The organism is Desulfofarcimen acetoxidans DSM 771, assembly GCF_000024205.1.
GTDB lineage: Bacteria > Bacillota > Desulfotomaculia > Desulfotomaculales > Desulfofarciminaceae > Desulfofarcimen > Desulfofarcimen acetoxidans.
Genome location: NC_013216.1, coordinates 2883027 through 2998369, shown reverse-complemented (window position 1 = coordinate 2998369; position 115343 = coordinate 2883027). Strand labels below are relative to the sequence as shown.

Here is a 115343-nt window from a genome sequence, read left to right as displayed (position 1 = left end):
ATCTTTCGAGGATACCGGATATAGGCTAAGTAATATTGCTCATATACAGGATAAAATTTTTTTACACGGTGCGTCCCTGGAAAACCAGTTGTCGCTTTACAAGGTGGTTAAGGAAGTTCAACCGGATGAGTGCTATCATTTAGCGGCAAGGAGTTTTGTTAGTTATGGTTTGGATGAATCCTCCATTCTAACGACTAATTTCAATGGAACACATCATTTGCTGGAAGCAATTTGCGAAATAGTCCCATCATGCCGTGTTTATTTTGCCGGATCCAGTGAGATGTTTGGTTATGCGGGTACATCCCCGCAAAACGAGTTTACACCTTTTTATCCTCGTTCGATGTATGGTATTTCTAAACTGGCAGGTTATCATTTAGTTAATATATACCGGAAAAGATATGGAATCTTTATTTGTACCGGAATTTTGTATAATCATGAATCTCCCCGGCGAGGATTTGAGTTTGTTACAAGGAAAATTACGTCAACTGCCGCAAAAATAAAAATGGGTTTTAAAATAAAGCTTATTTTGGGGAATTTGGAGGCCAGACGTGATTGGGGCTATGCTCCTGATTATGTTCGAGCAATGTGGATGATGCTGCAGCAAGATACTCCTGATGATTATATTGTTGCGACCGGCAGAACCAATTCAGTAAAAGATTTTGTTGATATTACCTTTAAAATGTTGAATTTGAATTATAAGGACTATGTAGTGACTGATCAGAGGTTTTATAGATCGGGTGAAGAAGTACCTTTATGTGGTGACAGCCAAAAAATTAGAAGTAGATTGGGTTGGAAAACAACGAAGCTGCTGACAGAGATTATCGAAGAAATGGTTCAGGAGGATTTAAAAGCAGAAGGTTTAAGGTGTGATTATGGTTCGCGTATTATACGATCATAGAATTTGGTCACTTCAAAAATACGGGGGAATCTCAAGATATTTTTATGAAATAATTAAAAGAAACACTGAGTGTTGTCGGATCAAGGCTGATGTTTGCTCGGGTTTTTATAAAAATAACTATGGTCTTAAAAATATATCTAATAAATATCTAAAAGTTGTAGGTATGAAATTTCCTGAATTGCCTAAAACAGGACGTGTATGGCCGGTGCTTAGGTTGGCCAATGAAACTCTTTTTAACGGTTGGTATATGCTGCGAAAAAGTAAATATGATATTTACCATCCAACCTATTACTGTATTGAAAAAAGAAAGTTTAAAAGAAGACAAGTGGTAACTGTTTATGATATGATTCACGAACTTTATCCGCAATTTTTTTTAAAAAATGATTTTACATCTATGGCTAAAAAACATACAGTGGAAAATGCTGATATGGTAATTGCTATATCCGAATCTACAAAGAGGGATTTAGTAAATATTTTAGGTGTTGATCAAAAGAAAATACATGTTGTTCATTTGGCCAATTCCCTGAAGTATGAACCTTCAGCTTGTGAGGCTGTAATTAAGGAACCATATATTTTATATGTTGGTAACCGGCGAGGATATAAGAATTTTTCTAATTTTATTAAAGCTTATGCCTGTAATAGTAAAATACTATCTGATTTTCGAGTAGTAGCCTTTAGCGGGGAAAAGATTAGCCAGGATGAGAGGGGTATGTTTGAGGAATTAAGGATTAGTGGAAAAATTGAACAAATTTTTGGCGATGACACGGTTTTAAGCAATTTATATAAAAATGCGTCTTGTTTTATTTATCCGTCTCTATATGAGGGATTTGGTATTCCTGTTCTTGAAGCTATGCACTTTGGTTGTCCTGTTATTGCCGGTAATGTAAGTTCTTTTCCTGAAGTTGTAGGAGATGCGGGAATTCTATTTAATCCGGGCAATGTAGAAGAAATATCCCATATGCTGGAAAAGGTGCTTTATGATGAGGAGCTAAAGAATAACCTTATTTTAAAAGGTTACAGTCAGGAAAAAAGGTTTAGTTGGGAACAATGCGCGCAGGACACTTATGAAATCTATTCGCAGCTGCTATAAATATTGAGTGATGCAAGTCAGATGGTGTCAGTAAAAGAATGACCTTGCGGAAAGCCGGTAACTGCAACTCGTGTTAGAGGATATGGGAGGTATCAGTCTGGAAAGAAAAATATTTTCTATTATTACTCCGACATATAATTGTGCGGCAAAGATTAAAAAAACCATTGAATCAGTATTAAGCCAAAATAAAAGTTTATTTGAGTACATTATTGTAGATGGTCTCTCAGATGATGGTACCTCGGAAGAGATTGAGAAATATAGTGATGAAATAAAACTAATTGTTGGAAAAGATAAAGGTGTTTATGATGCAATGAATAAAGGAATCGATATCGCCTCAGGTAATTATTTATATTTTTTGGGAGCAGGAGATCAACTGAAAGAGGGTATATTGGAAAAAATTAAGCCGATTATGCCTCAAGATGGTTTAAGCTTTGTCTATGGGAACGTGTATAGATTAGATCATAACAGGATTTATGATGGGCAATTCAAAAAACATAAATTAAGCAAGAGAAATATTTGCCATCAGGCTATATTTTATGAAAGAAATATATTTGATCTTGTCGGCAAGTATGATTTAAAGTTTAGAACTAAAGCTGATTATGCTTTAAATTTAAGATGTTTTGGTTGTAGGGAAATTGATAAGATATATGTTAATGAAGTTATTGCTGAATATGAAGGATTTGGTTTAAGTTCTGATAAGGAAGATGAAGATTTCATGAAAGAAAAGCCGAAGCTGATTAAAGAGTGTTTGGGTAACAAAGAATATATTTTTTTTGAGCTAAGATCTGTTTATGTAAAAATATTAAAGAAACTCAAGAGCTAATAAGTAATATTGACTAATGAATTAATTTGCAAAGAAGATTCATGCTCGTAACCTTCTTATTTATTAAGCCATATTATATTATTACGACTGGTAAATAAGGGGGAGTTCAAGATTGAAAATGAATGTGCCGCTTTCCGCTCCGGATATTGGCCCGCTGGAAAGGCAGGCAGTGATGCAGGTATTGTCCGGCTCTGTGCTGAGTATTGGCCCGCAGTTAGAAGCGTTTGAGAGATTGGTGGCTGGTTATGTAGGGGTAAAATATGCTGTCGCAGTGAATAGCGGTACCAGCGGCTTGCATTTAGTCATCAGGTCGCTGGGTATTGGTGAAGGGGATGAGGTGTTAACTACTCCCTTTAGTTTTGTTGCTTCCGCTAATTGCATGTTATTTGAGCGGGCCAAACCGGTGTTTGTAGATATTGACCCCTTAACATTAAATATAGATGTTAGTAAAATTGAAGAGAAAATAACCCCTAAAACCAAGGCGATTCTTCCTGTCCATGTTTTCGGTTATCCGGCTGATATGAGGGAAATATTGGACTTAGCTAAAAAATATAAGCTTTATGTTATTGAAGACGCTTGTGAGGCCTTGGGGAGCCGGTATCATAATAAAATGGCCGGCAGTTTGGGGGATATCGGGGTATTTGCCTTTTATCCCAATAAACAAATAACTACCGGTGAGGGCGGCATGGTGGTTACTGACAGAAGTGAGTTAGCCGATTTGTGCCGGAGTATGCGTAATCAAGGCCGTGAAGAGGGCAACGGATGGCTGGAGCATTGCCGGTTAGGCTATAATTACCGGATGGATGAATTGAGTGCGTCTCTGGGTGTGGTCCAGATGCAGCGGATTGATGAAATATTAAACAAGCGGCAGGCGGCAGCCGAAAAATATAGCACCAGGCTTAAAGAGTTTGCCCAAGTGGAACTGCCTTACGTGGGCCCGGAAATTAAGATGAGCTGGTTTGTATATGTGATACGGGTGCCTGATCGCGACCGGGTATTGCAATACCTGAGGGCAAGAGGAGTAGGCTGTCAAACATATTTTCAGCCTATCCACCTGCAGCCCTTTTATACAAAGATGTTCGGCTGCCAAAAGGGTAATTTTCCTGTAACCGAGAAGGTGGCTTCCTCCACTTTGGCTCTGCCCTTTGCCAGTAATTTAACCGATGAACAGATTGATTATGTGGTAGAAACACTGGCTGAGGCTCTAAATTGAATTTTTAATTAATGAGAACCTGCTGAAGCGGCAGGTTTTTATGCTCTGGAAAATCGTGTTTGTGTTGACATGGGAAATATATGCTTATGCAATAATGCCATGTAACTATTTTTGATTATTTCTGGGAATTTAAAGAGCAAAAATGAAATATGGTGTTATAAATTGGGGGCAAGGTTTTAGTTATGAAAATATTGGAGAAGTTTTTAGATTGTTTTCGTGCACTTTTGCTTGGTGATTTTCCCGGTAAGCTAAATACACTAATTAAACAAACGGAAATTAATTCAATGTTATTAGCTAAGTTGCATATTCAAAAAATTAGGGAAGTAAGCAATATAAAATCCTTGAAAGATGTTGAGTTTAAAGTGTTTTCGCAGTGGGGCGAAGATGGAATTATACAATATATTTTAAGTAAGATACCAATAGAAAACGAAATTTTTATTGAATTTGGTGTTGAGAACTATACAGAATCAAATACCAGATTTCTTCTTATTAATGATAACTGGAAGGGTCTTGTTATTGACGGCAACCCCAAACACATTGAGTATATAAAAAAAGATCCTATTTACTGGCAGTACAGCTTAACTGCAATTTGTGAATTTATAACCAGGGAAAACATTAATGATGTTATTGCTCTGGCAGGAATAAGTGGAGATATCGGCCTGCTTAGTATTGATATAGATGGCAATGATTACTGGGTTTGGAGTATTATTGATGTAATAAGCCCAAGAATTGTGATATGTGAGTATAATAGTGTTTTGGGATCTGACTATGCCATTACTGTTCCTTATGACCCTCATTTTATTGCTGCGCACGCACATTATTCCGGTATGTATTTAGGTTGCTCTTTACCGGCTCTTTGTAAGCTGGCTGATAGCAAGGGATATAATTTTATTGGTTCAAATAGTTCGGGATGCAATGCATTTTTCATCAGAAAAGACCTGTCACACCCATTTAATGCAGTTACCGCTAAACAAGGTTATGTGGAAAGTAAGATCAGAACATCAAGAGATAAATATGGTGATTTAACTTATTTATCAGGAAAGGACAGATTAGATGTGATCGCTGATTTAGATATATATGATCTTGAATTGGGAACCACCCGCCCGCTAAAAGAGTTGCTGACCCGGTGATTTGATAAAGAGGAATCCAGTGGTTTTCAATGCATGTCGGTCTGCGAGGAGCGATGGTTTTGCAAGGGGAAAATTTAATCGGTCAGAACTACAAAATTTCCGTGGCTCTATGTACTTTTAACGGTGGCAATTTTATTGGGCTGCAGTTGGAAAGCATACTTAATCAGTCAAGACCTCCGGATGAGGTAATTATATGCGATGACGCATCAACGGATGACACAATTGCCATATTGCGCCGTGTGGCAGCCGGTCGATCATCGACAGTACGTATCATTCAAAATGAAAAGAAACTGGGCTGCGTGAAGAATTTTGAAAAAGCCATTAAACTTACAACCGGTGATATTATTTTTTTAAGCGATCAAGATGATGTTTGGTTTAAAGAAAAAATTGCATCTGTTTTGATTGCTTTTGGGGAAAGTGACAATATTGGTTTGGTATATAGCGATGCTATTATAACAAATGCTGCGTTGGAAGCTACCGGCTGCACCTTGTTTGGTCGCAGAAAAAAAATGCATCTTTCCGGAAAGAGATTACCACATCAGCTCATGCGTGGTGTCGGAATTAATGGCTGTACTATGGCATTTCGGTCGTGTTTGAAAGATTTCATTTTACCGATTTCAGAAACGGAAGGATGGGGGCATGATCATTGGATTGCTTTTATTGCTCACGCAGTTATGGATAACCGTTCAATAGATAAACCTTTGATGTATTATCGTCGACATGGACATAATTCTGGAAATGATCCTTTTTTAGACGGTGGATGGTTAACAAACTTGAGAGGCTTAGCAACTGAAGGAACTACAGCTTACGCCAGGGATTTGTATCGTTGGGAAGTAATGCTGATGCGCTTAGATAAAATTGAGAAAAGTCAAAGTTTACTTTTGGAGTATCGCGCCAGGTTAAATATATTTAAAGGAGAATGTGAACAGCGCATTAAGTTTGCTCGATTAAGAGAGCATATTAAGCAGGCCGGCAGGATGAAACGCATAATGCCATTAGTGCATGCTTTGTTGAAGGGTAATTACCACCGTTATCTCCATGGCATTAAAAGTTTTTTTAAAGATTTACTGATACTCTAGCTAGGAAATTATGCTTATGAAGATCTGTGGATAAGTCATTGTTTGAATGTAAGTACAAATTAATCTTGTACAGCAAGGTTTTTTCTGCATAATTTCCGACCGGCACAAGTGCCTATGGCTGTCAAGAAAGCTGCTTTAAGAACTTTATTGTGTAAATAATAAGCCGCTAACGTTTAAATCGTACGCGGCTTATTGTTGTGTTACGGTTTGTAGTTATTCAGTAATTTTGTGCAAATCCATATATAACTCTCCATTCGAGACAGTACATACTATAAAGTGATAAAAGCCGCCGAATTCTTTGGGTATATGAGGATTTGAACCAGCACCTCCGGATATAACATATTTAGTGGAATTTATAACAGAGCTGTAGTAACAGTGTATATGCCCGGAGAATACAGCCGTTACTTTATATTGATTCATCAGTTTATAAAATTCTTGTCTTTCAACGGGATCTTTCCAGGCTACAGGGGGAATGTGGGTAAATATAATTGTATTGGTATAATCTTTTTGAGCTAATTCAAGTTGCTTTATTAACCATTTCCACTGTTCTGATTCAGGCTTTAACTTATGTTCAAGGGTGTTCTTGCTTTCTTGCCAGGCGGTGTTTAAAACAATGAAGTATGTATCTTTAAAAGCAAATGAGTAGTAGCATTCTTGATTAGGTGAAGTCATATTGTCCGAAAAAATTTTAAAAAAATTGTTTTCACCATTTCCCATTTTCATACCTTCATTGTTGCCCCTGATAATATCGTGATTACCAATGGTAACATATAAAGGGCAGTTTATTTGATTAAATACATTTTTAAGATTAGATATATCATATGGATTTGCTCTGTTAGTGCCATCTCCGAGAAACATTACAAAATCAGGATTAAATGAGTTAGTGCCTTCAATAATTAATTTTATAATTTTCTCATTAAAAAATGGTTTCTTGGAAATCGCGCAATCTCCGAAAACTACAAAGGTTATTTTATCAGAAGCTTTATTTTCAGAGGTTAAGACTGCTGGTTTTTTTGAATTTTGATGACTGTAGTAACCGAAAATACAAGCCACGCCTACCAATATTATAAGTATGCTGATAGCTTTCATGTGAACCCCCTTGACGGCTGTTTTTTTGCCAGTATTACAGGTGAATTTTGATTACATAGTATGCATTATTTAATTTTTTGTTCTAATAATGTTCTATTATCGATTAGCTTTGGCTGAAATCATTTTGATTGATGATAATCGGTACTTATGAAGAGGGAATATTTTATTGCTATCAGGTTGCATACAAGTTATTATATATAATAGAAGTCATGAAACGGTAATACGGCTGGTCTGCTTGACAAACTTACATGAGACACGGTTATAAATTTTAGGCATATTAGAAGTTGTTGAGGAAAATTCGAAATAGTGTGGATATTCAATTCAGAGCTTAAACAATGAATGAGACAGAAAGGAGACAAGCCAAGTGGATTTATCTCAAAGAATTAAAGATATTGCCAATAACCATGATTATTTTACTGGGTTGACTCGTGATATGTGTACCTGTGATAAATGCCAGGCTAAAGCACCGGCTTCAATATTTGAGCATTCCGGAGAAGGGATGATTATTGTGATTTCCTGCTGTTCCTCCTGTGGTGAAATACTTGATATCGAAACTACCAGATTGGGATAGAGTAGTTCGGGAGTTATATATTTTGCAAAAGATATTTTTACATTTCATATATTTTTGAGACTATAAAACTATTGGATATTTTTATATAACAGGCAACAATATATTTCCGTTTAGCTAAGTATATTTGGAGGTAATGGACATGCATAACAACAAAAAACTCCTGTTGGTAGTAGATATGTTGAAGGATTTTCTGGATCCGGACGGCAAGCTTTATTGTGGGGACAAATCAAGGGATATCATTCCTTATGTACAAAACCTGGTCAAAAATTTTATTGACGAAGATAATGATGTGTTGTTTATCTGCGACAGTCATAATGAAAATGATTTGGAATTCGAAATGTTTCCCCCGCATTGTATCAGTAATACGGATGGGGCGCTTGTAATTGATGAATTAAGTGATTATGTAGCAGCAGATAATATAATTAGAAAAACACGTTTTAGCGCTTTTTATAATACGAATTTGGATAAGCTTTTGGAGCAGGCAAATTACGAGCAGGTTCATATTGTTGGGGTTTGCACGAATATTTGTGTTATGTACACGGCTGAAGAATTATGTAACCGTGATATAAATACCTACGTACATAAAAAAGGTGTACAGTCTTTTGACAGCGAGGCGCATAAATTTGCGCTGCAGCAGATGAAATATGTTCTGGGTGCCAAAGTAATATGATATTTTATTCAAGGTGGTGAACGAGTTTGATAGAAATCAATGTACCTGGCAGGGGAATCCTGTGTATAAAATATCTTGTTCTGGACTATAACGGGACAATTGCTCTGGACGGTGATCTGGCCGAGCATATCAAGGAGAGAATTAACTTACTGGCGGAGCGTCTGGATGTATATATCATTACAGCTGATACACACGGCAGGTGCTCTAAAGGTTGTCAGGGGCTAAGTGCAAAATTGCACATCCTTAGCAAACCTCTGGGCGGGCCTGAGAAGATGGATTTTGTTGAACAACTGGGAGCTGTTAATGTTGCGGCTATAGGCAATGGGGCCAATGATGCTCTGATGTTGGAAAAAGCCGGTCTGGGCATTGCAGTGATTGGTTCGGAAGGTACAGCAGTAAAGTCCGTTTTAGCAGCTGACGTTGTTGTCACTAATATAATTAACGCTTTTGATCTGTTATTGAAGCCAAAACGCTTAATAGCCACATTGAGAGAGTAGTACTCTATTGATAATAGAAATAGAAATTTATAGAGTCTAATTGCAAATTATAAGGAGCGCGGATTAATACTCCTCGCTCTTTATAATTTGTTTTAAGGTTTTTTAGCTCAACTTAAAACGTATATCTATTTAGTGTTAATACCTTTTCTTAATAGAGCTTATTTTTATTAAGAATGAGGGCTATAACAAGAGTGCCGTAAGCTACAAAACTTCTAAAATACTCACCCATTGCGGCGTTGCCAAATATATTTTGTCCTGCCTGAGGAGACACAATAAACAGTGAGTGAAATAAAAAAATTCCCAGAACAGCATGCCTAACTTTTGCTTTTCTAATAGTAGCGCCTCCGGCCAACAGTGCTGCACCGGAGAATATATCTGAGTTTAGATGAGCTGTATATACATTCAACATACCTATATTTTGCAAATAAATCATTTGACCTATACTGGCTATAACTGTTGATATAATCATAGCGTTTATCCTTACAGAGTTAATATTGATACCTAAACTTTCTGCCTTTTGCATATCTTCGCCGGTGACTCTGATTTTCTGACCCAGTCGTGTGTTCATCAGGTAGGCAGAAATAATACAAAAACTCAGCACCACTATAAGCATAAAGACAGGTATAATTATATCACCCACGTTTATTTTCCATATATTATCAAGTATGTTCCTATAGGGTGCGAGATCAACCATATTTCTCACCCCGACACCTCTGCTCAAAATGATTTCCGTATTGCGAGGCTTGATAAAAGTTCCATAGCCGGCTAAAAAGATTAATTGATAAACTCCATTGGCCAGAAAACCTATAATAATAGTAGTAATCATTTCCTTGCCTTTTACTTTGTTCAAAATGTATCCAATAGCATAACCCAGTATAACCGACAGAACAACAGCAAAAAAACAGGCTATTATAAATCCTGTTATACCATAAAAATTTAGATCAATTGCTAATATCAGAACAATCTGAGCGGATAAAGCACCAACAGTTATGGCAAAGTTGAGTCCCATACCTGCAGTAATTGGCAGAAGCAGTGATAGAACTAATATTCCGTCTCGAATAAATCTGGTAATCACTTCATTGATCACGAACGACAAACTCATTTCTGAAAAAAACATACCGACAGTAAATAATAGGAGAAAAATAAACGGCACAGGATTAATATTTTCTAAATTTAATATCTCTTTATTATTTGTATAGTGTTTAGTAATAATATTTTTGTTCAATTGATGTCTTTCCTCCCTCATAGAGAAGAGCATATAGAATAATGCCGTTTGTAATTACTGTGCGGAGTATTTCCGAAACTCCCGGAGCTAACATAGTATTAGCTACCGGACCGGTTATAACATAAACAGACTGAAACAAGAATGTGCCTATAATGACATTTCGAACAGAGGCTTTTCTTCCCGTGCTGCCGCCAATTAAAATAGCTGAAGCAGCAGGGAATGCCATCATCAAAGGTGCTTCGTATAATTCAATAAAGCCGTAACTCTGTGCGTAAACACAAATACCAACTGCCCCCAGCGCTGTTGACAAAACAGTGGACAGAATCCTCATTGCGCTCACATTTATACCGGCTAAACGTGCAAAAGTTTCATTTTCACCGGTAACGGAAATGGCTAAACCGATTTTTGTCTTAAAAAATAAGTAAACCATCAAACATAATATCAAAAAGGTTATCAGGAAACCGATGGATATTTTGAATTGCCCTATGTTAATTAGCCATAGATTGTTCAATATTTTTGCAAAATAATTGTTTAGACCGATAGTCGGTCGTAAGCCATGTCCACCGATAGGCCACAGCATCTGAGGATTGTTAAAGGGGGCTATAGACCAGAATAGACTCATAATGAATACAAAAGAAAAGCCGATAAAGACACCTGCTATTTCCTCTTTACCCTTAAGTTTGTTTAAAACCATACCATAACTATAACCAAATACAATACTTATGGGTAAAGAGAATGTAACAGCTGCAAGAAAACCTATATAACCTGTTAGTTTTAAATTGACGCTCAGACACATGCCAAGTAAGCCCGCGCTAATACCAATCGGTAACCCATAGTTTATTCCGGCTCCTGAATTCAACATGGGTATTAGAGATAATACCAGTACACCGTTCATGAAGAGCCTGTTTAAAGAGTCATTAAGCAATCCCATAAGAGGTATGTCTATCATGAAAGCTGTAACCATCAAGAAGCTCAAAAATAATAAGATAATTAATTGAAGAAGGTTTTGACCAACCAGTAACTTAAACTTTTTCACTCTCAGTTAACATCTCCCCTGAAAACGCAAGGATAATTTCTATATCGTCTGTTTCCGGCGAAAATATATTAAAGATTTTGCCTTCATGCATAACAACTATTCTGTCGCAAACACGTTTTAGTTCGTCCAATTCACTGGAGGCTATAATAACGGTTGTTCCCAGATTTTGATTGATATCCAATAGAATATGCAGAATAATTTCCTTGGCTGCAATATCAATGCCTCTTGTTGGCTCATTAACAAATAATATTTTTGGATGCATTGTTATGGCTCTTGCCAGACATACCTTTTGTTGGTTTCCTCCGCTAAGAGAATTTACCTTTTGTTTTATGTTATGGCAGCGTATATCAAACTTTTTAATACACTGCTTCGTATAGTCGGAGCTTTTTTTTCTATCAATAAAGCTGAGATTATTATAAAAGAAAGGGGCTAAAAATTCATTTTTTATCTGTACGGGTGTAAAAATTATATTTTCCATAATTGATCTGTCGAGCAGCAAACCCGAATTTCTTCGGTCATCTGGCAGAAGGTAAATCCCTTTAGCGAGAACCTCTGCAGTATTTGTAATATCAAGTTGCTGATTATCAAAAATTACGTGTCCCGAGTACGGGTAGATACCAAACATTCCATTACCAAGAGCTAATTTCCCATGTCCGGATAGACCGGCAATACCTACAATCTCACCGAGGTAGATATTAAAATTAATGCTGCTAATCATTTCTCCCGGCATATGGACACTGAAATCTTTAAAAGTCATAATAACCGGGTCTTCTTTATCTTGCAGTTTTTTCCTTTTATTGCGCTGTATCTTGTTTATGGTATGCCCTATCATGCTCCTGGCAATATGTTTTATAACAGATGTTTTTAGTTGATTAGATTTAAAATTGCTTAAATTGAAGGAGTCAACAATTTCACCGTTTCTCAATACACTGACTTTATGGCAAATAGATACTATTTCCTCTAACCTGTGAGAGATAAGTATTATAGCCGTATCCTTTAAATCATTATTGTGCAACACTTTCAACAGTTTTTCCGTATCCTCCCGGCATAAAGCTGAAGTTGGTTCATCCAATAGCAGAACTTTTAAGGACTCTTTGCTTATTTCTCTGGCAAACTCAACAAAGTGTTTTAAGTTAACAGATAAGTCCAAAATTTTTAATTCAGAATCCAGCTTGATATTTAACCTTTGTAAGATATTTACCGTCTTTTTTCGGTTTTTTTCTTTATCTATATAAGCCAGGCTCTCACCTAAAAATTTTTTGCTTAGAGGGAAGACTTTTTCTCTTCCCATCAAGATATTTTCCCTCACCGTCAAATACGGAATTAGAGCGAATTCTTGATGTACCATGCCAATGCCTAATTTTACCGCCTGGTTGGAATTCTGAATCGTCACTTTTTTGCCTTCCAGAAAGATATCTCCTTTGTAACCTCCCGAATTTCCAATATCAGACATGCCGAATAATATATTCAATAACGTACTTTTGCCGGCACCGTTTTCTCCAACCAGCCCATGAATTTCACCTGGTTTTATTTCCAAGTTAATTTTTTTTAAGACTTCAATATTACCGTACCTTTTTGAAATATTGCATAACTTTAGCATTTTATATCCTCAAAAAATAAAGTACAGGGAGTTCCTGTACTCATTATTAGGTTCTGTATTTTATTAATAAATAATTGAATCCATAATGATTAGCCAGTAGTTATTTAATTCGGGTTTCATTTTATTAAAGGTCACGTTAACCCCGGCAATCTTATTAGCAATTTGATTTAACTGCTCAACATTTGTCTTATCAACTTTTCCTTCGACAATGCCTTTTGCTACTTCAACTGCAAATTCCGGGAAGAATACGCCAACCGGAATTGGCCAGGTTGATAACCTGCCTGTTACATTGGCCTTTGCCGCTTTCTCCTTAATCATTTCATTAATCTTAGGGAAATTGCCCGCATCTTCCGGCTTGATTTCCAGGCCCATAGCAGCTGGAAAACCTTGTGTGGGTGTAGGACAGCATTGTTCGGCCATGATAAAACCTAATTCCAGTTCTTTAGCAATTATTACATCCTGCATAGGGCAATTTGTACCAAAAATACAGGTATCCTTTCCATACTTGTCTATTTGTCTTGGAATATCCTCTTGCAAGAATTGCAACATAGCGGAAGGCCCACCACCTGTCTGAGGATCCGGTGTGTTTATCTCTACAAAAGTCATACCCAATTTGCTGCATGTTTCTTTCATTTTATCTCTTCTATTAGCCAGCAGTTCTTTGGCCATATGAGTCGGGAAAGAGTAATGGATGAAAGTCTTAGCCCCCATTTTATGGGCTTTGGTAGGTATCGTTTCCCCTCTTTGTAGCCAGTCGGTATCCAGGCAGAGGTCTATGTATTTGGACATCAAATCAGGGTCATCCCAGATAGGAGCGGTTACCACGACCATGTCCGGTCTCTTTTCTTTTATTTTTTGGATGGCAGGCAAAATTCCTGAATAGCCTGCACATATGACTACCGCTTTGATTTCTTTATCATCACCCAGGCTGACTATTTGTGAAATAGCTGTTTCCTGTTCAGCAGAAAAATTATCCGGCAATACAATATGTTTGATCATGTTGGGATATTTTTTGCTAACCTTTTCTGCGCCTCTGAACTCGTCTTCACTGGCAGAAAGTGTAGGGGTTACTACACCAACTTTAAAAGTTTCTGCGTTTGGTGTTGTTGACGTGGTTTGTGTATTGCTGCTGCAGGCTGCACAGCTAATAGTCAAAAAGACCAGAATTAATAGAGTAGATATTTTTTTAATCACCTTTATACACTCCTTGAGTTAAATTGCCTAAAACATTTCAACAAAAGCCTCAACTCTTACTCTAATCCAGTTTTCATCCGATTCAGAATAATCAGTCTCCAGTTGAAGATAAGGAATACCTAGATTTTGAATAAACCTGCCAAGTGGATAAGATTCAATATTGTAGGTATGGCAGGCCTGCCAGGTTAGGTCAATAACCCCGTCAACCATGTATTCCTCAATTAACTTTGACAAGATATCATACCGGCGCTGATTAGGTGTCATGCAGGGACAGGCAATATTAAGATAATACTTAGCTAAAGCAGTCATAGGATCACCTGATTCATCTACTGAATCGACCAGCGTTTTCATACCGCCACAGTTTTCCATAACTACAACCGTGGCTGCTTCTTCAATAATATTTAATACCTTTTTACAAGTGGTTGGGCATCCGGTTAGTAAAATGCGGGGTTTAGGCTCTGTACCGCCTCTTATTAGAGCATATTCAATTACCCGTAATAGTCTTGTTATGTGAGAAGATAAGTCAATTTCTAAACCCCAGCTATCGATAGCAATATTAATTTCTCGACCGGTCAAAAGGGTTTGCCCCTTTTTATTCAATTGAAAAAGACTGTTTTTTAGCTGTCTGGCCTTATTGTATAGCCTGATTGTCTCAAATAGTTTTTCATTAGTAATTTTACATTCTAATTTTTCTTCTAATAGATCCTTAAGAAGGTATAATTCGCTTAACCAGTATTCGAAAGCGCTTTTACTGGCGGATGTTTGCGGTAACTGAAGCAAATGTACCGGTTTAATCCTGCTCAATAGTTCAAACATTTTTTTCTTACCGTCACAAGTAGCATCTGCTATAAGAATATCTGCAAGATCAAAATAGGGACAGGTGTTGGTTATCGCAAAACCGTAGCTCGATTTGATTAAGGGACATAAGTTTTTAGGTAAGTGCTGTTCTGCCGCAGGTATAGGTTTATTGGAAGATCCACATAAAGATACCGGTATGCCACCTGCTGCAGCAATTAGCTCTCTTGGGGTAAAGGCGCAGTATACACCTACCACCTTAGTACCCTTCGCCTTTTGTTCTTTGGTTGATAGTATCACTTGCTTTTCTACTTCATTTAGATAACTAAGACTTAACATTTGCATCTGCTCCAATTATTTTAAAGCTCACATTGAAGTTAAAATGAGATCTTTTAATAGTACTGATTTTATGCATTTATGCAATGGTGCAATTCGTGTTTCTGTTAACCTCCTATCTATAATAATTTTTTCGTACTCTAGGATAATGTTTCAAAATAGATTTTTATAATTCAATATACGGTATTAATTATCTCATAGCTATCTATATATTGTGCTTGTATTATAAAATTAAGACTTTTGAAATATTATCCTTATAAAAGATTTGTGGATAAGTTAAGATTAGTCTGCATAATTTCCATCAAGCACGAGTGCCTGTGGCTGTTCGAAAGTCGCATAAGATGACTTTCTTGTCGAATTATAAATTAATTCTCTATAGATCTATGAATTACCTTTATGAATAATATGAAAATTATTTATATTAAGAAAAGGAAATAAAATAGCCACCATGATAAGGTGGCTATTGTTAGAGTTTCTTAATTGTCCATCTGTACAGCTTTTACAGTTGTATATTCCGCATCATGCTTACCTTTGACCGAAAGGAAATTCTCTGCCTCGTTCCAGGAGACTTTAATATCAATGCCGTCAGTGAAATTAATTTCTTTTAAATTAATTTTAGCATGTCTCATCCAGTCTTCTGTCAAATGCACAAAGACAAGTTCAAACTTATTGTTCCTGACTAAACGAAATCTCGCCTCACCTAAAAGCTTGTAAAAAACAGGAGCTTCTTTAACAGCCTCATCCAGCACTGCCGCTTCAGTGCAAGAAAACTCTAGCATGCCTTTGTGTTCATTGGTGATCATTTCAGCCAACTTATTTTCCAAGTTTCTCATCCCCTTAGATTAAAAAGTTTTCTGTAATTATAAAATTGATTAAGTTCTTTGCCAACATTTTATTGTATAAAAATTATTTTATTTTCTATGTTATAATTAGTATAAAGCAGGAGTAAAAATAATAGTGCTTTTAAATACCGGGGGTATTCTATGCCAAAAATTTTGCCGGAAGATGTACAGCAGTATATAAGAAATTTAATCCCACCAAGAGATGAATTGCTGTCTTTTATGGAAAAGACAGCAGCAGAAAAAGTGGTACCTATAGTGGAGCCCGAAGTAGCGCAACTTTTATACTGGCTGGCGCTTTCTCATAAGTGTAGCAGAGTTTTGGAGATAGGTACGGGTATTGGCTATTCCACTCTCTGGTTGGCTAAAGCCGTGATACCTGTAGGAGGTAAGATAACTACTATAGAAATTAACAAGCCCCGTTATGACACCGCCTGTGAGAACTTTAGACGGGCAGGCTTAGTGGAAAATATTGAATTAATTTTTGGCGATGCCAGAGAAATCCTATTCGATCTGTCAGGGCCCTATGACTTAATTTTCCTTGATGCGGCTAAGGGTAAATACCTTGAATTTTTAGAAAAATGCGTAGATATATTGCAGCCTGGAGGAATTTTGGCGGCAGAAGATGTCTTTATGCGTGGAATGGTTATTTCCGGAGAAATAGATAAGCGAAGAAACAAAACAGCAGTAAGCAGGTTAAAAGATTATTTGGAAAGGATAATACAGCACCCTCAGCTAGAAACGACTATAATTCCAATGGGAGACGGTATTGCTCTGAGCTTAAAAAAACAGAATGAAATAAATAATCGTAGCGTAACTGGTAGATAACCGATTTTATTAATAAATATATTATAGTTGCTGCAAACTAAGTTATAAAGCATAATATTACTGGCATATAAACCTCTGCGAAGTTAATAATACTATCAAGGAGGTGAATTTACTGTGTCGAGAAGTAAAGGTTTGCTTTCAGACGCAACTAAATATGAGTTTGCCAGGGAACTGGGAGTAGCAAATAAATTAAATAATGTTAATATAGATTTTAACAATGAATTTAGCGATGAATTAACCGGTTTTAAAAATACCACAGGCACACTGGATTTTGGCAATCTTTCTTCCCGGGATTGCGGTAATTTTGTCAGGTTGGCTATTCAAAAAGCCGAGAAGGGTATGATTTGACTATAATTTTATTAACCCACTTATCTATAGATTATTTTTCGCATTTTTTCAGCTGAGTATCAAGGTTTCAGTATATATGATGCTGAAACCTTTTTTGTACTCTGGGAAATTGATATAATGTAAGGAATCCGGTAATAAAATAATAATCAGGGAGGTTACTGATGAGATTCTATTATAGAGCAACTTCTGATATGGTCCAAAGTATAATGTCCGATGGTTTTGCAGATAACATAGCCCAAGATATTAATGTTACTGAGCTGGCCGGTATTTGGCTGACAGATATGCTATTTAATGTGAATGAAGATTTGTCGGATATGAAAGTACTGGCAATAGATATCGATTTATCAGAAGAAGAAATGGCTAAATATGAAGTTACTGTTGACAGTATTCCTTATAGAGAATACTTATTTCCTGTAGAATTAATTAAAGATAAAGGTTCCCTGCAGGTAATGAAAGATAAGGCGGAGAAAGAAACAGCATATTATGATTATGTAGACAGTATGCTTGCAGAAAAAATTAATTGCAATAAAAATTAACTTATTATTTATTAACTTATTATTTATTAAATTATATATTTATTAAAAACAGAGCTCGTTGTTAACAGGGGGTGACTGGTTTGTCGAAGAGAAGAAGTAAAAGAAGATTTCACCCGTGGCGTTTTTTATTTAAATTTTTTTTAGTATTAACAATATTGTGTGCAGCAGGCTTAGTAGCTTCTTTTGCTTACGTTGGACTTTATGATATGCCGGTATTAAATACAAATGTATTAACCGGGGATACTTCTACTGTGTTAATGGATACGAATGAAAATGTAATTGCCAGGTTGGGAAGTGATGAAAGACTTCCGGTTAAAATAAAGCAGGTTCCTCAACTAGTCAAAGATGCTTTTCTGGCAATTGAAGATATTCGCTTTTATCAACATCACGGAGTAGATCTCAGGGCTATTATCCGCGCTGCCTGGGTAAACATTTCCGGCGGTGAACTGAGAGAGGGCGGCAGTACAATTACTCAGCAGTTAATAAAAATTTCTTACTTGACTCCGGACCGTACTTTTGAAAGAAAAATACAAGAAATAATTCTGTCAGTACAACTGGAGCGTAAATACACTAAAGATGAAATTTTTGAAATGTATTTAAACCGTGTTTACCTGGGGGCAGGTGCATATGGTATACAGTCAGCGGCTAAAATCTATTTTAGTAAAGACATTAACCAGCTTACCCTGGCTGAAACTGCTTTGCTGGCGGGTTTACCCCAGGCACCCAGTTCTTATTCACCTGTGCAGAACCCGTCTGCTGCTTTGGAACGTAGAAATATGGTTTTAGACAAGATGCTAAAATACAACATAATTGATGAAGCCAATTACCAAATGGCTAAATCTGAAGAGGTTAAATTGCACTACACTCCGCCAAAACAAACCTATGATTATCCCTTCTTTGTTGATTACGTTACGGATCAACTAATTGATAAATATGGGGAAGCCAGTGTTTATAAAGGCGGTCTGACAGTTTATGTAACTATTGACCGGGAGCTGCAAAAGATAGCTGAAGCGGCTATGTCCAATAAAAATAATTACCCCAGTACTGTAATCGCTAGCAACGGTACTGCTCAACCTCAGGGAGCGGCTGTATTTTTAGATCCACATACCGGATATATTAAAGCTATTGTAGGAGGTCGTCAGCACACTCAGGCCCGACAACTTAACCGTGCCACACAGATGTGGCGACAGCCCGGTTCAACTTTTAAACCGATAATAGCCTATGGTCCTGCTGTAGAATATAAAAATATGAAGCCTAGTACCATAGTTTATGATAAGCCTACTACCTATGGCAATTGGTCACCTTCAAATGATGATGGCATTTTCAGAGGGGCAGTATCTCTTCGTACTGCACTGGCAAAATCAATTAATATGGTAGCAGTAGAATTGTTGCACGAAGTTTCAATTTCTCAGGCAAAAAAATTCGCAGTTTCCTTGGGAATAGAATCACTGGATGAGCATGACGCAGGACTGGGTATAGCTCTTGGCGGTTTGCATAAGGGAGTTACGCCTCTTGAACTGGCCGGTGCTTACGGGGCTTTTGCCAATCAGGGTGTATTGGTTGAACCCACTGCCATTTTAAAGGTTAAAAGACCTGATGGGTCAGTGTTGGAGGAGGATAAGCCAGCTTCCCGAAGGGTAATGAAACAGACTACTGCGGAAACTATGACCGACATGCTTCAGTCAGTGGTAGAAAAGGGTACTGCTACTGCGGCGGCTATGGAACGGCCGGTAGCCGGAAAAACTGGTACTACTGATGATAACAAGGACATCTGGTTTGTCGGGTATACGCCGGAACTGCTTGGAGCAGTTTGGATTGGGTATGACACACCAAAAGCTATGCCTCATGCCTACGGGGGAACCTATCCGGCCCGCATGTGGAAACAAGTTGTGAGCAAGGCCTTAGACGGTGTGGCTGTTGCCAGATTTCCCGGAACCAGGGCACAAGATACTGTATATGTTCCAAAAACAACTGATGATAGTGTTTCTGATGAAAGCGAAGATAAAAATACTGATAATGAAACCACTTTTGACGACACCTTGCTTATTCCCCCTGCTGGCGAGACAGGTAAAAATGATAAGAAGAATAATAAAGACGATAATAAAGACAATAATAAACATCAACCGCCTGTTGTTAAAATTGAACCGGACACTCCTGCGGAGCAAAATGGAGATAAAGGAGAGGAAACTAAGGAGCAAACTACACCAATTGAACCTATATTGAATAAAGACACAGGTGCAAATACAGGCCAAGAGGGAGATTAATTGGCACAAAAATTATATGGTTTTGGGGGGATTCCCTATGTCACAAATCAAATGGGGTACTGTTTTAACTTTGTCCTTTGCACACATGATGAATGATTTGTGCACAAACATGCTGCCGCAACTAATTCCCTTTTTAATTGCTCTTCGCGGCTTTTCTATAACTAATGGAGCCACTTTGGTATCGGCATTTACCATCACCTCATCCTTGTTGCAGCCGGTATTTGGTTATCTAGTTGATCAAAAAGGACACAGGTGGCTGGTTTATGTTGGTACCATGTGGATGTCTCTTTTGCTTGGGATTAGTGGTATTATGCCTGATTACCCCGCGCTGTTGGTGGTCGCGGCTCTTTCCGGTATGGGTACCGCGGCTTTTCATCCGCAAGCTATGGGTATGGTGGGTCAGGTAAGCGGTAACCATAAAGGTTTTATTCTGGCTTTTTTTATTGCCGCAGGAAATATTGGGCTGGCGATCAGCCCTCTTATTTTGTTGCCGCTTTTTCATTACCTTGGTATTGCTTATACGTGGATAATAATCATACCTGGTATCATAACTGCAGTTTTTTTATACTGGTTAGCTCCCAGGCCTGAACGGCATAATATTGAGTCTCCCGGATTAAACCAGGTTATTGGGGCTTTAAAAAAATCTTCCAATGAATTGTCTAAACTGATGCTGGTTGTGGCTGTGCGTTCCCTTGTACATACAGGCTTAATGACGCTGCTGCCTCTATATCTTTTATCACGCAAATTTTCTCCGGAAAGTACGGGATACCTCATGTTTTCCACATTAGTGGCAGGAGCGGCAGGTGGTCTAATCGGAGGTTATATTTCAGACGAATATGGCAGAAAACCTCTGATTGTCGGTTCTCTTCTTTTGTCCTCGGTATTTTTTTATGGTTTTTTATATACTTCTGGGATGCTTTCATTTGTATTGTTGGGTTTAGGCGGTATGTCACTATTATCCTCGTTTTCTGTTATTGTAGCTGCTTCCCAGGAAGTTATACCTGATAATAAAGCTTTAGCTTCGGGATTAAGTGTAGGTTTTGCTGTTGGTATGGGAGGCTTGGCTGTATCAATTATCGGAAAATATGCTGATATTTACGGTGTATCTTCTGCAGTGCACTTAGTATTTTTATTGCCGCTGGCAGCGGCCTTACTTGGAATGTTTCTTACTGGTAAGGAAAAAGAACAAACGGCTTTAGATGGATAATAATAATAATCAGGCTATTAATTACAATTGCCTCTTGATTTAGGTATTTTTTTTTGGTATAAGGTAAATATACAGTTAAGCTTAATATAGGAGATGAAGTAGTGGATCGCTTAGACTTTTTGAAAAGGTTTTTGCTTAATCCCTGTACTATTGGTAGTATTACCCCCAGTTCATTTTATTTAACAGAAAAAATGGTTAAATCATGGGAAGTTTGTTTGTGCCGGAACATCATGGAATTGGGGGCAGGAACCGGTGTTTTTACGGAGAACATATTGAAACTAAAAAGTTCTTCCTGTAATCTGTACCTGTTTGAAAAAGATGAAAGAATGAATGCAGAATTAAAAAGTAAATTTCCGGGTATAAAACTATTTTCCGACGCCTTAAAAATACCTGAACTGAGAAGCACGGGAGAAATTGAGCAAGTTGATTTAGTCATTTCCGGGTTGCCTTTTACAGCAATGCCCGGCGAAATACGTAATAAAATACTTGAAGGTGCGTTTGATATTTTAAAACCCGGAGGCAAGTTCATTGCTTTTCAATACTCGCTGCATATGTTGAAACATCTAGAAAAAATGTACAATAGGGTTGATGTCGAATTTGTTTTGTTGAATATTCCACCTGCTTTTATTTACAGATGTGTAAAAGAACCAAAGCTCAAACACTCACTAATTATGTGAATAAATCAGTCAATCCACAAGAACAGCTTTTTCTATACGGGATGTTAAGTGTTAATAACGCAATCATTGAGATAGGAGTGAGTATAATGCCCTATATATTTGTCTACGGTACGCTAATGGAAGGCGAAAAATACTACTCTATTATCTCTCCTTTTGTTATTTCTACAAGACCTGCATATGTTAAGGGGCGATTATGCCATTTGCCATATGGATATCCCATGCTTTTTTTCCCAGGGGATGACGTGGTAAGAGGTGAACTGGTTCAAGTTAACAATGAACGAGCCGCTTTAAAATCAGTTGATTTACTAGAAGATTACTATGGACAGGATAATCCGCATAATCTATACTCACGCCGCAGAGTTAGTGTGTTTGTCAGAAAAGATAAAGAAAAAATGGCCTGGGTTTATACTTGTCCGGACAATGATATAGAACGAATGTGGAGTAAAGGTATTTATTTAAGTCATGGTGATTGGAAGTACTATCTGAAAACCGGCAATAAAGAGACACTAAATGATAAAATCAACAATGCATAATTTAGAGGATTTATCCGGTTAATATTGGTTTTCATATGCTAAAATAGGGTGGTGGTCATATAAAGCTCGAATTTGTCGGGTTTCGCTTGAGAATTTTAAAGAAACTAAAGAAGCAATTAATATTCTAGTCACTGAATGATCGTAAAAAGCTCCTGTATGCTACAGGAGCTTTTTAGTTTATTTATGCGATTTCCTGATAACTGATCCGCTGCCACTGGATGTGCGAGGTTTTGATGAAAAGGAACCACTGCTTTTATTTTTGGAATTAGAGTCAATACTGCTGCTTCCCGAACTGCCGGTAGTTGATTTGCGCACTACACTGCCTGTTCCTGAGGATGTAGAAGGTTTGCTGACGGAACTGTCCGGTTTTTTTATGCCGTTATCAGTATGTGAAGTGTTATAATCCCAGGGAGCTCTGTATTTCCCGTTGCCCGAGTACGTTTGCGGAGGAGCTCGATTACTCATGCTGCCAAAAATTTTATCCATTACAGTTGCGGTTAAATAACCGCTCCAAAAACCTGAATCCGTATTATTTTGGACAAACTGGTAATTACTTAAATATACTAAGGAATCCTGATTATTATTATCGTCTTTTTTAATTGTAATAATATTATCACTGTAAACAAGAACGGCTTTATCATCTTTAACCTCAGATTTTTCATTTGGCGCTTGGATCGAAGAAAGTTGATCTACTACTTGACTGGTTGAAATATTTTTTGCCTGATATACTTTTTGTATGCCGGTACTTGTATCGCCCTGAGCATCTAAAAGTGAATAGTTAGCGGCAATGTATTCTGTTACGGTTTGACCGCAACCGCAAAGTAGAAAAATACAAAACAATAATATGGATATAACGCCCAGTTTATTAATATATTTCATTACATCACCTCAATTGGCTATCAAATAATGCTTATTTCAAAAGTATCTATCCAACGCCCGTCATAATGAAAAAAACGGCCGCTTTGCCATTCGATACGGTATATTTCCTGTTGATCTGTTTCATATTGCCAGAACATTATTTCACCTGATCCGATAGGCGAAGTTCCTGAAGCAGTAGCGTCACATTCCCCGTTAAAGTCGAGAAAAAAATGTTTGTTATCCAGTATATATTCTGTTTTGACATCGTTAAATTCATCAAACCTTCCGGCAAACGGTTTAAGAATTATGGCTTTATCCGGTATTGATCTGTCAAGCAGCAAGGACTGTCTTTGTCTGCCTGATTTTAGCCAGTACAATACACTTTCCGGTTGTTTATGATATATTACTTTTGCCTCAATAATCCAGTCTTCTAAATCCAGAGAAATTACTTGTGCAACTTCCAGAGCAAATATTGAAGTTTCCCCGGCCGCCGGTTTATCAGCATTTTTTTCTGCCTGAAGGATTTTACTTATTCTCTCAAATACACCCATAATAACACCGCCCTTTAATAGTTTAATTAAAGCATTTTTTTTATAATTACACAATATGCAAAACAATGCAGTTAGACAAAAAATACTATACTTTGATAATTTAATCTTTATGAAATTCTAAATATTAAAATATATAAAATTATTTGAATAAATAAAGGTGTTTTATTTGTGATGTCGAAAAGTTTTAGAAGAATTTACTGCTTATTTAATATATTTTCCTGTTTATGTTCGTGTGTGGTTGTATCCAGGAGGTAAAATAATGAAAAGTTTTTCTGTTTATAATTTTCGTCATCGCCTTTTACTGCTTGTGATAATTGCTGCTCTTCCTGTTTTGGTTTTAATGCTTTACAATACTTTCGAACAACGTAAACAGAATGCCTATAATGCTCAAGAAGATTCAATGCGTATTCTTCGTTTAGTAACTCGTAATCATGAGCAACTAATAAAGAATGCAGAACTATTCTTATCAGTTATAGCTAAGCTTCCAGAAGTCCGAAACAGCAGTTATCAAAACTGCAATGAGATATTTTCACTTATACAAAAACAGTATCCCTATTATGACAGTGTGGGTTTGATTAGGACAGACGGCATTTTGCAATGTGTTGTTCCGGCAATTGAACATCAGGTTAATCTTTCTGACCGCCTGTATTTTCAAGACGTTATGCGAACCAAAAATTTTGCTGTCGGCGACTATCGTATAAGTAGGGTTACAGGTAAAGCTTCAATACATTTTGCTTATCCTGTATTAAATAGTAAGGGACAAGTAATAGCTGTATTGTTTGCTGAAATGAATATGAATTGGCTGGAAAAGTTGGTTAATAATATTGATTTTCCTTCTGGCATGACAATCACTGTTGTTGACAGAAATGGAATAGTTTTATCCCGTCATCCGGACGCTGATAAATGGATCGGAAAAGCTATGCCTGAAGCAGCTATTATTAGAACTATTCTAGATAAAAAGGCAGAAGGTAAAGCTGATAGTATTGGTATTGATGGGACTCATCGCTTTTACTCCTTTAGCCCTTTGTTTGCTTCAACGGGCAGCAGTAATTTGTTTATATATTCGGGAGTGCCTATCGCTGATGTTTACGCAGGTGCCAATAGTCTTTTGATCCGAAACCTGATCGGTATATGTTTTATCATGTTGTTGGTTCTTAGTATAGGTTGGTATGGTGGCAAAATCTTCTTTTTACAGGCTGTTGAAGTATTATTGGCTGCAACTGATCGATTGGCTGGCGGTGACTTAAGTGCGCGTACAGGAATGTCTAACCGGAAAGGTGAATTATGCAGACTGGGCTATAACTTTGATATTATGGCAGTTGCACTGGAAAAGCGTACGCAATTGCTAAATCAGGCCGAAATTAAGTATCGAACCCTTGTGGAGCAAATTCCGGCAGTCACCTATATTACGGAACTGGGTGATGAAGGAATTACCCAATATATAAGCCCACAAGTGAAAAAGCTTTTGGGTTATACCCAGAAAGATTTGATTAATAAACAGGATTTTCGTGTGCAAAAAATTGATGGCAGTGAATATATTATTCAACTAAAGAAAATTACTGCAAAGTGTAAAGTTGGTGAAAGCTACCAATATGAGTATCCATTAATAACTATGGATAACAATGTTGTATGGGTTTACGATCAAGGTAAGATTGAGTTAGATGAAACAAGTGATAAATGGATAGCGCATGGTTTTTTGGTTGATATCAGCAAACGTAAGCTGGCTGAAGAGAGACTGGCCAAATCAAGAGATTTCTATCTTTCACTGTTTGAAGAATTTCCGTCCATGATATGGAGATCAGGTATTGACGCTAAATGTAATTATTTTAATAAGAGTTGGCTAAATTTTACCGGGCGAACTATGGAAGAAGAAAAAGGGGGAGGGTGGGCAACCGGTGTTCACCCGGAGGATTATGATAGATGCATAAATACATATCTTAATGCGTTTAATGGGCGTGCTTCTTTTGAAATGGAGTATCGTCTGCGCAGGTTTGACGGGAAGTATCGCTGGGTTGTAGACATAGGCAGACCTTTCTATGACCAGGAAGGTAATTTTTTCGGTTATATAGGTTCCTGCTATGATGTTACAGAGCGAAAACAGGAAGAGGAACGTATAAACAGGGATGCTGCCCAAAGCGAAGCTCTTGCAGATATTTTGCAAACAATGGCAGAAGCTGGTTTAAATTGCGAAAATATATTGAAAACAGTGACCAGGAAGATATCAATTCTTTTAGGCGATGCTTCTGTAATCTGGTTGCTTTCAGAAGAAGGAGATTGTTTGAGACCGGTAGCCTATTATCATCAGGAGCAGACAGCGCTTGATTTAATGGATTCGATATTTAGTAATTTTCAACAGTATCCGGTGGAAAATGTTATGAGTAGTGTAATAATGGAAGCAAAATCCCTGTTTATACCTAAAATTGAACTTGATAAATTACGTAAAATAATAAGCCCGGACTATTTTCAGTTTTTTGATCAATGTGCTATTTGCAGTCTTATAGTAGTCCCCTTAAGGGTGCGCGGTAGGGTTATTGGTTCTTTGGAAATTTCAAGATATGATCCATGTTTGCCTTATAATGAAGATGACCTAAAATTTATTCATGACTTGGCAGATCGCCTGGCAGCATCTATTGCTTATGCTACTCTATATGATGAAAATGTGCGCGCTCTGAATAGGTTGAATGCACTTTACCAGGGGGCTGAAAAATTGGTGCAGAGCAGTATTGATCTGAACCAGTTGACTGATGATGTTACCCGTACCTGCGTAAAATTGTTTGGGTTAAATATGGCTTACTTGGGTCGTACTGATTCAAGCGGTAATTTGTGTTTGATCAATCAATATCCACAAGGCAGTTATTTTCATAGCCGCAATTTTGTGAGCGGGCAAAATATCTTGCCGGGACAGGAGCTTACCGATAAAGTTATTCAAAGCGGTTATCCTTATATTATTGATGAGGTAGAAAGTGATCCTTTACTGGATCCCTGGCGTCAAATTGTAATTGAGAATGGAATCAAAACCTTTGCTTCCTTTCCACTTATTAACAAAGAACGATCTTTTGGGACATTAAACTTATGCAGTGAGCAGAAAAGCTTTTTTACACTGGAGCGGGTTGAATTTTTTCAGGCCTATACTCGTATGGTTGCTGCTACGATGGATAATGTCAGGCTTTTTGAAGAGGCGGGTAGGCGTCTTAAGCATGTTGAAGCTTTACGTAATATTGATATGGCTATTACCTCAAGTTTGGACTTGCGTGTCACTTTCCAGGTAGTAATGGATCAGGTAATCAGCCAGTTAGGGATTGACGCCGCAGTTATATTACTGCTTAATCCTTATTCACAAACTTTAGAATATGCTGCCGGACGTGGGTTTAGAACAAATAATGCAGAGCGTACCTCAAGCAAATTAGGGGAAAGTAATGCCGGTCGTGCTGCAACAGAACGTCGAATTGTGCATATTCCTAACTTGGAGCAATCAGAGAAAACTTTTTTACGTCCAGATATACCGGATGTTGAGGGTTTTGTTACCTATTACGGTGCACCTCTTATAGCTAAGGGTCAAGTCAAGGGAGTTCTGGAAATATTCCAACGCAAGTATTTTAAACCTGATCAAGAGTGGCTGGATTTTCTGGAAACTTTGGCCGGGCAAGCTGCCATAGCCATAGATAATGCCGGACTATTTAATGAATTGCAGCGTTTTAATGATGAGCTAAGGTTAGCCTATGATGCTACAATTGAGGGTTGGTCATATGCTTTGGATTTGCGGGATAAAGAAACTGAGGGACATTCCCGTCGTGTGACAGAACTGACCTTGCTCTTATCCCGTGCTATGGGAATGAATGAAGCAGATTTATTGCATGTAAGGTGGGGAGCGCTGCTTCATGATATCGGCAAAATGGGTATCCCCGATCACATTTTGCTGAAACCAGGTGCCCTTAATGAGGAAGAGTGGGATATTATGAGGCGACATCCCGTATATGCATATGAAATGCTTTCACCTATAAATTACCTGCGTCCGGCTTTGGATATTCCCTATTGTCACCATGAAAAATGGGACGGCAGTGGCTATCCACGTGGAATAAAAGGCTTGCAAATTCCTTTGGCCGCTCGGATTTTTGCCGTTATTGATGTTTGGGATGCCTTATGCTCTGATCGTCCTTACAGGTCTGCCTGGCCTAAAGATAGAGCGCGAGAATTTATACTGGAACAATCCGGCAAACATTTTGACCCAAAGGTCGTTGAAAAATTTATTTCTTTAGAAAATTTCTAGTATTATTTAAACAACAATAATGTGTGCATCATCAATCTATGTAATCATACCTTTATCAAAAAAGAAGAGCAGCCATTCAATCCTTTTGCTCTTCTTTTTTTTGCTTTAGATTGAATTCTTCAATTAAACCAGGTTTCTCTTGAATAAATTTAACAAAATCTGATAAGCGATTTAGAGTATTTATACTAATAGTGTGCTCGATTTTTTCTGTTTCCTCAAGTATACCTTCAGAAATACCCAGCAATAACAAAAACTCCTCAATAATTTGATGGCGTTCCAGCAGGGCTTTTCCCATTGACTTACCTTTTTCGCTTAAGGTTATGATTCCGTATTTCTCATAATTAATAAATCCCGCTTTAGATAGCTTTTTCATCATTTTGGTTGTAGAGGGAGGTTGTACGTTGAGTGCGTTAGCTATGTCGTGGGTTCTTGTATATCCTGTGTCCTTAGTCAATCTGTAGCTCATCTCCAGATAATCCTCCATAGATGCGGTGAGCAGGTCATCATCTTTCTTCATGTACTCGCGAAAAGTAAAAAATTCCTTGTCTTTCAACTTTTAATCACTCACTTTTTGACGCAGCATTTATAAAATTATATTCTGCCCAATGTAAATTATACTCACCATCATTTCCAATATACAGTATGATGGGAATGGTGTTTAAAATAGTTATAATAAAAATTATACCAGGGATGAATTTATGAGGATTTTTAGTTAAGCAGCAACGCTGAATAGACATGAAAAATTAACGAGCCTGTATAATATAAATTCATAAGAGAGATATTACTCAAAAAAGTGAAGGTAAGCAGGATGATAAAAGATAAGCGAATTTACGTAATACTTGCATTTTTTGCTATACTGATTATAACAGTGGTTGCTATAAAATATAACAACTGGGCGCTTAGAAAACCTGAGAACTACAAAGTTAAACGGCCTGCCCCTTATACATTTCCCGGCGAGTTTGAAAAACAGCAAGCAATTTGGATGCAATGGCCGTCAGAAATTTATAACACTGGCAACCGTCCTGTATACCCTGTGATCATTAATATGGTTAAAGCTCTTGATCCTTATATAAGAGTAAAACTTATATCTCAGAGCGAAGAGGAAATTGAACAAATAAGAGCTATATTTAATAAACATGGCTATTTAGGTACTAACGTGGATTATTACATAATAAACCACAGGTCTATTTGGACTCGGGATGTCGGGCCTATTTTTGTAAAAGACCGTTATAGCGGAATGAGTGTAGTTAATTTTAATTTTAATAACTACAGTAGAGGAGGCAATCACCACTATATCAACGTTGAAGGTCAGGTAGACAAGCTAACTGCTCAAGCGCTAAAGCTACCCCTCATTAATACGAACTTAATTTCTGAGGGGGGTGCGATAGAGTCTAACGGTAAAGGTACATTAATGATTACGGAATCTGTCGCATTAACTCGCAACCCAAAACTTAGTAAAAAACAAATTGAGAACGAATATAAGAGGGTTTTAGGTGTAAAAAAAATTATATGGCTAAAAAAAGGACTTGCTGAAGATGATCAGATTACTAATGGACACATAGATGAAATAGCGCGCTTTTCGTCTCCCAATACTATACTTTTAGCACAAGTCTTACCGGAAGATAGGTATATAAATTCAATATCACAAAAATCATATCTGCGACTTGAAGATAACTACCGGATACTGCTTAACTCGACAGACCAGGACGGTATGAAGTTTCGCATTGTAAGAATTCCTATGCCTACTACACTATACGGAGAGGCAGACAATCAGGGTAAAATACCTGTACGCAGCTATTTAAACTATGTAGTAACCAATGGTGCAATTTTAATGCAAACATATTGGATACCAGGACGCTCAAATAAACTGAAAAATCTAGAGAAAGAGGTAAGAACTATCTTTAAGAAGGAGTTCCCCGGTCGAACTGTTATTGGTATTAATGCAGAAAATGTTAACCTGTGGGGCGGTGGTATGCACTGTATTACTCAACACATGCCAGCCATTAAATAGAAATAAAATATATACTCAATACAGTAAAAGGGAGGCTGTTAGACAGCTCCCTTTTAAAAAGTTCAATTTTAAGGTTTTGAATTAAATTAAGTCATTAATTGATTATTTTCGGATCATATTATTGTTGTATAATTTAAAATTATTCTTTTGACACCTTAACTGCCAATAATAATGCGATAGGGCTTCCAATTATGACAAGAAATGCAGCAATGGCTTAGATATGTTAAATCGCAGCGTATTTATATGTGATGTAACGCTTGTTGTGACATGGAGGCCGGGCTTTTCCCGGCCTCCACGTATTAGGATTTTCGGGTGGCAGAGAATGCAGGAGCTTTTGAGGCTTTAACTTGTTCTGTTGCTAGTTCGGGACTGATTGCTTTCATGTAAACATTTGTTTTATTACGGAGTTCTGGACCGGGAGCAAATCTGGTATGTTTATCGCTCACGTTTACATCCCCCTTATTGAACTATTGATCCCTATATTAATATTTCTTTTTTAACATAATTTATTGCTTGAAATAACTAGCAGCTAAGCAATAATAAATTGGTATAAGGATGGATTGTACAAAAACAATACCTTTCTCCTAAAATCCATTTATCACCTAAAGCAACGGGATTATTCATTAAGAAAAGGTAAAGGAAAATTATGGTCTTAGTCGTGAATTCTCTTTGAGCGTCAAATTATCTGCGGAAAATACTAATATAAGAAGTTCCAAAATAATAAAGAAATTATGTTATAATCATTAAAATAGTAATTCGGGATAGATGAAGAGAAATTGTATGGTTGGGAGGGACAGCTTGTGAAGAAAAGGCTTCTACCGGTTCTTCTATTGCTAGTGGTTGTCTTTTTAATATGGTTTTGGACGAAAGGCAGTAAAATGTTTTTCCACCGGGAGAGTAACAGTTTTTCCGGAACCATTGAGGCCACTCTTGTTCCCGTGCAGTCTGAACTTAGCGGTAAAATAGTTGAAATAACTGTTAAAGAAGGACAAAAGGTTGGTACCGGAGATATTGTTGCCAGACTGGACGAACAAAGCTTAAAAATTGCTCTGGCCAGCGCGCAAAGCCAGCTAAAACAGGCTGAGCAACGGCTGCAAGATCTCCTGGGGGGAACCAGAGCAGAAGAAATTAGACGATATCAGGCCAACGTTGACCAGTCACAGGCCGGGCTGGAACAAACTGCTGCGGCAGAACAGCAATTAGAAGCTATTGTAGCCAGGGATCTGGAAAACTTAAAATATGAGGAGAAGTTCCTAAAAGACGAGGAGGCTCTCTATAAAGAAGGAGCCATCAGCAAGAAAGAGTATGATGCGCAGGTTCATAAGTTAAAGGTTGCCGAGCAGCAGTATAAAACCAGCCTGGAGCAGTATGAGGGGACTAAGGCGCAGTATAAAAGCAGCCAGGCCCAGATGAATGCGGCCAGAGCCGCGCTTGATTTGGCGCTTTCCGGTTATACACAGCCCACCATTTTAGCTCAAAAAGCTGTTGTTGAGGGAGCTCAGCAGGCAGTTAACCTGGCAAAATTGAATTTAACTAAAGCAGTTATCAGAAGTTCTGTAGACGGAACGGTGCTCTATAAGCATGTGGAACCAGGGGAAGTTGTCAATCCCGCGGGACGTATTCTTACTGTTCTTGAACCGGAGGATATTTGGGTGAGAATTTATGTTCCGGAAGCCCAGCTAAATACTATTGCATTAGGTAAAAAGGCCAGTGTCTCAGTTGATGCCTATCCTGGTCGGAGCTTTGCCGGGGAAATTTCCAATATTTCAGACAGGGCAGAATTCACTCCTAAAAATGTTCAGACCAAAGAAGAAAGAACCAGCATAGTCTTTGCTGTTAAAGTAAAGCTAAAGGAAGGCTTTGGCAAGCTGAACTCCGGCATGCCAGCTGATGTAATCATCAACTAGGAAGGGTGGCCAGTATGAACCTCGCTATTGATGCAAAAGGCCTGCACAAGAAATTTGGCTCTTACACGGCTGTGGAAGGTGTTACTTTTCAACTGCCTGAGGGTAAGAAAATGGCTTTTGTCGGGCCTAACGGCGCAGGAAAGACCACGACTATTCGTTTGCTGTGCGGTGTGCTGGTGCCAACCGAGGGGACGGCATTTGTTTTGGGTCATGATGTTATGACCCAGGCTGAAGAGATTAAACAAAAAATAGGCTACATGTCTCAAAAATTCAGCCTTTACGACGACCTGACAGTTGAGGAGAACATGAATTTTTATGCCGGTGTATATAACCTTTCCGGCCAGAGGAAGTTGCAGCAGAAACAGAAGATAATTGAACTTGTTGGCCTAAAAGAGAGGCTTGGACAGCTCGTTCAATCTCTTTCGGGCGGCTGGAAGCAGCGTGTTTCCCTGGCCTGTGCGTTGCTGCATGATCCTAAATTGATTGTACTGGATGAGCCGACAGCAGGTGTTGATCCCGTTTCCAGGCGGATCTTTTGGAACATTATAAATTTACTGGCCGGGCAAGGTATGACAATTCTGGTCAGTACTCATTATATGGATGAGGCTGACAGTTGTGATTATATCGGTTTTGTTTTCAACGGTAAGTTAATAGCTTTCGGCACCCCGCAAGAGATGAAAGAGCGGGAGCATAAAAAGAGCCTTGACGATTTGTTTATTTATTATGTTGAACAAGAAGCAAGTGATGACCCCCGTAACAAGCACATAAAAAAAGAGGTATGATTATGAGGAGCTTTAGTATTATACGCTTTTGGGCAGTATTGAAAAAAGAATTTATCCAGATTAAACGGGATAAGCCAAGTGTCATTATGGCAGTTGGTATGCCGGTGATTCTCCTCTTACTCTTTGGTTATGCTGTAAATACAGATATTGATCACCTGCCCACTGTGGTATGGGATCAGTCAAATAGCCTTGACAGCAGGGAATTTATTACTGCCCTGCGCAACTCAACTTATCTGGACCCTGATTACTATGTTTACGGTTATAAGTCAATTACCGGCTATTTAGACAGTGGGGAAGCCAGGGTGGCAGTTATTATACCGCCTGATTACGGTGAGGCAATTCAGGCCGGAGAGCAAGGCGTTATCCAGGTTCTGGTAGACGGCTCCGATCCTACGGCCGCACGTGCGGCAATGTCAGCAGTGCAGCTTGTGGGTATTAATAAGGCCTGGGAAGTTCAATCCTCCAGGTTGGGTAAGCAAACCGGTGCGACTGTTATTAATATGCCGGTTAGAGTAGAAACTCGCGTTTGGTATAACCCTGATATGAAATCAACTGTTTTTAATATCCCGGCACTGATCGGGCTAATTCTCCAAAACGTCATTGCCATGTTAACGTCTTTTTCGATGGTGCGTGAAAAGGAGCGGGGAACGTTGGAGCAAATTGTGGTAACGCCAATCCTCCCTTCTGAGTTGCTGTTAGGCAAGCTGCTGCCTTTTGTAGCCATCGGCTTTGTTTCTCTGACTTCTGTCCTGCTTATGGGTATTTACTGGTTTGGCGTGCCGCCTAAGGGAAGTGTTTTGCTGCTCTTTGTTTTGGCCATACTTTTCTTAATTACCGTGCTCTCAATTGGACTACTTATTTCTACTATTTCCAAAACCCAACTGCAGGCTATGCAAATGACATTTCTTCTTTTACTGCCTTCAGTTTTATTATCAGGCTTTATGTTTCCCAGGGAAACCATGCCGCCGTTTTTGAAAATGCTGGGAGCTCTTTTGCCGCTGACCTATTTTCTTGATATAGTAAGAGGCATATTCTTAAAAGGGATCGGTTTGAAGTATTTGTGGCGGGAAACACTTGCGCTAGTTGTATTTGCTTCGGTATTGCTTACAGTGTCAATGGTGAAGTTTAAAAAGAATGTTGGTTAGTAAGGTTGCCCCTAAATGTATAGTTGAAGCCGGCTGATTTGTTTTGACGTGTTGAATTTATATATGGAAGGCAGGTGATATAAAGTGCATATATTAGAATATTATAAAAATATGAATGCTGACGAGTTGGAAGAAAAATTATCAATGTTAAAAGAAGAAATTGAAGACATAGAAGATGAAAGAGATGCGGTACTTGGTCAAACTGGTATTCATTTGTCAGGAGGTGCTGTTAAACAATATGAAGTTCAAATTAATGATATTAAAAAACGCATTATAGTGATAGAAGAATTGTTGCAGAAAAGTTGAACATGAAGTTTAGTGTTATACCAAAATTGAAAGAGGAAACCAGTTATGGCTTCCTCTTTCAAAATAAATAACAGGGGAAAAAGTTTTGTCTATATCTTCTTACTGTTATGATAAGTATTTATTTTTTAGGGGGTTGCCAGACTTCCCAGACTCTACCCGCCATCTGAGTGGATGGTTTTAATGTTGTGTCTCCTTCAAGCCAACCTGAAGGCATTACTTCGCCGGTTTTTTTATGGTGTTGATAAGCCTTAATTTGGCGAATAAGTTCTTCTGGATTTCTTCCTACAGGAGGACTCAATATTTCTGCCGCTTGGATAACGCCTTCGGGGTCGATTAAAAATCGGCCGCGAATATTAACACCTGCATCTTCATCGTAAACGCCATATAATTTGCCTATTTTTCCTGTTTGGTCTGAAAGCATTGGAAATGGAATTCCACCCTCAACCATTTTACTTAACTCGGTTTCATTCCAAACTTTATGGGAGAATACGCTGTCAGTGCTAATAGAGAGAACTTCAACATTAAGAGATTTGAGCCCATCATAGCCAACTGCTATGTGCGAAATTTCGGTCGGTCATACGAAGGTAAAGTCTCCAGGGTAAAAGCATAGGACAACCCACTTTCCCTGGTATTCCTCCAATGAAACTTGTTTTACCTGACCTTGATGGAATGCTTTCGCTGTAAAGGCAGGTGCATTCTTGGTAACTAACATAATTATACCCCCTAAAATATTATTTTTGCTAAATATTATTATAAATGAAAATAGTGCATTTTGAAATATCTTTATAAACATTTTAATATTGAAATAATAATATTTTATTGATGGATAGTTACACTTTTTTATCATCTGTTTTACTTTCTATCATTGAGGGGACAGTGATATAGCTACAGAACTGTTGAAAAATGTTATTGATAGAAAAAAGGGTGGGGCGGATCATATTTGTAAATGATACAGTACAGATCTTTATAAAAACTATTGATAAACTTGGCAAGGAAGGTTAGCTATCTTGACCTTCTAATAGCATGTGCAGCGGATCATAATGACTTAATAATACTTGTAAATAATAAGAAATACTTTAAAGGAATACCATATATTAAAGGATTAGTATTGCTCCCGTTATAAAAATACACAAACAAGTAAAGAAACAAGGAAGGGTGTGCAATATGGAAAAAGTTACAGTCAAAGATATTATGACCAAAGAAGTTATTGCTGTAGGTCCGGATGACAATGTGGAAAAAGTAGCACGACTTTTGTTGGATCATAATATCAGTGGTCTTCCTGTAATAGATGAAAAAGGGAAAGTTGTGGGCATCATAAGTGAAGGAGACCTCATAATTCAGGAAAAGGAGATAAAGGCACCGGCTATGACTACATTGCTGGGCGGCGTCATATTTCTGGAAAATCCAAACCGCTTTTTAAAGGAGTTAAAGAAAATTATTGCAGTAGAGGTAAAGGATCTCATGACGCGGAAGGTATATTCGGTAGGACCTGAAGCTACCATTGCAAAAGTAACCGGCATCATGTCAGAAAAGAGAATCAACCGCATACCCGTGCTAAATGATGAAGGAAAACTATTAGGAATAATTACCCGTAAGGATATTATTGAAAACGCCTTTAAAAAAGGCAATTAATTATAAAAACATTGCAGCCAGGCAGGATATAATAACGATGATTCTTGTTCGTCAGGAGGATTGGACAACGCTGAAGAGCAACCTCAATCCTTGTAAAACAATAACCCCACTCCTTATCAGGCTGGAGTGGGGGTTGTGTTTTATTAATTTTAGAAAGACTACAGTTTTAAAGGAGGGCATCTAATGAAAGTACAATCATTGAAACTCGTTTATTTTTCGCCTACGGGAACAACGAAAACGGTTATTGAAGGAATTGCACGAGGAATTAATCTAAGTCCTGTGGAAACAATAGATATTACGAAACCGGAGGTAAGAAAACAACAACTGAATACATCAGAAAATGAATTACTTGTTATCGGTATGCCGGTTTATGGCGGTAGGGTTCCGGCTATTGCAATTGACTGGCTAAATACGATTAAAGCAGATAGTACGCCTACCGTATGCATTGTTGTTTACGGTAACCGCGAGTATGACGATGCTCTGCTCGAACTTAAAGACACCATGTTAAAGCATGGATGTGTGCCGATTGCCTATGCTGCATTTATTGGGGAACACTCTTTTTCCAGTTCTGAAACACCCATTGCCGTAGCTCGTCCCGATGTAAGTGATGTAAATCAAGCAGAGTTATTTGGGAAAAGAATAAATGAAAAACTACTGTCTATCGCATCATTTGATCATATTTCTGATATAATTGTTCCTGGCAACTATCCTTATAAGGAATTTAAGTCATTGGTTCTTGATTTTATTTCAATCAGTGATAAGTGTTTGCAATGTGGATTTTGTGCACGGGTATGTCCTGTTGGTGCTATTGATTTAGAAAATAGTGCTTTGATTGATAAGGAAAAATGCATCCTATGTTGTGCTTGCATTAAAGGTTGTCCTGAAAACGCACGAACGATAAAAACTGGTATGGTCAAAGACATTGCAATGCGTTTAAGTGAAATGTGTAAAGGGCGAAAGGAACCGGTATTATTTTATTAATTAATAAACATCGGTAAACCATGCAAATAGCTTAACTATGCCAAGACCAAGGGCGGTTGACTAATAGGCTTTCGGATAATGCCGCTTATTGGTATCTTGGCATATTACATACCACTCAAGTATTTATTCTTTATTTTCTGCGGGAAAGAATTGTAGATTTTTAAAAATATGTGTTTATTGTTTTTTATCATCTGTTTTACTTTCTATTTTTTGTTGCTGGCCCAATTCTTCAGCTAGTTCCGTATTCAATCTAGCTCGCAGTGTGCTAATATAATATGGATTTCTTTTGGCGGACACCGGTTTGGTAATTTTATCACGATACTTTATTGCCAGGTAAATAACAGTATACAGGGCTACCAGCACCAGACCTGCCAGCAATCCTGATCTTTGACCCGGTATTAATGGCATACTCGCAATGATAGCGACAGTGCTAATTAAAGCAATCAATGATGAAAAGGGGAAACCCGGCATCTGGCATTTACCCAGCGGGGGGCAGCCATGTTTTTTCCTAAAGCGGTAATGTGTGGCGAGAATAACAGCATAGGTAAAAAGTAAGGAAAAACCACCGGAACTTATTAAAAAAAGATAAACCTGCCGTGGAAGTGAAAATCCAAGGCCTAATCCCATAATCATTGCTACTCCTGAAAATAGGATTCCACGATAGGGAACATTGCTCTTATTTATTAACCAAACTGGTGCTTGTCCCTCGTGAGCCAGGGAGCTTATCATCCTACCCAATCCAAACATGGCAGCCAGCATGGTGGAAAGGATAGCGGTAATCAGCACTATATTGATGATATTTCCGGCCCAGCCAATTCCCCACCTGTTCAGGGCTGCTACCAGCGGGCTGACTTTTTCAGTGAGTGACGCGGTTGGTATCAAAGGCAAAATTACTGCGACAGAAGCAACATACAGGCTTATCAACCCTAGTACAGTATAAGTAATAGCCCTGGGTATTGTGTTTGGTGCATCATTGGATTCAGAAGCTGCCAGGCCAATGATCTCAAAGCCGGCGTAAGTGAATATGACAATCAGCATACTGCCGGCTATACCACTGATACCTCCCGGAAACCATAACTCATCTATTAGCTCGCCTAAGCCAATCTGGGGAACACCCGGCATCAAGCCCGCAATCAGAAATAAACCAAGTATAACAAACGCTGCAATAGCGAAAAGTTTTACTGCTGCCAGACCGCTTTCCAGCTTACTTAACCGGTCGGCACCCAGTAGATTAAGGAATGTTATTCCGGTTATAATCAGTGAACCTGCCAACAGCATAGAAATCCCCGGGAACCATCCCCGCAACAAAATTGAAACAGCAGTGGCCTCACTGGACATGGCCAGAACAAGGCCTGTCCAATAAACCCACCCAACTACAAAACCGGTTCCCGGGCCAAAAGCTCTTGTGGCAAAGGTACGAAAAGAACCCGGGGCCGGGTCTGATACTGTAAGTTCGGACAATGCAAAGAGTATAAAATAAACCAGAACACCACCCAAAATAAATGAAATAATGACCGCGGGCCCTGCAGCTCGAATGGCAACTGCTGAACCAAGAAAAAAGGATCCCCCTACTACAGTGCCAAGTGCCATCATTGTTAACTGCCATACCGACAGGCCCTTATGTTTCTTTTCCATTTAAAAACCTCCAATCAAGATTTCTGTAAAATAATATTCCACAAAATTAGTAGGAGTATAAATTGATTGAGTGTTTGGAGGCAGTTGAGGAGTCATTGTTCAAGTTATAAGTAGTCCATAGCAGTATTTAAAGAACCATTGAGATTGGTTAAATACATTTCTAATCTATATAGATTAAATAATAACTCAATACGCTTCTGAATATTTTGGGGATAATGTAAATGGGATATAAGTCGGTGGTGGTAATTTCCTTTTGATATGTAAGGCAATGAAATCTCCAGAGGGAATATGAGCATAGCAGCGGTACCGAAAGGTTGAATCTCAAAAGATTACAGGATGAAGACATTAAATAATATGCTTAACCTGGGAGAGTGTTTCAAAAGTCATAATTTTAAAAATTAACCACTATAAGCAGTTTAAATTAGAAGGATAAATACTAGATATAGAAATTAAGAGATAAAAAATCTATTTTTGAAACACTCTCCTAGATGCTTTTATAGATATCCAACAGCCCGTTGAGATTGAGTCCATTAAAAATACCACAGCTGGTTCCTAAGATAAACCCTTTTTTAGCTGATAAGGAAAGTATAGCTTCCCTCAGGTTTTGCAAATATTCCAGATCACTCGCACGATTTGTGTCGTCTACAGACAGGTTGCCCCAGAGGCAGATCTGCTTGCCGTAAAGAGACTGTAAATTAAAAATATCCATATTGGCGTTCTGATCTATGCAATGTAATCCTTTAAAACCAATTTCTATAAGGTCCGGAATTATATCATTAGTGTTGCCGTCAGAGTGAAAGAAGACAGGTGTTCCTTTCTGATTAATTTTTTCTACTTGTAATGATAAGGAGGGAAAAATATAATTTCTTATATCGACAGGGTTGACTAACAAGCCCCTGTTATAAGCAATATCATCCGCGATGATAATTCCGTCAATTCCCATCTCTATTAAAAAGGCGGCCAGTTGGAGGTTTAGCTTTTCTATATTTTTTGTTAAATCCATAAAGGTAATTGGCGATTTATTGAGTAAAGTTATAAATTTGTTAAAGCCAAATAGCTTAATACCCCAATCAAAAACACCGTCTATAACAGCAAAAGTAAATATATTAGTTTTATAAACCCAATCTTTTAGATCCGGGAAAACAAAATTCTGCACGGAGGGTAAGACACCTTTTGATAAAGGGTATTTGGGTGTGAGACAAATGATATCCAGCCCGAGTTTTTTTAAGAACTCCAGTTTTTCATTAAATGAGGATTGGCTGCACCGTGAATTGTTTGCCACCACGTCATCAGCGATGGTTATTTCACCTATAGGGATTTGATCGGTATCCAAATGCCCAATAGTTCGCTTTACTCTTTCGCGAGATTTATAAACAGTATTTTGTCTCAATAGTTTCACCTCTTAGAATCATTGCTTCTATAAACATTTACTATTCAATCACGGTACAGTCATAATAATACTTCTGGAGTAATAATAGTCAAAATCAGTTGCACTCGTCAGCAGCTTGCTGAGCAAATGAAAAGCGGAATTTACAATAGAAAGCGTCTGGCAGTATCTTGAAAAAATCAAGTTATGATTATTTTATGTATTACCAGCGGTCAATCCAACCCGTACCTCCTTCTCCCAGATCCTCAAAAGGTTCCGGCAAATTATTATTTTTATTCATATCAGCTCTTATTTTTTTCAACCAGTCCTGACAGGGTAATTGGGGTAAATTGTGGCAATAGTTTTCAGAATCAATAATCATACAACCTATGCGCTGCAAATCATCAATATTTGCTTTTTGAATTTCTGGTGTTTGTGAAGAGCAACAATCCTCAACTATTACCACCTCATAATCTAAAGCAATGGCATCATAAGCAGTTGTTCGGATACAGTTTGGCGTTGTTGTCCCGATTAAGACGACTGTGCTAATTCCCAGTCTGCGTAAAATCAAATCAAGTTCCGTCTGAAAAAAAGCACTCCAACGCGGTTTAATTATGGTATAATCCCCTGGTTTAGGTTTAACTGTTTCCGGGACCTCGGCACTTATTGCCCCTTTGCTGGCGGGGGTCATTGCTTTTCCCCCGTTTATCCAGGCTTGCCACCGTGTCAACTCCACATCGCTGCCGTTTTGTCTGTATATTCTCTTAATAAAAAATACCGGCAGTCCTTTTTTTCTGCTGAGCTGTATGACTTGTTCACAGGCTGGAAGACTAGCTGCCGCCGTATTAATAACATGAGATGACTCAGACCGGACAAAGCCGTTTTCCAAATCAATTACAAGTAATGCTGCTTTAATTTTTTTTAATATCAAAATTTTCACCTATTTCTATTATGTTGGGATTAATATAGTAAAAAAAGTTAAAAATAATTATTTTTTGCGGTCAGTCTTTTACAATCAGGCACACGCAAAAGCCACCTTTCTAACGGGTGGCTTATATTCTCTCAATCATTACTCAGGCCCATGGTTTTAATCATGGAGATATAAAATACATGTAAGTTAAAAAATTATAAAAGTAAGGCAACGGCGTAAGCGACTGCTTAGAGGTGATTGTACTGCCCTCGGGGTTTGACCCCGCAATCCCCTGGCTTTAGCTTTAGCCATGGGAAGAAATTCAATATACCGATTGATCCCAAAACAACTCATCCCCTTAACGACACCATTGCATTAATTATATTATACTAATCATTCCATAAAAATGTAAATACCTATTAATTTAGATCAGAAAATAATATAGCCCCTACGTTTATTAGTAGGGGCATCAAAGCATACTTTTATTTGCCATGACATTCTCCTTTAACGAATCTCATTATAATGCTTAACAAAGGTTGTAATAAACCATTTAATAAATTTTCTCATAACCAGCTACCTCCTTATGTTTAAAATGTTGTAGCTCTTAAATTAACTTAAAGTTTAAAACGGCAACCGGTTGACTGTGTCCGTTTAAGCTGCTTCTGCATAAAGAGTGATTTCAGTGTTGTCTTCCAGTTTGAGAGTAACTTCGTTTTCGGTGCAGCTTACCATTTTACAATCTTTCTCTCCCATGCAGTAAGAAAAAGTTGCTATCATTAAATCTAAAACCAGTTTATCAACTTTCATTCTCATTAGAATCCCTCCCGGTTATTTATTTATTTGTTGTTTTAATGTATTATATTGTAATCCAAAGCTTAAGCCAATAATTCATACTTTAATTGTAGTTTTTGCATTATGAATGGTCGATTTTTGACCTCAAAAATAAGATAAATTTATCTTATCGGTTGTATTTTTTTAAATAATGGGCAAAAATTTATTTAATATATAAATATAACTTATCAATCAGTTACTTCAGGGGATGCTGATATTTATTTTGATAAATTTTAAAAAGCTTATTATATAACTAATAAATTCTCGACTGTTTGTTGTTTAAAGTTTATTGCAATTAATTTTTTACATATGCAGACGCAAAACAAGGGCTATGCAAATAATGTCAACAGCCCTTGTTTTGCTTTTTGTGCTTTATGAAATAACTTTACAAAAATTTTTTAATTGCTGATTTATAACTTTCAGGAGTTTTCCATAATAAATTCCTTGGTTAGCTTTGTCAAAGCTCTTTTCTCAATACGAGATACGTAAGACCTGGAAATGCCCAGAAATTTAGCTATTTCCCGTTGAGTTTTGCGCTGGCGTCCTTCCAGGCCAAATCTAAGTTCCAGCACTTTTTTTTCCCTGCGGGAAAGTAATTTTACTTTATCACCAAGTCTCTTTTGCTCGAAACTGTTCTCCACTATTTCAGCCACTACTTCTGAGTGGGTGCCTAAAATATCAATCAAAGTAATTTCATTTCCTTCTTTATCAACACCAATTGGGTCATACAATGAAACCTCGGCTCTGACTTTTTTCATAAAACGCAAATGCATGAGAATTTCATTTTCAATGCAGCGGGCGGCATAGGTTGCTAATTTGGTTCCTTTTTCGGGATTATAAGTATTTACAGCTTTAATTAGACCTATTGTTCCTATAGAAATTAAATCATCGGTGTCGCCAACTGTCTTGTCAAATTTCTTAACAATGTGAGCAACAAGTCGTAAGTTTCTTTCGGTGAGCACATTTCTTGCGTGCTCATCGCCCTCAAACAGCAGTTGTAAATACTTGGCTTCTTCTTCTTCTGACAAAGGCTGAGGAAATGTGTTGTTAGCAATGTAGGACACTAATAATAAAAGCCCGTTTACTACTGACAGTGTAACAAACGTCAAAAGGCCAGGCATCATATATAACCCCTCCCCCGTTTTTGGCTGAATATATCTTATGGGAAAAGAGATTATTTGTGCCTGTCTAACCTAAAAAAATATAAAAGATTTTAAAGGAAATAGTTAGCACACGGAAAAAATTAAATAACTAAGGTAATGCAACAAAGACGGTGTGATAATATATGTTGTTTTTATTATATTGAAACAAAAAAAGTGTGAATTTGCAAATTAATCCGGCACTTTATTTGCAAAATAAAGCGGTAGAAAAATAATAGTTACGCTAAAGTTTTTAACATTAAATTAGCATATTCCGAAGAGAATTTGAGCAATAGTTAGAATCTATTTAACTATAACCCACTTGAACTTAAAAAATCGCCAGTTGGTTAACCAGCAAATCAACATACCTGTAATAAGAGAGCCCAACGCAGCCGGAATGATGATAAAGTCATCTATAAGCTTAATGGAGGCGTTTACGGCATATAGTTCATCTCCATTAGGTGTGTTACCCTTCACAAAGCCGAGGAGAACTATAGAAAGAGCAGTACCAATCCATGCACAAACAAAAAAGATATGAAAGCCTTTTAAACAGGCTTTGTCCTTTAGGTCCAATTTTTTCACTGCTAACTGAACACCTCCCTGAGAATATTTTTTAAAGACCTAAAATAAATAAGGTTTCCAACCAAGTAATTTCCTTTCCTAACACCACAGGACCACCCATCTTTGTAATTGCTTTATGAATTGCTTTATCAATATAGACGGTATTTAAGTTGTAAAATTCTATTAATTCTTAAATATGGGACTCCAAAATATTCCCGATTTTCTCATGCACCTCTTTGTATTAGATTTGCTGTAGAACCGTATCAACGTAATAGTAAATTTTTTGATTTTTATTTAGTAGCCACAAATTCCTCCCTTCTAAATTCTAATTAGTAACGTAATGAGGTTTTCCCCCTTTATTTGTTAGCCAAAAGTATATAATTTATCTAACCTGATTGTGTGTTTTGTTTTTTATCTATTATTTGGAATTAAGGTGATTAAAAAACAGCTTAAATATATATCGGATAGTCTTAATTTGTTGGAAATTAATCTCAGTAATATAGAGACTATTCAAATACCTAAGTTAAGACCGGATAACAGACGGCGAAAAAAACTAACCTAACCATATAATTGCCATGACAAGTAAATTGGAATAAAAAAATATATCAATCTAAATTATTAAATATTTTGTTAAGAACGATTTTAACTTCTTCAATTTGTTTTTTATCAATACCTTTCAAGGCTTTGTCAAGAGCTTGAAATGCTAAGGGAAATAATTTATCTTTTAATTCTTGACCCTCACTTGTAAGGTGAATCAAATAAGATCTATTATCATTCGGATTAACTTGTCTAGTAATAAAACCTTTTTTTTCTAGTTTCGATAGCATTCTTACCGTTGTAGGTTGATCTTTTGAAGTAAGTTCGGCCAACTCTTTAGGGGAAATACCTTCTCGTTCCCATAAACAATTTAAAACAGCCCATTGTTCGGGAGTTACGTCGTAATCTTTAAAATGGTGTAATAAATTATTTTTCATCCTAGTATTGGTTCGATTTAAAATAAAACCAATACCATTATTAAGTCTAAATGTCACATTGATCTCCTTTTAAAAGATATTATTGTCAAGACAATTATATCTTTAATACGGAATTACGTCAAGAAAGGTTTTTGGAGTTAAGTGACATACCATCTTCGGTTTAATGTACATCCTGGTGTGTTGTCCAGAGCAGATACTATGAAATGATAACAAGCTCTTGACCATACCGTCTGGACGGTATATGATAAATAAAAACTCATACAGAGGTAAATCTATGCAAAACAAAATTCCCAGCGAAGTTATTGATACGAAGCAAAGAATATTACGAGCCGCTGCTAGGATTATAAACACAACTGGAGTATTGTCATTAACCTTAGAAACAGTTGCAAAAGAAGCTAAAATAAGTAAAGGTGGATTGCTATACCACTTTCCTAATAAAGATGCTTTGATGAAGGGCATGGCTGACTATTTAATACAAGGTTTTACTAATGAAGTGGTATGTGTTGCCAGCGAAGATTCTTGTGAAAAAGGAAAATGGACTAGGGCCTATACAAAAGTAACATTCAATCAATTAGAAAGTGAATTGGATATGAATGTAGCAATTTTGGCTGCGATTGCGACAAATCCTGAATTGTTGAAGTCTATATCTAAGCATTTACAAGTACTACAAGATCGCATTGAGAATGATCATATTGACCAAATCGTTTCGACAATCATCAGACTGGCAGTTGATGGTATATATTTCAATCATCTATACGGAATGAGCTTAAGGGAAGATGTTTATGAGAAAGTCTTAAATTACCTGATTTCTTTAACTGAGGTCTCGTGAACGGATGTGTTATATTAGACAGGCTAATTGCCAACGAAGTATTTTCCGCGTCTATACTATAGTTATTGTCTGCAAGAGTAATTGCTGTAAATAGCAAATGTTATTTATGTGTAATATTTCATAAAAAAAGGAGATAGTTTGTCATGCACAGTGAAATTGCGCAGAGGCTAAAACTTAAGTATTCTCCTATTGCTGTTTTATTTTCAAACGAAAAACCTCATGGTGCTCTGGAGTTTGCCGAAGGACGCGGGCGTTGTGTTAAAGCCATGTTTAAAGCGGCTGCAAAGGGGCGGAACCGTTGTTTTTAGCCGTACTACTTTTGGCTGTGAAGGAGCCGGAGTCGGATTAGGATTTGTAAATCAGTATTCAGACGGCTTAGAGTACTTTCTATCTATGGGAAATGAATTTATTCCTGAGGCAGATCAGGAACGCCCGCGTGCTATTATTGGCATGATGGATATTTCTGCACGTCCTTTTATTGATGCCGATTTGCTATCATTTAGTGTGCCGTATGCTATGTCTAGAGAGATGGAAAATAATGTACCAGGTAGTTTTCTTGATAAGCATGAATGGAAAAAAGTAGTTGAACGCATTCAACCTAATAACTGATAAGAATGGTATGCCAGAATTGATCTGGTAGTATAAGTTGCTATTAGGTTAATTAGATTTATTTGATTTATTATTTAGAGCATGAGTTGGTTTTTTTCTACGTTTATCTTCAATTCTTCTGCTTTATGGCAAAAATTTCTGCCCACCGTCATTGATTGTGATTTCCGGTAAATTTTCCTTATGCTCAACTCTTTTGACTAAAAAAGAAAAGTGGAAAGAAATTAAATGGGTAGGAATATTAACAGCCGTCAGAATAAACTTTAATTCTGGAGGTTCACTTGTTTAGGAAATTATGCTTTTCGAAATCTGTGAATAAGTGTAGAATTAAGATATGCTAGCAAAAGGTACAATTAAATAAAACAAATCTTTAGTGATCACTGGGAAGATTTTAAGAATACAGATCTTCAGAAAGTTCCTAAAGATATGGTGGATAGCGTTACGGAAGCTGTTGAAAAAATGCTAAGGAGGACATTATATCTATGTGGTCTATTCGTTTAAGATAAGCCAACAATAAAAAAGTGGCAATACCATCCACAATTGTGGGCTTTTTTGTTGTGCTTATTTTGCGAATCAGGACATGGATACGGGTGAAGTGTAAACCATTTAGGTTATACGTTTTTTCTCGTGTGTCTTTAACGTTGATATGCAGACTAAAGCTCGCATTGCGGATTTTAGTCTGCATTTTTTATTGCCTAATACCAGAATAAAACCAACAATAAAAATGTACGAGGAGAAATATTTATGTATCTTATTTTCATGTAATCCTTCCTTCTTAAGTCGCAAGGTTTTCCCTTGTGAAAAGGTAAAAGAAAATGTGCGATTTTAGACAGGAGGTAGAAAAATGGAATTACTAATAAAAGCAGAAAATGTCTGTGTAGAATATACCGGATGTGATATTTTAAATATTGATGAATTAGAATTATACGATTATGATCGTATTGGTCTGGTGGGAGCAAATGGTGCGGGAAAAAGTACCTTACTCAAAGTGCTTTTGGGTGAATTAACTCCACCGAGATGTAAAGTCAATCGTTTCGGACGGTTTACTTATATCCCCCAATTAGATGAAGTAACATTTCAAGGGATTAAAGATTTTGCACTTATGGGTAAACTGGGCGTTCAGCAAATAAAGATACAGACCATGAGTGGCGGTGAAGAAACAAGACTTAAAATAGCACAGGCTCTTTCGGAACAGGTACATGGTATTTTTGCAGATGAACCTACCTGTCACTTAGATCATGAAGGAATAGATTTTTTAATCGGCCAATTGAAATTTTTTTCCGGTGCATTACTGATTATCAGCCATGACCGCTATTTTCTTGATGAGGTGGTAGATAAAATATGGGAATTGAAAAACGGAAAAATTATAGAGTATTGTGGTAATTATTCCGGCTATCTGCGTCAGAAAGAGGAGAAACGTCAAAGCCAGGCTGCAAGATTCGAACAATTTGTTGCGGAACGTGATCGATTAGAACGGGCTGCTGAAGAAAAGAGAAAACAGGCCCGTAAAATAGACCAGAAAGCAAAGGGTGCTGCAAAGATAAACAATTCCGAAAGCCGTGGACGTTTGGGACATCAAAAAACAATGGGCAGCAAGCAAAAAACACTGTACAATGCTGTTAAGTCTATGGAACATAGAATTGTCGCTCTCGGGGATGTAGAAGCTCCAGAAAACATTCGCACTATTCGTTTCCGGCAGAGTAAGGCATTGGCACTCCATAATCCATATCCGATTACCGCTGCAGAAATTAGTAAAAGGTTTGGCAATAAAGTGTTGTTCGAAAAAGCATCCTTTAACATCCCACTCGGAGCAAAGGTGGCACTAACCGGTGGTAACGCTGCAGGAAAGACAACTTTATTTAAAATGATTTTAAACAATGAAGCTGGGATCTCAATTTCTCCTAAGGCTGTGATCGGTTATTTTGACCAAAATGGTTATAAGTATAACCGTAATCAAGGGATCATGGAATTTATGCAGGAGAATTGCGATTACCAAGTTCCTGAAATTCGTTCGGTGATGGCATCGCTGGGATTTCCTGAGAATGACATTCGTAAGAAATTATTCGTACTAAGCGGTGGTGAAACCATCAAGCTACTGTTGGCTAAAATGTTATTGGGACGCTATAATATTCTACTGATGGATGAGCCGAGTAACTTTCTCGATTTGCCCAGCATAGAAGCATTGGAAGCATTGATGAAAAATTATGAGGGCACGATTTTATTTATTTCACATGATAAAAGGCTTTTGGAAAATGTGGCGGATTTAGTCTATGAAATACAGGAAGGCAAAATTGTGCAAATAAAATAGTAAATGCACATGCTGAAACCAATCTCTTGATTCGCAACATAACAATAGCTAGAGCAAAATTACCCCACCCTTACTGCACAGTTCAAGGAAAATGTACATCAAACCACAAATATACAGGGCTCGCCGGTTAATGGGTCTGTTGACAAACTACGCTTTTATACAAAAAAAGGGTTGAGAACCCGAGAAAATCAAGGGTTTTTCAGGCACCTTTTTCGTGAAAAGATTGATCATCTTATGTCATTTGTCAACATCCCCTAACATTGGCGAGTTCCTTTTTTCTTGAAACTTACTAAGTTACACGGGGGTGTATTGCAGAATTATCTATTGACCAGCTGGTCACAGCAGGGGAATTATAGTGAATTACTGATTTAGTATTTCATATATTAACAATAAGCTTTAACTACTACTATTAATAGCAGTTTTGTTGTTTTTTTGAGCATTCGATAAATTATTCAAAATATGGACAAAAGATAAATAATATCACCAAATTATGTAACTGTAGGGGGCTTGAAAGTTGTGGATAATAAATCTACAGCAGTTAAAAAATATGGTGAGCCGTCAAGAGAAGATAGTATTAATATGTTTTATATAGACTTAACAAAATTTGATATTGACACCTCTAATGGAGAATGACATTATCAAAAAGGTATTAGATTGACATAAGGTTATTATGTGTATATACTCTTATTAACTCCATTCAGTAAGAGGTATTAATTGCATGAAACCAGATAATTCAGCCAAGGAAAACTTAAGAGAAATATCGAAAGAAACCGGCAAGAAGTGTGTGTGCTTCAATCTTCGTAAGGCATCCCGTCTTTTAAGCCAGATTTATGACCAGGCACTAAAGCCAGCTCATCTTAAGGTAACCCAGTTTTCGCTGTTGATGGCGATAGCTGGCCGAGAAGATATAACTATTGGTAAGCTTGCACGACCCTTGGGTATGGACCGTACTACTCTAAGCCGAAATGCTAGAATTTTAGAAAAAAAAGGTTTATTGATAATAGAAGATGGAGAAGATCGGCGCCAGCAAAGTATAAGACTAACAGAAGACGGTGCCTCTGCCTTACGAAAAGCCTTACCTCTGTGGGAGGGTATACAAGAAAGTTTGTCCAGTGAACTAGGAGAAGAGAAAATGAAAACACTTCTAGAAGATTTACAGATTCTTACCAAGTTAGTTAAGAGAAAGTGATTTATAGATAAATTTGCTCTAATATGTGTATATACATATAAATAGAGAGGAAGATGAATATGAAAAAAAACAAACGAGTTAAATTAAGTTCGAGTCGATTGAAGAAAATTTTCTTAGATGCCGGTGCTGATGACGTTGGGTTTGTGGAAATTGGACGTACTGCTCTAAAGGATTTTAAGGAAGCTGTACTGGAATTATTTCCTGATACAAAAACGTTGGTATCCATAGTTATTAAAGTAATCCTTCTAGGTTTATTATTGATTACCACAACAACCGTTGGATATTATGTACAAAGCGATAAGAAATCAGATGTAAAACAAGCAAAGACGTATAGTACTGAAACGGCAAATATGCTTGCTATGCCTGACCAGGAACGTCAAAAAGTGTTTGATAATACCGCCTCTTTTAGATGGTCATACACAAACGCCGAAGAAGCCGGCAAAAATCTACCTTTTCAATTTAAAATGCCAAGTGAATCACTAACCGGAAAACCGACTGCTTTCTATGTCACAAAGAACGATAAATATAGTGATCGTTTATTATTGGTTCACTATGCGAACGGTGTTAACGGCATAACATTGTCAGCTATTTTGGATCCTGCTCAACCGGATTTTGCCGATCATGTTAATAAATTGAAAGCAGAAATTAATTCAGGCATCAATCACGCTGACAAGCTTCCAAGCCTAATAGATATTGATGGTATTTCAGCATTCGCCATCGAAACAGGATATAATAACATTGAGGGAGATAAAGTACCCCGATCTGGTGTTTTTGAGTGGTGGAAAGATGGTGTAACATACTCACTTTTGGGTACCCGCGGCCCCGAAGGAACAAGTTTAGATCAATTAATCGCAATAGCTAAGTCATTAAACAATAGTAAAAAAGTAATACTTCCTGGTATAATAATGTCCCCGAGTGAACTAAATTCAAAAAAAGTCATTGAACCTAAAAACAACGAACCACAGGTTGACATGGAAAAAGGAAAACAGGGAAAGACAGAATATGAAGAATAGTATTAACAGGATATTTGTATATTTTCACGGAATCGATCACTGATTTCGTGGGTGAATAATAAATTCATAGTGTTTGATGGTAGTTACAGGTAATATATGTTTTCAAATATTACCTATTGATTTATAGCGTATATTGCGGTAAAATACATATTGTCGCCGTTGCGGTGGCGATAACAAAAACTGGTTCTTGACCGAGAGGACAAGACCTGATAAAATAAATTCTTGCCGGCGGAAAACCGGCGAACAAACAGGTCTTTGAAAACTAAACAGTGTAAGATGGATGAAATTAAACAAACCTCGTCAAAAGTTTTAACTTTTAACGAAATTTAAGCCAAATCTTAATGAGCAATCAAACTTTTCACATATTTAACGGAGAGTTTGATCCTGGCTCAGGACGAACGTTGGCGGCGTGCTTAACACATGCAAGTCGAACGGAGTTAAGAAAAGAGTTTACTTTTTGCTTAACTTAGTGGCGGACGGGTGAGTAACGCGTGGATAATCTGCCTGTAAGACAGGAATAACGCCGGGAAACCGGTGCTAATACCGGATAACCTCTTTTTATCGCATGGTGAAAAGAGAAAAGGTGGCCTCTTTACAATGCTGCCGCTTACAGATGAATCCGCGTCCCATTAGCCAGTTGGTGGGGTAACGGCCCACCAAAGCGACGATGGGTAGCCGGCCTGAGAGGGTGATCGGCCACACTGGAACTGAGACACGGTCCAGACTCCTACGGGAGGCAGCAGTGGGGAATCTTCCGCAATGGGCGAAAGCCTGACGGAGCAACGCCGCGTGAGCGAAGAAGGTCTTCGGATTGTAAAGCTCTGTGATATTGGACGAACAGATTTCTTGTAAACAGCAAGGAAAAATGACGGTACAATAAGAGGAAGCCACGGCTAACTACGTGCCAGCAGCCGCGGTAATACGTAGGTGGCAAACGTTGTCCGGAATTACTGGGCGTAAAGGGCGAGTAGGTGGTTTATTAAGTCAGAAGTGAAAACTCCGGGCTCAACCTGGAGACTGCTTCTGAAACTGGTAGACTTGAGTGCAGGAGAGGGAAGTGGAATTCCTAGTGTAGCGGTGAAATGCGTAGATATTAGGAGGAACACCAGTGGCGAAGGCGACTTCCTGGCCTGTAACTGACACTGAGGCGCGAAAGCGTGGGGATCAAACAGGATTAGATACCCTGGTAGTCCACGCCGTAAACGATGAGTGCTAGGTGTCGGGGGTATCGACCCCCTCGGTGCCACAGTTAACACAATAAGCACTCCGCCTGGGGAGTACGGTCGCAAGACTGAAACTCAAAGGAATTGACGGGGGCCCGCACAAGCGGTGGAGTATGTGGTTTAATTCGACGCAACGCGAAGAACCTTACCAAGGCTTGACATCCCGTGACAGCTGTGGAAACACGGTTTTTCACCTTCGGGTAAACACGGAGACAGGTGGTGCATGGTTGTCGTCAGCTCGTGTCGTGAGATGTTGGGTTAAGTCCCGCAACGAGCGCAACCCCTACAGCCAGTTGCCAGCACATAAAGGTGGGAACTCTGGCAGAACTGCCGTTGACAAAACGGAGGAAGGTGGGGATGACGTCAAATCATCATGCCCCTTATGTCTTGGGCTACACACGTACTACAATGGCCTGAACAGAGGGAAGCGAAACTGTGAAGTAGAGCCAACCCCTAAAAACAGGTCCCAGTTCGGATTGTAGGCTGCAACTCGCCTACATGAAGTCGGAATCGCTAGTAATCGCAGGTCAGCATACTGCGGTGAATACGTTCCCGGGCCTTGTACACACCGCCCGTCACACCACGAAAGTCGGCAACACCCGAAGCCGGTGACTTAACTCGCAAGAGAGAGAGCCGTCGAAGGTGGGGTCGGTGATTGGGGTGAAGTCGTAACAAGGTAGCCGTATCGGAAGGTGCGGCTGGATCACCTCCTTTCTAAGGATATTGGATGTTGGTGGTTAACGGTTAGCCACTGGGAGAGAAATCACTCACAGCTAACGGAAGCTCCATATCTCAATATTGGTCGACATCCATCGACAAACTGTTTAGTTTTGAGAGACTTTTTCCGGTGGCAATAGCGAAGAGGTCATATACCCCTTCGGGGCACGAGAACCCTTTCAGGGCCCGTTCCCATCCTACCCCTTCGGGGCACAGGCGAACACGGAAGTCAAGCTCTTCAGCGCTGATGGTACTTGGGGTTACCCCCTGGGAGAGTAAGACGTTGCCGGAAACTAAATTTGCCCCTAAGAGGGGTTTTTTCTAACACATGATCAATAGCCAGAAATTAGCTGTTGACTTGAGTTAAAACAAAGAGTAAAATAACATCTTGCCGGCACAAAGTGCCGGGGTTGTTGTCTCTGGGATAGCCTAACTACCCAAAGACCAGCAACCAAAAGTAGGTTAAACAATAAAAAAGTTCTTTGAAAACTACACAGCGTGAAGTAAAAGAAAGCTCTATTTAACAAAATAGAACTCTCAAGCGCAAAAAATAGGTCAAGCAAAAAAGAGCATACGGTGAATGCCTAGGTGCTGCAGGCCGAAGAAGGACGCGGCAAGCTGCGAAAAGCCACGGGAAGCCGCAAGCAGGCAACGATCCGTGGATATCCGAATGGGGCAACCCGGCGAGGCAAACCCTCGTCACCTGTAACCGAATACATAAGTTACAGGAGGGCACCAGGGGAACTGAAACATCTTAGTACCCTGAGGAAAAGAAAGCAACAGCGATTCCCCGAGTAGCGGCGAGCGAAAAGGGACCAGCCAAAACCTAAACTGCTTGCAGATTAGGGGTAGCGGGACACTCATCACAAACCATTGCCTTAGTCGAAGAGGTCTGGAAAGACCCGTTATAAAAGGTAATAACCCTGTAGACGAAAAGGCGAGAAGTTTAGAGTGGATCCCAAGTACCGCGGGACACGAGGAACCCCGTGGGAAACAGGGAGGACCATCTCCCAAGGCTAAATACCTGCAGCAACCGATAGTGATTAGTACCGTGAGGGAAAGGTGAAAAGCACCCCGGAAGGGGAGTGAAAAAGAACCTGAAACCGTATGCTTACAAGCCAGTCGAAGCACGTTAAAAGTGTGACGGCGTACTTTTTGTAGAACGGACCGGCGAGTTACATCTAACGGGCAAGGTTAAGTCAGAAAAGACGGAGCCGAAGCGAAAGCAAGTCTTAATAGGGCGGCAAGTCCGTTGGAGTAGACCCGAAACCGGGTGATCTACCCATGTTCAGAGTGAAGCTTTAGTAAAATAAAGTGGAGGCTCGAACCGACCTTCGTTGAAAAGGAGGCGGATGAAACGTGGGTAGGGGTGAAATGCCAATCGAACCCGGAGATAGCTGGTTCTCCTCGAAATAGCTTTAGGGCTAGCCTTGAGAAAAAAATCCGGAGGTAGAGCACTGACTGGGCTAGGGGCCTTCACCGGTTACCGAACTCAATCAAACTCCGAATGCCGGATTAAAACATACTCAAGAGTCAGACTATGGGTGCTAAGGTTCATAGTCAAAAGGGAAACAGCCCAGACCGTCGGCTAAGGTCCCAAAGACATGCTAAGTGGAAAAGGATGTGGGGTTGCACAGACAACCAGGATGTTGGCTTAGAAGCAGCCACCATTCAAAGAGTGCGTAATAGCTCACTGGTCAAGTGGCCCTGCGCCGAAAATGTAACGGGGCTAAAGCATGTCACCGAAGCCACGGATGTCGTAAGACATGGTAGAGGAGCGTTCCATATGCAGCGAAGTCGTACCGTAAGGAGCGGTGGAGCGTATGGAAGTGAGAATGCCGGTATAAGTAAGCGAAAAGGCAGGTGAGAATCCTGCCCGCCGAAAACCTAAGGATTCCTGGGGAAGGCTCGTCCGCCCAGGGTAAGCCGGGACCTAAGCCGAGGCCGAAAGGCGTAGGCGATGGACAATAGGTTGAAAATCCTATGCCACCAAAAGTCGTTATCAGGATGGGGTGACACAGGAGGGTAGGCCAAGCGCGCGGATGGAAAAGCGCGTCCAAGCTCGTAGGGCGTCAGACAGGCAAATCCGTCTGACACAAAGCCTGAGAAGTGATGGGGAGGGAAAACAAGTACCGAAGTGGTTGAACCCATACTGTCAAGAAAAACCTCTAACGAGACTCATTGGTGCCCGTACCGCAAACCGACACAGGTAGGTAGGGTGAGAATCCTAAGGCGCGCGAGAGAACCCTCGTTAAGGAACTCGGCAAAATGACCCCGTAACTTCGGGAGAAGGGGTGCCTCATTAACGTGAAGATTTATACATTCGGAGCGTGAAGAGGCCGCAGAGAAAAGGCCCAAGCGACTGTTTACCAAAAACACAGGTTCCTGCTAAATCGCTAAGATGAAGTATAGGAGCTGACGCCTGCCCGGTGCCGGAAGGTTAAGAGGAGAGGTCAGAGGCAACTCGAAGCTTTGAATTGAAGCCCCGGTAAACGGCGGCCGTAACTATAACGGTCCTAAGGTAGCGAAATTCCTTGTCAGGTAAGTTCTGACCCGCACGAAAGGCGTAACGATTTGGGCACTGTCTCAACGAGGGGCTCGGTGAAATTGAATTGCCGGTAAAGATGCCGGCTAACTGCGATAGGACAGAAAGACCCCGTGGAGCTTTACTGCAGCTTGATATTGGATTTTGGTATTGCATGTACAGGATAGGTGGGAGGCAGAGAAGCCAGGGCGCCAGCCTTGGCGGAGCCAACGTTGGGATACCACCCTTGCAGTATTGAAGTTCTAACATACAGCCTTGAATCAGGCCGGTGGACATTGTCAGGCGGGCAGTTTGACTGGGGCGGTCGCCTCCCAAAAAGTAACGGAGGCGCCCAAAGGTTCCCTCAGCGCGGTTGGAAATCGCGCTCACAGAGTGCAAAGGCAAAAGGGAGCTTGACTGCGAGACATACAGGTCGAGCAGGGACGAAAGTCGGGCTTAGTGATCCGGCGGTATCGAGTGGAAGAGCCGTCGCTCAACGGATAAAAGCTACCCCGGGGATAACAGGCTTATCTCCCCCAAGAGTTCACATCGACGGGGAGGTTTGGCACCTCGATGTCGGCTCATCGCATCCTGGGGCTGTAGTAGGTCCCAAGGGTTGGGCTGTTCGCCCATTAAAGCGGTACGTGAGCTGGGTTCAGAACGTCGTGAGACAGTTCGGTCCCTATCCATCGCAGTCGCAGGAAACTTGCAAGGAGCTGTCCCTAGTACGAGAGGACCGGGATGGACGGATCACTGGTGTACCGGTTGTCGCGCCAGCGGCAATGCCGGGTAGTTATATCCGGAAGGGATAAGCGCTGAAAGCATCTAAGCGCGAAGCCCACCTTAAGATTAGGTTTCCCTTCGCAAGAATAAGACCCCTGGAAGACCACCAGGTAGATAGGCCGGGTGTGTAAGCATAGTAATGTGTTTAGCTGACCGGTACTAATAGGTCGAACGCTTGACCTTAATATTCACGCTGTGCAGTTTTGATGGAACTGTATAAATAATATAATATAATATAATATAAACCTCTAGAGATATTCTCTAGGGGTTTGTTGTATTTACCGCAGTTTTTGACTTATAGTAAAATATTTTTGCCATACGACATATTACGACAAAATCTCTAAAGGAGCTACCAATAACAACAAAGAATAAACAATATTGATTTTGTTAAAACAGATCCCAGATTTCTATATACATATTTGAAAAATAAATTCCAAATGGTTAGCTTCTAACGTCTACCCTGAAAATAAAGGGTGGTATTTTCATACTTCGTGGTACCGCATTGCCGGCATGAACGTCTATAATGCGAACCCGGTGCTTTTATAAAATTAAGGTGGCCTACATTATATAGTAGAAGCGGACATTTTTTATATGGTAAGCCGTTTCACAGTATTTGACAAAAGAGGGTATTAGTCCAACATTTAAATTATTAGCTAAAGCAGCAATGGGTAGCCGTCTTGCTTTTAAATGTGTCTGTAAGGACTTATCGATGGCCGAGCAATTTATGCCCGGGAAAAGGGCTCAAGTTGAAAAATACAGGCGTCTCTGGCAGTGGAAAATCAAGTCTTGCGTTCGATACGCTGTTCTAAGAGAGAAAACGACGCAATAATTTCCATATAGGTTAAGGAGAGTTTATGATGTATTTAGAAAAATTAAAAAAAGTAGAAAGAATACTCTAAAAGGTGTAAAACCATTTAGAAAATATGTATTTAGATTTTTAATTTTTATAGCCTTTATTTTATTAGTTGGTTTTTTATACGAAAAAATTGGTGAATATAATGATTCTAAAAATTACCCTCCAGTTGGAAAAGTGGTTGATGTAAATAATCATAAAATCAACGTTTTCAGTAAAGGTGAAGGCAATGTTACTGTAGTTTTTAATGGGGGATTGCGTAATCCAAGTTCCTATGCAGATTTTTACCATCTCTACAACGAAATCTCAAAGTATACTAAAATAGATGTTTACGACAGACCAGGACATGGATGGAGTGAGGTAACAGATGTATAAAGGGATATAGATTCTATCTTAAAAGAAATGCACACTGCCCTTATAGAGTCGGGACAGAAACCTCCATATATATTAGTTGGCCATTCATTAGCGTCTTTACAGATAATAAGATTTGCACAAACTTATAAAAACGAAGTTTCTGCTATTGTGATGATAGATGGTGGAAATCCAGAGTATTATTCTAAAAATGGATTGGAATTTGGCAGTAGGATATACAACATTTATACTTAAGAAAAATCTATTTCAACAATTAGCCAAGATGAAAGTGGTTGGGTAATTGCTAGGAAAGGAAATGTATTTTGAATCAAAAAATAGTAGATGAACTTATGAGTATTGAGGCAGACAATGGGGTAAGGGTGCTTTATGCCTGTGAATCGGGTAGCCGTGCTTGGGGTTTTCCATCCGTAGATAGTGACTATGATATTCGATTTATTTATATTCATCCGACCGAATGGTATCTGTCGGTTTTTGATAAGCCGGATTATTTAGAGAAAATGGAGGGATTACTGGATTTCAGTGGATGGGATCTGAGAAAAGCATTAAGATTATTCCGCAAGTCAAATCCTGCATTGATGGAATGGCTTCAGTCTCCGGTGATTTATAAAGAAGCAACATCATTTACTACAATAATGAAAGAGAAAATGTCAATGGTATTTTCATCACGTTCAAGTTTGTACCATTATTTGAACATGGCAAGGGGGAACCTGAGAGAATACCTGCAGGGAGAATTGGTGAAGGTAAAGAAGTATTTCTATGTATTAAGACCGGTATTGGCTTGCATGTGGATCGAAAGGTTTAACACAGTTCCACCTATGGAATTTGAATGTCTTTTAAACAATTTATTACCTGAAGGAAATTTGAAGAGCGAGATAAGAACATTATTGATTAGAAAACGTGCGGGTGAAGAGCTTGCTTTTGAACCAAAAATTAAGATAATTAACGAATTTATTAACCATGAACTGGAGTATTTTCAGTCGTTATTAGTGCGCAAACAAACTACATCTATAGTTGATGAAGAGACGTTCGATATTATATTTAGACAATCCTTGAAAGAGATCTGGGGTTAATAGTACCAGTAGAGAAAGACCAATGAGCTTATTCCAAATAAATAAGAGCCCCATTCCCGTGGACACATTAGGCTAATAATCAGCAATTCAAGATAGCAGCAATTATAGCAATAATACGAAACTCAAATTAAATCAATCGCAATATATCATATTTTTCTTTATTTGCTCAATGGCAAATAAATTATATGTTTTTGAGGAAAGGAAATACCATGGATATTGACAAATATGACTTTGCCGCTAATGTTTTGAAATATTGGTATTTGGTTGAATTTCTTGACCAGGCTAACTTCCCTGTGGAAAGCAAAGAAAATCAGGATAACAACAAGAAAGTGGCAGATGGAAAAACCAATTGGCGTAAACAAATCACCATATATCATTCGTTCTCCCCGAAGGAGAAAGGCCCAGTTGTCGCTTTTGAGGACGACTCCCAAACCTATCCGGCACATCTGGAAATGTCGGATGAAGTTTGTATCTGCATGGGGAAGGTGCGCCGGGGGGAATGTGATGAATACCTCAAGCAGAAATTTGGCCTGGGGGATGACGCTGTCGAGAAGGATTACAGCAAAATTTGCTTAATTGGGCTCAAGTGCGATTCGCAGGGTACTTATATTGAAAAGAGTCTCAGCATTTCTCCGCTGATTTGGGGAATCGCACGCTTACAACATTGCACAGGTAAGGTAAGCAACGAAGACTTGGCAAAGTTTCTGTTATTGAATGATTACGGCATAGACATGTCCTCGATGGAAGAACAACTGATGCATAGCGACGCGGATGGAAAACGTAGCGGACAAGCACTGTCTTCCGAGTTATTGCAACAGCTATTTTATTCCGTTGCAAATTCATATATCCTCCCGCTTTTCAGCAGCAGCGATTCCGTAACATCGGAAGGTGTTATGATCTACAAGAGATACCAATCCGAAGAGGACAAGGCCAAAGACGATGACTCGCTTTATTTCACTGATCTGGGCAAAAGCTTTTTCACTAATGATTTGCAGATGATCCTTAACAGCAATATTCTACGCCGCTCCCTCCGCAGCAAAGATGCTGCGCAAGAGGCGTTCATTGATTATATTGTAGGTGCTTACGCTGAAGAGCACAAAGAAACCAACTGGATTGATTTTTCTAAACGAGTGGATATCCGAAAAGTCTGGGAGGGAAGTAATCAGAATGGCCGGGAAGATTTCTTCAACCGGTATTTTGACGTTGCCCTGGCGCCAACAGGTAAATGGCCCTCCAAATACATGCCGGCGTTTATGCAGCAGCTGGCTGTCAATTTTGGAATGCATGCGGAGGACATCGGCAGACCTATTTTTTCGGTAAATGGCCCTCCCGGTACAGGAAAGACCACGCTTTTAAAGGAGATTATCGCAGGCAATCTTGTGGAGCGAGTCAAGCTTCTGGTGGGGTGCAGTGATCCCGATGATGCGTTTGTAGAAAAACGTTTTCATGACGGCGACAAATCAAAAAACGGGTACAGTAATTATCACAATGTATACTATGAACTAAAAAACAGCGAGATCAAAAAATATGGGATGCTGGTTGCCTCCTGCAATAATGCGGCAGTTGAAAACATCACAAAAGAGTTGCCCGACGGAACGGCTTTGTGCAAGGGGCTGATGGCGGATGAGAAAGATGATCCAGCGGTTTGCAGCGGTTTGGATGAGGTACGGAAGCTGTTTGATATACAGGAAGCCACCCATATAGAGGACCATAAAGTCTGGAATGACGAGCAAAACCAATATTGTTTTGAATCGTATTCCGATATTTACTTCACCAAATACGCCAATGATATGGTGGCCTCAAAGCCAAAAACAGAGCAGAACTGTTGGGGAATCATCTCCGCGCCGTTCGGCAAGGCAAGCAATATAACTCACTATGCCCAAAAGGTTCTCCTTCCTTATATCCGGGATTTTGGCACGAACGATAAAATTACCGAGCGCAAAGGGCAGTATACCGAAGCCGTGCGGCAATTCAAAAATCAGCTTGCCACAGTGGAAGGAATACAGCGGCGTATTGGGACCGTCAGTCGCGCGAGATGTGATTTTCTGAAGAAAAAATCCGAACTTGAACAGCAATGTAGCCATCTGTTCGAAACGATAGAGAAAAATCGACAGCATATCAAGCAGCTTCAAGCAAAGACTGCGGAATTGGAGCACCAACAACAAGAATTGGCGGCAGCAGAACAAGAGGCAACACAAACGGCTGGTTCTCTTCAAACACAAAAAGAACGTCAGTCAAATCTTATACAGGAATCAGTGAGCAACATCCAAGACGTTCGACAGGAAATCATGGAGCTTGAGGGTAAGCGCGGTGTGAAAGACTGGTTTTTCGGGCTAATTGGAAAAGTCAGCATGCTTACCAAAACCATTAATGAAAAATATTCCGAGCTTTCCCAGAAGGAAGAAATATATAATAAGCATAACAACCAGTTACAGCAAATCCTTATGCAAATGCAAGCACAAAAAAAACGCTGTGATGAGCTGTCTTTACAAGCAGAACGGATTAATCAGGAGCGGCAGGAAGCTATCGACCTAGTAAAAACATCCACCGCTCAAATGGATCAGATGCATCAGTCGATAGCTGATGCTAAGAATGAGATTAAGAAGGTCCAGGTGGAGTATCAGAGCATTTTGCAGGCTGCCAAAAAGGCAGAAGATATTTTACACCAAATGACTGTTCTGGACGAAGCATTTTGGCAAATGTACGACAGCAAATTGGAAGTGAAGAACACTAAAGCACAGGTTCTGAATCCATGGTTTACCATTGAGTATAACCGGGAGCGGGAAAAGCTATTTCACCTTGCCTTGCAGGTGCATAAGAACTTTCTTTTGGCTTCCAAATCATGTCTTTTCAACATCAAGAATCTCGCTCTAATGTGGCGCTTGATTGAAGACAACGAGGGCAAGTTGGTGACTTTCTCTCCTAGAGACCGGGAAAGCTGCTTTAGCGCATTGTTAAATACCGTTTTTCTATTGACGCCCGTGCTTTCCACAACCTTTGCCTCTGTGGGTAGCATGCTGTCGGATATCAAGCAACGGGGCGAGATTGGCCTGCTAATTATTGATGAAGCAGGTCAGGCCCAGCCCCAAATGGCACTGGGAACTTTGTACCGTTGCCAGCGTGCCATTGTTGTGGGTGACCCAAAGCAGGTGGAACCGGTTGTTACCGCAGAGATGGATACAATTAAAAAAATCATCTGCAATGATGAAAACCGATTATATCAATCAAAGAGCCATTCCGTACAGGAATTTGCAGATCGCATTAACCCCATTGGTACATACTACACGGAACCATCGGGAGAGCATAAAAGCTGGGTCGGATGCCCCTTGGTGGTGCACCGGAGATGCATCAGCCCTATGTATGAAATATCGAACGCCATCTCGTATGACAACACGATGAAGCAGCAGACGCAGAAGCCCAAACCAGAAGATGAGGCAAACTTCTGTTTGGAGAGTTCCCGCTGGATCAATGTGTGTGGTACCGAAAACAACAGCAAGGCCAAAGACCACTATGTGAAGACGCAGGGCCAGAAGGCAATAGAGCTTATTTTGCAGGCGTTTTCGAAAACAGAGGAAACGCCAAGCCTGTATGTGATCTCTCCCTTTACCACAGTAAAGGAGGGCCTCAAGAAAGAACTAAAAAACTCTCCCGAATACCGGGACAACAGGCGTATTAAGGATTGGGCGGAGACCCATATTGGCACTGTCCATACCTTTCAGGGAAAGGAGGCCGACGAGGTAATCTTCCTACTCGGCTGCGATAAAAATGCTCTTTTCGCGGTGCGCTGGGTAAACACAAACATTGTAAATGTCGCTGTCACCAGAGCTAGGTACCGCTTGTACATCATTGGAGACTATATCGTTTGGCAGCATTCCAATGTGATGCAGCAGGTAAAATGTATCATGGACAGTTATGCCATCCGTGCGTTACACGAAATTGCTGATCACCCGGAATCAGCCGCTAACCAAAGCCAGGTAAAATCTTTGCTGAAGCAGATTCCATCCGGCAAGTCCTTTCAGGTGGAAGATGAGATCAACGATGTTATGGTCAGTACATTTTTGAAGGCAATTTCTGACATATGGACCGACCAGAATAATCTGCCGAAAGAAGATTTGGCCACATTTGGCCTTTCACGGCTCCATCTGCAACGCATTGAGCCAAAGGTGGAACAGGGGATTACATGGGGCCTCAAGCTCTATTCCCTTTTTGCATTGCTAAAAGACCGATATCAATTGGAGCATATGGATTACTCCTGCAGCGGTATCATGTTGTGCAAAGCAATGGAACTGCAGCTAAAAGACTGTCTGCTGCCCAGCTTTCAGAAGCTTTTCCCGAATCTAAGTACCAATAGGACCAGATTGTCTCAGATACAGCCTGAAAAGGCGACTGTTGGAACCTTCACACAGGTTTTGAAGGAGGAAAGTAAGCGAGAGCAGTTGGTGCAGAGACAGGCAACGCATAATAACGAGCTATGTGATAAAAAGTGGTGGGACACATATTACAGGGATCTGCTTGATTTCAGGGAACTAAGGAATGCCTGCTGTCACTCAGGGTATTTTGGGTGGGGCAAAGTAGAAGAATTAATTAATAATCTTTTTACTAATGGTGAGTTTTTAAAAACTACCGTAGGGAAGAGTTTATAACACACCGCTCACTTATAAAAAATGGATGATTCGGAGAAATCTTTGTAGATACACAACAACACCCATTAGAGTTAATTGGATAGATATGGGGCGCTCCGGGGCGTATCCGGCAGCCGGTTTATGGGGGACGTAAGCGGCAGTGACAAGCAGTTCTCCTTCTCCATTCCGGAAAAATCAACAAGGCTTCAGCTGTTCGAAAGCGCCATTGACCTTTTATCCTACGGCACATTGGAGCTATTTACCGGCAGGGATTGGCGGCGGAAACCATCAAGGTCCTCCTTCCCTCAACCTACACCATTTCCAACGAGCTGCTCCAGCGCGGAAAGGATTACAATGACTATTTGAAAATAACATTAGGGATAAGACGACCACAGGAAATAGAAAGGGTCTAACCAGGTTCTAACCAAAGCAGTTGATTCAATAGCATGAAAGGAATATAATATAGTTAGAATTTTACTATAAGGAGTTGATACCATGCAGATTAAACCGTCCGCAAGTATCCGGCAGAACTACAATGAGATAGCTGATTTGTGCAGGTCTTCAGGTGAGCCGGTGTATCTTACCAAAAACGGCGAGGGTGATCTCGTGGTGATGGATATAAAGGCGTTTACCCGCCGCGAGAAAATGCTGAAACTGCGGGAAGAACTGCTAGCCGTCGAGGAAGACCGTATGGCCGGACGCGCCGGAAAAACGCCGGATGAACTGGACAGCTATCTGGACAGCATTATTGATGAGGTGGAACATGGAAAAGAAACCTCCGTATAAGGTAATTGTTTCCGACCGTGCCCGTCAGATGCTGGCGGGTCATGTCCGTTTTCTGGCACAGAAAAGTCCCACCGCCGCCCGCAAAACTAAAAACGACCTGATGGATACCATTCGTTCCCTGCACCAAATGCCGGAACGTTTTCCGTTTCTGGAGGCCGAGTTTATTCCGCCAAACAAATACCACAAGATGTTCATTGAGAAGTGGTATCTCATTCCATACCAAATCAAAGATCAGACGGTGCACGTTGACTATATTGTGGATTGCAGGCAGGATTATGGATGGCTTATAAGATAGATTTCTATATTATGATGTAAATGGTTGTCAGGGTAAAGAAATTAGTGAGCTTTCTGGGGTATGTCTAAAATCAGCATTTATGAATTATTTTCGTGGAGGATATAACTGTTACTAGAAAACTAAATTAATATCAAAAAAACCTGCCATAATATGATATAATTTTGGCAGGTGATTAGGATGGAAAACTATATAAGTATTGGCAAAGCAGCTAAATATTTAGGGGTTAGTATTAATACTTTACGTGTTTGGGAAAAGAAAAAGATATTAGTTCCAGAAAGAACTCCTACTGGCCATCGCCGCTATAAAATGTCCCAAGTAGAATCCTTTGAGGGCAAAAAATATAGCCGAATTCAAAATACCGTATTTCTCTACGCCAGGGTATCTACACAAAAACAGGCTGATGCCGGGAATCTGGATCGACAAATAGGAAGGCTTACTGAATATGCATCAAATAACAAATATGCTATTCAGGCTGTTTTTCGTGATATTGCCAGTGGTTTAAATGAAAACCGTAAAGGTCTACAAAAGTTACTTAAGGCTGTAAAGGAGACTAATAACGCCTTAGTAATTATTGAGTATAAAGACCGTTTAGCACGGTTCGGTTATGCCTACTTGGAGAAATACATTAGCGACTTTGGCGGGCATATCGTAGTAATAGAAAAAAAAGACGTCGATGAACAGCAAGAGTTGGTAGAAGATTTAATTGCTGTTACAACGTCATTTTCTGCTCGTATATATGGAAAAAGTGGCGGCAGAGTAGCAAAAAAGCTGTCAAAGGTCATTGAAAGCGAGGTGACTGCCAGTGAAGACAACGGCGATGGGGATAATCCCGGAACTGACAGCTAAACAGAAAGAATACATTGATAACCTCATGGATCGTTACTGTGCCGCAGTTCGTTGGGCATTTAAAAGACTGCTGGACGGATGGAAAGTACAGGACATTCGTATAAACTGTACAAGGAAAGTTCAGACTTAACTCCCGGCAGGCTAACGATGCAGTATCTGATGCCCAGACCACAACCAAAAGCCAATATAAATTAGTGCAGATGCACTATGAAAACGCCAAAGCAAAGGTTGAATTTACAGAAAAGCGTATCGCCAAGGCTAAATCACCGGCTAAGATTGCCAAACTGCAAAAACGGTTAGAAAAGGAACAGCGTAAACTGGCCTTCTGGCAAAAGCACCTGGATAACAATACTTTTCCACCTGTTGTATTCGGAGGAAAGAAGCTCTTTCAAGAACGTTGCAAAGGCAATATTACCAGAGAAGAGTGGCAGGAAGTCAGAAGTAACCGTTATCTGTCACGGGGAGATAAAACCAAAGGCGGCAACCTAAATACCCGCATATATGAGGCCAAGACCAAATCTATCTTGATATAGCTGCCGACCCGGTACAGAAAGGGAAATCCGTTCGGTATAACCGCATAACGGTGCCGATCTATTTAGCTCAAAAGCCATCGAAAAAGACCGGCAAGATTAACGGTATCAACTACCGGCAAATGGTTTTGGATTATCTTAAAACAGGCAGTGCCTATCAGGTAGAAATCCTCCGCAGAGACGGTAAATATTACGTCCATGTGAGTATTGAAGAAGAAGTTCCGATGCCATATAACCATAAGGGTGCGTTTGGTGTAGACACCAACCCGGACGGATTAGGCGTAACCCAGGTAGACTGTCTGGGGCAATACCGGGGCAGTGAATGGCTGGGTCAAGGCGAATGGACTTATGCCAGAACAAACCGGAGAGATAACCGGACCTGCGAAATGGCTAAGAAAGTGATCCTCAAGGCTAAAGAAAAAGATTACGCCCTGGCGGTAGAGGACTTGAAGTTTAAAAATGACAAGTCCGTAACGGCCAAGTTTAACCGAATGAGTCACAGTTTTGTCTGGTCGAAGTTTCTAGAAGCAGTTGACCGGTGTGCTGCCCGTGAGGGAGTGCCGATATTAAAGGTAAAACCGGCTTTTACTTCGGTCATAGGCATCCTAAAATACCAGCACATGTATGGCATAGCTGCTCACGAAGCGGCAGGCTATGTCATAGCCCGGCGTGGCTTGGGCTTTAATCATGAGAAGATACCCAAGATACTGCTTGATAAACCGATTAAAAAGAAACCTGAATTTAAACAAATGGCAAATTGGAAACAATGGTCAGCAGTTAAAAAGTCTGTGCTGGCCAAGATTAAAAAAATCACGAAAAGGAAGAAGGTGAATAGCCTGGTTTCATGGCAGATTCACCGGAAAAATGTGTTAGGTATAGGTTAATCCCTTTGCTATAAATTTTGCGGGCGGCACAGTACACGCAGCGAAAGGCTGTTGCCGCAAGTCAGAACCCAGGCGGAGGTAACACCTTCTCCGGGTAGTACGCTTGCTTTAAGCAGTGGCGGGGAACTCTCTTAGAGGAGACCACCCGGAACATAGGCGAGAGCCTATGGCCTAGCAGTTGAATCCTGTGACACTGCCACCCGTTTGTCGGACGGGTGAAAAAACTACTTGTAGTTTTTAGTAGGTTTTAGAAACCAGGATATAAATATGTATAAGAATATTTTGAACAAAACAACAAAAAATCAGGAACTGACTGAACATGAGATTTTTCAACTCATTAGTGCCATAAACAATGATGAAGTCAGCGACGTTCAGATTGCTGGTTTTCAAGTCGCACTTCTGATGAAAGGTGCTTCTCTGCAGGAAATAGCCTTCATCGCTAAAGCGATGCGTGAAAACTGTGTTCCCCTGAAGCCCAAGGTGGAAGCAGAGCTGATGGATACCTGCGGGACTGGCGGGGGCTTGAGCACTTTCAATATTTCTACCGCAACAGCCATTGTCGCTGCGGCAGCAGGTATTCCCATTGCAAAGCATGGCAGCCGTTCCATTTCAAGCCTGTCCGGCAGCGCAGATGTACTGGAGGCTTTGGGTGTTAACATCAATCTTATGCCTGAACAGGCTGAAAAGCTGATTGAGGAAATTGGCATTGCTTTCATCTACGCACCTTTGTTCCATCCGGTAATGTGTAAGGTCTTGCCCGCGGAATCGGATCTTGGTATCAAAACCATCTTCTATACCATCATTGGTCCATTAATTAACCCCGCTTTTGCACCCAGGCATGTCCTTGGTGTTTACAAGCCTGAGCTTCTCGATACCGTGTCTTATGTAGCTAAAGAGCTCGGATATACCAACGCCATGTTTGTACACGGTCTAGATGGACTGGATGAAATCTCTCTGCTTGGCAAAACCAGAATTAATGAGCTGAAAGATGGTGAAATCACAACCTATGAGATTCAGCCCGAGGACTTTGGCATGGAGCTCTGCACCCTGGAAGAGATTAAAACAGGCACCCCCGAAGAAAACGCAAAAACGATCCGTGGTGTCTTCTCAGGTGAAATAACCGGACCCAGACGCAATGCGATTGTACTCAATGCTGCCGGTGCATTGATAGTCGGCGGCAAAGCAGCCGGCTTTGAGGAAGGCATAGCTCTTGCCAACAAGCTGATAGGCACTGGTGCTGCGGCAGAGAAACTCAATCAGTTGCGTGAAATGTCCAACTCATTTGGAGCAAAATAATGAATACGAAAATTTCCGCTTTGATTAGAGCAAGAAAGCAGGCGGGGTTCATTCCCGTCATTCCCGATATAAAGTGCATTTCCCCCAAAGAGGGTGATCTCCTTCGGGGAAGAGATCCGGTGGAAGTGGCTAAGCTGCTGGCTGAAGCAGGTGCGCCCGCATTGTCGGTTGTAACCGAATCAAAGAACTTTGGCGGTTCCCTAGAACTTCTGGAGCGAATTGCGGCGTTAACAAAGCTTCCTACACTCCGTAAGGATTTTATTACGTGCGTTGACGATTTGAAGATTACAAAGGATTGTGGTGCGGAGGCAATCCTGCTTATTTGCGCCGCGCAGCCGTTTTCATTGCTGATCAAGCTGTATGAAGAAGCGTTGAAAATAGGACTGGAGCCGTTGGTCGAGTCCCATACAAAGGAAGAATTGATCTTGGCCGGAAAAATTGGCGCTAAGCTTGTGGGTATTAACAATCGTAATATCCTTGAACTGGAAAGAGATGACGGAACAGTTTCTGCTACAGAATTACTGGCCAAATATAAGCCAAAGGATGCAATACTGATCAGTGAGAGTTCCATTCAAACCCCTGTGGAAGCCCAGGCAGCAATTCGTGCGGGTGCCGATGCGGTACTTATCGGAACGGCAATCTGGCAGGCAGAAAACATGCGTGAGTGCTATCTTGCTCTTAGCAGAGGAATGGGAGATTACGTTTAATGAGCAGCATCAAACTGAAAATATGCGGGTTGAAACGCGAAAAAGATGTACAATTGTGTATGAAGCTGGGAGTGGATATTCTCGGCTTTGTAACAGAATACCCCATGCCGGTTCCCTGGAACTTGAGCCGCACTGAGGCGTTACCGTTGTTGAACATAGTCCAATCTCCGCACGGAAGCTGCATTGTTACCGGCGGTACTCCCGGGAAAGTAATTGAACTGGCAGCCAACCTGCGTCCATCTATGGTGCAGCTTCATTATAAAGAAACGCTTGAGGAAACCATAATAATTTCAGATGCACTTCGGAAACTTAATATTGATGTTATAAAAACAGTTCCTCCTGTAATGGAAGATCGCATCTCGCAATTTGGAACTGTGGATATTGAAACGATTATAGAGGAACTGTGCAGGAGCAGTGTTTACGGGTTGCTTGCAGATTCACGTGTGCCATCAAATGCATCCGCAAATGGTGCCGAACTGGATCTTAAGTTCTGCTCACAGATAATAAATCTATCTTCAAAACCGGTTATTATTGCAGGTGGAATGAATGCCGGTAATGTCTGCAATATTTTAATGCAGACGGGCGCGGACTTCATTGATGTCATGACGGGCGTAGAGAACAGTCCGGGAGAAAAGGATGCTGAATCATTGTCGCGTCTGTTAGCATCTATTCAACCGCTCAAGAATCAAAGACCCCCTCATTTTTAGAGGGGCGTACTATTATGCAAAAAGATAATTCTGCGTTGCAGTATCGCCATTTTATCAAAACACATGTGGAGTGCTGTGCACGACTATATAGGAAGGCTTATAAGGTTGGGATGAATAAGTAGGAGCTTAAAATTTAATCTACTTAGATTAAAGGGCATCTGATAAGAAGGCAGGTGCTTTTTTAATATGGGTGGATTACTTAAAATTATCTTTGGGCTGTACCTAATTTGCTGGACACATTAAAAGGTTGCTATAATGAGAACATGAAAGGATGTGTTCAGCCACATCTAAGAAGAATTTTAATGCTGAATATAAGCGGGAAATTGTTAAACTAGTAGTATGTTCCCTAAATTCTTTCTCGTTCCTTACGGTTAAAGCTCTGCCAATATAAATGAAAGTTGCTCTGTCATTTAGCTCGTAAATAACTGTTTTAATTTGCTTATAAAAGGATATAGCTTTGCATAGTTTAATATTAGTAATATATAACATTTATTAACTAATATCCCTAATTAAAAAGCTAAAATAAAAATATGGGTATGATGAGGTTATAGGAAGTTAGTGGTTATTGTTTTTGTCGATTATTTCAAATTATAGCTGCATTAGGAGGTCTCTAGAGATTTCGGAGACCGCTTGATGTAGCTACAAGTTCGGAGAGTTAGGCTTGTTCCAATTGTGTGCCCAGCTTATTATTTAAACTTAGCTTTTTAAATACTTTAAAATAAACCCATATTGTGTTTATCAGTAGCAATGTACTGGTAATAAAAAATACGTATTTGATACCCAAATATGCTGCCACTTGCCCACCTAAAAGTGAACCTCCAAATGCGCCTAAATACCCTGCCGACATGTTAAAACCAAATATTCTACCCGCAAAAGCTTCCGGTGTAATTTTCTTAAGCAGGGTATTAACAGAAGGAGCCAACCCAGCAGTTGCTATTCCTAATAAAAAACGAAGCACTATTAACTGCCAAGGATTTGTTACAAAGGCTTGAGGTAAAAAAATTAGTCCCGACAATGCAATTGCAACTAACATAACCTTCTGAGGTCCTATCTTATCTGAAATTTTCCCCAATCTTGGAGCCGAAATTATACTTGCCAGTCCTGAAGCTGAGAATGCTATTCCGGCCAATAAAGCAACATGACCTGTATTACTTGATAACTGGCTAATATATACTGTTATGATTGGTTCAACAGAATATAATGCCATGTATAACACAAAAAAGGTTACAAACATTGTAATAATCAAACTTTTGTTCGGAATAATTCCCCATATTTGCTTAGTACCAAGTACCTTTTTATCTTGACGACTAAAAGATTCCTTTACATATAACGCAGTTGTAATGAATGCAACCAACATCAGTGCACCAGTTATAAAAAATATATTTTGCAAACCAAAATTCTCTTCGATAAAGCCACCAATCAAAGGCCCAAGCAAAGAACCTGCTATAGATGATGTCGAAAGCGTTCCTAAAGCCCATCCTGCATGTTCTTTATCTGTTTGAGTTGCAATCAATGTGGTACAAGCTGAACTGTAGCCAGTTATAACTCCCTGCAACAATCTTAAGCCTATCAGCATGTACACATTTGTTGCAAAACCCATACTGAAAATAACTATTGCCATACCAAGGCTTGCCCGCAAAAGCATTGGTTTTCTTCCAAATTTATCAGCAGCATGTCCCCAAATAGGAGAGAAAACAGCTGAAATTATAAAAGTAACACCAAAGGCTAATCCCGAAAATTGTTCAATTAAAGCTGTATTGTGAACTCCAAGGTGCTTTATATAAAGCGGTAATACCGGGGCAATCTGGCTCATTCCCACACCTGTCACAAACATCCCAAACCAGCAAACGATTAAATTTCTTTTCCAAATTGGCATAACTATAAGCCTTCCTTCAAGACTTTTTAATCTAATGTATCGATCCAAGCATCGACAGTCAATACATTTGCCTGGCGAGGGAACACCTTCTCTGTGAGAACGCGGTGAACTTCCGGGTCAGCATCAAGACACGCGTCCGAAAGCACCTTAAGGGCAAAGTCTTTGTCAGCTGCTTCCCGCAATGTGGATAGAACGACGCCACTGGTGGCAATGCCGCAAAGAACAAGGGTATCGATTTGGCGGGATCGGAGTATGACTTCAAGATCGTTGCCAGTGAATGCGCTGACGCGAAGCTTTGTAACAAGTGGCTCACCTGGTTGGGGTTGTACCGATTCGTGAATTTGCGTAGCTGTTTCTGAGACGGTCATTCCACCGAAACCGGAAATTGCTGAGAAGGACTTGTTTCGTGGACTAACCTCGGGATAACCTTCGCGAAATGCGACTCGGACAAATATTACAGGAATGGAATGTCGCCGTGCGGCTTCAACTGCCTTTTGAAACGGAAGCAGCACCTTTCCATTTCCTGCAAAACGCGAAACAATACCGTTTTGCATATCCATGACCAACAGTGCAGTTTTATTGTGGTGATTTTGCATGTGTTGTACACTCCCCATCATTATGCTAGTATTATGTGGAGAACTCTCCTTATTAATATTAAGTGGAGAATACTCCACTTGTCAATGATTTTATAATTGAATTTAGGGAGCTGATAGTATAGTGAGTGATGAGAATACAACCACTACTCGTACTGAACGTCGTGATGCTGCCGAGAATCGTCAGCGTATATTGAATGCGGCTATTAGGTTGTTTGAGCAAAATGGTGTTGAACAAGTCAGTATGAATCAAATTGCCATTGAGGCACAGATCGGCCCGGGTACGCTCTATCGCCGTTATAGAAACAAAGGTGAATTATGTCTGGATTTAATCAGAGAAAACATTGATCAACTTTTCGAGGACATTGAAGCATATTTGAGGGACAACCGGATATTTCCACCAAGTCAACGATTTAAAGAAATTCTCAGGTTATTTATCTGCTTCAGAGAAAAAAAATCACAATTGCTTACAGGGGTCGAGGACTCCGCATCAACAAATCCACTTAGGTCTCGAAAGCGCAGTCCTCTATATGACGAATTGCATCAACTATTCGTGAAACTATTTGACGAGATGACTGGAACTGAGCAGAGCCATACTAACAGTGTTTTCAGAGCCGATATGTTGCTAATGGCTTTAAGTAGTGATTCCTATTTGTTTCAGAGAGGGGTACGTGGCTATTCCCCTGAGATGATTTTGGAACAACTCTGTTTAACATTTATTAATACTATTTTCACTATCTGATGATGTTGTGTTAGCAGCATCGGGTTTATCTGTTTCTATTTGCGTTATATCTTTTTCTTCTTTTGCCTATCTGTTGAGCTATTTTTTTAAGGTGCCTCGGTTTAGATTGTATTCTTTGACAATATAAGTATTGCTTATTCCCTGATATGCCGCTAATATTATGGTAGAACGTTCCTTAAAGTGCAATTGTATATGAGTTCCGTTAGCCATTTTTTCAAGCATACTATATATTCACTATGATTGTTCATTAAAGCCAAGCTGCACTAGGGATAACTTTAATTTATTGGGGGAGAGGTGGAGTTAAATGATGCAAAAGAATAACATGGATTTTATTGTACCCAAGAGAGCATTCGGCAATACTGGAGTTAAAATATCGAAACTCTGTCTCGGGGGGGGATCCTTTGGAAGCGCAGACAGCCAAGCTTTGCTGGATGAAGCCTTAAAGTACGGTGTAGATTGCTGGGAGATTGTCTCATTCACTGGAAAAGTATACGCCAAGTATTTCCAAGGAAAACCTGAGATACGAGAAAGAGTTTTTTTATCTGGAAAAGTTTATTCAACAGATCCAGTTGTCATGCAGAAACAGTTGGACAAAGTTCTCAAAGAGAATGAGACATCATTTATAGACTTTTTAGCAATACATTCAGTGGATGACATCAAGATGCTCAATAATGATGTGAGAAAATGGGTCGAGAAAGTCAAAAAGGAAAAAAAGATTCGATTTTTCGGATTCTGCACCCACAAAAACATGGATAACTGCCTTAGCGGTGCCTCTGAGCTCGGTTGGATAGATGGAATTCAAACGTTTTACAACTATAGAATGCAGAGTATTAAAAGCATGGAAGAAGCTTTGCAGAAATGCCATGGAAAAGGCATTGGCATATTTGCTGTTAAGTCCATGGGGTTCTGTGTACAGAAAAAAGCCGAGCTGCAGAAGCTTCCGAGCAAGGAAAAGATAGATTCATTATTGACAGGCCATAATATATCCTTTGAGCAATCAAAACTAAGGGCAATTTGGCAGAATCCTTCCTTAACATCAATTTGCTCTCTCATGCCTAACTCAGCTATTTTACAATCAAATGTTTTGGCAGCTATAGATAAGAATCCACTCAACCCTGAGATTTTAAGATTGTTGCTAGATTATGCAAATGCAACTGGAAAATATTTTTGTAGGCGCTGTGGCGCGTGTGAAACAACAAACACTGACAAGATACCTATATTTGACATTATGGAAATGCTCATGTATTCAAGAGGATATGGTAGACAAGATTTGGCTGCTCAGAGGTTTGCACAAATGCCAAGTGGTATTCAGAGTAAAATAGATAGTAGCGATTATTCGATTGCCGAAAAAATATGTCCTCAGAAAATGCCAATAACACGACTCATGAAGGAAGCCTATCTAGAATTGCAGAAAGAATAAAAGGTGTTCCAATGGGATAATTGCAAGAATTTCCATAACATCATGAGGAAAGACCATGCATTATTTCAATAAAAACACCGATTCATTCGTCACGAGATTAATTAATATTGACGTCAAGTATCCCCAGGCCCATGTTTAGCAATTTACCTTTCAATTGAGCGTAATTTTTCTAAAATAAGGTGGTGGGATGAATGGTGGCCTTGTTTTGTAGGCTAATAAAATAATGGTTGCCAAAGCCTCTATGATATGGCAAAAGGACAAAAAATGAAATTGCTTTTTGAAGGGATGTGAGCAAAATGTCGATCCGTGACATTCGTCTTAAATTTCCAGAGAGCCTTGGAATGCTTGGTTTGGTGGGGTTGGTCGGAGTTGTAGGCTACGCAGTCGATTTGACCATTCTTAAACCATGGCTAGCTGCGTTTGCTTCTTTTAGCTTATTTAGCTTACGATTTTTTTATGATCAATGTTTACGTTTTCCAGAAAGATTGGGATTACTTGCTTTTATGGGTTTTCTTGGATTTTTGGGTTTTATCCCCGGAGCTGAACCCATAAAGATTTTGTTTGCACTCTATGGATTTGGGTTTTTCTTTTTCTTCCTAGGTCGGACATCAAGATAATGATCTTCTTAATTTTTTTGTGAATGATGTATCGCGTTTTCTCTACCAGCGATACAAAAACATGGCAAAATCGGATTGCCCTCAAGCTGTATCTCACAAGGAAAATATACATCAAACTGCAAATAAACAGGACTCACTGGCTAACGGGGCTGTCGACAAATGACATAAAATCAATCTTTCACGAAAAAGTGCCTGAAAACCCCTGATTTTCTTGGGTTATCAGACACCTTTTTTGTATAAAAGAATAGTTTGTCAACAGCCCCTAACATTGGTGAGTTCTTTTTTATCTAAAAAATTTATTGAGTATACGAAAGGGGAGGTGCTTTGCAGAATTACTTATTGATCGGCCGGTAACAGAAGGGGAATTATGTATGAAAAGACCGTCTAATTTGCGAACTGTTTGCTCAAAAAGGTGTATATTATTCATGCTGGTTTCTGGCATTGAGTTGGTAAATCGTAGGCCTGTATAGCTTTAGTTTTTCGGTTAATAATAAAAAATTCACAGGTGAAAGTGATATAAAGAAGTGGCTTCTATTCCAAAGACAGCCTTTGGGGAATTTACCTGAGTCGAAACAGGGTATGCGATTAAATAACCACTAAAAGGCTTTAGAGGCCCTTTAAATTCAGTTGGCCGGTTTATTATCTTACCAAAGCTTATAGTCCTTTTCCTCAGTTAAAACTACCGTCCTCTTGTTTTTTCCATTCAAAGAATCCATCAGTTGTTTTTTAAAGTTCTTCTTTTTACAATATCACTTAATAATATTAAAGTAAATTCTATTGAATGTTTACTCTAAACGAGTACAATAGTAAACACATAGTATCCATTAGTACACGGGCATAAATACTTGTGGTGGTTAGGGGGCATGGAGAAATGGAAAGAGTCGTTGCTTTAGTAGATATGAATAGTTTTTATGCCAGTTGTCATCAAGCTTTTAATCCTGAATTAGATGGAAAAGAAGTTATTGTTGCCGGAGAGCCGGAAAGGAGGACCGGTATAGTTTTGGCAGCCAGTTATCAGGCCAAGGCTAAAGGTGTAGGTACGGGTATGGCCTTATGGGAAGCTAAAAAATTGTGCCCCGACGGATACTTTTTCAAACCCAATTACCCTTTATATATAGACTTTTCTAGCAGGATATTACACATCATGAGGGATTTTACTGATCTCGTTGAACCTTTTTCCATTGATGAAGCATTTATTGACTTTAGCGGAATTATCAACCTATGGGGACCACCGGTAGAGATAGCTGCTAAAATAAGGCAAAGGATTCTATCCGAGATAGGTGTTCAATGCAGCATTGGTATTGGTCCCAATAAGCTGATTGCCAAGATGGCCGCCGGGTTACAAAAGCCCAATGGCCTTACAATTATAAAAACAGTAAATGACTATAGAAATGTGTTCTACAGTAAGCCAGTCAGAAAGCTTTTTGGTATTGGTTCCAGATACGAAAAACATCTTAGAAAGTTTAATGTATTTACTATAGGGGAATTGGCAAATTATCCTGTTGAAATTTTGAAAAAACGTTGGGGTAAAAATGGTGAGATGCTGTGGTATTGTGCTCAAGGTCTGGATCATAGTCCGGTAACCTCTGGATCCCCGGATACAGATAAGAGTATTGGCCAACAAAGAACACTTCCCAGGGACATCAGAGGATTTAAGGATATTCAAATTATAATCCTGGAACTTTGTGAGATGGTAGCACGGCGTGCCCGCCAGGGTGGCTATGTAGGGCGAACGGTATTCCTTACACTCAGGGACACACAGTTAGAATTTATATCCAGATCCATGACTATACCTGATCCTACTAATCTCGCCGGCGAAATATATCAAGCAGCCTGTAAGCTTTTACACAAAAATTGGGACCAGTCTTGGGCCGTAAGATTAGTAGGAGTTACATTAAGCAACCTAAAAACGGATGATTATATACAGTATGATCTTTTCGGCGAAAAGGAAAAGCAGGTAAAGCTAGCCAAAGTATACGATAAAATATGTAACCGGTTTGGTGAGCGGGCTATTTTTAGGGGTATTTCCCTAACGGAGGTCAGCTTATATGCCAGATAAGAGAAATAAAGCTATTCATTACTGCGCACATTACAAGTTTTTTGTTACTGTTAAAGGCAAGCAGCAAACTAAAAACGCTTATGTTGTAAATAGTAAAGCATATGGCAATTTGGAAAAAAGAATCCCTTTTGAGATTCCGATAATAGAGATAATTAAGCTTGTTGGTTTAGAAGGATTAAATAAGTATATAAAAAACGGCAATCTAGATGCTCAGAGCCGTAGTAAGTTTGCAGTAAGCCGGATTATGGGTCAAATGGTCAACTTTATATAACAGGACGGTTTACGACCCCGCTTTATTTGGATCTAACATTATCTCTTAGCGTTGTTGTTGATAGAATCTCCTAAATAAGTAACCTAATCTTGGTTATTTAGACTCAAAATTGGGTTGTTTGTGCCAATGTTGCAGGAATTTGCAAGTAAATATAGAAGTAGATAATGTTATTGTAATTATGATGAATCTTTTTGATAAAAGTTAAAGTAAATTTTTCTCCAATATAGTTGTAGACTGCTATTGAACGGTTTCTGATGTTCACTGGTTTCGGGGATAAATATGCCTATATTTTAGGAGGATTTATATGCGACCAACGCTATTACCCTGGTATATCGTTTTGCTGATTTCTATCCCTCAAACATTTCTCATTATTAAAATCGGGTTTCAGCTTTTTAACTTGTATTTAAGCTATTCAATAGCATTATTGTTGTCCTTGATAGTTGGTATTTTTGCGATCTTTGCAAGAGAATTACCACTCCCATTCGGAATTCATACAATGATACTTTTAGTGTCTTCAACACTATTATCAGCTATCGTTACAGGAAGCAACTTCTGGCACTGTTTTATTTCAATTGTTACCGGTGTACTAATTCTTGGAGTATTGGAGGGAGTATTGTTGCCAGTACTTCTTAAGATAACTGTGTACACTACAGATAGCTTGGTTTTAGAGCCCTGGTTGAACATATTATATTTTCTGCCTTCTGGTACCATTATGATGATATTTTATTACTTTGCAAAGAAACGTAATTATGTGATCTTTGATTTGAATTTGGATAGGGATTGATTGTGTTGTTTAAAAATGTTAGATTGCTTATTATTTCTACTATACTCATGGAAACTCTTTTAATTGTACTTATGAATCAACAAATATTTCTATCCAAGGATATCAATGATTTAAAGATGTTTTTACCATTTTTAAATTTAGTAGATTTAATATTGAGCGGTCTCGTTATTTTTTCAATCAAAGGTCTTGAAGAGAATACCAAGAAGGTTATGGAATTTAACCTTTTGAAATCGCACCTCCTGCAGGTGGAAGAGCTGTTGAATATTTTGCAAACCCAAAAACATGAACACAGCAGACATATCCAGACTATACAGGCAATGTTGTACCTGGAAGAAGTGGATAAAGCCATAGAATATATCGAAGGTATAGCGGAGAGTTATAGATATACGGAAGAAATAGTTTACGTAGGCCATCCTGCCATTACGGCTCTTTTAAACAGTAAGCGAAAAGTAGCTGAGACCAAGAAAATTGACTTTGCTTTTTCTGTAAAATGTGATATTGCAAATATGGATGTGCATCCTTGGGATCTGTGCAGTATATTGGGTAACCTTCTGGATAATGCCTTGGAGGCTGCACTTCAGGATCATGTGGATCACCGAGCATCTTTAGAAATAAAACATGAAGATGATAATTATGTGCTATATGTTCATAATACTGGGCCAAAGATCTCAAAAAGTGTTAAGCAACAGTTGTTTACAGCAGCCTACACTACCAAGGAATCCGAAGCTAGCGGATACGGCTTGTACCTGGTTAAAAAACTGGTGGACAGGTACCGAGGAAAAATTGATGTAATATCGGGGGAAGGGACAACATTTATTGTATATCTTCCTGATAGGGGTAGAGGGATAGATGATAAAAGCATTTGCTCAGAAAATTGCTGTAATCATGGGAGTTCTATTACAGGTTGAACAGGATAGGTTGGAAATTTTTTCTTATGGGTTGGAAATTATACTCGGAACATTTGCGCAACTAGCTTTATTATTATCTTTAATTATGGATACCTTCATAACGATCATGGTGTGCCTGATAGCTTTTGCATCGTTATGCTATTACAGAGGAGGTACCCACTTAAACACGTATTATGGATGTTTGACAGTTGGTATCTCTCTTTGTTTCTTGGCCTGGGCAAACTAGTAGGACAATTCTTAAATATTAAGTAATAATTTAATCTCTCACAAACCTCATTGACTAAAGGACATTTGTATACGCCAATTAGGAATCGCTCCACTAGTGCATGATGGCGTAAATATATACGCACCAATAATTTAAAAATAAGTATTATGTAGACAAAAGCTTATTAGCACATGTCCAGCGAAACGGTTTAGCTAAATATTGATTATAATAGTCAATAAACTGTTGAATACAATAGTTCCAGTTCTTGAACAGATGAAAAACTAGAGCGCCTATTGAGTAATCGCCGTTTTAAGATATTAAACCAAATTTCAATCTGATTGAGTCATGAGGAATGTTTAGGCGTATAGACAATACGAATCCGATGTGTTGGATCTGACAAAAACACAGCCCGACTTCAGGATTCCCTCTACCCCTTTTTTGGCCAACTCTTCTGTCGGGATTCCTTCCTGTTTTGCAACCCTTTTTACCAATGCCTCTGACTATGTGTTTCAGTTGATCCATGATAAAAATATGGAACTGTTTTGCATCAATCACCACTACCTCACGAAGATGTTTTAAGAAATCAGTTTCCGTCCGTGTAGATTAAATGAGCGGAGCAACAATTTCTCCAGTTAAGACGTTCCGTGAAGCGATTAAAGTGGTTGTTCCGTGTCTCTTATACTCTTGTTCGACACGCTCCTCTTGCTTTGGACGCATGGGCAGTGCCTTATGGATAGGGAATGTAAACGATGTTTAGAAAGTTTGCAGTGATGATGGTTCATGTTATGTCCTCAGTGTTAGCCTTTGTTGCCCACACTGAGGTAAGTCCGAATAGCTGGTTTATCACTTATAAACCAGACATACCGGAGAGTCTAAAAAACAAGGACTGATGTAAATGGTAAGTATTTTACTTCTAGAAGATGAGCATTACACTAGGAGGTTTCTTAAGAAGTTGGTATCTGAGAATCCTTTAGTAGATCGGATTATCGACACTGCGAGCGGTAAAGAAGCAATCAATATTGCTAGCGAACATAACCCTAACATTATACTATTGGATATAGAGCTGAACCCTGAAGAAAAGTTAAGCGGCATACAAGTTGCAAAAACAATATATGATTTTAATCCTGAAACATATTTTGTTTTTATAACCGGATATTCCCAGTATGCAATTGAATCATTCGCTGTCCATCCGTATGATTATATTCTCAAACCGGTGAAGAAAGGTAAAGTCAACGAAATCATAAGTAGCCTTGCAGATAAGATAAAAAAAAGAAATGCTACCAGGAATAATTCTGAAAAAATAATGATTAAGGTTAATAATGAAATAATTATGATAACCTTGAGTGACATCATATTTATTGAGAAGAATGGCAAATTTAACTTGATTCATGCCCGAAACAATATTTACAAGATACATCAAACACTGGGTGAACTGGAGGATAAACTTGGAGAGAATTTTCTCAGAGTTCATAAATCGTTCATAGCAAATATAGAAAAAGTTGTAAGAATCAGGGAAGTTGGTAACAGGTCGTACGAGGTTGGTTTTGACGGATATGATAAGGTTGCCTTAATGAGTCGGTATAAATTTGAGAAGCACAAACATCGTTTTATTCCTCTGTAATAAGAGGAGTATTTTTTGTTACTCTAATCTATCATCTGGCTATATACGTCCATTAAATGGTTATATAGGAAAAATCACTAGAATAACAGTAAATAACGTACTATAATTAGTTGAATTTCTTCTTCCGATAAGTACTCAAGTTATTTAATATTTGGATGTTCTTTTTTGCCTATAATGATATGGTATGCATGGTGATAATCCATAGCTACCCGTCCGTTTTTATGTTGATTTATACCTAATAACAGTTTCATTTATTTCATATCACCATGCTGTATATATCATTCTCTGATAACTTTGTAAGTTAAGCGTTCCATTCAGAAATAATCCTAATAATAGGCAACACATAAACCAAGGATAAATACTAGAATAAAAAAAATAACGATCTAACAAAAACTCACTGTTAGAATACTATATTTATCGGCAACTATCATTTGGTTACTTACAAGTTCCGTAACCGTCCACAGGTAACTGTGGTAAGTCATTCGAGGCTTTTGAAGGTAGTGTCTTAAATTTCCATTCCTTTTCCATCCAAATTGGTCTTAATTTGATTTGAAAAAATGTGCCTTAATGATTTATCTTGTCCGATATATTAACGTGATTTTGCGACCATCTTTTACTATAATGTTGGTTAAATAGAGGGTTATTGTAGTAAATTTACATAATTTATATTAAGTTAAGGAGGTGACAATATGATTCAATATCAAAAAATGCCACGGTACCCACCTAAATGGGGAAAAAATAATAGTGGCTCGGTAGGTAAACCGGGAAACAGCTTGCAACCGTATGCCCATAGTAACCTAGCCTGAACCGCTATTAATATTATTATATTATATGTATTTAAGAATTACAATATTCTATTCGGTTCAGGGATGCTGTAAATGAAACGACAAAAGACTGGTGTGAATTACCTATGGAGGTAAAAAGTGAGTAGGGTTTTTATGCTTTGTTTTCTGATGCTTAATTTGAGTATAGCTGTGCCAAATGTACTTGCAGCTATAAAGGTATTAAGGATCGACTAAAATATATCTTCCGATTCTTTGGTTGTATAAACTGCTCTTTTAATCGCTACATATATCGGCATAAAAAATGGGATTTTAAACTTTGAGAGTAGGATTTTATATTTCAGTCATTCTAAGTTGTTTCTGTATATCCCAACTCCCGCATTGTAAAAAAAAGAACTATAAAATAATGGTGTATAGGTAATGTTAATTACAACCATTAAAATATATGATCCATAAAGTAGAAGGAAAGGCCATGGAGATAATTTCTAGTTTAATTATCCCTTAGTGCGAGATCTGGGATGTATAGGTGAGATATTTAACTTAGAAGAGTGTAAATCCAATGGACTCTCTCAACTAAAATGTGGTTCGCAAGGTAACCAGGGGAGTCCGCAAAAACTATCACCCGAAGTTTAGCCTATACAAACCACATACCGGTATCAGCCTAAATTGTAGGAGTAAGGTTAATGCAAAGCTATGATAAGGGTGAAAATGGAAGTAATTTAATTAAGGTGTTTAAGCTGGGGAAAAGTCTGGCCTTTGCCTGTCCTTTGTCCAGCAAAGGCCAAATCATTTTTATTTTAGTCTAGTTGCTGTAAAGGTTAAATACGCAGGAGGTTACACTGTATTGAAAAAACTCTTAACTATTGTGCTAGCTGTAACCATTGCTTTTTCGATCTACGTTATCTGGCTTAAACGAAATGCAACGTGTTTGTCTTGTGGTATTGCTACTATTGGTCTGCCGGTAAGTCAGCTTACACTAGCTGTCTTTGCGTTAGTTGGATCATTAATTATTGCTTATAGTTATTACTTATCTCAGAAAATGCAAAAGTTTCAATTTGTATGCTTAGGCGTTACGGGGATTTTTGCTGCTGTTACATCTTTTTTAATGACATTGCAAATACACCGTAGCATCTGCTGGCCCTGTCTAACAACAGACATTTTGTTTTACTTGATCTTTGTTTTGATGTGTCTGGATGTGATCTACCAAAATAAGGAAAAAATAAACTTAGGAGGGATTAAGAATGATTAAGGTGCTTAGAAAATCATGGTATCAGTTTGTAGTAGCCTTATTAATAATTTCCATATTAGCATTACCAGGGATGATAGGTTTTACAACTGCATCAGCTGCGAATACATCTGGAGTTACTAAGCCAACAAAGGAAATTCCAGTAATTACAGGTGAGGATGCTGCACAGTATGAAAATACTTTAATCAAATTAGCAGACTCTCAAGGGATTAGCGCGGAATATCAATTGAATAAAGATGACATGGTAGTACAAGATCTTGATGCAGCATTGGGTAACGGTATTATTGGTGCATCAATACGAATAATTGATAATACGGGTCAGAAACGTATTAGTTATTTTGCGGCTCTTTTTAATAAAAAAGATGGTACTCTAATAAAAACAATAGCGGTTGTGTTTAAAAAAGACGGTAAATTATATGAAGGTACCTATATAGAAAATGGTACAAAAATGTTATGCCTTACAATGAAAGAAAATGGGGATACTGTTAAGGGTTACAAAGTAAATCCAGATGGTACTACGACTAACTTCACACCAGGGCAAATAGTGAATCCTCAAATGTCCATAAATAATGTTTTTTGGAATTGCTTTAGCAGTTGTCTAAGTTCTAGCGGTGTTGCTACATGGGTTGTAGCAATGATAGGGGCAGTTTGTACGTCGGTTTGTGAAGATTTCCCTAATCCTCCGGGTTGTGCTGCTTGTGCAGTAGCAACTGTTATTGGTTTGGAAAGTATAGCGTATTATTGTTTGTACGAATGTTGGTAATTTGACCGTGTTGTAGTGTAGAATTCTTTAAGGGTGTCTTAGATAAAAGACACCCTTAAAAATTACCAGAATTTTATTGAGGAGGATAACATGAAGGACACGAAGGATTATGGCAAGTTATTTTTGTTGCTGAGTTTGTTATCTTTAATTTTTGCCAATATAGCACATTGGTTTTTTCAAGGTGCTTTGGCTATTGGAATACCTTTATCACTTCTACTTTCTCTTATTTCTCTTATTATTTATACCATGAAAATATTTAAACAATAAAAAACATGAGGGTGTTAAAAATAACAAATGGACGGTTCGAGGCCACTGAGAAAATCCAGTCAAAGCACAAAAAGCATACCCACCTATGGTATAATTAAGTCACCACAACAAAATACGCACCGGAGTAATTCTTTTTATGTTGGTTGAAACCACCTCTAAATGAAGACGTGGGGACGGTGCTTCTGTCTACCATCTATCAAGACATTATTAACCCTATCTTTATTTATCTCAGAAATGGCTTGCTTTTCAATTGCTTCTTCGTTGCCATTTTTCGCCATTACATGTTGATTTCAATTTGATTCAGCTATGAAGTATGTTTGGGAGCGTAAACAAGTTGTATTTTGTGTGACTCATCTAATAGAAATTTTTCACGTGCCTCCATTGATTTTAAAATACCGGATTTGCCTTTTATGCTAAGAGTATCTATAATCTATGACAATTCCACTATACAAGATTGCTCTGCTACAAAACAGACTAAGGATTCTGATTTATGAGTGTTAAGCTGATCCATAATAAAAATATACCTTGCTTTAGGATCAATTGCTACCACATCTCGTAAGTGCTTTATTAAGTCTTCTTCCGTTCTTGTGGGTTGAATAAGTGGTGCAACAATTTCTCCTGTAACAATGTTTCGTGTAGTGATTAATCCGGATGTGCCATACCTTTTGTATTCTTGTTCACATCTTTCGATTTGTCCCGGTTTCATTGGCAATGTTGGATTAAGATGTCCAATTGCTTGTATACCGGTTTTCTCATCTGTACTAAAAACATGTATCCTTTGTTTTTCAAGTTCTGATGCGTTTTTATATGTTTGACATACTTTTTTTACCTGTTTTTTGAACAATTCAGGATCTTATATTTTTGAATTTAACCAACCTTTATGTAAGTGCGGCTTTAAATCTATTTCCTTTTTAAAAAACGTCTGATTTGCCGGACTGAAATGCTTTCAACAATACCTGTTTTAATAACTTCTACTCTTAATGCTGAAGGTGTCCAGTGACTTAACGGTATGTCCACAGATTCAGGAGATTTACATGACAATGAAATAATGTGAGCAACTTGCTCAGGGGTAATAATTAGTCGAAGACATGATTGATATAGTCACCAGTTTTTCAGCCAGTATGTACGGTAAACGCGGTGGGCGTGTAGCAAAAAATCTAAGTAAAATAATTGAACAAAAGGTGAGCGCCATTGAAAACAACAGTTAGAGACGTAATCCTTGAAACAACAGAGGAACAGAGAACAGTTTTGAACGAATTGCTACGGTGCAGCAATTCGTTGGTCATTTAAAAGACTTCTGGACGGATGGAAAACACAAGATATACGATTAGCGGTACAAGGAAAATTCAACCTTAACTCCCGACAGGCCAATGATGCAGTATTAGATGCACAACCAGTAATCTCCTCGCAGAGAGAACTGGTTAAACTTCACCATGGAAATGCTATAGCTAAAGTAGACTACACCCAAAAACAACTGGATAAAGCTAAATCACCCAAGAGACATCCAGACTTCAAAAGCGATTGGATAAAGAACAAAGAAAACATGTATACTGGCAAAAACACATAGATAGCAGTTCATTTCCCAATATAGTCTTTGGCGGTAAAAAACTATTCTAAAAACGCTGTAAAGGACTAATCAGTCGGGAAGAATGGCTGGATGCTCGAAATAACCGCTACCTTTCGCGAGGTGATAAGAGTAAAGGCGGCAACCTGAATACCAGGATATGTGTTATAAATGACAATATATACTTAGAGATAGCTACCGATCCCATAATAACCGGCAAGTCGGTTAGGTAACCGGATTACCGTGCCGATTTATCTGACACAAAAACCATCCAAGAAAACCAGTAAGATTAACGGTATAAACTATCGGCAAATGGTGCTGGATTATCTTAAAACAGGAGAAGCCTATAAGATAGAAATAATCCGGGAACCAACCCGGACGGTTTAGAGCATGTGCCGATTACCGGGGGCAGTTCAAAGAAAGCCTGTGGCAGTCGTTAAGCGAATGCACTTATGCCCGAAGTACCCGGCGAGAGAACTTGATTGGTGAAGCCGCAACTCACGTAGTAGATACTGCTCAAAAGTTAAACCGAGTACTGGTGGTTGAGGATTTAGCCTTTAAAGACATAAATCAGTAACAGCCAAATTTAACCGAATGAGTCACAGTTTTATTTGGTCAAAGATTTTAGAAATGATGGATTAGGATGTAAATATGAGAGAGTTTCAAAACCTCTAATAAAGGAGTTTATTAAAAAGAAAGAAGGATTTCTCAAGCTAACCAACTGGAAGCAGTGGAGTGTTGTGAAGAAATTTGCTGTTGTAAAACTTAAAAAATATACCAAGAAGGAGGTTGTGAAAATGAAAAGAGCATTGTCTGTTTTATGTCTGTTAGGATTACTATTATTATCATCATGTGTAACTGCATTCGCAGGTACAGATGCAGAAGATATTTTAACAAGTTACCTGAATGCAATTGTTAATCAGAATGTTGAAGAAATACTTGCTTTCGTTATAGATGAACGCTATTCGTCCGATGATTGTGATTTTCAAAAAGAAGAGTATACCCATTTTCTTAAAGAAAAGAAGCTAATTGATTACAAGATTACAAACATGTCCCAGGAGTCACCGACCCTAATAAATTTTGAGGCAATTTTAACATATGATAACGGAAGTATTGAAAAAGTACCCTTTGTGCTTAGATATGATAAGTCCTGGAAAGTTATTATCAACGCAAACTCATTAGAAAAAAACTATGAAGTTATTCAAGAAGGAATACAAGAACCGGAGGCAAATACCTCATCAAGTATAAGCGTATTCGCAGGTACAGATGCAGAAGATATTTTAACAAGTTACCTGAATGCAATTGCTAATCAGAATGTTGAAGAAATACTTACTTTCGTTATAGATGAACGCTATTCGTCCGATGATTGTGATTTTCAAAAGGAAGAGTATACTCATTTTCTTAAAGAAAAGAAGTTAATTGATTACAAGATTACAAACATGTCCCAAGAGTCACCGACCCTAATAAATTTTGAGGCAATTTTAACATATGATAACGGAAGTATTGAAAAAGTACCTTTTGTGCTTAGATATGATAAGTCCTGGAAAGTTATTATCAACGCAAACTCATTAGAAAAAAACTATGAGGTTATTCAAGAAGGAACACAAGAGCCGGAGGCAAATACCTGATCATCCTCGCAAGCAATTTCACCAGTAGCAACTACATTAGTATCTTGGGTTTTAGTGGCAGATCGGGTGGTGCCGTTTTCTATTCAACTGGTACATTCAATATTGATGGATTAACCGCAACCTTAACAGACCTAACTCAATCACACGATTATGTATATTTGAGTTGCCCTGTTGGAATTACCTATGCCGTTGTTAAAAAAAGGGATTTGGGGAGGTTCTATGTGGGGACGAAAAAAGGTTAGTGGTGAAGTAACATCTCCAAAAAATTACCCTATATCGGGAGCAGGCAGTTATACAGGTGCACAAATAAGATTCACAACTGATACGTGTACAAAAACAAACAGTTTGGGATATCGGGGAGATGGACATCTCGCTAAATAACAAGTTAAAGAACAACCAATAGCACACTGCCTTTATATTTTTATATAGGCCTAAAAAGAATGCAGGTAGATTTTTAAACTACATCCTTTATCGGGTAAGAATAAAGATTTCTATAGAATTGATAGCTTTGAATTGTACGGACTGACACCGTTTTAACTAAACCCCGCCAGAATTCCCCCACCTCTAAGGTGGTGGGATGAATGGCGGCCTTGTTTTGTGTACTAATAAAATGTTTGCCAAAGCCTCTATGATGTGGCAAAATATAATCAGACGCAATAACGAAAGGTTGATTATTATTGAGCAAACTTGATACAAATAGTCACTCAGTCTTCTTACTCACATATCATCTGATTTTGGTAGTAAAATACCGCAGAAAAGTTATAAACGACACAATAGCAAACCGTATCAAAGAAATTGGTGAGTATATTGTACCAAAATATAATATTAGTTTTCTTGAATACAAACATGACAAAGCACACACACATATTGTTCAAGGCTCACCCTAATTATGGAAAGAATATTTTTGGTCGTAAAGTTTTTGTCTTCTAACTACAGGTGGTGCACCCATTGAAGTAATTAAGAAGTACATTGAAACCCAGGGTGAAAAGAGGTGAATCATTTGCAAATTGTCTACCGGTTTGAAATGCGTCCGACCAAAGAGCAACAGAAAAAAATGTTTCACACACTAAAACTTTGCCGGAAACTCTATAACTGGTCTTTATCTGAGCGTCAGCGTGTGTATAAAGGAACCGGCCAGGGGTTGACATATAATAAACAGCAGAATATGCTGCCGGGCTATACAAAAGAACATCTGGAATACAAGCAAGTTCATAGTCAGGTAATGCAGGATACTTTGCGCCGGGTAGACTTTGCCTATCAGCGGTTTTTTGCCAAAGAAGCTGGATACCCCCGGTTCAAAAACCGTGACCATTACACATCATTTACCTATCCCCAGGTGGATGCTGTAAAGAAAACTTTCTCTAAGCCAGGTAAAATCTATCTCTCTAAGATTGGTTTTGTAAAAATGACAACTCACCGGGAATTTGATGCCAGTCAAATATCCAGGGTTAACATAAAGTATCACGGTGGTAAGTGGTACGCTAATTTGACCGCCGAAGTGGAAGTACTCGAAAATCTTACCGACAGTACCAAATCCATTGGAATAGACGTGGGCCTTGAACATTTTGCGGTATTGTCTGATAGTACAGAAATAGAAACCCCAAAATACTATCGTAAATCAGAAAGGAAGTTAGCCAAACAACAGCGAAGACTTTCTCGCAAAAAGAAAGGTTCTAACAACCGAGGGAAAGCTAAAACTAAAGTGGCTAAACTTCATGCTAAGATAACTAATCAACGGAAAGACTTTCTACACAAGACCAGTCTAGACGTGGTTCAGAGCCATGATATTGTCTTCATGGAAGACCTAAAGATCAAGAACATGGTCAAAAATCACTACCTAGCTAAAAGCATTCATGATGCTTCATGGGGTACATTCAGAAACCTTGTGGAGTATAAATGTCACAGATATGGTAAAATATTTCTTCCTGTCCCTCCTCATGGCACTTCCCAGACATGTCTTTGTGGTGCCAATGTGCCAAAGGATTTGAGTGTCAGAGTGCACCGGTGTCCTGCTTGTGGAATGGTTATGCCTAGGGATTTGGTGTCAGCCATATTGATAGAACGTCGTGGCTTAGAAATGCTAGCGGCTTAGATATATAGTTATAGGGCGGGGACCGCCCGAAATCATGCCTGCTGGAGGCCGTGTAAGACCTATTGCTCTTTGTAATGGTAGGCCGTGGCTGATGAATCAGGAAACGCTCGTTGATGTTCCTTTGGAAGCCCCCGTTTCTTAGTGGAACGTAAGCGGGGGTAGTTCACAAATGGTGTCAGTTTTATTTGGGTTGGCGGATTGCCATATTGTTTTGATATTTTCTGACCGACAAGCGAACCTGTATGTTACCAATTACGTTAACGAAGTATAAGTACAGTGGCTTTACGGTGCGTCTTGGTAAAGCGAAATCCCTGACTTTGACACCTATCTGTTTATTAAAACCCTTATAGAATAAGGGTTTTAAATTTTTTAGATGTGAAAATTGCCACTACAAAAGATCATTTATTATTAAATGGTCATCTCCTCCACAGGTGTAATATTTGGGGGTGATTTAATCCGTAATAACTTTAAATAAGGCGTATGTTTACAAGTTCTGCTGTATTTTATATAAATAAGGAACTATAATTGATCATTTAATATCTCTAGGAAATTTTGCCTGAGGGCTTTTGTCTTTATAGAAAATCACTCCTGAAAACCCACTGGCTCGTCCCGTGGATGAAAGGAGCGGTCGCCCGAAGGGTGACAAATATATACACAGACATTTCCTCTATTGTATAATTGGATCAAGGAAAGAAAAACAAAACATTATGCATAGAATATTAACTATCATATAGTGTTTTGTCCAAAGTACCGTGGTTCCTACTGAAATTGCAAGGATAATTAAAAGCATTACCGCTAACAGAATATTTGATGCTTTTCCTTGGCTTAAAAAGAAATATTTCTGGGGCAGTGGGTTATGGATCAGGGATTAGTATATAAGTACTTCCGGTAATGTCAGTGCAGAAACTATTTGTAAATACATTGAAGCACAGAAATCTCCCGGAAGGAGGTGAAATTCTGAAAGAAATTCTTTCATGACGTTTTGTGCCTTGAACGAACGCATGAGCCAGTGGGCTTTTGGTCAATTACGCAATATGCTGGAGCACAAGCTTAAATGTCACGGTATTATTACAAATGAAATAAATAAGAAAGAGGTGTTATGTATGTGGTTTTTAAAAACCCAAGAAGAAGTTTTAAAAGAATTAGATGCGAACCCCTTAACTGGTCTTACCAGCGAGGAAGCCAAGACAAGGCTTAACCAGTATGGTGAAAATAAACTAAAGAGTAAACCTAAAAAAACTTTAATTTTGCAATTCTTTGCGCAACTTAAGGATATGCTTGTTTATGTACTTCTGGGAGCCGCTGTAATTACCCTGTTCATAGGTGAATATGTTGATGCAATTATTATAATGTTAGTTGTTGTTTTAAATGCAATAATTGGAGTGGTGCAAGAATACAAAGCTGAAAAGGCAATTGAAGCACTGCAGCAAATGACTACTCCAAAATCACTTGTAAGACGTGATGGGGAAGTCAAAGAAATTAATTCAGAGGAAATAGTACCCGGTGATATTATTATTTTAGATGCCGGTAGATTTGTGCCAGCTGATTTAAGATTGATAGAAAGCGCTAATCTTCAAATAGAAGAATCATCCCTAACCGGGGAATCTGTCCCTTCTGACAAGAATGCAAAAGATATTTATGAAAATCCGAAAACACCGATAGGTGACAAGTCTAATATGGCTTTCATGTCTACCCTTACTACCTATGGTAGAGGTGAAGGTGTTGTTGTCGCAACGGCCATGGATACAGAGATTGGTAAAATTGCAGAGATTCTTGATGAAGATAACAATGAAATGACCCCTCTGCAAAGGAGATTAGCTGAGCTTGGAAAAACACTTGGATTTATTGCAATTGGTATATGTACGTTAATATTTATAATTGCTCTCCTTCAAAAAAGAGATTTGTTTGAAATGTTTTTAACCGCGATTAGCTTAGCAGTGGCAGCAATTCCCGAAGGATTGGCAGCTATAGTTGCTATTGTGTTAGCTCTTGGAGTTGCTAAAATGTCTAAAATCAATGCCATAGTAAAAAAGCTTCCTGCGGTTGAAACCCTGGGTTCTGTTAATATCATATGCTCAGATAAAACAGGTACTCTTACTCAAAATAAGATGACAGTAGTTAAGTATTATACTTTTAATAAATTGACTGAAGTACCTGAAGTAGGAGTAAATCTTAAAGCTTCCGATAACGAAAAAGAATTGATTAAGTCGTTTGTTTTATGTTCGGATGCTACTTATGAAAATGATCAAGGCACCGGAGATCCTACTGAAATAGCTTTACTGATATTAGGTAATAAATACAACCTTTCACAAATAAGTTTGAGTGCAAATTATAAGAGGATTTCTGAAAAGCCTTTTGATTCCGACAGAAAGCTAATGTCAACTTTAAATGAAGAAGGAACTGGTTATAGAGTACATACAAAGGGTGCAATTGATAATTTAATGTCAATTTCCAATAGTGTTCTTATAGATGGCAAGACAGTTCCATTAACCGAAGATATCAAAGCCAACTACTTGAAGGTAACAGAAGAAATGTCGGATGATGCTTTAAGAGTTCTGGGTGTCGCATTTAAGGATACAAGAAGCTTGATAGAACCGGAAGATATGGAAAAGGATCTAACTATAATTGGACTTGTTGGTATGATTGATCCTCCAAGATCTGAAGTTAAGAATTCCATAAAAGAAGCAAAAATGGCAGGTATTACACCTGTAATGATTACCGGTGACCATAAAAATACAGCGGTTGCAATTGCTAAGGAGCTTGGAATTGCAGATTCAATAGAGCAGAGTCTAACAGGTGCTGAAATTGATCAACTATCAGAAAAGGATTTCGCAAACAGAATAAATGATTACAGAGTGTTTGCCAGAGTATCGCCAGAACATAAGGTTAAGATAGTAAAAGCTTATAAATCACAAGGAAATATAGTATCCATGACTGGTGATGGTGTAAATGATGCTCCCGCATTAAAATATGCTGATATAGGAGTTGCCATGGGAATAACTGGTACCGATGTTTCCAAGGGTGCTAGCGATATGATATTAACAGATGATAACTTCACTACAATTGTTCATGCAATCGAAGAAGGAAGGAATATATATAATAATATAAGGAAGTCTGTGATATTCCTATTATCCTGCAATCTAGGAGAGGTTATTACTATATTAGCTTCTATCCTCTTCTTCTGGCCAGTACCTCTTCTGCCTACCCAGATTCTATGGATAAATCTAATAACCGATACATTGCCAGCTATTGCACTTGGAATAGATCCCGGAGATAAGGATGTGATGAGAAAGAAACCAAGAGATCCAAAAGAAAGTTTCTTTGCTGATGGTGTAGGGCTTAGAGCTATTTTCGGTGGTGCATTGATCGGTATACTAACCTTGGCAGCTTTCAACTTTGGATTAAGAGAGTATGGATATAGCCTTGGATCAAGAAATATACCAGAAGATGTAACAACATATGCTAGAACAATGGCATTTGTGGTACTTGCTGGTTCTCAACTGTTCTATTCATTAGCCATGAGAAACTCAAGTAAGTCAATATTCCAAATCGGAATATGTTCAAATATGTATCTAATTGGTGCAATAATAATAGGATTTATTCTACAGCTTGGGGTAATATCCATACCATTTTTGGCAAATGCGTTTAAGGTGCATAATTTAAGCTTAGTAGATTGGAGCCTGGTTGTATTTATGGCAATAATTCCATTAATAGTTAATGAAATAACTAAACTATTTATAGAAAATCGCTCCTGAAAAACCAAGGGCTCGTCCCAGAGGATGTTTACTGTTTTACAAGTTGTGATACCAGAAATCCCATGTGTAATAATATAGTTACAATTTAAATACCCATATAAAATAATTAGGCTAATAAAACACATTAGGTATCGTCAAAGCATTCGGGAGGCGCTACAAATGAAACGGTATGTAACCATTTTTTTATTAGGAATGATTATAATTTTTGGGGCAGGCTGTTCGAATACAACAAAAGGCATAAATCTTGTACAGGAAACCAATAATTCTAACATGACAACCAGTCAAAAAGTTTCTAAAAAGTACATTGAGAATAAGGGTTATAAAATTGTTTCATACGATGGTATATTCGAAAAATATGTACTAACAAAAGAAAAGATAATCCAAGAACCATATATAGAAGAGTGGGCAGTACAGTGCTTTGACCCCAAAAAATATCTTCTTAAAAAAATAACTGTTGAAAAGTTCACCGTTCAGAACCACCCTTTAGATGAATGGACTCCATTGAGTCATTTTGTTGATATCCAATCAACAGGAAAAACTGCAATATATGTTTTTATGGTGGATAACAAAGCTATAGGTGGTTATTCCAGACCAGCAGTTAAGGAAGGCAAAAATAAACTAGGAAAAGAAATGGTCTGGTCTGTAGATGGCAAACATTTTCCTGATTTAAACCCTCATCTTAATTTTGAACAGTGGAAAAAATCTTGGCAGGAAAAGTTTGCGTAATAAATGGAAGGAGCATTTTGTGTATTGTGGGCTCAGAATACTCGCAGCAATGGCATTAATCGACCGCCTAATAAGTAATCTATAACAGGAGTGAGAAAACTATGGTTATTAGAAAAGAAAAAACGGAAGAATTTTCTCAAATATATGATTTGGTTAAAGTTGCTTTTCAAACAGCGAAAGTTACAAATGGTAAAGAACAGGATTTTGTTAATCAGTTGCGCTTGTTTTGTTTGCGTTTTGCTATCGGTACCCCAACCTAAAAAAAGTCCTGTAGGATTACTACAGGACTAACTAATAATTGGCGAACGATTAACAAGAATGGTTTTTGTTATTTTAGACCTGCTTTTGTAACGATTGTTTCAGCTACATCTTCAACACTGTTAAACGGGAAATCAATACCTTCCTATTTAAGTATTTCTTATGTTATTATGCTACTAAAACACTAATTTATCTGTAAACTACTTTACAAGAAAACTTGTTTTTTAGCGGTTGAGATTAATAATTGGTTTATAAATAACAATTCCGTGCTGTTGTAAAAATTTCATTTTAATGATTTTGGTCATTGGTACTTATACTTCTTTGAGATATAATGATACATAAAATTATATAGCTATTTAATTATTTCATATGTTAATAAATTTACAACAGGGAGATTATCTTAATGAAAAACCGTTGTCTTTGCTTGAAGGACTTTCCTTTATTTGAGTGTGTGGAGCAGCAGGTTTTCAGCCAGGTTTGCCTTAAAGCTGCGGCCAAGAAATATTACCAGCGTGGAGATGTTTTATTTCACCAAGGGGACCCCACTGATAGTTTGTTTTTGATTAAAGAAGGTAGTTTTAAATTGGTGCGGGTAAATGAAGAAGGTAAAGAGGCTATTTTACAGGTGGCCGGCAAGGGTGAGGTACTGGGGGAGGCAGCCCTGTTTAGAAAAGGTACTCAGCCGGCTTCCGCTATAGCCTTGGAAACTGCCCGGGTTTGTTCTCTCAGCCGTCAGAGCCTGGAACAAATTATTAGAGAATCGCCGGATTTGGCCATGCAGGTTATTTTTAGCCTGGGTAACCGGCTGTATGATACATGGGAGCAAGTAACTGAACTACGCACCGGATCGACTCGGGAAAAGGTGCTAAACTTGTTGATCCGTTTATCCATAGAACATGGTGAACCTTGCCCTGAAGGCACTAAAATCAAATTATACCTGACCCAACAGGATATTGCCGATTTCGTCGGAGTATCAAGGGTGATGGTGGCCCAAACGTTAAAAGAGTTGTCAACCAGGAATTACATTGACAGAGTTGAGAAATATTTTGTACTCAAGGATCGCTGTTTTTAATCCCTGAGTGTAAAATATTTAACAGCGCCTTCTCATTTTAGATAGTAATATTATATTAAATAAAACAGAGGAGGTTTTTAAAAATGGGCTGTAATTGTTGTGGATGCAACACATTATTAACACCGGAAATCAAGGAAGTTATTGCACAATCCGCCTTTGTACCCATTGCCACTTTGTCCGAGGATGGGCAACCCCACTTGATCGTGGTGGGTAAAGTTAAAGAGGTAAGGAATGATAATACTCTGGTTTTTGGTGTCTATAAGATGGAGAAAACCCGCCGGAACATTGCTGAAACCGCAGTAATGCAGGTGGCCGTGGTGGCGGGGAAAAAGGGCTACCGGCTCAGCGGTAAGGCCTGGACCGAAGGTGAAGAAGTGTTCTTAACAGTAGAAAAAGCTGATGCTTTGTTATAATGCCACACCGGTGATGAAAAGGAAATGCAATTATTTAAAGCTAAATATTAAACAATAGTATCAACATTCATATGGAACGATGTTATCTTTATATAACTAAAATTATTTTATAGAAAACCCGATAATCTTTGAAATACAAGGGATTATCGGGTTTTTGTTTTATTGCCGCAAAGTAGGACACTAACAGACGTTAAAAGGCCAGGCATCATATGGCTGAATATATCTTATGGGAAAAGAGATTATTTGTGCCTGTCTAACCTAAAAAAAATATAAAAAATTTTAGAGGAAATAGTTAGTACATGGAGAAAATTAAATAACTAAGGTAATATAACGAAGACGGTGTGATAATATATGTTGCTTTTATTATATGGAACAAAAGAAGCAAGGGAACTGATGGGTTTACTTGTTGCCGGTGGCTATAAAGTATATGCTGCTGTTGCTACTGAATATGGCCTGGATATTGCCAGGCAGGATGGGGCATTAGATGTTTTTCCGGTAAATTCCCGCCAGAATGACCTGGAGGAATTACTGGTCAACAGGAGAGTAACAACTGTTATTGATGCTTCTCAGCCTTTCCCCAGCGATCTATCCAGTGCTGCTTGTAAGGTTTGCCGAAAAAATAATATTTATTATATTCGGCTCCAGCGTAAAGAAACAAAATTACCTGAAAACAAGCTGGTCTATCCTGTTAATTCCTGGTCTGATGCTGCGATGAAAGCTTCTGAGTTAGGAAAAACCATTTTTTTAACTACCGGGAGCAATGGTTTGGAAATATTTACTCAGGCCCGGGTTATGAAGGGAAAAAGAATTGTCGTTCGGGTCATACCGGAGCACAAGGTAATTAAAAAGTGCCAGGATTTAGGGATTAGCCCTAAAGATATTGTAGCTTTGCACGGGCCGTTTTCCACTAAGTTTAACAAAGCTATATTTAAAGCCTACCGGGCGGATGTCATCATTACTAGAGACAGCGGACCGTCCAGCGGCACAAACAATAAAATACTGGCTGCCCTTGAGTTGAAGATTCCTGTGGTGGTAATAAAACGTGACTCTTCCGAGGATACAAATGTTGTATACGACTACAAAGAGGTATTGAATTTGCTTCAAAAAATCAACCCTTTGCAAAAAATATAATTAGATAGTATAATTTGTTAATACTGGCGAAAAGTGATAAGAGTTGGGAAAAGAGATGTCTTGATAATTAATGAAAGAAAGTTTTAATATACTGTCATGATCGGACAGGGGAAAGGTGATCAGTATTATCTACCCGAATTTATATGTCGATTCATTGTTTGACATTAATCTGCAAGATCTAAAAAAGCAAGGAATAAGAGGAATTATTTTTGATTTGGATAATACCATAATACCCAGGGATCAGAAGTATTTTTCTGCTGATATAGCTGGGTGGTTGCTTGAATTAAAAGAACATAATTTCAAACTTTGTATCGTTTCCAATAACAGGCGCCAGCACAGAGTCAGTTATCTGGCGCAAGCACTTGACATACCTTATGTTTATAAAGCAGGTAAACCAGGACGCAAAGCTTTCCGCAGAGCTATGCAGCTTTTGAATACAGATGTCAGTGATACTGCAGTTGTAGGTGATCAGGTGTTTACAGATGTTTACGGGGGAAATCGTTTAGGACTATTCACTATTTTAGTTGTGCCTTTGCCTGGAAAAGAATTTTGGGGAACTACTTTTTTCAACAGGCGCTTAGAAAAGCTGGTTCTGGCAAAGATAAAAAAACGTTTGTCTTAACCTATAATTTACATGAACTTAAGGCCGTTTATAGGGCCTTTTAGTTTTGGAGGTGCTATATGCCTTTTCTAAACATTACCGGAGCTACAAAGATATGCGGGATTATAGGTGACCCGATAGAGCACTCCTTTTCTCCTTTTATGCATAATGCTGCTTTTGCTGCTTTAGGTTTAGATTATGCTTATGTTCCTTTTCATGTAAAAAGAGATAATTTGTCCGATGCTCTAAAGGCAGTAAGGGCTTTAAATATAAAGGGAATTAATGTTACTGTGCCTCATAAGCAAGCAGTTTTGCAGTATTTGGATGAAATTTCATCATCTGCCTCTCTTATTGGTGCAGTTAATACCGTTGTTAATAATCATGGGTATTTAGTTGGTTACAATACTGACGCTCCCGGCTTTGTCCGATCTTTGAAGGAACAGGCGGGATTTTCACCGGAAGGAGCCGGCATATTTATTCTGGGAGCCGGTGGTGCTGCACGTGCAGTTGCAGTTGAGTTGGCGTTGTCTGGGGCCTCCTTAATTCATATAGCTAACCGAACAGTTGATCGTGCGGAGGAAATTGCCGGGTTAATTGAAGGAAATACAAGCTGTTCCTCAAAAGCTTATTCACAGCAAGATTTATCTCTAAGCAAATTAATGAAAGACGCTGATTTAATAATCCAGACTACTTCTCAAGGCATGTATCCGCGGGTAACGGAGCTGCCGGCTTATCCTCTGGATGCATTTCATGCCGGGCAGTTGGTGTGTGATTTGATATATAATCCAAGGCAAACTATATTTTTGCAGATGGCGGAACAGTGTGGTGCTAAGACTTTAAACGGCATGGGTATGCTTTTATACCAGGGGGCTCTAGCCTTTGAATACTGGACGGGTTTGGCTTCTCCGGTGGAAATAATGGATCAAGCTTTAAGGCAGGTGATATAGTTGTTTAATATTGTAATGATAGGCTTTATGGGCACGGGTAAGACTGTTGTTGGCCGTCGTTTGGCCGCGCTCTTAAAGAAGAGGTTTATAGATACTGATACGGAAATAGAAAGAATTACTGAAAAAACGATTGTGCAAATATTTGCGCAGGACGGTGCTGTTCGTTTTCGTTCTGAAGAGTCTTTGCTGGTTAAAAAATTGGAGGATCAGGATAATCTGGTTATATCTACGGGCGGGGGTATAGTTTTAAACCCGGAAAACGTTGTATCGTTAAAGAAAAACGGCATTTTAATTGCTTTGAATGCACCTCCGGAGGTAATATATCAAAGAGTGAGACACAAGCGCAGCAGGCCGTTGCTGAATAAAGGTGATGCTTTAATTAAAATTAAGGAACTGTTTGCTGAACGGGAATATGCCTATGATGTGGCAGAATACAGGGTGGAGACCGGGGACAAGCAGGTGGATGAAGTGGTGCAGGAAATTATTCTATACTTAAAAAATAAATACAACATGAGAATATGATTAATTATTTAGTTGAAAAATTAAATATACCAAAGCATTTTTTACCTCAATACGGTGTCGTACCTATAGAACTTTCCGGCAACACTTTGTTCCTGGCAATGACTAAGCCTTTTAATATTATGGCCATTGACGATTTTTCCGCTGTTACAGGACTAAGAATTGAACCGGTTGCTTTTGAACCGGATAAAATAAATGAACTGCTGCGGGAATATGAAAGGAAAGCTCACTTGGGCGTCAGCTCCGTAACGGTCAAGCCGGAGGGCAGTCCTGCTGAAAATGCTCAAGCCGGCAGCTTATTTAAAAACGCGCTAGCGACACAGGTTGAGCCTGCTGAATATTTTTCTGTTTCTGAGAGCAGCAGTAACATCATTACCATTGACAAACCTGCCCCGCAGGTTTTAAATGATCCGGCCAATGGTTCGGCCTCGGAAATATTAGAATACATTTTATACTTTGCCGCAACAGATAAAGCCAGCGATATTCATATCGAGCCACAGGAAAAGCATGTCAGGGTGCGCCAGCGTTTAGACGGTATGTTGAGAGAAATGCAAATTTTTCCTCTTGCTATTAAGCTCTCCTTAATTTCAAGAATTAAAATTTTATCCCAGCTTGATATCGCTGAAAAACGATTGCCGCAGGATGGACGGATACCAATTATGGTTAACGGGCAGCACATAGACCTGCGGATTTCAACTATTCCGACGATAACGGGGGAGAAATGTGTTTTACGCTTTCTCTATAAAGATCACAAGGTGATTGATTTAAACGGTCTGGGTTTTACGGAATATAACTTAGACAGGTTTCATAGAATTATTAGAAAGCCCCACGGGATGGTTTTATTGACCGGGCCTACCGGCAGCGGTAAAACTACTACCATGTATGCGGCCCTAACGGAAATCAGTACTGTGGAAAAAAATGCTATAACAATAGAAGATCCTGTTGAATATAGCCTGACTGGAGTAAATCAGATTCAGGTTAATCCGGTGGCGGGATTGACCTTTGCCGCCGGGCTGCGTTCAATCCTGAGACAGGATCCGGATATTATTATGGTGGGAGAAATACGCGATCAGGAAACGGCGGAAATTGCGGTTCGGGCCGCAACAACGGGACACCTGGTGCTGTCTACCATGCATACCAAAGATTCCTCGGGCGCCGTAATCAGACTTATTGATATGGGGATAGAGCCATATTTAGTGGCTTCCTCCGTTTCAGGTGTGCTTGCCCAGCGATTGGTCAGGGTGCTTTGCCCTCAATGCCGTGTCAAGTATGAGTTGCATTTGTCCGAACAAGAGAAACATATGTGGGGGATAGAGGATAAAGATGCGGTGGTTTTGTTCCGTGAGAGTGGCTGTGAAAGCTGTAATTTCACCGGTTACCGGGGTAGAACCTGTATTTCCGAGGTATTGCCTCTGTCACGCAGTATTAAAAAATTGATCAACCGACAGTATTCTGAAGATGATGTCAGAGAGCAAGGTTTGCGGGAAGGTATGCTGACTCTCATGAAAGACGGGATTAACAAAGCCCTGCAGGGTCTTACTTCCATAGAGGAAATTATGAGGGTTTGTTTTGAGGAGGAATAGTATTAATAGGTATGCACTGCCTAGGAGGCAGGGCTTTTTTTGTGAAATTATGCTTATATTGGATCTATGGATAAGTTAAGGTTGGTAACGCATAATTTCCAGCGGGCACAAGTGTCCGTGGCTGTTCGAAAGTTGTTTAAGGTGACTTTCTTGTTTTGTATTTCCCATAGACTTTTATCTTTATTAATTTAGGATAAGTTGTATAAATTGTGCATGAATGCCTGTACATATTTTCAGCACTTTGATAAAATAATCACAAGCATATTAATTGATTGGTTTGACAAGATGTATATAATATTAAAAATAAATTTACCTGATTTGGAAAGTATAGTTATTGAGGCCCTATTTAAATAATAGTTGAGGAGGAAGATGATATGCTTTCTTTTTTTGGTAGTAGGGAAAAAATAGCCATACCCAGAGGTGATATAGGGGCAAGAATGGATTTTTCGTATGCTATACAGGATTTTTCTTTGGCACATAGCGAGTTAATGGCTTTTAGGGTGACACTGAAAGTTAATGAATTGGCTCAAATGGCTAATGATTTAGCAGCTACAACTGAACAAATGTCTGCAACTGCGGAGGAAACATCTGCTACGGTGGAACAAATAAGTGCCGGAATGCAGCATTTAAAAGCTAGGGAAATAGAGAATTTAAATAAAGTAACAGCTCTGAATAAATTGTCTGAAGAGGTAATGCTGAGGTTGAATGAAATGGTGCACAATGCCACAGAGCTTCTAGTTCAGATTAAGGATGTGGATAACATTAGTCAGAATGTATCAGAAATAGCTGATCAGACTAATCTCTTATCATTAAACGCGGCTATTGAGGCTGCACGAGCCGGCGAGCATGGCAGGGGTTTTTCAGTAGTAGCGGAAGAGGTGCGAAAACTATCTGATCAAACGAAGAATGCTGTTAAGGAAGTAAAAACCATATCAAGCCAAATGAATAATAAGGCTCTGTACACTGGTGATAATGTTACTAGCGTAAAGAGTGCTTTTGACAGATATATATCAGAAACTACAGTGGTAGCGCAAATGACTAAGGAAAATCTTGAACAGGTCGAGGAGTCTGCCGGCGCGTCGGAGAATATTGCGCAAGCGGCGCAGCAGCAGGCTATAGCTATGGAAACTCAGGCCAGGGTTTCATCTGATTTAGCACAGGCCACAGATTTTGGGGAGATGTTAAAAAATGACGCGGAGCGTTTAACCAGGTTATTAAAGCCCCATATTAAAGGAACTGAAACTGAACATATTTTAAGTATTTTGGGTGCCAGATTAAAAGATCATGCTGAATTTCTAAGAAAAACTATTGAGAGCGCAGGAAAAGGTGTAAGCTTAATAAGTCATCAGGAATGTGCCTTCGGGAAATGGTACAGAAAAGAGTATGATAAATACAAAAATATTAGGGAGTATATTGATATTGATGAACCACATAGGCTGTTTCACGAGATGGCCAAAACACTTGCCATAGACAGTAACGTAATAAATGTTAGTAAAGTTGTTGATGCATCAATGGATATTTTAGAGGCATTCTTAAAATTATCGGAGGTAATTGAGTAATAATTTAATTAAAAGACCAGTTTGTGACAACAGCTTGTCGAGTTCCAGTGGTGAGAGCCGTGAACCGGTGCTTAATCGAATTTTTTTCTTTTGCCCTGTCAATAGAGACAGGGCTTTTTATGTTTTTGCTTAAATTACTTAATTTTTAATGGGCATCACAAAAACTTACTTGATGCATAAGCTGTAATGCAATTAAAAAGTTATTCGTGAACGGGGGTATTAAGTATTGAGAATTATTACAAATTCAGATCAGGATGCCAGAATTAAACTTGAACAGTATGAATTATTTGTAGTAGAAATTTCCTATAATCCTACAACCGGAGTGCATTTATCAGGTCCCTCTTTTCAAAAAATAAAAAATGCTATAGTTATAAATGAAACATACTATTCAGATAACCCCAAATTGGTAGGCTCCCCAGGGAAAATGGTTTATTTAATGATGGCTACGGTACCTGTATCGTCAACATTGTATTGGTTCTTTAGTTCGTCAAATTATGTTTCGGAGTTTAATTTTAAATTAGTTGTCTTACCGCAGAAGCGAAAGGACTAAACCAAGCTGTAATAAAATATATATCATCTATTTCAATAGGCTTTTGTTATGTTAACAAAAGCATTTAGAGAGATTTATAAAAATAATAATTCAATGGAAAACCGAAGGCCCCTTTCGCCTCCGGTTTATTCATCTTTCTCCTCAATTCTTTCTAACCCAATACTATCCAAAATCTCATTAATCAATTCTTTAGTCAATTTTTCCACCCCCTCCCATATAGTGACTTGACTATATTACCACTAATAAAACAAATTGTCAATAAATTACTTGACTTTATCTGACTAAGAAAGTGGTTTTAAGAGACTTTCGAGCAGTCATGGGCACTCGTTCGTGCTCGTCGGAAATTATGCAGTACTAACATTGTTTGTGCAATATGAGTTTGTATTCCGTTATGTAATGGCTTATCCACGGCTCCATCATAAGCATAATCTTCCAGAGTATAAAAGAAAAACTCCGCAAAGCGGAGTTCAAAGGAGGATATTGGGTAGTAGAGTATATATATTAACGGCTGGACCGGGGTTTTAAAAACAGCTGACTTTTAATTTCATTCTAATATTACTTTCTGAAGCTTAAAGAAACATTAAATTTCTCAATTTTTTTATTGAGCCGCCTTGCTTTCCAGCAAATCTACCGCTTCCTGTACGTTTAAATTATTATGGATGATGCCATGTGCCGCGGCTAGCAGTGCTTCCGGGTGGGGACTCTGCCAGACGTTCCTGCCCATTACTATACCGGCAGCACCGTTTTGCATCGCGCCATGAATCATGGCTAAAGTATCTCGGTCTGTATCGCATTTTGGTCCGCCGGCTATCAATATGGGCACAGGACAACCGGTCACTACCCGGTCGAAGTTTTCTTCCGTGTAGTAGGTTTTTACAAGGTCAGCCCCATGTTCGGCGGCTACCCTGGCACCCAGGCCAATGAATTTAGCGTCTTTTTTCTTTTCTTCATTGATTTTGCCTAATCCCACCACACCCAGCAGCGGGACATTCCAGCGATGGCATTCTGTTGCTGCCAAGGCCATCTGAATGAGAGTTTCGTGTTCCGAAGGAGAACCGATAAAAGCAGAAGCGGCTGTGGCGTCAGATCCCAGGCGGAGGGCTTCTTCTACATCGGAGGTTAAGCCCTCTCTGGTCAGCTCCGGTCCGACAATTGTGGCACCGCCGCTGATTCTTAAAAAGGTGGCGGGGTTATTTACCGGCTCAAAAGCATGTACATAAATACCTTTAGTCAGGAGCCAGGCATCCACCAGATCAGGTGCATCCAGTTTTTTTACCGTACTCTTGACATCCATTATGCCCGTCATAGGGCCAAGCGCCATGCCATGGTCTATGGCCAACACCAGCGCTTTGCCGTTGCCCTTGCGGAAAATTCGTTTCATTCTCGCCTGAAAACCATTCATTTATTTATCCCCCTTATATACTCAAAACTCCGCGAATCATTTCACGGTTTTTTACCTTTTCCACAGCCTCTAATAAATTATCCAGGCTGAAACGGTGCGAGATCATATCTTTGACTGCAATTTCACCTGAAGCAATCAGCTCTACTGCCCGCTGAAAATCCTGCGGTGTTGAAGCAAAGGTGCCGGTAATTTTTATTTCGCCGTAATGCAGCCACCTGGGGTCCACAGTCATACTTTGTCCCGCCGGTGGTCCGCCGAAAATATTGAAAGTCCCGCCGTTTTTAACTGCCGGCAAATAATCCTGCATGATTTGAGGGATTCCCAGCGAGGCTATAACCATATCCGCGCCAAGTCCGCCGGTAAGCTGCCTGGCTGACTGTACGAAATCCTCATGACTGGTGTTAATTGTAAAATCAGCTCCCATTTCTTTTGCCTGGTTAAGTCTCTGTTCCAGTAAATCAGCGACAATAACTTTAGCACCGGCCTGTTTGGCTACTTTGAGATGAAGCAGTCCCATCGGCCCGGCTCCAATAATGGCTACGGTGCAGCCTGGACCAACCGGCCCGCTGCGAGCTGCGGCCAGGCAGCAGGAGAGAGGCTCAGCCATAGCTGCTTCTTCAAAGGAGAGATGATCAGGAATAATTACCACACCACCTGCTTTGACAATCTGGTAAGGTATTCTCACATACTCGGCAAAACCCCCGTCAATGCCGTGGGATAAGCCGAACTCCTTCAGGCAGAGATTATGGTTGTCGCGCCGGCAAAATTCACATTCGCCGCATACTGCTATAGGGTAGACAGCGACTCTTTGCCCTGCTGTAAAACCATCCACACCCTGACCTATTTCGGCAATCTCACCGGCTACTTCGTGACCTAATATGGTGGGCAGGTCTTTGGGCAGCCCGTTGCCCAGCAAAATTTTAACATCAGTGGCGCAGATGCCGCAGGAACGTACCTTGACTACCAAATCGCCTTCTCCGGCGCTCGGTTTTGGAGTCATCTCAATGCGGATATCATCTTTTCCATATACCACGGCTGCTTTCATCATTTAAATCACTGCTTTCTTTACGCCTTCCATCAAGGCTTTAATTTTCCCCGGGTCTTTTTTACCGGGCAGTGCTTCTACACCGCTGCATAAATCTATACCTGACGGGTGTACTTTGTTTATGGCCTCAGCAATGTTGGCCGGGTTTATGCCTCCGGCCAGAAAAACCGGCAGAGGTGATGCATCAATTAACTTTCTGGCCAGTTTCCAGTTGACCGTTTTCCCTGTACCTCCGAAACGGGTTTTTCCGTTAATTTTAGTTGCCGCATCAAGCAGAAAAACATTCGCTCCGGCCTGATAACATTCCAGCATGTTTTGCTTTACTTGCTTAAGTATGTAAGCTTCCTCTGGGGATAATAATTCACCGTTATAGCATGAATTACCTGCGTTATTAGAAATATTATTGCTTGTTAACCGGTCTGCGTTAAGTTGCTCCGGTGTTTGTACTGCTTCAATATTTGCAGTTTTGCTAATATTTGTATTGGAGGTGTTGACTTCTGCCGCCGGCAAGTGGATTGATTGCCAGAGTTCCGTTTGATGAAATTTATCCCGGCATCTGCTCAGGAGCTGCGGGTTTTCCGGTCCCAGAAACTGCAGTGCGTGAGGCTGCAGTTTTTGAACCAGGTAAACAAGTCTATCCCAGGCTATGTTGTAAACCAGTGCGACTGTTGGCAGCGGAGACAATTGAAAAACTGTCTCCGCCTGTTCAATAGTCAATGATCTGGGAGAGAAATCCACTTCAGTTACAACACCGGCATAATCAGCACCGTACCGAGCAGCCAATTGGATATCTTCTATATTTGTCATGCCGCAGAGTTTAACAAGTAAGCCATCCTTCATGCTGGTAGTTCCTTTCCACACCGTTTTCTTTGACTCGAGCCCCTGTGTTATCAATAAAGGTTTCAATAATGCGGCTTTCCGGTACGTCATGATCTTTTAAGTATTTTAGCATTCTGTCCATAACATCCTGATCCTTGGTCATAGCGTAGACAGTCGGTCCCACAGAGCTCATGCCAACAACTTCCGCCCCGATGCCCCGCAAGGTACCGAGAAAATGGTAAATAGGAGCCCCGAACACGCCGTGCTGCTCACACTCAGCCCTCTTGGAACCGAGAAAAGCCAGATCGAACAGGGAGTTGCCTATACCTCTTAAATCCCCCCTGACCATGGAGGGCAGCAGGTCTAGCAGGACAATCTGAGATTTGGTGCCGCACTGTAAAGTGTCCAGGTAACGCGCCCGTCTCATCAAAAGCTCAACTTCCGATTCCGCAGCAGTTTCTTTGCCTGAATACTCGTCTTCCAGGGAAGGTACATCAGGAATAAAAATAAGTGCTTTGGTTTCAGGTACGGGGATTCTGTAAACCAGTTCCATATCGTCTGTGCTGAGCACCATGCCCCCGTTAATACCGGCCATTGCACCGATGCCTGTTTCAAAGCCTCTGATCAGGTAATGAAGGCCGGATTCTTCGCAGGCGTTGAAGCCCAGTATGCGTCTTAGTTCGCGGTTGGTGAAGGGACGCCCTAAAACTTCATTGATTCCTACACAGGCAGCAGTCATGGTGCCTGTGGAAGAACCCATTCCTACATGGCGGCGCCCGTGGTCATAGAGCTCAATTTCAAAGCCTCCGGGAAATTTTAATATTTCTTTAAAAACATGGGCAAAATGGCTGACAATCAAAGGGCGCTGCCCTTTGACTACTATATCCGGGTTGGCAGTGGCCCGTACTCTGGCCTGAAAATATACACCGACAGCCCAGCCGATGCCGCCGCCGCCTGCCCGACCGGTATTAAACCTGTTCATGTCCAGTACGGTTGAGTGCATGCGGGCGGGGACAGTAACCTCTACTTCGCGCTCGCTGATCTGGCTGACGGTACGGGGTGTTACTCCGAAACTCTCCGGGTGCACTATAAAATCTTTCTGTCCGGGTTCAAACTCTTCCAAAACAGTGGTGATGCGGTCAAACGGGCCTCCGATGATGCCTATCTCAATAGTTTTCTTTTCAGGTAAGCTAGTTGTCATGATCTTATCCCCTTTCCACAAAATTAATGTTTTCAGTTTTTGCTGATATATATTATTGTGGTCAGGTAAGCGGTAAAACAAAAAAACACCTCCAGATAGAGGTGTTTATGGTGAATTAACAGGTAAGACCAAACCAATCGTAAAAGCCCGTATACCTGTATAAAGCTACCCATTTACCATCCTACCATTCTACAATGATTATTATAAGATCATTAATTAAATAATTCAACTGCAATTTTTTCCGCCGTTAAGATTTTTAGTTAACAGGTTATAACATCAGGATTTCTATTTTTATATTGCAGTCCAGGTGGTGGAGAATTTATATATAGCTATTGCTGTCGATTAATAAAATTTCAGGACATACTGGATGTAAATTATATTTTTTACTCTTGCAGTACTTCTGTTCAGATTTTATAATATAATAGATTGTATGGTATACCATATACCAAGGGAGTGATATGATGAGCGAAATAATTGATCTTAAACCGGTAGAGATTGAAACTTCCTTTCAGGTGCGCGATAAGGTTTATAATCGCCTGCGGGAGGCTATTCTCGCGGGTGGCTTGAAACCGGGCGAGCGCCTGGTAGAGCGCAAGCTGGCGGATCAATTAAACGTAAGCCGAACTCCGGTGAGAGAAGCCGTTCGCATGCTGGAATTGGAGGGTTTGGTATCCCATCTGCCGCGGGTAGGGGCTGTGGTGGCACAGGTCAATGACCTGGAGGTGCTGGAGATATACCGCATACGTGCGGTGCTGGAGGGACTGGCCGCACGTATGGCGGCTGAGAGAATTAACCCGGAGCAATTGCGGGAATTGGTTGAACTTCTGAATGATATAGAGAAGTTTGCCCGTGAGGTTGACCTGAAAAGGTTGGAAAGTGTACATCTGGAGTTTAATGATCTCATCTATAAATCAGCCGACAGCCCGCGTTTGTACAGTATGATTATGACTCTGACAGACCATATCAGCCGCTGTGTCAGAGTAGGTTATTGTTATCCGGGACGTGTGGCCGCGGCTACTTTGGAGCATCGTCAACTGGTTGAGGCCATTAAGCTGCGGGATGGCGACCTGGCTGAGCGTATTGCCAGAGAGCATATTGATAATTCAAGGCAGGCTTATTTTAGTGAAATGGCTCAAAAGAGACAAACTGAAGTGTAAAATTTAAAGCAGCATGGTATACCATTTATTTTAATCAATAAAGGAGTGTTTGATATGACACACCGGGAAACTGTTGTAGCTGATAAGCTTGACGACAAGAAAAAAGGGATTCGTGGTTTGATTATTACCACTCTGGCAACTCTGCCTCTGTGCGTTCTCTTCTGGCAGTTGTTTCTGGCTTTTGGGCGGGCTAATTTTTTTGGTTTTGGGGGCGGGCCTGCTGTAATTCCTCTCATTCAGCGGGAAGTGGTGAACAATTATAAGTGGCTTAGCACTGAAGAGTTCACAGATGTGCTGGCTATGGGCAATGCCCTGCCCGGACCTATTGCTACGAAAATGGCTGCTTATGTCGGCTACAAGATATCAGGTTTATGGGGTGCAGCCGCTGCTCTGGCGGGTACGGTTATACCTACGGCAGTTGCTATGCTGGGCCTGGCAGGAATCTATCTCAAATATAAGGACACACCTCAGATTACGGGTATGCTTAAAGGAGTTCGCCCGGTCGTGGTAGTGCTTCTTCTGCAAACTGCTTGGGACATGGGACTAAAATCTTTTCCTCTTCCGGTTACCTGGATTATTGCCCTGATAGCCCTGGTCCTGATTTTCCAGTTTAAGATGCATCCGATTATTTTAATCATAGCCTCTATGTTTTTCGGTTATATATTTCTCAGCAAGTAGCGTATTAATAAGTCAAGCTACCTGCTTGCACTTCGGAAAATACGTTTACGCATAACTATCTCGTTTCCGTTGATAATAACCACTTATTAGATGCAGTTGACTTGACAGAGGATAATTTAACTAATATAATATGTTCTGGTGCGACACGTCGTGTTGCGACTTAAATGCAGGGAGTGAGGTGCATGTTAAATGAAGATCAGGCGAATCAGAAATTGGTTGAGCATTTGCTTTTTCTGTTCAGGCAATTGCACCGGGGGGCTGAGTCACATGCAATAAAAGGCGGATTTACAGTTCCTCAAAGAATTGTTATGGGACATTTAGTTCAATACGGTGATCTGAGTGTTAAAGAATTGAGTCAAAAAGTCGGACTTTCCCATAGCACTATATCGGGAATCGTGGATAGATTGGAACGCAAAGGACTGGTCATGCGATCCCAGAACCTGCAAGATCGCCGAATTACCAAAGTAACAACAACCGATTTGGGCAAAAAACACATTAAAATGATGCCACACCAGATGTTTTCAGGCGTTGTAGATATATTTGACCGGGCAATGGTTGCGGAAAAAATAAAAATTTTGGAAGGATTAGCAGCTTTGCGGCAACTGTTGGACAAAGAGGAAGAAAAACAATTGTAATTTTTAACTAAATTTTTTTTATACTCTGGGAAATTATGCTTATGCTGAATTTGTAAACAAGTTAAGGTATGCCGCATAATTTCTGTCGAGCACGAGTGCCTATGGTTGCGCGAAAGTTGCTTAAAGTGACTTTCTTGGGTAATCCCTAACTGACAGGAGAAGATGAGGTTAATGATTAAGTTAGTCAGGTTTTTAAAGCCCTTCACATGGTCTGTTGCTGCTGTTTTGCTGCTCTTGCTTTTTCAATCACTTACCGATTTGTATTTGCCGACTTTGATGTCCGGTATTGTGGATACAGGCATCGTCAAAGGCGATACACATTACATTGTAAACGTTGGCGGAAAAATGCTGTTTTTTGCGGCAGTCAGTGCTTTGTGTATGATTACAGCGAGCTATTTATCCGCCAAAATAGCAACAGGATTAGGTCGGAATCTGCGCGGCATGGTTTTTTCTCGGGTAGAGAGTTATTCACTCAACGAGTTTGACCGGATGGGCACAGCCTCACTGATTACCAGAACTACTAACGACATTAACCAGATTCAGCAATTGCTGATTATTATGATGCGTATGATGATCAGTGCACCCATGATGTGCATCGGTGGCATTATTATGGCGGTGTCCAAAGATGCTGTCTTATCGCTGGTCTTTGTTGTTGTACTGCCGGTTATTGCCGGTACAATCCTGATTATTTTTCGTAAAGCCGTACCGCTTTTTAAGGCCATGCAGGTCAATCTTGATCAATTAAACCGGGTTTTGCGCGAGGGACTTACCGGCATTAGAGTTATTCGTGCCTTTAATCGTCTCGAACATGAGAACGCACGTTTTTTAAAAGCCAACAGCGATCTGACCGACACAGCCATTAGAGTCAATATAATTATGGCCGGTTTAATGCCCGTGATGATGCTGGTGATGAACCTTTCCAGTATTGCCATTGTCTGGTTTGGCGGTATTCGGGTTGATAAAGGCGACATGCAGGTCGGAGATATGATGGCTTTTCTTCAATACGCCATGCAAATCATGTTCTCACTTATTATGATTTCTTTCATGTTTATTATGATTCCCCGGGCGGAAGCTTCCGCCGTAAGAATTAACGAAGTGCTTGATCTCATTCCGGAAATCAAGGACGCTGAAAGAGTGAAAAAGGCAGGCGACAAAAAGGGTTTTGTGGAGTTTAAGGATGTTACCTTCAGCTATCCCGGGGCTGAGGAACCTGCTATCAGTGATATTTCCTTCACGGCCGGGCCCGGCGAGGTTACGGCTATTATTGGTGGTACCGGTTCAGGAAAATCGACTTTGATAAATCTGATACCCCGCTTTTACGATATTGATAAGGGCAGTATTTTAATAGACGGTGTTGATGTGCGGGAGATGTCACAGGAAAGTTTGAGATCTAAGATAGGGCTGGTACCGCAAAAAGCAGTGTTTTTTACCGGCAGCATTGCTGCAAATATCCGTTATGGCAGAGAAGCTGCTACGGATGAAGAGGTCAGGCGTGCTGCCGAAATCGCCCAGGCCACAGAATTTATCACCGGTATGAAGGATGGCTTTGATTCCGTTATCGCACAAGGTGGAACCAATGTTTCAGGAGGACAAAAGCAACGTCTTTCCATCGCCAGGGCCTTGGTGCGAAGGCCTGAAATCTATGTCATTGATGATGCCCTTTCCGCCCTTGATTTTAAAACCGATGCCAGCCTGCGTGCAGCTCTCAGAAAGGAAACGGCCTGTGCCACTGTGCTGATCGTAGCACAGAGAGTCAGTACGGTAATGGATGCCGACCGGATTATCGTTATGGATAAAGGTAAAATTGCCGGAATCGGCAGGCACAGGGAACTCTTGAATACATGTGATGTATATCGTGAGATTGTAGTTTCACAGCTGTCCGAGGAGGAAATAGCATGAGGGAAGAACGCAGAGAGCAAAGACCACTGGCCGGAGGGTCCGGAGGAGGTTTCGGCAGAGGCCCGATGGGAGGGCAAATGGGTATGCCGGTGCAAAAAGCCAGGGACTTTAAAGGCACCATGAAAAGGCTCCTCGGCTATTTAAGACCACGTAAATACCGGTTGCTGGCCGTATTTATAATGAGTATTCTCAGTACCGTTTTCAGCATTGCAAGCCCGAAAATCCTGGGTAAAGCCACCACCAAATTGTTTGAAGGAATTATGATGAGGCATAATAATATAGCCGGGGCTAAGATCGATTTTAACTATATTGCACAGATACTGTTTTTTATAATTGGACTATATATTTTCAGTGCGTTCTTCAGTTACCTGCAGCAATATATCATGGCGGGTGTGGCACAAAAAACGGTTTTTGATATTCGTAATGATGTCAATAAAAAACTGGCCCGCCTCCCGCTTAAATTTTTCGATTCACATACCCATGGTGAAATTTTAAGCCGCATAACGAATGATGTTGATAACATCGGTTCAACCTTGCAGCAAAGTTTGACCCAGTTAATTAACTCGATTATTACTATCGTCGGTATTCTCATAATGATGTTGACCATCAGCCCGTTCATGACTTTAATTGCGCTTGTGACCCTGCCGCTTTCGTTTATAGTGACGGTGATGATCGCCAAGCGTTCCCAGAAATACTTTGCCACACAACAGAAGGAACTTGGAATACTCAACGGGCATGTTGAAGAGATGTACACCGGCCACCAAATTGTAAAGGCTTTCGGACGGGAGCGTGAATCTGTTGTCAGATTCAATGAGATTAACGAAAGACTATATAATTCGGGCTGGAAAGCTCAGTTCGTTTCCGGCATAATTTTTCCGCTCATGAGCTTTATCAGCAACATCGGTTATGTGTTGGTCTGTGTTGTCGGGGGTATTCTGGTTACAAAAAAAACAATTGAAATCGGTGATATACAGGCTTTTATCCAATACTCCAGGCAGTTTACCCATCCCATCATCCAGACAGCTAATATAGCTAATATCATCCAGTCTACGGTAGCTTCCGCCGAGCGGGTGTTTGAGCTTATGGACGAGGTTGAACAAATTCCGGACAGGGAAGCTGCGAAGAGAATTGAGTTGCCGAAAGGCGAGGTCAAGTTCCAAAATGTCCGGTTTGGCTACAAGGAAGATGCCGCTCTGATCGAAAATATGAATATCGATATCAGGCCGGGCCAGACCATTGCTATTGTAGGCCCGACCGGAGCCGGCAAAACCACCCTTGTTAACCTCTTGATGCGCTTTTATGAAATTAGTGCAGGAAAAATCACAGTAGATGGTGTCGATATCAGGAATTTAAAACGCAGTGACCTGCGCACGATGTTTGGCATGGTGCTGCAGGACACCTGGCTTTTTAACGGCACAATCAGAGATAATATTGCCTATGGCCGTGTCGGTGCTGTCGAAGAGGATATTGTGCGGGCAGCCAAAGCGGCACATGCCGACCACTTTATCCGGACCCTGCCCGATGGTTATAATACCATTCTCAATGAGGAAGCCTCGAATATTTCCCAGGGACAAAAACAGTTGCTGACAATTGCCCGGGCAATACTCGCCGATCCGGCCATTCTGATTCTTGATGAAGCTACCAGCAATGTTGATACCAGAACCGAATTGCTAATCCAAAAGGCGATGACAGCACTAATGAAGGGAAGAACGAGTTTTGTTATTGCCCATCGCTTGTCCACTATTCGGGATGCTGATTTAATCCTGGTAATGAATAACGGCAGCATTATTGAAACAGGCACTCATAATGAACTTCTTGCACAGGGCGGCTTCTATGCAGAACTTTACCTGAGCCAGTTTACAGTAGGAAGTCTTAATCAAGAAGCGGGATAGACAAAGTTGTATATTTCTGTTAAAGCAAAAAGAACCATGACCAAAGGGTTATGGTTCTTTTTGTTGGTTTTACATGAAGTTAAGATGACGATGAATATACATCGTTAAAGATCTTAATCTTATTTGGAGAGTTTTATTAGTTACCAATTTTCGCGTATAAAGATATAAACATAGCGAAAAAATTTAAAAAGGTTTTATTATTTTTTATAAAATTTTTATAAACTTATTATAACTAGTTTAAACTGTTATTTTATAATGACCTCATCAAAAACAAGGAGGTCATATAAATGGGTAAGATGAAGCTTCTTTATGATGTAATTATGACTATGAAAGGCAAGGAATCTTTTATAGGGAACTTCAAAGTGGAAGGCAGCAAGGACCAGATTAAGATCTTTGATATGAACAATGACTTTGAAAAAAACCTGGCGAAAGGGCAGATGAAGGCCAAGGTTTCCTTTGAAACCGATTGTGCAGGAAAGAAAGTTAAGCATGAAAGCAACACTGAGTTTGACATGACAGGTTTCCTCGGTTGTGACGGGCACGGCTTTATGCACCGCGGTTTTTTTCACCAGTGGCATGACCATCATGAGCATCATCCTCACCCCCACCATGTCCGCCCGGATGGCATGAGGTGCTGCGGGATAAAGGGAAAGCTCAGTAAACTGGCATTGTTGGCCAGTATGTTAAACAGCATGAAAATGGAGGCACAGGAAGACAAAAGTACGCTGCTATCACTGGGTTTTGAAGACTTGCCAGGAGATATGAAAACACTTCTCCAGGAAAAACTGCAGCAACACAGAATGCATCATGCCCATTGCTTTAATGGGAGGTTAAAAGAATTTTCCGGCTTGGAAATCGGAAACGCCCGGCTGTCAATACGCATAAATAAGAACAATGAAGTGGAAAAGTTCCTGTTTAATGTTGAAGGCAAACTAAAAGATGAGTCCGGTGTTTTGCACCCCCTTATTTTGCAGGCGGAACTGAATCTTACCTGGTAAGCGGGACTATGAGAAGGCATTTCTATTATCGTTTTCCTGGCTGTCTCAATGGTTTTAGGCATAACGCTACTGATTATATGGCGGTTAACACCCGGTTATGCAAAGCTTGCTGGAAGTGTGTTTCGATTTGTCCCAGGGGAGTTATCGGTAAGATTCGTTTCCTTTTTCATAGGCACATCTACATTTTGAACCCGGGAAATTGCATTGGTTGCGGAGCCTGTGCAAAAGCGTGCCCGGAAGGGGCTATCATAGTTTTGAAACGGCCCGGCGGTTCAGCAAAGGAAAGACCGGTCTAGCACCGGTCTTTCTCATACCCCGGTTGGTATATTATAAAAAATGATGATTTGTGCCGTTGCCACGTGTTCTAATGATATAATGATAGACAGTTAAGAAATAGAGGTGTCAGGAGACGGATGTGGTGAAAAAAGAAGAAACAAGAAATTTCTTTCATGAATTCAAAAACCGCCGCGGACATGGAGACTGTGATGATTTTTTTGAGAGATTAGAGCAGCACAGGATGTATCACCGGGAATTTCACCGGATGCACAGATCCTTACACTTCTTTCGTCCCTTTGCGTTGCTGTTTAACCTCCTGATTTTGTTTTTGCTGTTTAAGCTGGAGGGGATAAAAGCCATTGTCATCTTTATTGCGGCGCTGCTCGTTGCTAAAGAAATCGTACAGGTGCTATTTCTCCTGCATCTGGAAAAAAGAATTTTCCGGCCCATCGAAGCGTTGAAAAAAGGTGTGGAAGAGATCGCCAGGGGCAATTATGGTATAAAAGTTGAGTGTGAGATGAGAAATGAGATCGGAATCCTGGTGGCTTCTTTTAACGAAATGGCACATAAATTGGAAGAAAGCGAAAAAATAAAGTCCGAATACGAAGAAAACCGGAAAGCCCTTATTGCTAATATATCCCATGACTTAAAGACACCCATTACCTCCATTCAGGGATATATTGAAGCTATCCTGGACGGAGAAGGCATAGCGCTGGAAATTAAAAACAAGTACCTGCAAATCATCCATTACAATATTATTTATGTTAACAAATTGATAGACGATCTTTTCCTGTTTTCAAAACTTGATCTTCAGAAGTTGAATTTTCAGTTTGAAAAGGTGCAGGTACGGGCATTTATGAGTGACCTGACGGAAGAACTCGGTCTTGAACTGGAAGAAAGACAGGTTCAGTTTTTTTACACCGATAAAATGGAGCAGGATTTGCCGATACTCTTGGATCGGAAAAGAATGCACCAGGCACTGAGAAACATCGTGGGCAACGCTTTAAAATACGGACCTGATAAGGGATTGATAATAAAAGCCGAGCTATCAAAGCAAGGTGATTTGGTTTGTATAAAACTCATAGACAACGGACCGGGAATTCCCGCAGATAAACTGCCTCATATTTTTGACAGGTTTTACCGTGTCGATAAAGAACGCACCAAGGATTTGATGAGTACCGGCCTTGGATTGGCCATCGCTAGGGAGCTGCTGCAAGCCCACGGTGGAAGTATCGCGGCTTTTAGCGAGGAAGGTAAAGGCACGTGCTTTACAATAACTCTGCCGTTAACCGTATGAGTCGGGAGGGGTTTATTCATGAAACGCATCTTGATTATTGAAGACGATCTTCATATTGCCGAACTGGAGAGGGACTATCTTCAGTTGAACGGGTTTAAGGCCGATATCGTCCAGGATGGGGTTCAGGGACTGAAAAAGGCTCTCCCGGGCAATTATGACGTCATTATTGTGGATCTGATGTTGCCCGGCAAGGACGGCTATGAAATCATCAGAGAAATAAGGGAAAAACTAGATGTTCCTGTAGTGGTGGTTTCGGCCAAAGATGAGGACGTGAACAAAATCAGGGGACTGGAGTATGGAGCCGACGATTATCTGACCAAACCCTTCAGCCCAGGCGAACTGGTGGCCAGGATCAAGTCCCATATCAGAAGATATGAGCGGCTTAAGGGCAACCATGTTCCCTCTGAAGTTATCATTCACAGGGGGTTGGAAATCAATACGGCATCTCACAGGGTGTACCTCAATGGCCAGCAAGTTCAGATGACCACCAGGGAATATGAATTGTTGTTGTTTCTTGCCTCCAACCCTGGCATTGTTTTTTCAAAAGAGCATATTCTTGTAAGCATATGGGGCGATGATTACTTTGGGGATACGGCAACCGTGGCTGTACATATCCAAAAAATAAGGAAAAAGATAGAAAAGGATCCGTCTAACCCAGAGTTTATCGAAACTCTCTGGGGGACGGGCTACCGCTTTAATAAGTAACGTTATTGTTTGTCCGCTATCGATTAGAAAGTCGGCTTATTGGTATAAATATTTAAAAACAAGGCAGCATTGGAAACAAGGGTATATTTCTTAAAAAATTTAACGATATTATTAACATAATTAAGGAAGGAATTGTTAGAGCATAAATTAGTAAGTCTAAATTTATGAAACGTTAGGGAAGGAGACCCGTATGAATTCATATGTACTCAGTTTCCGGGAAATCGATAAAACAAAGCTCATGGTCGTCGGGGGCAAAGGCTTAAACTTGGGGGAACTATCAAGGATTGAAGGAA

104 protein-coding genes, 2 rRNA genes and 3 pseudogenes (2 of these 109 cut by a window edge) are annotated in these 115343 nt (G+C 39.6%); 83 read left to right on the top strand and 26 right to left on the bottom strand.

From position 1 onward, the window contains the following. From DTOX_RS13775 to DTOX_RS13750, 6 genes are all read left to right on the top strand, one after another. Positions 1-898, top strand: partial view of a GDP-mannose 4,6-dehydratase gene (locus DTOX_RS13775; protein WP_015758297.1) — the 3' portion only. It extends 104 nt beyond the left edge of the window; 898 of the gene's 1002 nt are visible here — the last part of the coding sequence; the start codon falls outside the window, past its left edge; its stop codon occupies positions 896-898. Further along, complete coding sequence (locus tag DTOX_RS13770; RefSeq protein ID WP_042315868.1) at positions 873-1988, top strand: glycosyltransferase family 4 protein; 1116 nt, start codon at positions 873-875, stop codon at positions 1986-1988. Before DTOX_RS13775 ends, DTOX_RS13770 begins: the two co-directional genes overlap by 26 nt. Before the next feature lie 70 nt (positions 1989-2058). Further along, a complete protein-coding gene (locus tag DTOX_RS13765) occupies positions 2059-2811 on the top strand; it encodes a glycosyltransferase family 2 protein (protein ID WP_052292951.1) in 753 nt (250 codons plus the stop codon). A 118-nt stretch (positions 2812-2929) separates the two neighbouring features. Next, positions 2930-4024, top strand: coding sequence for a DegT/DnrJ/EryC1/StrS family aminotransferase (locus tag DTOX_RS13760; RefSeq protein WP_042317265.1), 1095 nt, complete (start codon positions 2930-2932; stop codon positions 4022-4024). Positions 4025-4206: 182 nt separating this feature from the next. After that, entirely contained in the window at positions 4207-5154 is a 948-nt protein-coding gene (locus DTOX_RS13755; protein ID WP_015758293.1) for a hypothetical protein, read from the top strand. Positions 5155-5213: 59 nt separating this feature from the next. Further along, positions 5214-6233: a glycosyltransferase family 2 protein gene (locus DTOX_RS13750; protein WP_157862962.1), complete on the top strand. Its 1020-nt coding sequence runs from the start codon at positions 5214-5216 to the stop codon at positions 6231-6233. Between the two features lie 213 nt (positions 6234-6446). Here the strand turns inward: DTOX_RS13750 and DTOX_RS21590 are convergent, their stop codons facing one another. After that, positions 6447-7322, bottom strand: a complete 876-nt coding sequence (locus DTOX_RS21590) for a metallophosphoesterase family protein (protein WP_015758291.1) — start codon at positions 7320-7322, stop codon at positions 6447-6449. 364 nt (positions 7323-7686) lie between these two features. Between DTOX_RS21590 and DTOX_RS13740 the strand changes: the two genes are divergently transcribed. The 3 genes from DTOX_RS13740 (at position 7687) to DTOX_RS13730 (ending at position 9060) form a co-directional block, all read left to right on the top strand. Then, on the top strand, positions 7687-7893 hold the full coding sequence (locus DTOX_RS13740) for a hypothetical protein (RefSeq protein ID WP_015758290.1): 207 nt from the start codon (positions 7687-7689) through the stop codon (positions 7891-7893). A 139-nt stretch (positions 7894-8032) separates the two neighbouring features. Continuing rightward, complete coding sequence (locus tag DTOX_RS13735) at positions 8033-8563, top strand: cysteine hydrolase family protein (protein ID WP_015758289.1); 531 nt, start codon at positions 8033-8035, stop codon at positions 8561-8563. A 26-nt stretch (positions 8564-8589) separates the two neighbouring features. Next, on the top strand, positions 8590-9060 hold the full coding sequence (locus DTOX_RS13730) for an HAD family hydrolase (RefSeq protein WP_015758288.1): 471 nt from the start codon (positions 8590-8592) through the stop codon (positions 9058-9060). Positions 9061-9208: 148 nt separating this feature from the next. On the opposite strand, the gene DTOX_RS13725 is transcribed toward DTOX_RS13730, so the two are convergent. From DTOX_RS13725 to DTOX_RS13700, 6 genes are all read right to left on the bottom strand, one after another. Further along, on the bottom strand, positions 9209-10285 hold the full coding sequence (locus tag DTOX_RS13725; protein WP_015758287.1) for an ABC transporter permease subunit: 1077 nt from the start codon (positions 10283-10285) through the stop codon (positions 9209-9211). Then, positions 10263-11321: an ABC transporter permease subunit gene (locus DTOX_RS13720; protein ID WP_242652441.1), complete on the bottom strand. Its 1059-nt coding sequence runs from the start codon at positions 11319-11321 to the stop codon at positions 10263-10265. The genes DTOX_RS13725 and DTOX_RS13720 overlap by 23 nt, the downstream gene beginning before the upstream one ends. Continuing rightward, positions 11308-12921, bottom strand: coding sequence for a sugar ABC transporter ATP-binding protein (locus DTOX_RS13715; RefSeq protein WP_015758285.1), 1614 nt, complete (start codon positions 12919-12921; stop codon positions 11308-11310). The genes DTOX_RS13720 and DTOX_RS13715 overlap by 14 nt, the downstream gene beginning before the upstream one ends. A gap of 63 nt (positions 12922-12984) precedes the next feature. After that, positions 12985-14115, bottom strand: coding sequence for a DUF3798 domain-containing protein (locus DTOX_RS13710; RefSeq protein WP_015758284.1), 1131 nt, complete (start codon positions 14113-14115; stop codon positions 12985-12987). 27 nt (positions 14116-14142) lie between these two features. Next, complete coding sequence (locus tag DTOX_RS13705; RefSeq protein ID WP_015758283.1) at positions 14143-15249, bottom strand: double-cubane-cluster-containing anaerobic reductase; 1107 nt, start codon at positions 15247-15249, stop codon at positions 14143-14145. Between the two features lie 473 nt (positions 15250-15722). After that, a complete protein-coding gene (locus tag DTOX_RS13700; RefSeq protein ID WP_422698381.1) occupies positions 15723-16079 on the bottom strand; it encodes a hypothetical protein in 357 nt (118 codons plus the stop codon). A 150-nt stretch (positions 16080-16229) separates the two neighbouring features. On the opposite strand from DTOX_RS13700, the gene DTOX_RS13695 reads away from it, so the two are divergent. From DTOX_RS13695 to DTOX_RS21585, 7 genes are all read left to right on the top strand, one after another. Beyond that, positions 16230-16913: an O-methyltransferase gene (locus DTOX_RS13695; RefSeq protein WP_015758281.1), complete on the top strand. Its 684-nt coding sequence runs from the start codon at positions 16230-16232 to the stop codon at positions 16911-16913. Positions 16914-17027: 114 nt separating this feature from the next. Continuing rightward, positions 17028-17261 carry an alpha/beta-type small acid-soluble spore protein gene (locus tag DTOX_RS13690; protein WP_015758280.1) on the top strand — a complete coding sequence of 78 codons (234 nt, stop codon included), beginning with the start codon at positions 17028-17030 and terminating at the stop codon, positions 17259-17261. A gap of 161 nt (positions 17262-17422) precedes the next feature. Next, the gene (locus DTOX_RS13685) at positions 17423-17797 is read left to right on the top strand and encodes a hypothetical protein (protein WP_015758279.1); all 375 of its coding nucleotides are present in this window, start codon (positions 17423-17425) and stop codon (positions 17795-17797) included. Positions 17798-17877: 80 nt separating this feature from the next. Then, positions 17878-20061 carry a transglycosylase domain-containing protein gene (locus DTOX_RS13680; protein WP_015758278.1) on the top strand — a complete coding sequence of 728 codons (2184 nt, stop codon included), beginning with the start codon at positions 17878-17880 and terminating at the stop codon, positions 20059-20061. A gap of 37 nt (positions 20062-20098) precedes the next feature. Continuing rightward, a complete protein-coding gene (locus tag DTOX_RS13675; RefSeq protein WP_015758277.1) occupies positions 20099-21268 on the top strand; it encodes an MFS transporter in 1170 nt (389 codons plus the stop codon). 101 nt (positions 21269-21369) lie between these two features. Beyond that, positions 21370-21945 carry a class I SAM-dependent methyltransferase gene (locus tag DTOX_RS13670; RefSeq protein ID WP_015758276.1) on the top strand — a complete coding sequence of 192 codons (576 nt, stop codon included), beginning with the start codon at positions 21370-21372 and terminating at the stop codon, positions 21943-21945. Between the two features lie 86 nt (positions 21946-22031). Then, positions 22032-22478: a gamma-glutamylcyclotransferase family protein gene (locus DTOX_RS21585; protein WP_015758275.1), complete on the top strand. Its 447-nt coding sequence runs from the start codon at positions 22032-22034 to the stop codon at positions 22476-22478. Between the two features lie 177 nt (positions 22479-22655). Here DTOX_RS21585 and DTOX_RS13660 read toward each other — a convergent pair whose 3' ends face one another. Together DTOX_RS13660 and DTOX_RS13655 are read right to left on the bottom strand one after the other, a co-directional pair. Beyond that, the gene (locus DTOX_RS13660; RefSeq protein ID WP_015758274.1) at positions 22656-23357 is read right to left on the bottom strand and encodes a DUF4247 domain-containing protein; all 702 of its coding nucleotides are present in this window, start codon (positions 23355-23357) and stop codon (positions 22656-22658) included. Between the two features lie 20 nt (positions 23358-23377). Next, positions 23378-23887 (bottom strand): DUF4178 domain-containing protein, encoded by a 510-nt coding sequence (locus DTOX_RS13655; RefSeq protein ID WP_015758273.1) that lies wholly within the window; start codon positions 23885-23887, stop codon positions 23378-23380. A gap of 259 nt (positions 23888-24146) precedes the next feature. Between DTOX_RS13655 and DTOX_RS23930 the strand changes: the two genes are divergently transcribed. Then, entirely contained in the window at positions 24147-28154 is a 4008-nt protein-coding gene (locus DTOX_RS23930; protein WP_015758272.1) for a GAF domain-containing protein, read from the top strand. A 76-nt stretch (positions 28155-28230) separates the two neighbouring features. On the opposite strand, the gene mntR is transcribed toward DTOX_RS23930, so the two are convergent. Further along, positions 28231-28707, bottom strand: coding sequence for a transcriptional regulator MntR (mntR, locus tag DTOX_RS13645; RefSeq protein WP_015758271.1), 477 nt, complete (start codon positions 28705-28707; stop codon positions 28231-28233). A 255-nt stretch (positions 28708-28962) separates the two neighbouring features. Here mntR and DTOX_RS13640 point away from each other — a divergent pair, with 255 nt between their 5' ends. Further along, complete coding sequence (locus DTOX_RS13640) at positions 28963-30165, top strand: agmatine deiminase family protein (RefSeq protein ID WP_015758270.1); 1203 nt, start codon at positions 28963-28965, stop codon at positions 30163-30165. A 299-nt stretch (positions 30166-30464) separates the two neighbouring features. Here the strand turns inward: DTOX_RS13640 and DTOX_RS23080 are convergent, their stop codons facing one another. Then, positions 30465-30611 (bottom strand): hypothetical protein, encoded by a 147-nt coding sequence (locus DTOX_RS23080; RefSeq protein ID WP_015758269.1) that lies wholly within the window; start codon positions 30609-30611, stop codon positions 30465-30467. A gap of 354 nt (positions 30612-30965) precedes the next feature. On the opposite strand from DTOX_RS23080, the gene DTOX_RS13635 reads away from it, so the two are divergent. The 4 genes from DTOX_RS13635 (at position 30966) to DTOX_RS13620 (ending at position 34305) form a co-directional block, all read left to right on the top strand. Then, positions 30966-32072 carry an HlyD family secretion protein gene (locus DTOX_RS13635; protein ID WP_015758268.1) on the top strand — a complete coding sequence of 369 codons (1107 nt, stop codon included), beginning with the start codon at positions 30966-30968 and terminating at the stop codon, positions 32070-32072. A 14-nt stretch (positions 32073-32086) separates the two neighbouring features. After that, the gene (locus DTOX_RS13630) at positions 32087-32854 is read left to right on the top strand and encodes an ABC transporter ATP-binding protein (RefSeq protein WP_015758267.1); all 768 of its coding nucleotides are present in this window, start codon (positions 32087-32089) and stop codon (positions 32852-32854) included. 2 nt (positions 32855-32856) lie between these two features. Next, on the top strand, positions 32857-33999 hold the full coding sequence (locus DTOX_RS13625) for an ABC transporter permease (RefSeq protein WP_015758266.1): 1143 nt from the start codon (positions 32857-32859) through the stop codon (positions 33997-33999). Between the two features lie 84 nt (positions 34000-34083). Then, positions 34084-34305 carry a hypothetical protein gene (locus tag DTOX_RS13620; RefSeq protein ID WP_015758265.1) on the top strand — a complete coding sequence of 74 codons (222 nt, stop codon included), beginning with the start codon at positions 34084-34086 and terminating at the stop codon, positions 34303-34305. Between the two features lie 118 nt (positions 34306-34423). Here DTOX_RS13620 and prxU read toward each other — a convergent pair whose 3' ends face one another. Then, positions 34424-35017 (bottom strand): thioredoxin-dependent peroxiredoxin, encoded by a 594-nt coding sequence (gene prxU, locus DTOX_RS13615; protein ID WP_015758264.1) that lies wholly within the window; start codon positions 35015-35017, stop codon positions 34424-34426. A 452-nt stretch (positions 35018-35469) separates the two neighbouring features. Here prxU and DTOX_RS13605 point away from each other — a divergent pair, with 452 nt between their 5' ends. Continuing rightward, complete coding sequence (locus DTOX_RS13605) at positions 35470-35937, top strand: CBS domain-containing protein (RefSeq protein WP_015758263.1); 468 nt, start codon at positions 35470-35472, stop codon at positions 35935-35937. Positions 35938-36120: 183 nt separating this feature from the next. Then, entirely contained in the window at positions 36121-36918 is a 798-nt protein-coding gene (locus DTOX_RS13600) for an EFR1 family ferrodoxin (protein ID WP_015758261.1), read from the top strand. Between the two features lie 174 nt (positions 36919-37092). Here the strand turns inward: DTOX_RS13600 and DTOX_RS13595 are convergent, their stop codons facing one another. The 7 genes from DTOX_RS13595 to DTOX_RS13570 form a co-directional block, all read right to left on the bottom strand. Next, on the bottom strand, positions 37093-38553 hold the full coding sequence (locus DTOX_RS13595; RefSeq protein ID WP_015758260.1) for an amino acid permease: 1461 nt from the start codon (positions 38551-38553) through the stop codon (positions 37093-37095). Between the two features lie 484 nt (positions 38554-39037). Then, entirely contained in the window at positions 39038-39943 is a 906-nt protein-coding gene (locus DTOX_RS13590; RefSeq protein WP_015758259.1) for a uroporphyrinogen decarboxylase family protein, read from the bottom strand. A 199-nt stretch (positions 39944-40142) separates the two neighbouring features. Further along, positions 40143-40859: a cysteine hydrolase family protein gene (locus tag DTOX_RS13585; RefSeq protein WP_422698380.1), complete on the bottom strand. Its 717-nt coding sequence runs from the start codon at positions 40857-40859 to the stop codon at positions 40143-40145. 621 nt (positions 40860-41480) lie between these two features. After that, positions 41481-41642 carry a hypothetical protein gene (locus DTOX_RS23075; protein WP_015758257.1) on the bottom strand — a complete coding sequence of 54 codons (162 nt, stop codon included), beginning with the start codon at positions 41640-41642 and terminating at the stop codon, positions 41481-41483. A gap of 437 nt (positions 41643-42079) precedes the next feature. Further along, the gene (gene sigK / locus DTOX_RS13580; protein ID WP_015758256.1) at positions 42080-42784 is read right to left on the bottom strand and encodes an RNA polymerase sporulation sigma factor SigK; all 705 of its coding nucleotides are present in this window, start codon (positions 42782-42784) and stop codon (positions 42080-42082) included. Between the two features lie 318 nt (positions 42785-43102). After that, positions 43103-43381, bottom strand: a complete 279-nt coding sequence (locus DTOX_RS13575) for a hypothetical protein (RefSeq protein WP_042317252.1) — start codon at positions 43379-43381, stop codon at positions 43103-43105. Positions 43382-43965: 584 nt separating this feature from the next. Beyond that, entirely contained in the window at positions 43966-44391 is a 426-nt protein-coding gene (locus DTOX_RS13570) for a MarR family winged helix-turn-helix transcriptional regulator (RefSeq protein ID WP_015758255.1), read from the bottom strand. A gap of 217 nt (positions 44392-44608) precedes the next feature. On the opposite strand from DTOX_RS13570, the gene DTOX_RS13565 reads away from it, so the two are divergent. From DTOX_RS13565 to DTOX_RS13485, 18 genes and pseudogenes are all read left to right on the top strand, one after another. Further along, complete coding sequence (locus tag DTOX_RS13565) at positions 44609-45163, top strand: TetR/AcrR family transcriptional regulator (protein ID WP_015758254.1); 555 nt, start codon at positions 44609-44611, stop codon at positions 45161-45163. A gap of 143 nt (positions 45164-45306) precedes the next feature. Next, positions 45307-45471 (top strand): hypothetical protein, encoded by a 165-nt coding sequence (locus DTOX_RS25145; protein WP_340139995.1) that lies wholly within the window; start codon positions 45307-45309, stop codon positions 45469-45471. Next, positions 45419-45772, top strand: coding sequence for a hypothetical protein (locus tag DTOX_RS22350; RefSeq protein ID WP_340139994.1), 354 nt, complete (start codon positions 45419-45421; stop codon positions 45770-45772). The genes DTOX_RS25145 and DTOX_RS22350 overlap by 53 nt, the downstream gene beginning before the upstream one ends. An 841-nt stretch (positions 45773-46613) precedes the next feature. Then, complete coding sequence (locus tag DTOX_RS13555; RefSeq protein ID WP_015758252.1) at positions 46614-48077, top strand: Msr family ABC-F type ribosomal protection protein; 1464 nt, start codon at positions 46614-46616, stop codon at positions 48075-48077. Positions 48078-48795: 718 nt separating this feature from the next. After that, on the top strand, positions 48796-49266 hold the full coding sequence (locus tag DTOX_RS13550; protein WP_015758250.1) for a MarR family winged helix-turn-helix transcriptional regulator: 471 nt from the start codon (positions 48796-48798) through the stop codon (positions 49264-49266). Positions 49267-49325: 59 nt separating this feature from the next. Further along, entirely contained in the window at positions 49326-50279 is a 954-nt protein-coding gene (locus tag DTOX_RS13545; RefSeq protein WP_015758249.1) for a hypothetical protein, read from the top strand. Between the two features lie 366 nt (positions 50280-50645). Next, positions 50646-52216: ribosomal RNA gene (locus tag DTOX_RS13540) — 16S ribosomal RNA — on the top strand. A gap of 556 nt (positions 52217-52772) precedes the next feature. Then, positions 52773-55709: ribosomal RNA gene (locus tag DTOX_RS13530) — 23S ribosomal RNA — on the top strand. Together the 16S and 23S rRNA genes form the textbook arrangement of a ribosomal RNA operon. Before the next feature lie 1072 nt (positions 55710-56781). Further along, positions 56782-56985, top strand: a complete 204-nt coding sequence (locus DTOX_RS25140; RefSeq protein ID WP_422698379.1) for a hypothetical protein — start codon at positions 56782-56784, stop codon at positions 56983-56985. Between the two features lie 68 nt (positions 56986-57053). Further along, positions 57054-57821, top strand: a complete 768-nt coding sequence (locus DTOX_RS13525; protein ID WP_015758248.1) for a nucleotidyltransferase domain-containing protein — start codon at positions 57054-57056, stop codon at positions 57819-57821. Positions 57822-58030: 209 nt separating this feature from the next. Beyond that, complete coding sequence (locus DTOX_RS21575) at positions 58031-62464, top strand: AAA domain-containing protein (protein ID WP_015758247.1); 4434 nt, start codon at positions 58031-58033, stop codon at positions 62462-62464. Between the two features lie 474 nt (positions 62465-62938). Then, positions 62939-63229 carry a type II toxin-antitoxin system Phd/YefM family antitoxin gene (locus tag DTOX_RS13515; RefSeq protein ID WP_015758246.1) on the top strand — a complete coding sequence of 97 codons (291 nt, stop codon included), beginning with the start codon at positions 62939-62941 and terminating at the stop codon, positions 63227-63229. Then, on the top strand, positions 63207-63524 hold the full coding sequence (locus DTOX_RS13510; protein ID WP_015758245.1) for a type II toxin-antitoxin system RelE/ParE family toxin: 318 nt from the start codon (positions 63207-63209) through the stop codon (positions 63522-63524). The genes DTOX_RS13515 and DTOX_RS13510 overlap by 23 nt, the downstream gene beginning before the upstream one ends. A gap of 177 nt (positions 63525-63701) precedes the next feature. After that, positions 63702-64370, top strand: coding sequence for an IS607 family transposase (locus DTOX_RS13505; protein ID WP_015758244.1), 669 nt, complete (start codon positions 63702-63704; stop codon positions 64368-64370). After that, a pseudogene (locus DTOX_RS25135) lies at positions 64327-65784 on the top strand (IS200/IS605 family accessory protein TnpB-related protein). Before DTOX_RS13505 ends, DTOX_RS25135 begins: the two are co-directional and overlap by 44 nt. A gap of 267 nt (positions 65785-66051) precedes the next feature. Further along, positions 66052-67080: an anthranilate phosphoribosyltransferase gene (gene trpD / locus DTOX_RS13495; protein ID WP_015758243.1), complete on the top strand. Its 1029-nt coding sequence runs from the start codon at positions 66052-66054 to the stop codon at positions 67078-67080. Next, positions 67080-67787: an indole-3-glycerol-phosphate synthase gene (locus DTOX_RS13490; protein ID WP_015758242.1), complete on the top strand. Its 708-nt coding sequence runs from the start codon at positions 67080-67082 to the stop codon at positions 67785-67787. The genes trpD and DTOX_RS13490 overlap by 1 nt, the downstream gene beginning before the upstream one ends. Next, positions 67787-68494: a phosphoribosylanthranilate isomerase gene (locus tag DTOX_RS13485; protein ID WP_015758241.1), complete on the top strand. Its 708-nt coding sequence runs from the start codon at positions 67787-67789 to the stop codon at positions 68492-68494. Before DTOX_RS13490 ends, DTOX_RS13485 begins: the two co-directional genes overlap by 1 nt. Before the next feature lie 655 nt (positions 68495-69149). Here DTOX_RS13485 and DTOX_RS13480 read toward each other — a convergent pair. Together DTOX_RS13480 and DTOX_RS13475 are read right to left on the bottom strand one after the other, a co-directional pair. Then, a complete protein-coding gene (locus DTOX_RS13480; RefSeq protein WP_015758240.1) occupies positions 69150-70370 on the bottom strand; it encodes a multidrug efflux MFS transporter in 1221 nt (406 codons plus the stop codon). A gap of 26 nt (positions 70371-70396) precedes the next feature. Beyond that, positions 70397-70966, bottom strand: coding sequence for a cysteine hydrolase family protein (locus tag DTOX_RS13475; RefSeq protein WP_015758239.1), 570 nt, complete (start codon positions 70964-70966; stop codon positions 70397-70399). Between the two features lie 121 nt (positions 70967-71087). Between DTOX_RS13475 and DTOX_RS13470 the strand changes: the two genes are divergently transcribed. From DTOX_RS13470 to DTOX_RS23070, 14 genes are all read left to right on the top strand, one after another. Continuing rightward, entirely contained in the window at positions 71088-71705 is a 618-nt protein-coding gene (locus DTOX_RS13470) for a TetR/AcrR family transcriptional regulator (protein WP_015758238.1), read from the top strand. Between the two features lie 304 nt (positions 71706-72009). Continuing rightward, positions 72010-73125, top strand: coding sequence for an aldo/keto reductase (locus DTOX_RS13465; RefSeq protein ID WP_015758237.1), 1116 nt, complete (start codon positions 72010-72012; stop codon positions 73123-73125). Between the two features lie 296 nt (positions 73126-73421). Further along, positions 73422-73742, top strand: coding sequence for a hypothetical protein (locus DTOX_RS13460; protein ID WP_042315846.1), 321 nt, complete (start codon positions 73422-73424; stop codon positions 73740-73742). Between the two features lie 871 nt (positions 73743-74613). After that, on the top strand, positions 74614-75801 hold the full coding sequence (locus tag DTOX_RS13455; RefSeq protein WP_015758236.1) for a DNA polymerase IV: 1188 nt from the start codon (positions 74614-74616) through the stop codon (positions 75799-75801). Beyond that, the gene (locus DTOX_RS13450) at positions 75791-76072 is read left to right on the top strand and encodes a hypothetical protein (RefSeq protein ID WP_015758235.1); all 282 of its coding nucleotides are present in this window, start codon (positions 75791-75793) and stop codon (positions 76070-76072) included. The genes DTOX_RS13455 and DTOX_RS13450 overlap by 11 nt, the downstream gene beginning before the upstream one ends. Positions 76073-76376: 304 nt before the next feature. Beyond that, on the top strand, positions 76377-76856 hold the full coding sequence (locus DTOX_RS13445; protein WP_015758234.1) for a hypothetical protein: 480 nt from the start codon (positions 76377-76379) through the stop codon (positions 76854-76856). 5 nt (positions 76857-76861) lie between these two features. After that, entirely contained in the window at positions 76862-77764 is a 903-nt protein-coding gene (locus DTOX_RS13440) for a sensor histidine kinase (protein WP_157862960.1), read from the top strand. Continuing rightward, complete coding sequence (locus DTOX_RS25375) at positions 77706-77990, top strand: accessory gene regulator B family protein (protein ID WP_083773447.1); 285 nt, start codon at positions 77706-77708, stop codon at positions 77988-77990. The genes DTOX_RS13440 and DTOX_RS25375 overlap by 59 nt, the downstream gene beginning before the upstream one ends. Positions 77991-78718: 728 nt before the next feature. Next, positions 78719-78859 carry a cyclic lactone autoinducer peptide gene (locus tag DTOX_RS25370; RefSeq protein WP_083773446.1) on the top strand — a complete coding sequence of 47 codons (141 nt, stop codon included), beginning with the start codon at positions 78719-78721 and terminating at the stop codon, positions 78857-78859. 5 nt (positions 78860-78864) lie between these two features. Continuing rightward, complete coding sequence (locus DTOX_RS13430) at positions 78865-79590, top strand: LytR/AlgR family response regulator transcription factor (protein WP_015758232.1); 726 nt, start codon at positions 78865-78867, stop codon at positions 79588-79590. A gap of 1465 nt (positions 79591-81055) precedes the next feature. Further along, a complete protein-coding gene (locus DTOX_RS24875; protein WP_015758231.1) occupies positions 81056-81178 on the top strand; it encodes a hypothetical protein in 123 nt (40 codons plus the stop codon). Positions 81179-81216: 38 nt separating this feature from the next. Next, positions 81217-81621, top strand: coding sequence for a hypothetical protein (locus DTOX_RS13425; protein ID WP_015758230.1), 405 nt, complete (start codon positions 81217-81219; stop codon positions 81619-81621). Continuing rightward, a complete protein-coding gene (locus tag DTOX_RS13420; RefSeq protein ID WP_015758229.1) occupies positions 81614-82381 on the top strand; it encodes a hypothetical protein in 768 nt (255 codons plus the stop codon). The genes DTOX_RS13425 and DTOX_RS13420 overlap by 8 nt, the downstream gene beginning before the upstream one ends. Positions 82382-82471: 90 nt before the next feature. Next, entirely contained in the window at positions 82472-82648 is a 177-nt protein-coding gene (locus tag DTOX_RS23070) for a hypothetical protein (protein ID WP_015758228.1), read from the top strand. 430 nt (positions 82649-83078) lie between these two features. On the opposite strand, the gene DTOX_RS13415 is transcribed toward DTOX_RS23070, so the two are convergent. Further along, positions 83079-83492, bottom strand: a complete 414-nt coding sequence (locus DTOX_RS13415; protein WP_207635992.1) for a transposase — start codon at positions 83490-83492, stop codon at positions 83079-83081. 1331 nt (positions 83493-84823) lie between these two features. Between DTOX_RS13415 and DTOX_RS24415 the strand changes: the two genes are divergently transcribed. From DTOX_RS24415 to DTOX_RS13350, 17 genes and pseudogenes are all read left to right on the top strand, one after another. Then, positions 84824-85840 (top strand): hypothetical protein, encoded by a 1017-nt coding sequence (locus tag DTOX_RS24415; protein WP_015758227.1) that lies wholly within the window; start codon positions 84824-84826, stop codon positions 85838-85840. 677 nt (positions 85841-86517) lie between these two features. Continuing rightward, a pseudogene (gene tnpA, locus DTOX_RS22325) lies at positions 86518-86835 on the top strand (IS200/IS605 family transposase). Positions 86836-86840: 5 nt separating this feature from the next. Further along, positions 86841-87932: an RNA-guided endonuclease InsQ/TnpB family protein gene (locus DTOX_RS13405; RefSeq protein ID WP_015758226.1), complete on the top strand. Its 1092-nt coding sequence runs from the start codon at positions 86841-86843 to the stop codon at positions 87930-87932. A 752-nt stretch (positions 87933-88684) separates the two neighbouring features. Then, positions 88685-88804 carry a hypothetical protein gene (locus DTOX_RS24410; RefSeq protein ID WP_422698378.1) on the top strand — a complete coding sequence of 40 codons (120 nt, stop codon included), beginning with the start codon at positions 88685-88687 and terminating at the stop codon, positions 88802-88804. Between the two features lie 231 nt (positions 88805-89035). After that, a complete protein-coding gene (locus DTOX_RS13400; RefSeq protein ID WP_015758225.1) occupies positions 89036-91687 on the top strand; it encodes a cation-translocating P-type ATPase in 2652 nt (883 codons plus the stop codon). A 159-nt stretch (positions 91688-91846) separates the two neighbouring features. After that, positions 91847-92413 (top strand): hypothetical protein, encoded by a 567-nt coding sequence (locus DTOX_RS13395; RefSeq protein WP_015758224.1) that lies wholly within the window; start codon positions 91847-91849, stop codon positions 92411-92413. 101 nt (positions 92414-92514) lie between these two features. Beyond that, on the top strand, positions 92515-92673 hold the full coding sequence (locus DTOX_RS22320; RefSeq protein WP_015758223.1) for a hypothetical protein: 159 nt from the start codon (positions 92515-92517) through the stop codon (positions 92671-92673). A gap of 401 nt (positions 92674-93074) precedes the next feature. Continuing rightward, positions 93075-93743 carry a Crp/Fnr family transcriptional regulator gene (locus tag DTOX_RS13390; protein WP_015758222.1) on the top strand — a complete coding sequence of 223 codons (669 nt, stop codon included), beginning with the start codon at positions 93075-93077 and terminating at the stop codon, positions 93741-93743. Between the two features lie 83 nt (positions 93744-93826). Continuing rightward, positions 93827-94156, top strand: coding sequence for a pyridoxamine 5'-phosphate oxidase family protein (locus tag DTOX_RS13385; RefSeq protein ID WP_015758221.1), 330 nt, complete (start codon positions 93827-93829; stop codon positions 94154-94156). 351 nt (positions 94157-94507) lie between these two features. After that, a complete protein-coding gene (gene cobK, locus DTOX_RS13380; protein WP_042315840.1) occupies positions 94508-95287 on the top strand; it encodes a precorrin-6A reductase in 780 nt (259 codons plus the stop codon). A gap of 115 nt (positions 95288-95402) precedes the next feature. After that, positions 95403-95909, top strand: a complete 507-nt coding sequence (locus tag DTOX_RS13375) for a YqeG family HAD IIIA-type phosphatase (protein ID WP_015758219.1) — start codon at positions 95403-95405, stop codon at positions 95907-95909. Between the two features lie 59 nt (positions 95910-95968). Further along, a complete protein-coding gene (gene aroE, locus DTOX_RS13370) occupies positions 95969-96835 on the top strand; it encodes a shikimate dehydrogenase (protein WP_015758218.1) in 867 nt (288 codons plus the stop codon). Next, positions 96836-97357 carry a shikimate kinase gene (locus DTOX_RS13365; RefSeq protein ID WP_015758217.1) on the top strand — a complete coding sequence of 174 codons (522 nt, stop codon included), beginning with the start codon at positions 96836-96838 and terminating at the stop codon, positions 97355-97357. Continuing rightward, positions 97354-98937, top strand: coding sequence for a GspE/PulE family protein (locus tag DTOX_RS13360; RefSeq protein ID WP_015758216.1), 1584 nt, complete (start codon positions 97354-97356; stop codon positions 98935-98937). The genes DTOX_RS13365 and DTOX_RS13360 overlap by 4 nt, the downstream gene beginning before the upstream one ends. A 374-nt stretch (positions 98938-99311) precedes the next feature. After that, positions 99312-100028: pseudogene (locus DTOX_RS25365) on the top strand (methyl-accepting chemotaxis protein); the annotation flags it as partial. A gap of 30 nt (positions 100029-100058) precedes the next feature. Further along, a complete protein-coding gene (locus tag DTOX_RS25360; protein ID WP_422698411.1) occupies positions 100059-100496 on the top strand; it encodes a CZB domain-containing protein in 438 nt (145 codons plus the stop codon). A gap of 226 nt (positions 100497-100722) precedes the next feature. After that, on the top strand, positions 100723-101046 hold the full coding sequence (locus DTOX_RS13350) for a hypothetical protein (protein ID WP_015758214.1): 324 nt from the start codon (positions 100723-100725) through the stop codon (positions 101044-101046). 598 nt (positions 101047-101644) lie between these two features. Here the strand turns inward: DTOX_RS13350 and DTOX_RS13345 are convergent. Genes DTOX_RS13345 through DTOX_RS13325 form a run of 4 tightly spaced genes read right to left on the bottom strand, consistent with a single transcriptional unit; the run spans position 101645 to position 105513 of the window. Then, on the bottom strand, positions 101645-102448 hold the full coding sequence (locus DTOX_RS13345; protein ID WP_015758213.1) for a class I fructose-bisphosphate aldolase: 804 nt from the start codon (positions 102446-102448) through the stop codon (positions 101645-101647). 13 nt (positions 102449-102461) lie between these two features. Further along, positions 102462-103496 carry a zinc-dependent dehydrogenase gene (locus DTOX_RS13340; RefSeq protein WP_015758212.1) on the bottom strand — a complete coding sequence of 345 codons (1035 nt, stop codon included), beginning with the start codon at positions 103494-103496 and terminating at the stop codon, positions 102462-102464. Then, positions 103497-104333, bottom strand: coding sequence for a phosphoribosylanthranilate isomerase (locus DTOX_RS21565; RefSeq protein ID WP_015758211.1), 837 nt, complete (start codon positions 104331-104333; stop codon positions 103497-103499). Continuing rightward, positions 104311-105513, bottom strand: coding sequence for a GHMP family kinase ATP-binding protein (locus DTOX_RS13325; protein ID WP_042317240.1), 1203 nt, complete (start codon positions 105511-105513; stop codon positions 104311-104313). Before DTOX_RS13325 ends, DTOX_RS21565 begins: the two co-directional genes overlap by 23 nt. A 461-nt stretch (positions 105514-105974) precedes the next feature. Between DTOX_RS13325 and DTOX_RS13320 the strand changes: the two genes are divergently transcribed. The 10 genes from DTOX_RS13320 to ppsA form a co-directional block, all read left to right on the top strand. Further along, the gene (locus DTOX_RS13320) at positions 105975-106670 is read left to right on the top strand and encodes a GntR family transcriptional regulator (RefSeq protein ID WP_015758209.1); all 696 of its coding nucleotides are present in this window, start codon (positions 105975-105977) and stop codon (positions 106668-106670) included. A 54-nt stretch (positions 106671-106724) separates the two neighbouring features. After that, positions 106725-107348: a chromate transporter gene (locus tag DTOX_RS13315; protein WP_015758208.1), complete on the top strand. Its 624-nt coding sequence runs from the start codon at positions 106725-106727 to the stop codon at positions 107346-107348. Positions 107349-107530: 182 nt separating this feature from the next. Then, positions 107531-107983, top strand: coding sequence for a MarR family winged helix-turn-helix transcriptional regulator (locus DTOX_RS13310; protein ID WP_015758207.1), 453 nt, complete (start codon positions 107531-107533; stop codon positions 107981-107983). Positions 107984-108154: 171 nt separating this feature from the next. Next, positions 108155-109882, top strand: a complete 1728-nt coding sequence (locus DTOX_RS13305) for an ABC transporter ATP-binding protein (protein WP_015758206.1) — start codon at positions 108155-108157, stop codon at positions 109880-109882. Next, a complete protein-coding gene (locus DTOX_RS13300) occupies positions 109879-111774 on the top strand; it encodes an ABC transporter ATP-binding protein (protein ID WP_015758205.1) in 1896 nt (631 codons plus the stop codon). Before DTOX_RS13305 ends, DTOX_RS13300 begins: the two co-directional genes overlap by 4 nt. Before the next feature lie 287 nt (positions 111775-112061). Further along, positions 112062-112772 carry a hypothetical protein gene (locus DTOX_RS13295; protein WP_015758204.1) on the top strand — a complete coding sequence of 237 codons (711 nt, stop codon included), beginning with the start codon at positions 112062-112064 and terminating at the stop codon, positions 112770-112772. An 8-nt stretch (positions 112773-112780) separates the two neighbouring features. Next, positions 112781-113068 (top strand): DUF362 domain-containing protein, encoded by a 288-nt coding sequence (locus tag DTOX_RS13290; RefSeq protein ID WP_015758203.1) that lies wholly within the window; start codon positions 112781-112783, stop codon positions 113066-113068. Positions 113069-113190: 122 nt separating this feature from the next. Continuing rightward, positions 113191-114345, top strand: coding sequence for a sensor histidine kinase (locus DTOX_RS13285; protein WP_242652435.1), 1155 nt, complete (start codon positions 113191-113193; stop codon positions 114343-114345). 18 nt (positions 114346-114363) lie between these two features. After that, positions 114364-115050 (top strand): response regulator transcription factor, encoded by a 687-nt coding sequence (locus tag DTOX_RS13280; protein WP_015758201.1) that lies wholly within the window; start codon positions 114364-114366, stop codon positions 115048-115050. A 190-nt stretch (positions 115051-115240) separates the two neighbouring features. After that, positions 115241-115343, top strand: the beginning of a protein-coding gene (gene ppsA / locus DTOX_RS13275; RefSeq protein ID WP_015758200.1) for a phosphoenolpyruvate synthase. The gene runs 2522 nt beyond the window's last position; only the first 103 of its 2625 coding nucleotides appear in the window; its start codon is at positions 115241-115243; its stop codon lies beyond the right edge, outside the window.

Coding starts and splice junctions, on each gene's coding strand:
- DTOX_RS13770 (WP_042315868.1), top strand. CDS start 873: ATGGTTCGCGTATTATACGATCATAGAATTTGGTCACTTCAAAAATAC.
- DTOX_RS13760 (WP_042317265.1), top strand. CDS start 2,930: ATGAATGTGCCGCTTTCCGCTCCGGATATTGGCCCGCTGGAAAGGCAG.
- DTOX_RS13755 (WP_015758293.1), top strand. CDS start 4,207: ATGAAAATATTGGAGAAGTTTTTAGATTGTTTTCGTGCACTTTTGCTT.
- DTOX_RS21590 (WP_015758291.1), bottom strand. CDS start 7,322: ATGAAAGCTATCAGCATACTTATAATATTGGTAGGCGTGGCTTGTATT.
- DTOX_RS13735 (WP_015758289.1), top strand. CDS start 8,033: ATGCATAACAACAAAAAACTCCTGTTGGTAGTAGATATGTTGAAGGAT.
- DTOX_RS13715 (WP_015758285.1), bottom strand. CDS start 12,921: ATGCTAAAGTTATGCAATATTTCAAAAAGGTACGGTAATATTGAAGTC.
- DTOX_RS13705 (WP_015758283.1), bottom strand. CDS start 15,249: ATGTTAAGTCTTAGTTATCTAAATGAAGTAGAAAAGCAAGTGATACTA.
- DTOX_RS13700 (WP_422698381.1), bottom strand. CDS start 16,079: ATGAGAAACTTGGAAAATAAGTTGGCTGAAATGATCACCAATGAACAC.
- DTOX_RS13695 (WP_015758281.1), top strand. CDS start 16,230: ATGCCAAAAATTTTGCCGGAAGATGTACAGCAGTATATAAGAAATTTA.
- DTOX_RS13685 (WP_015758279.1), top strand. CDS start 17,423: ATGAGATTCTATTATAGAGCAACTTCTGATATGGTCCAAAGTATAATG.
- DTOX_RS13675 (WP_015758277.1), top strand. CDS start 20,099: ATGTCACAAATCAAATGGGGTACTGTTTTAACTTTGTCCTTTGCACAC.
- DTOX_RS21585 (WP_015758275.1), top strand. CDS start 22,032: ATGCCCTATATATTTGTCTACGGTACGCTAATGGAAGGCGAAAAATAC.
- DTOX_RS13660 (WP_015758274.1), bottom strand. CDS start 23,357: ATGAAATATATTAATAAACTGGGCGTTATATCCATATTATTGTTTTGT.
- DTOX_RS13655 (WP_015758273.1), bottom strand. CDS start 23,887: ATGGGTGTATTTGAGAGAATAAGTAAAATCCTTCAGGCAGAAAAAAAT.
- DTOX_RS23930 (WP_015758272.1), top strand. CDS start 24,147: ATGAAAAGTTTTTCTGTTTATAATTTTCGTCATCGCCTTTTACTGCTT.
- DTOX_RS13640 (WP_015758270.1), top strand. CDS start 28,963: ATGATAAAAGATAAGCGAATTTACGTAATACTTGCATTTTTTGCTATA.
- DTOX_RS13630 (WP_015758267.1), top strand. CDS start 32,087: ATGAACCTCGCTATTGATGCAAAAGGCCTGCACAAGAAATTTGGCTCT.
- DTOX_RS13625 (WP_015758266.1), top strand. CDS start 32,857: ATGAGGAGCTTTAGTATTATACGCTTTTGGGCAGTATTGAAAAAAGAA.
- DTOX_RS13605 (WP_015758263.1), top strand. CDS start 35,470: ATGGAAAAAGTTACAGTCAAAGATATTATGACCAAAGAAGTTATTGCT.
- DTOX_RS13600 (WP_015758261.1), top strand. CDS start 36,121: ATGAAAGTACAATCATTGAAACTCGTTTATTTTTCGCCTACGGGAACA.
- DTOX_RS13595 (WP_015758260.1), bottom strand. CDS start 38,553: ATGGAAAAGAAACATAAGGGCCTGTCGGTATGGCAGTTAACAATGATG.
- DTOX_RS23075 (WP_015758257.1), bottom strand. CDS start 41,642: ATGAGAATGAAAGTTGATAAACTGGTTTTAGATTTAATGATAGCAACT.
- sigK (WP_015758256.1), bottom strand. CDS start 42,784: ATGATGCCTGGCCTTTTGACGTTTGTTACACTGTCAGTAGTAAACGGG.
- DTOX_RS13565 (WP_015758254.1), top strand. CDS start 44,609: ATGCAAAACAAAATTCCCAGCGAAGTTATTGATACGAAGCAAAGAATA.
- DTOX_RS25145 (WP_340139995.1), top strand. CDS start 45,307: ATGCACAGTGAAATTGCGCAGAGGCTAAAACTTAAGTATTCTCCTATT.
- DTOX_RS13555 (WP_015758252.1), top strand. CDS start 46,614: ATGGAATTACTAATAAAAGCAGAAAATGTCTGTGTAGAATATACCGGA.
- DTOX_RS13550 (WP_015758250.1), top strand. CDS start 48,796: ATGAAACCAGATAATTCAGCCAAGGAAAACTTAAGAGAAATATCGAAA.
- DTOX_RS13545 (WP_015758249.1), top strand. CDS start 49,326: ATGAAAAAAAACAAACGAGTTAAATTAAGTTCGAGTCGATTGAAGAAA.
- DTOX_RS25140 (WP_422698379.1), top strand. CDS start 56,782: ATGCACACTGCCCTTATAGAGTCGGGACAGAAACCTCCATATATATTA.
- DTOX_RS21575 (WP_015758247.1), top strand. CDS start 58,031: ATGGATATTGACAAATATGACTTTGCCGCTAATGTTTTGAAATATTGG.
- DTOX_RS13515 (WP_015758246.1), top strand. CDS start 62,939: ATGCAGATTAAACCGTCCGCAAGTATCCGGCAGAACTACAATGAGATA.
- DTOX_RS13510 (WP_015758245.1), top strand. CDS start 63,207: ATGGAAAAGAAACCTCCGTATAAGGTAATTGTTTCCGACCGTGCCCGT.
- DTOX_RS13505 (WP_015758244.1), top strand. CDS start 63,702: ATGGAAAACTATATAAGTATTGGCAAAGCAGCTAAATATTTAGGGGTT.
- trpD (WP_015758243.1), top strand. CDS start 66,052: ATGTATAAGAATATTTTGAACAAAACAACAAAAAATCAGGAACTGACT.
- DTOX_RS13490 (WP_015758242.1), top strand. CDS start 67,080: ATGAATACGAAAATTTCCGCTTTGATTAGAGCAAGAAAGCAGGCGGGG.
- DTOX_RS13485 (WP_015758241.1), top strand. CDS start 67,787: ATGAGCAGCATCAAACTGAAAATATGCGGGTTGAAACGCGAAAAAGAT.
- DTOX_RS13480 (WP_015758240.1), bottom strand. CDS start 70,370: ATGCCAATTTGGAAAAGAAATTTAATCGTTTGCTGGTTTGGGATGTTT.
- DTOX_RS13475 (WP_015758239.1), bottom strand. CDS start 70,966: ATGCAAAATCACCACAATAAAACTGCACTGTTGGTCATGGATATGCAA.
- DTOX_RS13465 (WP_015758237.1), top strand. CDS start 72,010: ATGATGCAAAAGAATAACATGGATTTTATTGTACCCAAGAGAGCATTC.
- DTOX_RS13460 (WP_042315846.1), top strand. CDS start 73,422: ATGTCGATCCGTGACATTCGTCTTAAATTTCCAGAGAGCCTTGGAATG.
- DTOX_RS13455 (WP_015758236.1), top strand. CDS start 74,614: ATGGAAAGAGTCGTTGCTTTAGTAGATATGAATAGTTTTTATGCCAGT.
- DTOX_RS13450 (WP_015758235.1), top strand. CDS start 75,791: ATGCCAGATAAGAGAAATAAAGCTATTCATTACTGCGCACATTACAAG.
- DTOX_RS13445 (WP_015758234.1), top strand. CDS start 76,377: ATGCGACCAACGCTATTACCCTGGTATATCGTTTTGCTGATTTCTATC.
- DTOX_RS25375 (WP_083773447.1), top strand. CDS start 77,706: ATGATAAAAGCATTTGCTCAGAAAATTGCTGTAATCATGGGAGTTCTA.
- DTOX_RS25370 (WP_083773446.1), top strand. CDS start 78,719: ATGTTTAGAAAGTTTGCAGTGATGATGGTTCATGTTATGTCCTCAGTG.
- DTOX_RS13430 (WP_015758232.1), top strand. CDS start 78,865: ATGGTAAGTATTTTACTTCTAGAAGATGAGCATTACACTAGGAGGTTT.
- DTOX_RS24875 (WP_015758231.1), top strand. CDS start 81,056: ATGCAAAGCTATGATAAGGGTGAAAATGGAAGTAATTTAATTAAGGTG.
- DTOX_RS13420 (WP_015758229.1), top strand. CDS start 81,614: ATGATTAAGGTGCTTAGAAAATCATGGTATCAGTTTGTAGTAGCCTTA.
- DTOX_RS23070 (WP_015758228.1), top strand. CDS start 82,472: ATGAAGGACACGAAGGATTATGGCAAGTTATTTTTGTTGCTGAGTTTG.
- DTOX_RS13400 (WP_015758225.1), top strand. CDS start 89,036: ATGTGGTTTTTAAAAACCCAAGAAGAAGTTTTAAAAGAATTAGATGCG.
- DTOX_RS13395 (WP_015758224.1), top strand. CDS start 91,847: ATGAAACGGTATGTAACCATTTTTTTATTAGGAATGATTATAATTTTT.
- DTOX_RS22320 (WP_015758223.1), top strand. CDS start 92,515: ATGGTTATTAGAAAAGAAAAAACGGAAGAATTTTCTCAAATATATGAT.
- DTOX_RS13390 (WP_015758222.1), top strand. CDS start 93,075: ATGAAAAACCGTTGTCTTTGCTTGAAGGACTTTCCTTTATTTGAGTGT.
- DTOX_RS13385 (WP_015758221.1), top strand. CDS start 93,827: ATGGGCTGTAATTGTTGTGGATGCAACACATTATTAACACCGGAAATC.
- cobK (WP_042315840.1), top strand. CDS start 94,508: ATGTTGCTTTTATTATATGGAACAAAAGAAGCAAGGGAACTGATGGGT.
- aroE (WP_015758218.1), top strand. CDS start 95,969: ATGCCTTTTCTAAACATTACCGGAGCTACAAAGATATGCGGGATTATA.
- DTOX_RS13360 (WP_015758216.1), top strand. CDS start 97,354: ATGATTAATTATTTAGTTGAAAAATTAAATATACCAAAGCATTTTTTA.
- DTOX_RS25360 (WP_422698411.1), top strand. CDS start 100,059: ATGGAAACTCAGGCCAGGGTTTCATCTGATTTAGCACAGGCCACAGAT.
- DTOX_RS13345 (WP_015758213.1), bottom strand. CDS start 102,448: ATGAATGGTTTTCAGGCGAGAATGAAACGAATTTTCCGCAAGGGCAAC.
- DTOX_RS13340 (WP_015758212.1), bottom strand. CDS start 103,496: ATGATGAAAGCAGCCGTGGTATATGGAAAAGATGATATCCGCATTGAG.
- DTOX_RS21565 (WP_015758211.1), bottom strand. CDS start 104,333: ATGAAGGATGGCTTACTTGTTAAACTCTGCGGCATGACAAATATAGAA.
- DTOX_RS13325 (WP_042317240.1), bottom strand. CDS start 105,513: ATGACAACTAGCTTACCTGAAAAGAAAACTATTGAGATAGGCATCATC.
- DTOX_RS13320 (WP_015758209.1), top strand. CDS start 105,975: ATGAGCGAAATAATTGATCTTAAACCGGTAGAGATTGAAACTTCCTTT.
- DTOX_RS13315 (WP_015758208.1), top strand. CDS start 106,725: ATGACACACCGGGAAACTGTTGTAGCTGATAAGCTTGACGACAAGAAA.
- DTOX_RS13310 (WP_015758207.1), top strand. CDS start 107,531: ATGTTAAATGAAGATCAGGCGAATCAGAAATTGGTTGAGCATTTGCTT.
- DTOX_RS13305 (WP_015758206.1), top strand. CDS start 108,155: ATGATTAAGTTAGTCAGGTTTTTAAAGCCCTTCACATGGTCTGTTGCT.
- DTOX_RS13300 (WP_015758205.1), top strand. CDS start 109,879: ATGAGGGAAGAACGCAGAGAGCAAAGACCACTGGCCGGAGGGTCCGGA.
- DTOX_RS13295 (WP_015758204.1), top strand. CDS start 112,062: ATGGGTAAGATGAAGCTTCTTTATGATGTAATTATGACTATGAAAGGC.
- DTOX_RS13290 (WP_015758203.1), top strand. CDS start 112,781: ATGAGAAGGCATTTCTATTATCGTTTTCCTGGCTGTCTCAATGGTTTT.
- DTOX_RS13280 (WP_015758201.1), top strand. CDS start 114,364: ATGAAACGCATCTTGATTATTGAAGACGATCTTCATATTGCCGAACTG.